Annotated in this window: 123 protein-coding genes, 5 pseudogenes and 1 other annotated feature (2 of these 129 running past the window's edge); of the genes and pseudogenes, 25 read left to right on the plus strand and 103 right to left on the minus strand. The window is 45.5% G+C overall.

The annotated features are described in order from the left end of the window. Positions 1-70: the end of a flavodoxin-dependent (E)-4-hydroxy-3-methylbut-2-enyl-diphosphate synthase gene (ispG, locus tag NQS30_RS05100; RefSeq protein ID WP_169510269.1), read on the plus strand. Its footprint begins 1,049 nt before the window's first position; 70 of the gene's 1,119 nt are visible here — the last part of the coding sequence; its start codon lies beyond the left edge, outside the window; it ends in the stop codon at positions 68-70. A gap of 33 nt (positions 71-103) precedes the next feature. On the opposite strand, the gene NQS30_RS05105 is transcribed toward ispG, so the two are convergent. After that, positions 104-481: a DUF308 domain-containing protein gene (locus NQS30_RS05105; RefSeq protein WP_087920773.1), complete on the minus strand. Its 378-nt coding sequence runs from the start codon at positions 479-481 to the stop codon at positions 104-106. Between the two features lie 133 nt (positions 482-614). On the opposite strand from NQS30_RS05105, the gene NQS30_RS05110 reads away from it, so the two are divergent. After that, complete coding sequence (locus NQS30_RS05110) at positions 615-1,196, plus strand: nucleotidase (RefSeq protein WP_007408297.1); 582 nt, start codon at positions 615-617, stop codon at positions 1,194-1,196. A 29-nt stretch (positions 1,197-1,225) separates the two neighbouring features. On the opposite strand, the gene zur is transcribed toward NQS30_RS05110, so the two are convergent. Both zur and NQS30_RS05120 read right to left on the minus strand, forming a co-directional pair. Beyond that, complete coding sequence (gene zur, locus NQS30_RS05115; protein ID WP_003153018.1) at positions 1,226-1,636, minus strand: zinc uptake transcriptional repressor Zur; 411 nt, start codon at positions 1,634-1,636, stop codon at positions 1,226-1,228. Between the two features lie 123 nt (positions 1,637-1,759). Continuing rightward, positions 1,760-2,641 carry a YitT family protein gene (locus NQS30_RS05120; RefSeq protein ID WP_007408296.1) on the minus strand — a complete coding sequence of 294 codons (882 nt, stop codon included), beginning with the start codon at positions 2,639-2,641 and terminating at the stop codon, positions 1,760-1,762. A 118-nt stretch (positions 2,642-2,759) separates the two neighbouring features. Here NQS30_RS05120 and NQS30_RS05125 point away from each other — a divergent pair, with 118 nt between their 5' ends. Then, positions 2,760-3,014 carry a DUF2624 domain-containing protein gene (locus NQS30_RS05125; protein WP_003153013.1) on the plus strand — a complete coding sequence of 85 codons (255 nt, stop codon included), beginning with the start codon at positions 2,760-2,762 and terminating at the stop codon, positions 3,012-3,014. A 32-nt stretch (positions 3,015-3,046) separates the two neighbouring features. Here the strand turns inward: NQS30_RS05125 and NQS30_RS05130 are convergent, their stop codons facing one another. Together NQS30_RS05130 and NQS30_RS05135 are read right to left on the minus strand one after the other, a co-directional pair. Next, positions 3,047-3,940 (minus strand): deoxyribonuclease IV, encoded by an 894-nt coding sequence (locus NQS30_RS05130; protein WP_012118004.1) that lies wholly within the window; start codon positions 3,938-3,940, stop codon positions 3,047-3,049. An 11-nt stretch (positions 3,941-3,951) separates the two neighbouring features. Then, the gene (locus NQS30_RS05135; RefSeq protein WP_015240227.1) at positions 3,952-5,268 is read right to left on the minus strand and encodes a DEAD/DEAH box helicase; all 1,317 of its coding nucleotides are present in this window, start codon (positions 5,266-5,268) and stop codon (positions 3,952-3,954) included. A gap of 165 nt (positions 5,269-5,433) precedes the next feature. Here NQS30_RS05135 and vrrA point away from each other — a divergent pair, with 165 nt between their 5' ends. Both vrrA and NQS30_RS05145 read left to right on the plus strand, forming a co-directional pair. Next, positions 5,434-6,129 (plus strand): VrrA/YqfQ family protein, encoded by a 696-nt coding sequence (gene vrrA, locus NQS30_RS05140; protein ID WP_012118006.1) that lies wholly within the window; start codon positions 5,434-5,436, stop codon positions 6,127-6,129. Between the two features lie 122 nt (positions 6,130-6,251). Then, the gene (locus NQS30_RS05145) at positions 6,252-7,196 is read left to right on the plus strand and encodes a 4-hydroxy-3-methylbut-2-enyl diphosphate reductase (RefSeq protein WP_012118007.1); all 945 of its coding nucleotides are present in this window, start codon (positions 6,252-6,254) and stop codon (positions 7,194-7,196) included. A gap of 20 nt (positions 7,197-7,216) precedes the next feature. Here NQS30_RS05145 and NQS30_RS05150 read toward each other — a convergent pair whose 3' ends face one another. The 25 genes and pseudogenes from NQS30_RS05150 to rpsU all read right to left on the minus strand — a co-directional run bounded on the left by NQS30_RS05150 (position 7,217) and on the right by rpsU (position 30,199). Further along, positions 7,217-8,338 carry a Nif3-like dinuclear metal center hexameric protein gene (locus NQS30_RS05150; protein WP_015240228.1) on the minus strand — a complete coding sequence of 374 codons (1,122 nt, stop codon included), beginning with the start codon at positions 8,336-8,338 and terminating at the stop codon, positions 7,217-7,219. Then, positions 8,331-9,035, minus strand: a complete 705-nt coding sequence (locus NQS30_RS05155) for a tRNA (adenine(22)-N(1))-methyltransferase (RefSeq protein ID WP_012118009.1) — start codon at positions 9,033-9,035, stop codon at positions 8,331-8,333. The genes NQS30_RS05150 and NQS30_RS05155 overlap by 8 nt, the downstream gene beginning before the upstream one ends. Before the next feature lie 125 nt (positions 9,036-9,160). Next, entirely contained in the window at positions 9,161-9,523 is a 363-nt protein-coding gene (cccA, locus tag NQS30_RS05160) for a cytochrome c550 (protein WP_003152999.1), read from the minus strand. A 349-nt stretch (positions 9,524-9,872) separates the two neighbouring features. Continuing rightward, positions 9,873-10,994 carry an RNA polymerase sigma factor RpoD gene (gene rpoD / locus NQS30_RS05165; RefSeq protein ID WP_003152998.1) on the minus strand — a complete coding sequence of 374 codons (1,122 nt, stop codon included), beginning with the start codon at positions 10,992-10,994 and terminating at the stop codon, positions 9,873-9,875. A 192-nt stretch (positions 10,995-11,186) separates the two neighbouring features. After that, positions 11,187-12,998 carry a DNA primase gene (gene dnaG / locus NQS30_RS05170; RefSeq protein WP_007408290.1) on the minus strand — a complete coding sequence of 604 codons (1,812 nt, stop codon included), beginning with the start codon at positions 12,996-12,998 and terminating at the stop codon, positions 11,187-11,189. A gap of 21 nt (positions 12,999-13,019) precedes the next feature. Beyond that, positions 13,020-13,526 carry a YaiI/YqxD family protein gene (locus tag NQS30_RS05175; protein ID WP_032870475.1) on the minus strand — a complete coding sequence of 169 codons (507 nt, stop codon included), beginning with the start codon at positions 13,524-13,526 and terminating at the stop codon, positions 13,020-13,022. Between the two features lie 255 nt (positions 13,527-13,781). Next, a complete protein-coding gene (locus tag NQS30_RS05180; protein ID WP_003152991.1) occupies positions 13,782-14,594 on the minus strand; it encodes a pyruvate, water dikinase regulatory protein in 813 nt (270 codons plus the stop codon). Positions 14,595-14,619: 25 nt separating this feature from the next. Then, complete coding sequence (gene ccpN / locus NQS30_RS05185; RefSeq protein WP_003152989.1) at positions 14,620-15,258, minus strand: transcriptional regulator CcpN; 639 nt, start codon at positions 15,256-15,258, stop codon at positions 14,620-14,622. 100 nt (positions 15,259-15,358) lie between these two features. Continuing rightward, positions 15,359-17,398 carry a glycine--tRNA ligase subunit beta gene (gene glyS, locus NQS30_RS05190; RefSeq protein WP_059368104.1) on the minus strand — a complete coding sequence of 680 codons (2,040 nt, stop codon included), beginning with the start codon at positions 17,396-17,398 and terminating at the stop codon, positions 15,359-15,361. Further along, positions 17,391-18,278, minus strand: a complete 888-nt coding sequence (gene glyQ / locus NQS30_RS05195; protein ID WP_003152984.1) for a glycine--tRNA ligase subunit alpha — start codon at positions 18,276-18,278, stop codon at positions 17,391-17,393. Before glyQ ends, glyS begins: the two co-directional genes overlap by 8 nt. A 301-nt stretch (positions 18,279-18,579) precedes the next feature. Continuing rightward, positions 18,580-19,347 carry a DNA repair protein RecO gene (gene recO / locus NQS30_RS05200; RefSeq protein ID WP_015240232.1) on the minus strand — a complete coding sequence of 256 codons (768 nt, stop codon included), beginning with the start codon at positions 19,345-19,347 and terminating at the stop codon, positions 18,580-18,582. A gap of 36 nt (positions 19,348-19,383) precedes the next feature. Next, positions 19,384-19,527, minus strand: coding sequence for a YqzL family protein (locus tag NQS30_RS05205; protein WP_007408286.1), 144 nt, complete (start codon positions 19,525-19,527; stop codon positions 19,384-19,386). Positions 19,528-19,681: 154 nt separating this feature from the next. After that, positions 19,682-20,587: a GTPase Era gene (gene era, locus NQS30_RS05210; RefSeq protein WP_007408285.1), complete on the minus strand. Its 906-nt coding sequence runs from the start codon at positions 20,585-20,587 to the stop codon at positions 19,682-19,684. Next, a complete protein-coding gene (locus tag NQS30_RS05215; RefSeq protein ID WP_003152976.1) occupies positions 20,568-20,978 on the minus strand; it encodes a cytidine deaminase in 411 nt (136 codons plus the stop codon). The genes era and NQS30_RS05215 overlap by 20 nt, the downstream gene beginning before the upstream one ends. A 123-nt stretch (positions 20,979-21,101) precedes the next feature. Further along, entirely contained in the window at positions 21,102-21,476 is a 375-nt protein-coding gene (locus tag NQS30_RS05220; RefSeq protein ID WP_015240233.1) for a diacylglycerol kinase family protein, read from the minus strand. Beyond that, positions 21,457-21,930, minus strand: a complete 474-nt coding sequence (gene ybeY / locus NQS30_RS05225; protein WP_012118016.1) for an rRNA maturation RNase YbeY — start codon at positions 21,928-21,930, stop codon at positions 21,457-21,459. Before ybeY ends, NQS30_RS05220 begins: the two co-directional genes overlap by 20 nt. Next, complete coding sequence (locus NQS30_RS05230) at positions 21,931-24,063, minus strand: HD family phosphohydrolase (RefSeq protein WP_007408284.1); 2,133 nt, start codon at positions 24,061-24,063, stop codon at positions 21,931-21,933. Between the two features lie 80 nt (positions 24,064-24,143). Next, a complete protein-coding gene (locus NQS30_RS05235; protein WP_007408283.1) occupies positions 24,144-25,103 on the minus strand; it encodes a PhoH family protein in 960 nt (319 codons plus the stop codon). Then, positions 25,067-26,291, minus strand: a pseudogene (gene yqfD, locus NQS30_RS05240) (sporulation protein YqfD). The gene NQS30_RS05235 and the pseudogene yqfD overlap by 37 nt, the downstream one beginning before the upstream one ends. A 17-nt stretch (positions 26,292-26,308) precedes the next feature. After that, positions 26,309-26,590 (minus strand): sporulation protein YqfC, encoded by a 282-nt coding sequence (gene yqfC / locus NQS30_RS05245; RefSeq protein ID WP_003152966.1) that lies wholly within the window; start codon positions 26,588-26,590, stop codon positions 26,309-26,311. A gap of 56 nt (positions 26,591-26,646) precedes the next feature. Continuing rightward, complete coding sequence (locus tag NQS30_RS05250) at positions 26,647-27,081, minus strand: hypothetical protein (protein ID WP_007408281.1); 435 nt, start codon at positions 27,079-27,081, stop codon at positions 26,647-26,649. Positions 27,082-27,108: 27 nt separating this feature from the next. Then, complete coding sequence (gene floA / locus NQS30_RS05255; protein ID WP_007408280.1) at positions 27,109-28,101, minus strand: flotillin-like protein FloA; 993 nt, start codon at positions 28,099-28,101, stop codon at positions 27,109-27,111. A gap of 24 nt (positions 28,102-28,125) precedes the next feature. Continuing rightward, on the minus strand, positions 28,126-29,442 hold the full coding sequence (locus NQS30_RS05260; protein WP_069007152.1) for an NfeD family protein: 1,317 nt from the start codon (positions 29,440-29,442) through the stop codon (positions 28,126-28,128). Between the two features lie 122 nt (positions 29,443-29,564). Further along, positions 29,565-30,011 (minus strand): GatB/YqeY domain-containing protein, encoded by a 447-nt coding sequence (locus tag NQS30_RS05265; protein ID WP_007408278.1) that lies wholly within the window; start codon positions 30,009-30,011, stop codon positions 29,565-29,567. Between the two features lie 14 nt (positions 30,012-30,025). Then, positions 30,026-30,199, minus strand: a complete 174-nt coding sequence (gene rpsU / locus NQS30_RS05270; protein WP_003152957.1) for a 30S ribosomal protein S21 — start codon at positions 30,197-30,199, stop codon at positions 30,026-30,028. Positions 30,200-30,370: 171 nt separating this feature from the next. On the opposite strand from rpsU, the gene NQS30_RS05275 reads away from it, so the two are divergent. Next, positions 30,371-31,297, plus strand: coding sequence for a Na/Pi symporter (locus tag NQS30_RS05275; RefSeq protein ID WP_015240237.1), 927 nt, complete (start codon positions 30,371-30,373; stop codon positions 31,295-31,297). 37 nt (positions 31,298-31,334) lie between these two features. On the opposite strand, the gene mtaB is transcribed toward NQS30_RS05275, so the two are convergent. The 12 genes from mtaB to gpr all read right to left on the minus strand — a co-directional run bounded on the left by mtaB (position 31,335) and on the right by gpr (position 45,251). Continuing rightward, on the minus strand, positions 31,335-32,690 hold the full coding sequence (gene mtaB, locus NQS30_RS05280; protein WP_007408276.1) for a tRNA (N(6)-L-threonylcarbamoyladenosine(37)-C(2))-methylthiotransferase MtaB: 1,356 nt from the start codon (positions 32,688-32,690) through the stop codon (positions 31,335-31,337). Next, entirely contained in the window at positions 32,690-33,460 is a 771-nt protein-coding gene (locus NQS30_RS05285) for a 16S rRNA (uracil(1498)-N(3))-methyltransferase (protein WP_007408275.1), read from the minus strand. The genes mtaB and NQS30_RS05285 overlap by 1 nt, the downstream gene beginning before the upstream one ends. Before the next feature lie 22 nt (positions 33,461-33,482). Continuing rightward, positions 33,483-34,418 (minus strand): 50S ribosomal protein L11 methyltransferase, encoded by a 936-nt coding sequence (prmA, locus tag NQS30_RS05290; RefSeq protein ID WP_012118021.1) that lies wholly within the window; start codon positions 34,416-34,418, stop codon positions 33,483-33,485. A 23-nt stretch (positions 34,419-34,441) separates the two neighbouring features. Continuing rightward, entirely contained in the window at positions 34,442-35,569 is a 1,128-nt protein-coding gene (dnaJ, locus tag NQS30_RS05295; RefSeq protein ID WP_003152895.1) for a molecular chaperone DnaJ, read from the minus strand. A 185-nt stretch (positions 35,570-35,754) separates the two neighbouring features. After that, positions 35,755-37,593 (minus strand): molecular chaperone DnaK, encoded by a 1,839-nt coding sequence (gene dnaK / locus NQS30_RS05300; protein ID WP_007408273.1) that lies wholly within the window; start codon positions 37,591-37,593, stop codon positions 35,755-35,757. Positions 37,594-37,617: 24 nt separating this feature from the next. Beyond that, positions 37,618-38,193, minus strand: coding sequence for a nucleotide exchange factor GrpE (gene grpE, locus NQS30_RS05305; protein WP_003152892.1), 576 nt, complete (start codon positions 38,191-38,193; stop codon positions 37,618-37,620). Positions 38,194-38,252: 59 nt separating this feature from the next. After that, a complete protein-coding gene (hrcA, locus tag NQS30_RS05310; RefSeq protein ID WP_218791297.1) occupies positions 38,253-39,284 on the minus strand; it encodes a heat-inducible transcriptional repressor HrcA in 1,032 nt (343 codons plus the stop codon). Positions 39,285-39,364: 80 nt separating this feature from the next. Beyond that, complete coding sequence (hemW, locus tag NQS30_RS05315; protein WP_218791298.1) at positions 39,365-40,504, minus strand: radical SAM family heme chaperone HemW; 1,140 nt, start codon at positions 40,502-40,504, stop codon at positions 39,365-39,367. A gap of 59 nt (positions 40,505-40,563) precedes the next feature. Beyond that, entirely contained in the window at positions 40,564-42,399 is a 1,836-nt protein-coding gene (gene lepA, locus NQS30_RS05320; protein WP_007612672.1) for a translation elongation factor 4, read from the minus strand. Between the two features lie 132 nt (positions 42,400-42,531). Continuing rightward, positions 42,532-42,867, minus strand: a complete 336-nt coding sequence (locus tag NQS30_RS05325; RefSeq protein ID WP_015240242.1) for a YqxA family protein — start codon at positions 42,865-42,867, stop codon at positions 42,532-42,534. 16 nt (positions 42,868-42,883) lie between these two features. Next, positions 42,884-44,077, minus strand: coding sequence for a stage II sporulation protein P (gene spoIIP, locus NQS30_RS05330; RefSeq protein WP_007612673.1), 1,194 nt, complete (start codon positions 44,075-44,077; stop codon positions 42,884-42,886). A 67-nt stretch (positions 44,078-44,144) separates the two neighbouring features. Further along, positions 44,145-45,251, minus strand: coding sequence for a GPR endopeptidase (gpr, locus tag NQS30_RS05335; protein ID WP_007408268.1), 1,107 nt, complete (start codon positions 45,249-45,251; stop codon positions 44,145-44,147). A 202-nt stretch (positions 45,252-45,453) separates the two neighbouring features. Between gpr and rpsT the strand changes: the two genes are divergently transcribed. After that, entirely contained in the window at positions 45,454-45,720 is a 267-nt protein-coding gene (rpsT, locus tag NQS30_RS05340; RefSeq protein WP_003152876.1) for a 30S ribosomal protein S20, read from the plus strand. A gap of 16 nt (positions 45,721-45,736) precedes the next feature. Here the strand turns inward: rpsT and holA are convergent. After that, positions 45,737-46,778, minus strand: a pseudogene (holA, locus tag NQS30_RS05345) (DNA polymerase III subunit delta). Between the two features lie 39 nt (positions 46,779-46,817). Then, a pseudogene (locus tag NQS30_RS05350) lies at positions 46,818-46,969 on the minus strand (hypothetical protein). Positions 46,970-47,009: 40 nt separating this feature from the next. On the opposite strand from NQS30_RS05350, the gene NQS30_RS05355 reads away from it, so the two are divergent. Then, positions 47,010-47,144: a YqzM family protein gene (locus NQS30_RS05355; RefSeq protein WP_003152870.1), complete on the plus strand. Its 135-nt coding sequence runs from the start codon at positions 47,010-47,012 to the stop codon at positions 47,142-47,144. A gap of 18 nt (positions 47,145-47,162) precedes the next feature. On the opposite strand, the gene NQS30_RS05360 is transcribed toward NQS30_RS05355, so the two are convergent. The 3 genes from NQS30_RS05360 to NQS30_RS05370 all read right to left on the minus strand — a co-directional run bounded on the left by NQS30_RS05360 (position 47,163) and on the right by NQS30_RS05370 (position 50,765). Continuing rightward, the gene (locus tag NQS30_RS05360; RefSeq protein WP_015240244.1) at positions 47,163-49,514 is read right to left on the minus strand and encodes a DNA internalization-related competence protein ComEC/Rec2; all 2,352 of its coding nucleotides are present in this window, start codon (positions 49,512-49,514) and stop codon (positions 47,163-47,165) included. Beyond that, the gene (locus tag NQS30_RS05365) at positions 49,515-50,084 is read right to left on the minus strand and encodes a ComE operon protein 2 (RefSeq protein WP_003152868.1); all 570 of its coding nucleotides are present in this window, start codon (positions 50,082-50,084) and stop codon (positions 49,515-49,517) included. A gap of 66 nt (positions 50,085-50,150) precedes the next feature. Further along, on the minus strand, positions 50,151-50,765 hold the full coding sequence (locus NQS30_RS05370) for a helix-hairpin-helix domain-containing protein (protein WP_015240245.1): 615 nt from the start codon (positions 50,763-50,765) through the stop codon (positions 50,151-50,153). A 58-nt stretch (positions 50,766-50,823) separates the two neighbouring features. On the opposite strand from NQS30_RS05370, the gene comER reads away from it, so the two are divergent. Next, entirely contained in the window at positions 50,824-51,645 is an 822-nt protein-coding gene (gene comER, locus NQS30_RS05375) for a late competence protein ComER (protein WP_015240246.1), read from the plus strand. A gap of 68 nt (positions 51,646-51,713) precedes the next feature. Here comER and NQS30_RS05380 read toward each other — a convergent pair whose 3' ends face one another. From NQS30_RS05380 to NQS30_RS05415, 8 genes are read right to left on the minus strand one after another with little or no spacing between them, the layout of a single operon-like run. Beyond that, positions 51,714-52,451, minus strand: a complete 738-nt coding sequence (locus NQS30_RS05380) for a class I SAM-dependent DNA methyltransferase (protein WP_015240247.1) — start codon at positions 52,449-52,451, stop codon at positions 51,714-51,716. Then, on the minus strand, positions 52,448-52,804 hold the full coding sequence (rsfS, locus tag NQS30_RS05385; protein ID WP_007408260.1) for a ribosome silencing factor: 357 nt from the start codon (positions 52,802-52,804) through the stop codon (positions 52,448-52,450). Before rsfS ends, NQS30_RS05380 begins: the two co-directional genes overlap by 4 nt. A gap of 17 nt (positions 52,805-52,821) precedes the next feature. After that, the gene (gene yqeK / locus NQS30_RS05390; RefSeq protein WP_014418422.1) at positions 52,822-53,382 is read right to left on the minus strand and encodes a bis(5'-nucleosyl)-tetraphosphatase (symmetrical) YqeK; all 561 of its coding nucleotides are present in this window, start codon (positions 53,380-53,382) and stop codon (positions 52,822-52,824) included. Continuing rightward, positions 53,372-53,941, minus strand: coding sequence for a nicotinate-nucleotide adenylyltransferase (locus NQS30_RS05395; RefSeq protein WP_007408258.1), 570 nt, complete (start codon positions 53,939-53,941; stop codon positions 53,372-53,374). The genes yqeK and NQS30_RS05395 overlap by 11 nt, the downstream gene beginning before the upstream one ends. A gap of 10 nt (positions 53,942-53,951) precedes the next feature. Beyond that, positions 53,952-54,242, minus strand: coding sequence for a ribosome assembly RNA-binding protein YhbY (gene yhbY / locus NQS30_RS05400; protein WP_007408257.1), 291 nt, complete (start codon positions 54,240-54,242; stop codon positions 53,952-53,954). Then, positions 54,236-55,078 (minus strand): shikimate dehydrogenase, encoded by an 843-nt coding sequence (gene aroE, locus NQS30_RS05405; RefSeq protein WP_015240248.1) that lies wholly within the window; start codon positions 55,076-55,078, stop codon positions 54,236-54,238. The genes yhbY and aroE overlap by 7 nt, the downstream gene beginning before the upstream one ends. Before the next feature lie 19 nt (positions 55,079-55,097). Next, on the minus strand, positions 55,098-56,198 hold the full coding sequence (gene yqeH / locus NQS30_RS05410) for a ribosome biogenesis GTPase YqeH (RefSeq protein WP_015240249.1): 1,101 nt from the start codon (positions 56,196-56,198) through the stop codon (positions 55,098-55,100). Positions 56,199-56,200: 2 nt separating this feature from the next. Then, positions 56,201-56,719, minus strand: a complete 519-nt coding sequence (locus NQS30_RS05415) for a YqeG family HAD IIIA-type phosphatase (RefSeq protein ID WP_007408254.1) — start codon at positions 56,717-56,719, stop codon at positions 56,201-56,203. 357 nt (positions 56,720-57,076) lie between these two features. Between NQS30_RS05415 and sda the strand changes: the two genes are divergently transcribed. Then, on the plus strand, positions 57,077-57,217 hold the full coding sequence (gene sda, locus NQS30_RS05420; protein WP_003152850.1) for a sporulation histidine kinase inhibitor Sda: 141 nt from the start codon (positions 57,077-57,079) through the stop codon (positions 57,215-57,217). Between the two features lie 132 nt (positions 57,218-57,349). On the opposite strand, the gene NQS30_RS05425 is transcribed toward sda, so the two are convergent. The 3 genes from NQS30_RS05425 to NQS30_RS05435 all read right to left on the minus strand — a co-directional run bounded on the left by NQS30_RS05425 (position 57,350) and on the right by NQS30_RS05435 (position 59,094). Beyond that, positions 57,350-57,484: a hypothetical protein gene (locus NQS30_RS05425; RefSeq protein ID WP_003152848.1), complete on the minus strand. Its 135-nt coding sequence runs from the start codon at positions 57,482-57,484 to the stop codon at positions 57,350-57,352. Between the two features lie 74 nt (positions 57,485-57,558). After that, entirely contained in the window at positions 57,559-58,290 is a 732-nt protein-coding gene (locus NQS30_RS05430; RefSeq protein ID WP_007408253.1) for an SGNH/GDSL hydrolase family protein, read from the minus strand. Positions 58,291-58,359: 69 nt separating this feature from the next. Next, the gene (locus NQS30_RS05435) at positions 58,360-59,094 is read right to left on the minus strand and encodes a polysaccharide deacetylase family protein (protein WP_007408252.1); all 735 of its coding nucleotides are present in this window, start codon (positions 59,092-59,094) and stop codon (positions 58,360-58,362) included. Positions 59,095-59,329: 235 nt separating this feature from the next. On the opposite strand from NQS30_RS05435, the gene NQS30_RS05440 reads away from it, so the two are divergent. Next, positions 59,330-59,956 carry a TVP38/TMEM64 family protein gene (locus NQS30_RS05440; protein WP_012118035.1) on the plus strand — a complete coding sequence of 209 codons (627 nt, stop codon included), beginning with the start codon at positions 59,330-59,332 and terminating at the stop codon, positions 59,954-59,956. 93 nt (positions 59,957-60,049) lie between these two features. On the opposite strand, the gene NQS30_RS05445 is transcribed toward NQS30_RS05440, so the two are convergent. Together NQS30_RS05445 and NQS30_RS05450 are read right to left on the minus strand one after the other, a co-directional pair. Next, positions 60,050-60,415, minus strand: coding sequence for a GNAT family N-acetyltransferase (locus tag NQS30_RS05445; protein ID WP_232603433.1), 366 nt, complete (start codon positions 60,413-60,415; stop codon positions 60,050-60,052). Then, entirely contained in the window at positions 60,381-61,637 is a 1,257-nt protein-coding gene (locus tag NQS30_RS05450; RefSeq protein ID WP_167340758.1) for an MFS transporter, read from the minus strand. Before NQS30_RS05450 ends, NQS30_RS05445 begins: the two co-directional genes overlap by 35 nt. 456 nt (positions 61,638-62,093) lie before the next feature. On the opposite strand from NQS30_RS05450, the gene sigK reads away from it, so the two are divergent. The 4 genes from sigK to NQS30_RS05470 all read left to right on the plus strand — a co-directional run bounded on the left by sigK (position 62,094) and on the right by NQS30_RS05470 (position 66,183). Continuing rightward, on the plus strand, positions 62,094-62,819 hold the full coding sequence (gene sigK / locus NQS30_RS05455; protein WP_020956104.1) for an RNA polymerase sporulation sigma factor SigK: 726 nt from the start codon (positions 62,094-62,096) through the stop codon (positions 62,817-62,819). A 474-nt stretch (positions 62,820-63,293) separates the two neighbouring features. Continuing rightward, positions 63,294-64,136, plus strand: coding sequence for a sialate O-acetylesterase (locus NQS30_RS05460; RefSeq protein ID WP_069007156.1), 843 nt, complete (start codon positions 63,294-63,296; stop codon positions 64,134-64,136). Beyond that, entirely contained in the window at positions 64,133-64,660 is a 528-nt protein-coding gene (locus NQS30_RS05465; RefSeq protein ID WP_043021651.1) for a PadR family transcriptional regulator, read from the plus strand. The genes NQS30_RS05460 and NQS30_RS05465 overlap by 4 nt, the downstream gene beginning before the upstream one ends. A 650-nt stretch (positions 64,661-65,310) precedes the next feature. Then, positions 65,311-66,183: an AraC family transcriptional regulator gene (locus NQS30_RS05470; protein ID WP_015240256.1), complete on the plus strand. Its 873-nt coding sequence runs from the start codon at positions 65,311-65,313 to the stop codon at positions 66,181-66,183. 211 nt (positions 66,184-66,394) lie between these two features. Here NQS30_RS05470 and NQS30_RS05475 read toward each other — a convergent pair. Further along, positions 66,395-67,014: pseudogene (locus NQS30_RS05475) on the minus strand (isocitrate/isopropylmalate family dehydrogenase); the annotation flags it as partial. Positions 67,015-67,101: 87 nt separating this feature from the next. Between NQS30_RS05475 and NQS30_RS05480 the strand changes: the two are divergent. Then, the gene (locus NQS30_RS05480; RefSeq protein WP_041482021.1) at positions 67,102-67,281 is read left to right on the plus strand and encodes a hypothetical protein; all 180 of its coding nucleotides are present in this window, start codon (positions 67,102-67,104) and stop codon (positions 67,279-67,281) included. Position 67,282: 1 nt separating this feature from the next. Here NQS30_RS05480 and NQS30_RS05485 read toward each other — a convergent pair whose 3' ends face one another. From NQS30_RS05485 to NQS30_RS05520, 8 genes and pseudogenes are all read right to left on the minus strand, one after another. Beyond that, positions 67,283-67,816 carry an ATP-binding protein gene (locus tag NQS30_RS05485; protein ID WP_015240259.1) on the minus strand — a complete coding sequence of 178 codons (534 nt, stop codon included), beginning with the start codon at positions 67,814-67,816 and terminating at the stop codon, positions 67,283-67,285. Positions 67,817-67,980: 164 nt separating this feature from the next. After that, positions 67,981-68,199 (minus strand): hypothetical protein, encoded by a 219-nt coding sequence (locus NQS30_RS05490; RefSeq protein ID WP_015240260.1) that lies wholly within the window; start codon positions 68,197-68,199, stop codon positions 67,981-67,983. 99 nt (positions 68,200-68,298) lie between these two features. Then, positions 68,299-68,938: pseudogene (locus NQS30_RS05495) on the minus strand (MFS transporter); the annotation flags it as partial. A 126-nt stretch (positions 68,939-69,064) separates the two neighbouring features. Beyond that, the gene (satA, locus tag NQS30_RS05500) at positions 69,065-69,574 is read right to left on the minus strand and encodes a streptothricin N-acetyltransferase SatA (RefSeq protein ID WP_038456475.1); all 510 of its coding nucleotides are present in this window, start codon (positions 69,572-69,574) and stop codon (positions 69,065-69,067) included. Between the two features lie 157 nt (positions 69,575-69,731). Beyond that, entirely contained in the window at positions 69,732-70,232 is a 501-nt protein-coding gene (locus tag NQS30_RS05505; RefSeq protein ID WP_218791300.1) for a DinB family protein, read from the minus strand. A 217-nt stretch (positions 70,233-70,449) separates the two neighbouring features. Beyond that, entirely contained in the window at positions 70,450-70,803 is a 354-nt protein-coding gene (locus NQS30_RS05510; RefSeq protein ID WP_306430570.1) for a DUF2651 family protein, read from the minus strand. Positions 70,804-70,955: 152 nt separating this feature from the next. Beyond that, the gene (locus NQS30_RS05515; protein ID WP_218791301.1) at positions 70,956-71,759 is read right to left on the minus strand and encodes an HAD-IIB family hydrolase; all 804 of its coding nucleotides are present in this window, start codon (positions 71,757-71,759) and stop codon (positions 70,956-70,958) included. A 32-nt stretch (positions 71,760-71,791) separates the two neighbouring features. Next, entirely contained in the window at positions 71,792-72,604 is an 813-nt protein-coding gene (locus NQS30_RS05520) for a Cof-type HAD-IIB family hydrolase (RefSeq protein WP_100001556.1), read from the minus strand. A gap of 236 nt (positions 72,605-72,840) precedes the next feature. Here NQS30_RS05520 and NQS30_RS05525 point away from each other — a divergent pair, with 236 nt between their 5' ends. After that, positions 72,841-73,566, plus strand: a complete 726-nt coding sequence (locus NQS30_RS05525; RefSeq protein WP_025285032.1) for a MurR/RpiR family transcriptional regulator — start codon at positions 72,841-72,843, stop codon at positions 73,564-73,566. 84 nt (positions 73,567-73,650) lie between these two features. Here NQS30_RS05525 and manA read toward each other — a convergent pair whose 3' ends face one another. The 6 genes from manA to NQS30_RS05555 form a co-directional block, all read right to left on the minus strand. After that, positions 73,651-74,598, minus strand: a complete 948-nt coding sequence (manA, locus tag NQS30_RS05530) for a mannose-6-phosphate isomerase, class I (protein ID WP_015240265.1) — start codon at positions 74,596-74,598, stop codon at positions 73,651-73,653. A 14-nt stretch (positions 74,599-74,612) separates the two neighbouring features. Further along, complete coding sequence (locus NQS30_RS05535; protein WP_218791302.1) at positions 74,613-76,571, minus strand: fructose-specific PTS transporter subunit EIIC; 1,959 nt, start codon at positions 76,569-76,571, stop codon at positions 74,613-74,615. 152 nt (positions 76,572-76,723) lie between these two features. Then, the gene (gene manR / locus NQS30_RS05540) at positions 76,724-78,676 is read right to left on the minus strand and encodes a mannose transport/utilization transcriptional regulator ManR (RefSeq protein ID WP_167340765.1); all 1,953 of its coding nucleotides are present in this window, start codon (positions 78,674-78,676) and stop codon (positions 76,724-76,726) included. A 229-nt stretch (positions 78,677-78,905) separates the two neighbouring features. Then, positions 78,906-79,823, minus strand: coding sequence for an MBL fold metallo-hydrolase (locus tag NQS30_RS05545; RefSeq protein WP_163113671.1), 918 nt, complete (start codon positions 79,821-79,823; stop codon positions 78,906-78,908). A gap of 44 nt (positions 79,824-79,867) precedes the next feature. Next, on the minus strand, positions 79,868-80,350 hold the full coding sequence (gene ybaK / locus NQS30_RS05550; protein ID WP_012118054.1) for a Cys-tRNA(Pro) deacylase: 483 nt from the start codon (positions 80,348-80,350) through the stop codon (positions 79,868-79,870). Between the two features lie 67 nt (positions 80,351-80,417). Then, on the minus strand, positions 80,418-81,302 hold the full coding sequence (locus NQS30_RS05555) for a LysR family transcriptional regulator (protein ID WP_015240269.1): 885 nt from the start codon (positions 81,300-81,302) through the stop codon (positions 80,418-80,420). Between the two features lie 124 nt (positions 81,303-81,426). Here NQS30_RS05555 and NQS30_RS05560 point away from each other — a divergent pair, with 124 nt between their 5' ends. Further along, positions 81,427-82,635 (plus strand): MFS transporter, encoded by a 1,209-nt coding sequence (locus tag NQS30_RS05560; RefSeq protein WP_072589398.1) that lies wholly within the window; start codon positions 81,427-81,429, stop codon positions 82,633-82,635. A 149-nt stretch (positions 82,636-82,784) separates the two neighbouring features. Here NQS30_RS05560 and NQS30_RS05565 read toward each other — a convergent pair whose 3' ends face one another. From NQS30_RS05565 to NQS30_RS05595, 7 genes are all read right to left on the minus strand, one after another. After that, complete coding sequence (locus NQS30_RS05565; RefSeq protein WP_218791303.1) at positions 82,785-85,946, minus strand: bifunctional cytochrome P450/NADPH--P450 reductase; 3,162 nt, start codon at positions 85,944-85,946, stop codon at positions 82,785-82,787. A 27-nt stretch (positions 85,947-85,973) separates the two neighbouring features. Next, positions 85,974-86,540: a TetR/AcrR family transcriptional regulator gene (locus tag NQS30_RS05570; protein ID WP_014418456.1), complete on the minus strand. Its 567-nt coding sequence runs from the start codon at positions 86,538-86,540 to the stop codon at positions 85,974-85,976. Positions 86,541-86,749: 209 nt separating this feature from the next. Next, the gene (locus NQS30_RS05575) at positions 86,750-87,289 is read right to left on the minus strand and encodes a class I SAM-dependent methyltransferase (protein ID WP_007408228.1); all 540 of its coding nucleotides are present in this window, start codon (positions 87,287-87,289) and stop codon (positions 86,750-86,752) included. A 172-nt stretch (positions 87,290-87,461) separates the two neighbouring features. Further along, positions 87,462-87,617 (minus strand): hypothetical protein, encoded by a 156-nt coding sequence (locus NQS30_RS05580; protein WP_021494367.1) that lies wholly within the window; start codon positions 87,615-87,617, stop codon positions 87,462-87,464. Positions 87,618-87,789: 172 nt separating this feature from the next. Then, on the minus strand, positions 87,790-87,930 hold the full coding sequence (locus NQS30_RS05585; RefSeq protein ID WP_003152787.1) for a YrzI family small protein: 141 nt from the start codon (positions 87,928-87,930) through the stop codon (positions 87,790-87,792). A 389-nt stretch (positions 87,931-88,319) separates the two neighbouring features. After that, complete coding sequence (locus tag NQS30_RS05590) at positions 88,320-89,120, minus strand: formate/nitrite transporter family protein (protein WP_007408225.1); 801 nt, start codon at positions 89,118-89,120, stop codon at positions 88,320-88,322. A gap of 266 nt (positions 89,121-89,386) precedes the next feature. Continuing rightward, positions 89,387-89,755: a Na-translocating system protein MpsC family protein gene (locus NQS30_RS05595; RefSeq protein WP_007408224.1), complete on the minus strand. Its 369-nt coding sequence runs from the start codon at positions 89,753-89,755 to the stop codon at positions 89,387-89,389. 306 nt (positions 89,756-90,061) lie between these two features. On the opposite strand from NQS30_RS05595, the gene fdhF reads away from it, so the two are divergent. Then, positions 90,062-93,004, plus strand: a complete 2,943-nt coding sequence (gene fdhF, locus NQS30_RS05600) for a formate dehydrogenase subunit alpha (RefSeq protein WP_123912814.1) — start codon at positions 90,062-90,064, stop codon at positions 93,002-93,004. A gap of 17 nt (positions 93,005-93,021) precedes the next feature. Beyond that, positions 93,022-93,513: a helical membrane plugin domain-containing protein gene (locus NQS30_RS05605; protein ID WP_003152780.1), complete on the plus strand. Its 492-nt coding sequence runs from the start codon at positions 93,022-93,024 to the stop codon at positions 93,511-93,513. Positions 93,514-93,551: 38 nt separating this feature from the next. Here the strand turns inward: NQS30_RS05605 and NQS30_RS05610 are convergent, their stop codons facing one another. From NQS30_RS05610 to NQS30_RS05630, 5 genes are all read right to left on the minus strand, one after another. Next, on the minus strand, positions 93,552-93,782 hold the full coding sequence (locus tag NQS30_RS05610) for a YrhC family protein (protein WP_015240275.1): 231 nt from the start codon (positions 93,780-93,782) through the stop codon (positions 93,552-93,554). An 83-nt stretch (positions 93,783-93,865) separates the two neighbouring features. Continuing rightward, positions 93,866-95,008 carry a bifunctional cystathionine gamma-lyase/homocysteine desulfhydrase gene (locus NQS30_RS05615; RefSeq protein ID WP_012118062.1) on the minus strand — a complete coding sequence of 381 codons (1,143 nt, stop codon included), beginning with the start codon at positions 95,006-95,008 and terminating at the stop codon, positions 93,866-93,868. A gap of 1 nt (position 95,009) precedes the next feature. Beyond that, complete coding sequence (locus NQS30_RS05620; protein WP_032866645.1) at positions 95,010-95,933, minus strand: O-acetylserine dependent cystathionine beta-synthase; 924 nt, start codon at positions 95,931-95,933, stop codon at positions 95,010-95,012. 47 nt (positions 95,934-95,980) lie between these two features. Beyond that, complete coding sequence (mtnN, locus tag NQS30_RS05625) at positions 95,981-96,676, minus strand: 5'-methylthioadenosine/S-adenosylhomocysteine nucleosidase (protein ID WP_003152774.1); 696 nt, start codon at positions 96,674-96,676, stop codon at positions 95,981-95,983. A 20-nt stretch (positions 96,677-96,696) separates the two neighbouring features. Further along, complete coding sequence (locus NQS30_RS05630; RefSeq protein ID WP_012118064.1) at positions 96,697-97,338, minus strand: class I SAM-dependent methyltransferase; 642 nt, start codon at positions 97,336-97,338, stop codon at positions 96,697-96,699. Positions 97,339-97,521: 183 nt separating this feature from the next. On the opposite strand from NQS30_RS05630, the gene NQS30_RS05635 reads away from it, so the two are divergent. Next, positions 97,522-97,725 carry a YrzA family protein gene (locus NQS30_RS05635; protein ID WP_003152771.1) on the plus strand — a complete coding sequence of 68 codons (204 nt, stop codon included), beginning with the start codon at positions 97,522-97,524 and terminating at the stop codon, positions 97,723-97,725. Positions 97,726-97,764: 39 nt separating this feature from the next. Here the strand turns inward: NQS30_RS05635 and NQS30_RS05640 are convergent, their stop codons facing one another. From NQS30_RS05640 to NQS30_RS05700, 13 genes are all read right to left on the minus strand, one after another. Then, positions 97,765-98,481, minus strand: coding sequence for a YrrS family protein (locus tag NQS30_RS05640; protein ID WP_003152769.1), 717 nt, complete (start codon positions 98,479-98,481; stop codon positions 97,765-97,767). A gap of 63 nt (positions 98,482-98,544) precedes the next feature. Next, positions 98,545-100,299: a peptidoglycan D,D-transpeptidase FtsI family protein gene (locus NQS30_RS05645; RefSeq protein ID WP_015240280.1), complete on the minus strand. Its 1,755-nt coding sequence runs from the start codon at positions 100,297-100,299 to the stop codon at positions 98,545-98,547. A gap of 53 nt (positions 100,300-100,352) precedes the next feature. Then, positions 100,353-100,826 (minus strand): transcription elongation factor GreA, encoded by a 474-nt coding sequence (gene greA, locus NQS30_RS05650; RefSeq protein WP_003152766.1) that lies wholly within the window; start codon positions 100,824-100,826, stop codon positions 100,353-100,355. 253 nt (positions 100,827-101,079) lie between these two features. After that, positions 101,080-101,715 (minus strand): uridine kinase, encoded by a 636-nt coding sequence (gene udk / locus NQS30_RS05655; protein WP_003152763.1) that lies wholly within the window; start codon positions 101,713-101,715, stop codon positions 101,080-101,082. Positions 101,716-101,721: 6 nt separating this feature from the next. Continuing rightward, positions 101,722-102,990, minus strand: a complete 1,269-nt coding sequence (locus tag NQS30_RS05660) for a peptidase U32 family protein (RefSeq protein ID WP_003152759.1) — start codon at positions 102,988-102,990, stop codon at positions 101,722-101,724. 17 nt (positions 102,991-103,007) lie between these two features. Further along, positions 103,008-103,937, minus strand: coding sequence for a peptidase U32 family protein (locus NQS30_RS05665; protein ID WP_007408214.1), 930 nt, complete (start codon positions 103,935-103,937; stop codon positions 103,008-103,010). Between the two features lie 6 nt (positions 103,938-103,943). After that, positions 103,944-104,597, minus strand: a complete 654-nt coding sequence (locus tag NQS30_RS05670) for an O-methyltransferase (RefSeq protein WP_007612793.1) — start codon at positions 104,595-104,597, stop codon at positions 103,944-103,946. 151 nt (positions 104,598-104,748) lie between these two features. Then, a complete protein-coding gene (mltG, locus tag NQS30_RS05675) occupies positions 104,749-105,840 on the minus strand; it encodes an endolytic transglycosylase MltG (protein ID WP_012118069.1) in 1,092 nt (363 codons plus the stop codon). Between the two features lie 110 nt (positions 105,841-105,950). After that, complete coding sequence (locus NQS30_RS05680; protein ID WP_003152751.1) at positions 105,951-106,232, minus strand: DUF1292 domain-containing protein; 282 nt, start codon at positions 106,230-106,232, stop codon at positions 105,951-105,953. A 12-nt stretch (positions 106,233-106,244) separates the two neighbouring features. Further along, positions 106,245-106,661 (minus strand): Holliday junction resolvase RuvX, encoded by a 417-nt coding sequence (gene ruvX / locus NQS30_RS05685; RefSeq protein ID WP_043021672.1) that lies wholly within the window; start codon positions 106,659-106,661, stop codon positions 106,245-106,247. Between the two features lie 8 nt (positions 106,662-106,669). Next, positions 106,670-106,936 (minus strand): IreB family regulatory phosphoprotein, encoded by a 267-nt coding sequence (locus tag NQS30_RS05690; protein ID WP_012118070.1) that lies wholly within the window; start codon positions 106,934-106,936, stop codon positions 106,670-106,672. 84 nt (positions 106,937-107,020) lie between these two features. Beyond that, the gene (alaS, locus tag NQS30_RS05695; RefSeq protein ID WP_167340799.1) at positions 107,021-109,657 is read right to left on the minus strand and encodes an alanine--tRNA ligase; all 2,637 of its coding nucleotides are present in this window, start codon (positions 109,655-109,657) and stop codon (positions 107,021-107,023) included. A gap of 80 nt (positions 109,658-109,737) precedes the next feature. Beyond that, positions 109,738-109,945, minus strand: a binding site (T-box leader). 43 nt (positions 109,946-109,988) lie between these two features. After that, positions 109,989-111,050: an AI-2E family transporter gene (locus NQS30_RS05700; RefSeq protein ID WP_007408210.1), complete on the minus strand. Its 1,062-nt coding sequence runs from the start codon at positions 111,048-111,050 to the stop codon at positions 109,989-109,991. Between the two features lie 219 nt (positions 111,051-111,269). Here NQS30_RS05700 and NQS30_RS05705 point away from each other — a divergent pair, with 219 nt between their 5' ends. The 4 genes from NQS30_RS05705 to NQS30_RS05720 are packed head-to-tail and all read left to right on the plus strand — an operon-like array spanning position 111,270 to position 114,228. Next, positions 111,270-111,998: an amino acid ABC transporter ATP-binding protein gene (locus NQS30_RS05705; RefSeq protein WP_007408209.1), complete on the plus strand. Its 729-nt coding sequence runs from the start codon at positions 111,270-111,272 to the stop codon at positions 111,996-111,998. Between the two features lie 20 nt (positions 111,999-112,018). Further along, on the plus strand, positions 112,019-112,846 hold the full coding sequence (locus NQS30_RS05710; RefSeq protein WP_007408208.1) for a transporter substrate-binding domain-containing protein: 828 nt from the start codon (positions 112,019-112,021) through the stop codon (positions 112,844-112,846). Positions 112,847-112,902: 56 nt separating this feature from the next. Next, positions 112,903-113,553, plus strand: coding sequence for an amino acid ABC transporter permease (locus NQS30_RS05715; RefSeq protein WP_032866635.1), 651 nt, complete (start codon positions 112,903-112,905; stop codon positions 113,551-113,553). Positions 113,554-113,571: 18 nt separating this feature from the next. Further along, positions 113,572-114,228 (plus strand): amino acid ABC transporter permease, encoded by a 657-nt coding sequence (locus NQS30_RS05720; RefSeq protein WP_069006948.1) that lies wholly within the window; start codon positions 113,572-113,574, stop codon positions 114,226-114,228. Positions 114,229-114,263: 35 nt separating this feature from the next. Here NQS30_RS05720 and NQS30_RS05725 read toward each other — a convergent pair whose 3' ends face one another. The 3 genes in view from NQS30_RS05725 to NQS30_RS05735 are tightly spaced (at most 21 nt apart) and all read right to left on the minus strand, a layout consistent with a single transcriptional unit that may run on beyond the window. Then, positions 114,264-114,395: a YrzQ family protein gene (locus tag NQS30_RS05725; protein WP_003152741.1), complete on the minus strand. Its 132-nt coding sequence runs from the start codon at positions 114,393-114,395 to the stop codon at positions 114,264-114,266. A gap of 21 nt (positions 114,396-114,416) precedes the next feature. Then, positions 114,417-114,608: a hypothetical protein gene (locus tag NQS30_RS05730; RefSeq protein ID WP_003152738.1), complete on the minus strand. Its 192-nt coding sequence runs from the start codon at positions 114,606-114,608 to the stop codon at positions 114,417-114,419. 12 nt (positions 114,609-114,620) lie between these two features. Beyond that, a protein-coding gene (locus tag NQS30_RS05735; RefSeq protein WP_007408205.1) for a PRC-barrel domain-containing protein crosses the window boundary here: on the minus strand, positions 114,621-114,845 show its 3' portion. It continues 234 nt past the right edge of the window; the window shows 225 of its 459 coding nt (coding positions 235-459); its start codon lies beyond the right edge, outside the window; the stop codon is at positions 114,621-114,623.

Genomic DNA, 114,845 nt, shown 5'->3' on the forward strand with positions numbered 1-114,845 from the left:
GGCAGAAGAACACTACGCAAAGCTTGAAGCGGAAAAAGCAAAAGCAGAACAAGAAACACAAAAAGCTTGACGGATATTCCGCCAAGCTTTTTTTTGCGTTGTGTTAAAAAAACGGTGTAATGAAGATGCCGAGGACAAGGGAAACAATACCGATTCCCATCGCCCATCCGCCTAAAGCGCCTGCTCCTCTTCTTCTGGCGATATAGCCGACGATAATGCCGCATGCCCCTAATAAAACAGGGAGCACAAACAGGGAAATGATAGAAATAGCCAATGCTGCATACCCTATCCCCCGGCCTTCACTTACTCCGTCCCGATTATCATCACGGTCTGCTGCCCGGTCAGAAGCACGATATGGCTCTGAGATTTCGGCCGCTGTTTCTTCTGAATAAACATCACGCGTGATATCGGTTCCTTCCGATCCATGATCCACGTAGTAGTCGTTGCCTTTTCGATTTTCGTAATCGTATGCCACCTTCAATTCCCCCTTTTTCTTTTATGAAAGGAGCTTTTTTAGTTTCCGCGTTTTTTACGGATTCATGTTTGCTAAACTTTTCTGGTATTGTTAATTGTTTATGTTACACTTGAAGGGATGAATTTATAGGAGTGTGGACATGTTACGGTTAGGTATAGATATTGACGGCACAGTTACGGCACAGGATACATTTGTCCCTTATTTAAACCGCTCATTTCATCTTTCCATTACCTTGGATGATATGACTGATTATGATCTGACGAAGCTTTTGAACATTACAGACGAGGAATTTTGGGAATGGATGAACGTTCATGAAGCAGCCATATATAAAGAAGCGAAGCTCGCGGAATTTGCCAAGCAGGCACTGGACGGACTGAAAGAAGAGCACCGTCTGATCTACATTACGGCAAGACGCGGCCACTTAGAAGATGTTACGCTGGACTGGTTTGCAAACCGGGACATTCATTACGATCACATTGAGCTTGTCGGAGGCCATCATAAAGTGGAAGCCGTCAAAAAACACGGCATTGATTTATTTTTCGAAGATCACCACGGCAATGCGACAATGATCGCAAAAGAAGCAGGCATTCCGGTTATCCTTTTTAACTCCCCATATAATCAGCTCCCCATCGATTCCAATATTATCAGGGTGCAGAATTGGCTTGAAGCCGTCGCCTGGATTAATAAAAACAAACATAGCTTTCAGCATGTCAAAAGCTGAAAAAACCTCCTGTATAAGCAGGAGGTTTTTTATCGGCACGCCGGACAGGTGCCGTAAATTTCAAACTTATGGCCGCTGATTTCATACCCTTCCAAATCATCGTGCAGCTTATCCATCGGACAGGACTCAATTTCCTTCGTTTTCCCGCAGGTTAAACAGATAAAATGGTGATGATGATGGGTATAAGAGCATGTAAAACGGAACAGTTTTTCTCCGGAAAGCTCCGTCGTTTCCAAAATGCCGAGTTCTTCATATAACGAAAGATTTCTGTATATGGTATCAAAGCTCAGACCCGGATAGTCGTCATTTAATGCGGCAAGCACGTTTTTGGCGGTCAGATATTTATCAGAATCAGCAAAAAGCTGCAGCATGTCTTCTCGCTTACTCGTATATTTATACCCTTTTTCTTTCAGCAGGTTCAACGCTTCTTGTACGTTCATGAGGACCTCCCCTTTACAACACGGTATCGCTCCAAAAAGAAAATGGCAGCTGTCTGAACAGCAGGCCATTTTCTTATGATGTATCAAATTATACCTATAAAATGATGAAAAGTAAATGAAAGCCTAGTGAATCGCGGTTTTGAACTTACCGCCCCTCGTTTCATGGGTATTCATGATCGTAATAAAGGCGTTTTTATCAATTTCAAACACAATGGATTTCAATTTAGTCACTTCAAGCCTTGTCACGACCGCGTAAATGACTTCTTTGGTTTCATCCGTATATCCGCCTTTTCCCTGAAGCTTGGTGGTTCCCCGTCCAAGCCGGTGCAATATTGCATCTGAGATCTCAGCATATTGCTCTGCAACAATAATGACCGCTTTTGTTTCATCAAGCCCCTGGATGACGGCGTCAATCGTTTTCATGGCAATATAATAAGTCATGAAAGAATACATTGCCTGCTCCGGACCGAACACAAAACCGGCCCAAATGAAAATAAACACATTGATGAGCATAACGAATTCCCCGACTGAAAAGGGCAGCTTTTTCGTGAGAAGGATACCGAGGATTTCAGTACCGTCCATCGAGCCTCCGTTTCGGATGACAAGGCCTACCCCGAAACCGAGCAAAAGCCCCCCGAATACCGTCGCCAAAATAGGCTGGGTCGTAATGGCCTCCACATGGTGCAATGAGGATTCAATCAGCGCTAAACCGACGATTCCGATAACAGTAGAGATGAGAAATGTTTTTCCGATATATTTATATCCGAAAATCATAAATGGAATGTTGAGTAACACAACGAATAAGGCAAAATTGAGGAGGGGATTGGACATAAAGAGGTGGTCTAAAATTAATGAAACACCGATAATGCCTCCGTCGATAAAATTATTAGGGACCAGAAACAATTCAATACTTACGGCGGCTGAACCCGCCCCGATCAGAATCATAATGACCCTGAAGATAAAGTGTAAAAATGATTCTCTTTTATGCTGTTTATTTGGGGTCATAAAATCTCCTTTCCTATAATAACTATTTTAAACAGTAAGCAACTTTATTTTACCATTAAAAGCTGTAACATTTTAATGATCTGCTCAATACATTATGTCTAAAGAGGTGAAAGTATCGATGATTTTAATACAAAGAATTATTTTGCAGCGGCTCAATCAAGTCACTGCGGACGATCTGCTGAAATATTCCAAGCAATACGGGATCAGCATTACAAGAAGTCAAGCGGCTGAGGTAGCGGCTCTGATGCACGGAAAAAACATCAATATTTTTGATGAACAGGAGCGGCTGCGCCTGCTGAAAAAAGTGGAAACGATAACCTCAAAAGAAACGGCGCGGAAAGTTGACGAACTTTTCAATCAATTCTCAGGGTAAGAAAGGAGGGACACCCGCCCCTCCTTTCTTTCTTATTGAGCTGATATTTTTTCAAGAAGCTCCTTATCAAACTGTTTTTCTTTCAGCATTTCGATTTCAAAACGGTACGGCGGCTTCTTATTTTTCTTGTCTTCGCCTACATACGGTGTTTCGAGGATTTTCGGAATATCGGCAAGCTGCTCGTGATGAACGATGTACTGCAGAGCGTCAAAACCGATCTCTCCGAACCCGATATTTTCATGGCGGTCTTTCCGGGCGCCTTTAATATTTTTACTGTCGTTAACATGAAGGACTTTTATCCGATCGATGCCGACGATTTTATCAAACTCGTTAAGAACACCGTCAAAATCATTAGCGACATCATACCCGGCGTCATGGGTGTGGCAAGTGTCAAAGCAGACGGATAGATGTTCATTATGCGTGACTCCCGCAATGATCTCGGCCAGCTCTTCAAAGCTTCTCCCGCATTCTGATCCTTTGCCCGCCATTGTCTCCAGCGCAATCTGCACGTTTTGCCCGGGAACAATCACTTCGTTTAAACCTTCAATGATTTTTTTGATGCCTGTCTCAGCCCCGGCTCCGACATGCGCCCCTGGATGAAGCACGATCTGTCTCGCGCCGATCGCTGCCGTTCTTTCAATTTCAGAACGCAGAAAATCAACGCCCAGCTCAAATGTTGCCGGATTTGTCGTATTTCCAATGTTAATGATGTACGGCGCATGCACGACAATCTCATCGATGCCGTTTTCCTTCATATGGGCGCGGCCCGCTTCAATATTCAAGTCCTCAATTTTTTTGCGGCGCGTGTTTTGGGGAGCGCCCGTATAGATCATAAATGTATTCGCCCCGTACGAAACAGCTTCCTTGCTTGCGGCAAGGAGCATATGTTTTCCGCTCATTGAGACGTGTGAACCTATTTTCAGCAACCCGATTCCCCCTACTTTCCTCTGTTAGATTGGTTTCTTCTCTGCTTCTTTTTAATTTTTTCCATTTCGTAGCTCATTTTCTTTTTATAGCCCGGCTTTACTTTTTTCGGCTTTTTTACGAGGCGTTTCGCAATTTGGTCAGCCTCATTTGCCGTCTTTTTGCGATTTTTACGGCGGTGGCGGTCATCGCCTTTCTTCCATTCCCCGTTTACAAGCTCCGCATAGTCAAACACAATGCCCATCTTTTCAAGCCTTGCGAGCGCATCTTCGTCAGAAAGCTCATAAATGGTCAGTGCTTGGCCTGATGAACCGGCGCGTGCAGTTCTTCCGACACGGTGAACATAAAAATCCAAATCGTCCGGAAGCTCGTAGTTGATGACGTGGCTTACGCCTTTAATGTCAATTCCTCTAGCCGCAAGGTCTGTCGCAATGACATAAGTGAACTCCAGATCATTAATCTGCTTCATTACCTTCTTACGCTCACGCGGCGTTAATCCCCCGTGCAGAAGACCGACCCTCATTCCTTTTTCAGTCAGGTATTTCGCAATATGGTCAGCCGTGTTTTTCGTATTTGCAAACACAATGCCCAGATAAGGATTCAGATGAGACATCATATCAAAAAGCAGTTTGTCTTTATCACGCTGTTTAGAAGGAACCAAAACATGTTCAATCTTTTCGGCTGTGATTCTTTTCGGCTCAACATGCGCGTACTTCGGATTTTCCATATACTTTTTCAAAAACGGCTTCAGCTTTTCCGGAATCGTAGCTGAGAACACAAGCATCTGCAGTTCTTCCGGCATACGCGATCCGATGTAATCAACGTCTTCTAAAAAGCCCATGTCAAGCATCAGATCAGCTTCGTCAATGACGAGAGACTGCGCTTTATAGACGTTCAATGCCTGCGCCTTAATCAGATCCGCGATCCGGCCCGGCGTTCCGACGACGAGATGAGGCTGTGTTTTCAGCTTATCAATTGATTTTTGCTTGTCCGTCCCGCCGATGAAGCATTTTGTCCGGATCGGCTCATCTTCCGCACCCTGTGTGATTTTGAGCGCTTCCTGATGAATCTGATTGGCAAGCTCTCTCGTCGGCGCCGTGATAACAGCCTGTACCGTATCAGAACCCGGATCAATCCGATTCAAAATTGGCAATAAATAGGCGTGGGTTTTCCCCGTCCCCGTCTGGGACTGCCCGATCACGCTTTCGTTTTTCAGTACGGCAGGTATCAGACGCTTTTGAATATCTGTCGGTTCATAAAAACCAAGGCGGTGAACTGCATCTATAATAAACGGTTTTAAGTTGTATCCATCAAATTTAGTTTCTTTCATTTTTCCCAGCTCCTTAAAGCGGCACATTCTGTGTCCATCATCACATTATAACCGATTTTACTTAAAAACACCATGTCTTGGGGGAATCCTGTTTTCGAGACAGAAAAGCAAATGCCCCCTCCGATGCATATTGTAATAGCAGAGAGACAGAAAGGAGGTACAAGTATGTTTCCACAGCAGCCGATGAGAAATATGGCGCAGCAGGGCCGGCCGTTTATGAATCCGCGTATGATGATGGGAGGAAGACCGTCATTGCCGGGACGGCAGCTAATGCAGCAGGGACGGCAGCTTTTCCCTCAGCAGCAGATTGCCGGAGCGGGCCTGAGAAACGCAGGCACGGGCGGCGGAGGGGGCTTAAAAGGTATGCTTTCCCGTTTTTTACCCGGTTCAGGAGGAGGAAGCGCTGCCGCGTCGGCACCGGCGGCGGCCAGCGGAGGAGCAGGTGCAGGACTGCAGGGAATACAGAACCTGGCAAGTCCGGCATCCCTGTCGAGCATGCTCGGCAACGTTCAGAAGGTGCTCGGCGTGGCGCAGCAGGTTACGCCGATGATCCAGCAGTACGGTCCTTTAGTACGGAGTCTGCCCGCCATGATGAAGCTTTACAGCCAATTAAGCAGCAGTGATGACGAGAATGAATCTGACGAGACGAAAGAAACAGACGAACAGGACAAAAAGGATGAAGCTGAAAAAACAGATGAAACAGAAGATGAAAACAAATCAGACGCCTCATCCAAAACATCAAAGAAGACGTCTGAAAAAGCATCCGCTTCAAAAGAAAAAGACGCCGCACAGGCAGACTCAGCGGAACAGCCGCGTCCAAAAAGAACATCGGGCAGATCAAAGCCGAAATTATATATTTAACATTCTTTGATATCTCACGAAAGATTAGCTATAATGAGATCAGAAGAATGCAAGATTTGAGCCGTTTAACTACGGCTTTTTATATTGCCTCTACACTCACTTTTGATAGGAGGACATCTACATTGGACGTTATCAAAATATCGCCGCGCGGCTACTGTTACGGCGTTGTTGATGCCATGGTCATAGCCAAAAACGCGTCACTCGATAAAACACTGCCAAGACCTATATATATACTGGGAATGATTGTTCATAATAAGCATGTCACAGATGCGTTTGAGGAAGACGGCATTTACACGCTTGACGGCACAAACCGTCTGGAGATTTTAAAGCAGGTGGAAAAAGGAACCGTTATTTTCACGGCTCACGGGGTATCTCCGGAAGTAAGAAAAGCCGCTGAGGAAAAAGGGCTTGTTACGATTGACGCCACATGCCCGGACGTCACGAAAACACATGACTTAATCCGAAAAGTAAAAGCTGAAGGTTATCACGTCATATACATCGGTAAAAAAGGCCACCCCGAGCCTGAAGGAGCCGTCGGCGTCGCTCCTGAAATCGTTCATCTCGTTGAAACAGAGGAAGACGTGAGAAATCTCGATATTCAGGCTGAGAAATTAATCGTTACAAACCAAACGACAATGTCCCAGTGGGACGTCCACGATATTATGGAATCAGTCAAAGAAAAGTACCCGTACGTGGAATACCATCAGGAAATCTGCCTGGCCACACAGGTTCGTCAAGAAGCTGTATCAGAGCAGGCAAAAAAAGCGGACTTAACCATTGTTGTCGGTGATCCGAAAAGCAATAACTCCAACAGACTGGCACAAGTGTCAGAAGAAATCGCCGGAACAAAAGCCTACCGAATCGGAGACATCAGTGAACTGAAGCTCGAATGGCTGAAAGACGTCAATACCGTCGCCGTTACCGCAGGCGCATCAACACCGACACCGATTACAAAGGAAGTCATCCGCTTTTTAGAGCAGTTTGACCACAACGATGAATCGACATGGCAGCTTGAACACAGTGTGCCGCTAAAAAAAATCCTTCCGAAAGTAAAAATAAAAAACTGAGGCCTGGGGCCTCAGTTTTTTTATAAGAAAGTAAATGGGTTTGTATCTGTTTCGGAAGCGAAAATGCGCACGTCATAGTTTTTCTCTCCGGCCATTGCCGTAAGCTTCTCAGCCGTGCCTTTTCTCATGATCTTTTCAGCATAATGCCCCGGGTCCACGACGTTTAATCCCATCATCATCGCATCATGCGCTACATGGAAATAAAGATCGCCCGTCACGTAAACATCTGCACCTTTCCGCTTTGCCTGATAAATATATTTATTTCCGTCACCGCCAAGAACCGCGACTTTTTTCACCTTGCTGTTTCGCTCTCCGACCATCCGGACTCCGTTAACGTCAAACTTTTCTTTCACAAACAGCGCAAACTCTTCAAGCGTCATGTCTTGCTGAAGTTTTCCGATGCGGCCGAGCCCTTTTTCAAGCGGAGACTGCTCCACCGGATAAATATCATATGCCACCTCTTCATACGGATGGCTTTTTTTCAGCGCTTTTACGACGGTTTTCTCCATACTTGCCGGAAAAACGGTCTCAAGTCTCACTTCATGGACGAGTTCCAGCTCTCCCGTCTGTCCGATAAACGGTTCTGCCCCGTCCAGCGGCTTAAAGCTGCCGATTCCCTCAGAGGAGAACGCGCAATGGCTGTAATTGCCGATATGTCCCGCTCCGGCGTTGCCAAGTGCAGTTCTTACAGCTTCTTCATAGTCTTTCGGAACATATACGGCGAGCTTTTTCAGCGGATCCGAATATGTCGGGACGAGCACTTCTGTGTCTGTCAGGCCGAGAGCTTCGGCAAGCAGATCATTCACACCGCCGTCCGCTACATCAAGATTCGTATGAGCCGCATATACGGCAATATCATGCTTTATACATTTCTCAATCAGTCTTCCGCCAGGCTGATCAGTGGTGATCTGTTTAAGCGGCCGAAAAATCGGCGGATGGTGGGCGATAATTAAGTCAACTTTTTTCTCAATGGCTTCATCTACCGTTTGTTCCAGAACATCCAGTGTCACCATGACATTTTTCACCGGCTTATTCAATGTACCGATCTGCAGGCCGATTTTATCTCCTTCCACCGCAAAAGCCTTCGGTGAAAATTGTTCAAACAGCTGGATGATTTCCTGTCCGTTCACATGTTTAGGCATGTCCGATTACCTCCTTCAGCAGAGAAATCCGCTCTTTCAATTCAGCTAATTTTTCATGATTTTCATGCTTTGCGCTGCGGCTGATCTGTTCATAAATTTGTTCAGTATGCTTAAGTTCCTGGCTCCATTTCCGAAGAAACACTTCATTCCTCTCTTTTAATAAAAACGGACCCGCAAGCATTCCGGCAGCCATCGGCACGTCCCGATACGGCGCATCACGGTCGCCAGTTTCCGCAACGAGGATTTCATAACACTTTCCGTCTTCTTCGAGAATCACTTCATCAATCAGTTCATAGCCTTCCTGATACAGCCACTCTCTTATATGAACGGCATGAATATTCGGCTGCAGAATCAGCCGTTCACGCCCCGTCAATTTCGTTTTTCCGGACTCCAAAATATGAGCGATCAGCGCTCCGCCCATGCCAGCGATTGTAATGGCGCCGGCTTCTCCTTTTTCAAGGACGCTCAGCCCGTCACCTTTCCTTACGGAGATAAGAGTGCTTAAGTCCAGTTTTTCCACCTGCTGTTTGGCGGATAGAAACGGTCCGTCTGTAATTTCACCGGCGATTGCCCGGCTTGCCAAATGATTCAAAACGGCATAGCAAGGAAGATACGCGTGGTCCGACCCGATATCAGCAACCAGGGCACCCGGAGGGATATATTCCGCCACAGACTGCAATCTTTTAGATAACTTCATTTCATTCACAATATCACAACTTTTCTCAGGTTCTTTTTCCTTTACTATCATATAAAAAAACCGCCCGGAATCCAAGCGGCGGATAGAGTTTTTCATATGTCTTTTATATAGGGACCGGTAAAGCTTTATTTAATGTCAGAAACCCATTTTGCCATGTCATCCAGCTTTTCGGCCGGCACAAGGCCCGCGGGCATCCCGTTGCCGCCTTTTTCAATTTTTGTTTTAATCTCAGCGACATCTTTTCTTTTGCCGACGCCTTTTAAGTTCGGCCCTGACACACCTTCATAGTTTTCCCCGTGACAGGTGATGCAGTTCGCTTTATAAATCTCTTCAGGTGAAGCGTTTGCAGTTTCCTTCTCGGCATTTTTGCTTTCACCGCCGCTTGCGATCTGATGCGCATCTCCATTGCCTTTTACAGCTAAAAAGAAAGTCAGCCCTATTCCCAGCACTGCAATGAGCAAAAAAGGAATCAGCGGATTCCACTTCATATCTCCATCCCCCTTTTTCATTCTCCCCCTATGTAAACACTTCTAATTCTAACTTATTTTTACAAAAAGTAAATGGTCTTACTCAGCAATTTCATTGATTTCACAATTTATACAAAAAGCAAAAATAACTGTTTTGTTTATCACAAAATTATCTTTATTCTATTGTATAATGAATTGTATACGCTTACAATAAAGAATATAAATAAACTTATCTCATTTTCCCCCTTTCAGACATGCCGCATTTTTTCCAAACTCATTTGCAAAACATATGCTTATCCAGTAAAATAAAGGTATATTATCCATATATCTTATACATAAAAAAGAACGGATCAAAAAGACCCGTTCCATTCTATTCGAGAAAATCCTTCAGACGTTTGCTTCTGCTCGGATGTCTCAATTTGCGAAGCGCTTTTGCTTCAATTTGGCGAATACGCTCTCTCGTTACTCCAAACACTTTGCCTACTTCTTCCAAAGTTCTTGTGCGTCCGTCATCCAGACCGAAACGGAGACGCAGCACGTTTTCTTCACGATCTGTCAACGTATCCAGCACATCTTCCAGCTGTTCTTTTAAAAGCTCATATGCCGCATGATCCGACGGAGAAGTCGCTTCCTGGTCTTCGATGAAGTCACCGAGATGTGAGTCGTCTTCTTCACCGATCGGCGTTTCTAAAGAAACAGGCTCTTGAGCGATTTTTAATATTTCACGGACTTTTTCAGGCGTAAGATCCATGTCTTCAGCAATTTCTTCCGGTGTCGGCTCTCTGCCAAGATCCTGAAGAAGCTGACGCTGCACACGGATTAATTTGTTGATGGTTTCCACCATGTGAACCGGGATACGGATTGTTCTCGCCTGGTCAGCGATGGCGCGTGTAATCGCCTGTCTGATCCACCAAGTCGCATACGTACTGAATTTATATCCTTTACGGTAGTCAAACTTCTCGACGGCTTTCATGAGACCCATGTTTCCTTCTTGGATCAAGTCTAAGAAAAGCATGCCGCGGCCGACATACCGTTTAGCAATGCTGACAACTAAACGAAGGTTTGCTTCAGCCAGTCTGCGTTTAGATTCCTCGTCACCCTCTTCAATTTTTTGAGCGTAGGTGATTTCTTCTTTAGCAGAAAGAAGATTTACCCGTCCGATTTCCTTAAGGTACATGCGGACTGGATCATTGATCTTTACGCCAGGCGGTACGCTGAGGTCATTAAGGTCAAATTCTTCTTCGGCTTTGGCAAGCTGTTGAATATTAGGATCTTCCGTTTCTTCATTTTCACTAATTAATTCAACACCTTGTTCTCCTAAAAATTCATAATACTCATCCATTTGGTCTGATTCAATTTCAAAGCTGGACATGCGTTCAGCAATTTCTTCATATGTTAAAACGCCACGTTTTTTTCCAGTTTCAGTAAGCTGCTCTTTTACCTGGTCTAATGTAAGTTCTGTTTCTGTTTCGTGGGTTTGTTTATCAGCCATTATGGATCCCTCCTTCCAAAGCTTGCAACGAATTCTAAAAGCGGTATGTTTCTTATCCGACCCGGAAGCCTTCTCTCTTTTTCAGCATGCAGGGCTGCGGATAATAAATGACAATTCATGATGAGGTTAAGCGATCTATTTGCTCCTCCGCAAGGAATCATTGCCAATCAGAACGCAAGCCTCTTTTTGGTGTTACTTTAATGATCGGTTCAATGCAACAATTTCTTGAGCCAGAGACGCAGCTTTCACGAAGTCTTTCTGCCTCTCCGCATCCGCTCTTTCTGCTTCTTTTTCCTTTATCATTGACCATTTTCGGTGATCCAACACTTTTTTTACGTAATCGGATAACTCGGCCTCTGAGAGCTCCTCGTTTACTTGGAGCATCCCTATATCTGAAAGCAGCTGGCTGATTTCCTCATCCTGCATTCTCGCCATAAGATGCTGCGGCGTCATGTCAGCGCCCTCTTCATAAACAGCGTACAGGTATGCTGCCAGCGCACGATGTCCGTCAATGTTAAATTCAAAGCCGACACGCTCAATCACTTTCTTTATGACGTTTCGGTCTCTCAGCATATGAGCGAGCAGAAGTCTTTCCGCGTTCTCATAGGCGGGACGGAGACGGCGCCGTTTCGCTTTTGTCGTCACCCGGGCCCGTCTTGTCTGCGGTTCGGCGTTTTTGTCGCCGGGGGCGTTTTGTCTGGCGTAGATGGAAAGCTGTTCAGTCAAAGATTCTACCGAAAGAGAAAATTCTGAGGCGAGCTGCTTCACATACATTTCCTGCTCAAGCGACCCGGAAAGAGCGCTGATTTCTTTCAGCACTTCTTTCATGTAAGCGAGCCGGTCTCCTTCGTCAGATAAGTTTTTCCCTTTGCGGAAATACTGCATTTTAAAAGCCATGACCGTAACGCTTGCATCAATGATATCGGTCCGGAATTTTTCTCCGCCCCGGGTTCTGATATAATCATCAGGATCAAGCCCGTCAGGCAGCATGCTTACTCTTACCTTACAATCGGCTTTCTGGAGCAGGCCGGCCGCTTTCAGCGTAGCTTCGTACCCGGCTTTATCCGAATCGTAGCAGAGAATGACCTCCTGAACATTTCTCCTGAGGATTTTCACATGTTCTTCGGTGAGCGACGTCCCCATTGTGGCGATACTTTCTTTTACGCCTGAGCTGACGGCGGATATGACGTCAGCGAAGCCTTCAAACAGAACGGCTCTCTCCTCTTTCCTGATCGGCAGGCGCGCCTTATGAAAGTTATACAGCAGCTTAGATTTATGAAACAGCGGCGTTTCCGGGCTGTTCATATATTTCGGCTGCTGGCTTCCGAGCGCCCTTCCTGAAAAAGCCGCCACGGCTCCGTGGTGATCATGAATGGGAAACATAATTCTGTTTCTGAAACGGTCAAAATACCCGCTGCCGTCTTCCCTTCTGATCAGCAGACCCGCTTTTTCCATCAGTTCTTCCTCAAAACCGCGCTTTTTCAAGAATTTCGTCATGAAATCCCAGGAATCCAGCGCGTAGCCGATTTCAAACTCATCTATGAGCTCTTTCGTAAAACCCCTTGATAAAAGGTAATCTAACGCTTCCTGGCCTTCCTTTGTATTTATTAGCAAATGATGGTAAAATTTCTTCAGAAGCTCGTGGGCTTCCGCCATCTTCTGCTCTCCGGAAGATTCCGGCCTGGATGCAGAGTGAATCGTTATATCATCAGGGAAATCAATCTGATATTTATCCGCAAGGTGAGAAACAGCTTCCGTAAATGAATAACCTTCCATCTGCCGTAAGAAAGAGAAAACGTTCCCGCCCGCACCGCATCCGAAGCAATGAAAGATCTGCTTATCGCTGGAGACGGAAAACGAGGGCGTGTTTTCCCCGTGAAACGGACAGAGCCCAAAGTAGTTGCGGCCTTGCTTTTTCAATTGGACATAATCACCTATGACTTCAACAATGTCTGCTGACTGCTGCACCTGATTAACTACTTCATCTGGTATGCGGTTTCCCATCTTATAACACTCCGTCGTACATTATTCGATGTTTTGATTTGAAATCCCTTCATCATTCGACAGGATTTTTTTAAGCAGGGTAACAAATCGATTCCGATCTTCTTTATTTAATTTTTTAGGTCCTTTGGAATGAATGCCGATTCTTCTCATTTTGCCTGACATATGACGGCTCATCAGAGCGAAGTCAATCGTGTCTTCAGTATAAGAACGGCCCCTTTCCGATAAGACGGCAATATTTCTGTTCAGCAAAAGAGAGGCTAAACCGATATCCTGCGTGACTACGACGTCTCCCGATCTCACATGGTTTGCGATATATAAGTCTGCCGCTTCTTTATGAGGATCAACGTATACCCAGTTCTCGTCTTTGCTTCTGGAAAGCTGGTAGTGTTCAAATGATGCGACGAAAATAACCCGAACGCTGACTTGCGATGCAATGAGCATTATTTCCTCTTTTACGGGGCATGCGTCTGCATCGACAAAAATCGTCTTTTCTTTTTCATTTAGAAGACTAATTCTCCATCCCTCCATCAATCTCCTGCATAAAAACAAGCGAAATCGCATATGCTCCATGACTGCGGATCTATTTTGAGCTTTGTCGAAAAATTTCCGGGAGTTATTCTTGACATCTTACCCATAATAGTTTATTCGTATCACACGAAGCTTAAACCTAAAAATAAACATTTTATCACAATTTTTTATTATAATACAAACTTCGCGAAGATGCCATCCTTTTTGTTTATTCCCTATTTGCATACCCAAAAACCCAGGATAAAGCGTCCTGAGTTATCGGCCCTTTGTTTTGAGGTGATGAATGATGTTCGCTGTTTCCTCGACCGCTTTATTCGAAACGTCAACGACTTGGCAGCCGATCCGGTCCACGATTTTCTCAAAATACTCCAGCTCTTCTTTAATTCTGTTGATATTGGCGTAAATGGCTTTGTCATTTAAGCCGAGAGATTTTAACCGTTCTTTTCGTATATGGTTCAGTTTATCAGGGCTGATTTTTAAGCCGATGCATTTTTTCGGATCAACGCTGAACAGTTCTTCCGGCGGATCGACCTCAGGAACGATCGGCACATTGGCCACTTTCAGACGCTTATGGGCAAGATATTGTGATAATGGGGTTTTAGACGTTCTGGATACTCCGAGCAGGATGATATCGGCTTTTAAAATGCCTCTTGGATCTCTGCCATCGTCATATTTGACGGCAAACTCGATCGCCTCGACCTTTTTGAAATAATCTTCATCAAGCTGGCGGACGCGGCCCGGTTCATATTTGGCGGTCAGACCGTAAGCCGATTCCATTTTATCGATGAGCGGACCGATAATATCGTAATACAGCACATTCGCTTTTTCCGCTTGTTCAACCAGGTATTTGCGCATTTCAGGAACAACGAGTGTAAAACAAATAATGCCGCCGTCCGCTTTGGCGAGAGACACGACTTCATTAATGGTGCCGATATCTTCCACATAAGGTATTCTTCTGATATGCGTATCATCGGCTGAGCCGTTAAACTGGCTGAGCGAGGCTTTTACAACGAGTTCGGCGGTTTCTCCGACTGAGTCTGATACTACATAAATGATGCGATTGTCCATGTTATCCCCCCGTTAGTTTTCAAGCTTATATGATTTCATTTTCTGATAAACTGACAAGTATCTTAGTCATATTCGTTTTGGTAAACCGGCCGATGACCTCAAAGCCTTTATCCGTATCTTTAATAACGGGCAGGGCATCGATCTGTTTTTCAATTAAATACTTGGCGATGTCCATCACATAATCGTCACGCCGGCAGACGGCGATATTCGGCATTCTTGTCATGATAATATGAACCGGTATTGAGGCAAGTTCCTGCTGGCCGATGCTCGCCCGCAGCAAATCTTTGCGTGACAGCACACCGACTAAGACAGCATCACGATCTACGACAAATAACGTGCCGACATCTTCTAAAAACATGGTGCAGATGGCATCGTATACCGAGACATTCTCATTGATGACAACAGGGATCGATTGAAAATCTTTCACTTGCAGCTTTTTCAGTTTATCCGCAAGCAGCTGATTTCCCGTTTTCCCCGTATAAAAATAACCGACCCGCGGACGGGCCTCTAAGAAGCCTGACATGGTGAGTATGGCCAAGTCCGGCCGCAGCGTGGCCCTCGTTAAATTGAGCTGTTCTGCGATATGCTCTCCGGTAATCGGGCCGTTTTCCTTTACAATCTGTAAAATTTGTTCTTGCCGTTTATTTAATTCGATCGTACTCACCACCTTTATGGAAGGGTTTCTTTATCTATGTTTTCATTCTGTGATGTTTATGTAAAAGGGGAAAAGACGATTGCCGATCACACAGCAACCGTCTTTTTCTTTATTTTACAATAAGATGATTCATATTAGCAAAAGACTTGATCACATCTGCAAGAGCGGTCATTTGCGCTAAACGGTTGGTTTTTAATGCTTCATCGTCCGCATTTACCATCGTGTGATTAAAGTAGTCTTCTATCGGCTCCTTTAATCCGCTGAGCACGGCAAGCGCCTGTTCATAGTTTTTGGAGGCAAAGCTTTCCGCGACACTGTCTTTTGTTTTTTGATAAGCGTCAAACAGCTTTTTCTCCTGTTCATTTTCAAACAGATCCGGATTGATATCGCGGCTCTCGCCTTTTTTGCTGATGGAGATGACCCGGCCGAGTGATTCAGCCGTTTCTTTAAAGCCGGGTGTGCCGAGGTGCTTCTCAAGCACTCTTGCTTTATGAACGGCTGCATACGGCTCAAGCTCTGTGCTGTCCAGAACGGCTTCGATAACGTCATGACGGATGTCTTCAGCGTTTAAGACGTATTTCAGACGCTGTGTAAAGAAATCGAGGAGCTCATTTTCTTTTTCCGTTTCTGTCAATGACAGCAGCTCTTTAAAAGAAATGCCCCAGTTGCGGTCGATCAGAATGGAAACGATGCCGCTTGCCTGACGGCGCAATCCGTACGGGTCCTGAGAACCTGTCGGAATCACGTCAATGCTGAAGAAGGAAGCAATCGTGTCCAGTTTATCAGCTAACGCCACAACCGCGCCGGTAAAGGTTGAAGGCACTTCTCCCCCGGCCGCTCTCGGCATATAGTGCTCATTGACAGCGGCAGCGACGGCTTCATCTTCACCGAGCATGCGCGCATATTTTTCTCCCATCACGCCTTGAAGCTCAGGGAACTCATAGATCATATGTGTAACCAGGTCAAATTTAGAAATCTCTGCGGCGCGCTTCACAAGGTTTTGCGTCTGTTCATCCGCTTTCAGGCGGACGGCAAGTTTGCCCGCAATGGCGGCCACTCTCCTTACTTTATCTCCAAGGGAGCCGAGCTCTTCATGGAAAACGATATTTTCCAGTTTCTTCACGTTTTCATCAATGTTCAGCTTTTGGTCTTCTTTGTAGAAGAACGCAGCATCTGAAAGCCTTGCTCTCAGCACTTTCTCGTTTCCGCGGGCAACATTTTCAATTGCATGGCTGTTCCCGTTTCTTACCGTAATAAAATGAGGCAGCAGATTCCCGTTTTCATCTTTTACCGGGAAGTAGCGCTGATGCTCTTTCATTGTTGTTACAAGCACTTCTTCAGGGATAGAAAGAAACTCGGATTCAAAAGATCCGTAAAGCGCCGTCGGGTATTCCACCAGATGGTTGACTTCGTTCAGCAGGTCCTCATCGATCGGAATGTTCCATTTCTTCTCGGCTGCAAGCGCGTCCAGCTGGCTTTGGATCATTTGTTTGCGTTCTTTCGGGTCAGCAATGACGCTTTGTTCTTTCAGCAGCTTTTCGTATGATGACGGTGCATCAACAGATACTTCTTGGCCGAGAAAGCGGTGTCCCTGTGTGTTCCGGCCCGTCTCGACATTTGTGATTTTAAACGGAATGACGTCTTTTCCAAAGAGAGCGATAATCCATTTGATCGGACGGATATAGCGCAGATCCTGCGTGCCCCAGCGCATGTTTTTCGGGAAATGCATTCCGGCAATCAAATTTTCCAGCTGCGGTAAAAGTGTCTTCGTCTCTTGTCCCGCCTGGAATTTTTGAACGAAGACATATTCCGTGCCGTTTACATCTTTTATATACAGGTCATCCACTCCGGCGCCTTGGCCTTTTGAAAATCCGATAGCGGCTTTTGTCCAGTTTCCGTCAGCATCCAGAGCGATTTTTTTCGCAGGGCCTTTTGCTTCTTCCTGAATATCAGCCTGTTTTTCTGCTACGTCTTTTATATATACTGCCAGACGTCTCGGCGTATTAAAAAGTTTCACTTCGCCATGGGCGATATTTTTTTCAGCCAGCCAGCCGGTCAGCTTTTCACCGAGCTGCACCATGCTGTCATGTAAAAACCGCGCCGGCATTTCCTCGAGTCCGATCTCTAAAAGCAAGTCTTGTTTACTCATGGGAAGAGCCCTCCTCTTTAAGCATTGGGAACCCTAATTTTTCCCGTTCTTCATAATACGTTTTTGCCACTTTTCTCGCTAAGTTGCGGACACGGCCGATATAACCCGTCCGCTCCGTCACCGAGATCGCGCCTTTTGCATCGAGCAGATTAAATGTGTGAGAGCATTTCAGCACATAATCATAGGCCGGATGCACGAGCCCGTTATCCATTTGTCTGATCGCTTCTTTTTCATAGGTGCTGAACAAATGGAAAAGCATATCCACGTCAGATGTTTCAAAAGTATAAACGGAATGCTCATATTCAGCCATCATAAATAAATCTTTCACAGTAAATCCTGACGTCCATTCAAGATCAAAGACGTTTTCTTTATCCTGAATATATGACGCGAGACGTTCAATACCATATGTGATCTCAACGGATACCGGTTTACATTCAATTCCGCCCACCTGCTGGAAGTATGTAAACTGAGTAATTTCCATCCCGTCAAGCCATACTTCCCAGCCGAGACCTGCACAGCCTAAAGACGGGTTTTCCCAGTTGTCTTCTACGAAACGGATATCATGTTCAAGCGGGTCAATGCCGAGCGCACGCAATGAATCAAGGTAAAGCTCTTGAATGTTATCAGGCGACGGCTTGATAATGACTTGGAATTGATGATGCTGATAGAGCCTGTTCGGGTTTTCACCGTACCGTCCGTCCGCAGGCCGTCTGGACGGCTCAACGTAAGCCACTCTCCACGGTTCCGGCCCGATGCTTCGTAAAAATGTATACGGGCTCATTGTGCCTGCGCCTTTCTCCACATCATACGACTGCATGAGCACACAGCCTTCATTCGACCAGTGCTTCTGCAAGGTTAAAATCATATCTTGAATGTTCATTTCAAGCACCTCCACTTTCTCCATTCTTTTACAAGTGCGGCGGCAACCAAAAAACTCCCGTCTCTATGCTTGCCGGCCGCAAACATAGGGACGAGAGTTCTCCCGCGGTTCCACCCTAGTTGCTGAGGATGTGAATCACTCAGCCTCTTTTTAAAGGGTTGCTCGAGAATGCCTTTCGTTGCGCGCTCATCCTTAGCTTACACTGCCCTAAGGTCGCTTGTATGAGTTGGACGCAAGTACTTCTTTCTGTCACTGCAACATATTTTATAATAAATGATCATATAAAAAGATGGGCAGAATGTCAACTTTTGTTTTCATCCAAAAGGTTCTTCATGCTTTCCATCTGATCTAAAAACCGTTTTGACTTTAAATAAAGTCCTGAATATTCCTCGTAATACAGATCAATGACCCGTTTAATTTCGTTTTTGGTTTCCTGTTTTAACGAGACGCTGCCGAGCCTTCCGATATCAAAGTAATAAAAAAGCCTTAGCAGCCTTGCCGTTTGCGGCGACATCGGAACTCTGTACGGATCCTTTTCAAAGCAGCGGTGGCAGATAAACCCGTTATCTCTTATCGAAAAATGAAACGTCCCTTCCCCGCTTTTGCAGTGGACACAATGATTCAGCTCCGGATACAGCCCCATGACGCCGAGCATTTTCATCTGCACGATGAAGGTGATCACGTCCGGGTCAGTCCCGTCATTCAGCCTCTTAAAGGATTCGAGAATCAATTCGAATAAATAGGGGTTCGGTTTCTTCTCTTCCGTTCCTTTGTCAGTGAGTTCAGCGATAAAAGCGGCATACGCCGTCAAAAATAAATCTTCTCTGATCGTTCTCATGCTGAGAATCATTTCACCCTGCTGGAGCGTGCCGAGTCCGGATGTTCTTTGCATTAAAAATGACCCGTACAAAAACGGCTGGCTGACTGCTGACAGCCGGCTGGCTGACTTCCTGGCGCCCCTTGCCATGACGCCGATTTTGCCGTGTTCCCTCGTCAGCAATGTCACGATTTTATTCGTCTCCCCGTAGTCATTCGTACGGAGCACGATTCCTTCACTTTTAGTCAGCATTTCCGCACCTTCCAACAACGGGAGGGGCCAAGAGGTTTACAAAATTGGAAAATCAATTCGGGCTAGCTCATCTTCCGGTTCTTCGGGTCTTTCCAGGTTCTCTTTTTCCAGTTCTTTAAAAAGAAGGTACGTATCAACACTTCCTGTTTGAGAAAATACGTTCCAGGTAAAATTCAACACAAAAAACCCACCTTTCATCATTAAACTAGCTTGCTATCCAAATTCTTACCCTTATCTTGACCTGATGTCCTCCTTTTCATGTTAAACAAATTTTGCTAACGAATCCCTGCTTCTGTGAGGTAATCTCACACCTCAGGCATGCGCCTTAGATGAATTAATATTCATCCTCTTTGAAGCCGAAATCACGCAGCTGAGACATTTTATTCCGCCAGTCCTTCTGCACCTTCACCCATAATTCCAGGTAAACGCGTGAGCCCAAAAGAGCTTCAATATCAGCCCGCGCTCTTTTGCCGACTTCTTTCAGAAGCGCTCCTTTTTTGCCGATGACGATGCCTTTTTGAGAATCCCGCTCGACCACAATGGTGGCGGCGACATGGACGGAGCCGTTTTCCTGCCCTTTAATGGACTCGATGGCGACAGCGATGCTGTGCGGCACTTCTTCCCTTGTCAGATGGAGCACCTTTTCCCTGATCAGTTCAGAAATAATGAACCGCTCGGGATGGTCAGTCACCTGATCGCTCGGATAGAACTGAGGCCCTTCCGGTAAATACGCTTCAATCTGCGCGAGAAGGGTTTCGACGTTGTTCCCTTCCAAAGCTGAGATCGGCACGATTTCCTTAAACGGATAGCGCGTACGATACTCATCAATTAAAAGAAGCAGCTGGTCAGGGTGGATCTTATCAATTTTGTTAACGATCAGAAAGACCGGTGTAGACGTCTGTCCGAGCTTTTCAATGATAAACTCGTCGCCTTTTCCGTACCCTTCTTCGGCGTTAATCATAAATAACACCAAGTCAACTTCTTTCAGCGTATTCTGCGCCACTTTCATCATAAAGTCGCCAAGCTTGTGCTTTGGTTTGTGAATGCCCGGTGTATCAATAAAAATGGTCTGCGACGTGCCGGTTGTCAGCACCCCTTGGACTTTATTTCTTGTCGTCTGGGGTTTGTCGCTCATGATGGCGATCTTTTGACCGATGACCCTGTTTAAAAAGGTAGACTTTCCTACATTCGGCCTTCCGATGATAGATACAAATCCTGATTTAAAGCTTTCGTTCGTCATGTAAATCCTCCGATGAAAATGCGCCCGGTAATAATTCTTCCGCAGTCATTTCTTTTATTTGTCCTTGTAAGTTGGTCAGAATAACAAGCATATCCTTTGAGCACAGCTCGGAAATTACTTGTCTGCAGGCTCCGCACGGCGAAACCGGTCCCGGAGTATCCGCAGCCACGGCGAGCATCGCAAATTCCGTATCCCCCTCGGAAACAGCTTTGAATATCGCCGTGCGTTCAGCACAGTTGCACATGCTGTATGCCGCATTTTCGATGTTGCAGCCTCTGTACACTTTTCCGTCTTTGGTAAGAAGAGCGGCTCCCACTCTGAAATTTGAATACGGCACATACGCTGTGTCCCGCGCTTTTAATGCTTCTGCAATCAATTCTTGTCTGTTCATGTGTACTTAATTCCTCTCTTACCTTTATCCTGTATGATACCGCTGTCACTTTTATTTTACATAATTATGATTGGTTTTTCACGCCCATTTTTGGCAATGTAAAATAATTGTAAGAATCTTCTGCTAACATATCTTCGGCAAGAAGATGAGTAAACCAATGATACACGATATCACGGCAAAGACGCAAACGGCTCCGGCGGCCGCGTCCTTTGCCGCTTTTGCGAGCGGGTGATACTGATCGGTAACTAAATCCACAACATGCTCTATCGCGGTATTTAACAGCTCCAAAGCAAGCATTCCTCCGATCAGCATCAAAACAACGGCCCATTCGGCTGTGCTCAGCCCGGTGAGAAAACCGCAAACGATAACGGCGCAGGCCGCGGTAATATGAAATTGAAAATTCCGCTCTGACCGCGCCGTTTTCCAGATTCCCCTCCATGCATGGACAAAGCTCTTCAGGAACCTGCTCCACTCGTTTTTATGATCTCGTGAGTCCATACTCATCCAGCAAATCCTTTTGCTTTGAAAACATTTCTTCCTCTTCTTCTTTTGTCATGTGATCATAGCCAAGCAAATGCAAAAAGCCGTGCACGGCCAGAAAACCGAGCTCTCTCATAAACGAATGGCCGTACTCTTCCGCCTGCTCTTTCGTTCTGTCTGCGCTGATGATAATATCTCCTAAAACAGGCGGCATGTCGGCGCCTACGATTTCAACCTCGTCTTCGCCTTCTTCTTCAAGCGCAAACGAAATGACGTCAGTCGGAGTGTCTTTTCCCCGGTAGTCTCTGTTGATTTCTCTGATTTCCTCATTTGTCACAATCGTGACCGATACTTCAGCCTGGTCCTGAACGCCTTCTTTTTCCGCCGCGAATTGGAGCAGCTTCTCCACTTCTTGGAGCGCATCAGCTGAGACGCTGTTCGTTTCATCAACAATATCTATGAGTAAACTCATTTATTTCACCTTCTTCGTAGCCTCCGGATATTCAATCCGGGAGTGGAAAATTCCTTTTAAAGTCGCACATAGTGTTTTTGCGATCGTATCCAGTTCTCGGAACGTGAGATCACATTCTGAGAATTGTCCGTCCTGAAGCTTATCGGATATAATTCCCCGCACCAGTTTTTCGATCCGCTCGGGATTGGGATTATGCATGGAACGGACGGCGGCTTCAACGCTGTCGGCCACTGAGATAATAGCCGCTTCTTTCGATTGCGGCTTCGGCCCCGGGTAGCGGAACTCCTTCTCTGTAATCTGGTCGCCCTTTTCTTTCGCTTTATAATAAAAGAATTTTAAAAGGGACGTTCCGTGATGCTGCTCCGCGATATCCACAAGCTCTTTCGGAAACTTATAGCTTCTGAGCATATTCGCACCGTCTGTCGTATGTGCGATAATGATATTTTTACTGAGCTGAGGGGACAGCTTGTCATGCGGATTATCCATATTCATCTGATTTTCAATAAAATATTGCGGACGTTTCGTTTTGCCGAGATCGTGATAATACGCTCCGACCCGTGCTAAAAGACCGTTTGCCCCTACAGCTTCACAAGCCGCTTCCGATAGATTTGCCACCATGACGCTGTGATGATATGTACCGGGTGTTTCCGTTAAAATCTTTCGAAGCAGGGGATGATTCGGATTAGACAGTTCAATCAGCCTCATTGTTGAAAGAATGCCGAATCCCGTCTCAAAAAACGGCATCAGACCGATAATCAAAACGGATGAAGCAAGGCCCGAGACGACCCCCATCAGCATAAGCGTTCCGATTTCAACCGGTGACAGCGCCGTATTTTGTATTAATAAAAGCGACAGCACGATAATCATATTAATAAATGAGACGAACAGTCCCGTCTGCAATATTTTTGACCTCGCATTATGTTTTCCCAAAAACAGAATGCCTGAAATGCTGCTGATTAAATAGTAAATGCCGATGACGTAATTAAATGTTCCCGTCACACCCTGATTAAACATCATACTGCCGCAGATCGCCAGAATGATGCTTCCTAAAATGGCGAGCCTTTCATTGAGCAGCAGCCTGATTAAAATCGCACCGGCGGCGATCGGCACAAGATAGCCGATATTGGTGTATTCAATCTTCTGAAAGAGACTGACGACTTCCATAATGACGAGAATAAGCGTTGTAATGATAGAAAACAGCAAAAGAGATTTATTTTTCAGCTTAAGCTCCTGCTGCTGTTTCTCAAAATAGTAGACAAGCGTGGCAATAAACAGGCCGATCATCAGAAGGAGACCGCTGATCGGTTTTAACAGGTTGGAATTATTCAAAAGACCCGTCAGTTCAAGCTTCCTGTATACTTCCCGGTCAATCAGATCATTCTCTTCCACGAGAACCTGTCCCTGTTTGATCTGTACCGGCTGGACGCTGTCTGACGCTTCCTGGCGTTTTTCATCGGTCGCTTTCGGATCAAAAACGTAATTCGGGATGACCGCGTATTTTCCGATTTCAGTCGCAGCCGCTAAATATTTTGACGGCACAGAAGCACTTTTCAGCTCTTTTGCGACCTTATCCTTCGCTTCAGCAAGCTTTTCAGAAGGAATTTCACTGCTCATCACCGTATTCACCGCGGTAATGACGGAATCCCTCACAAATGAGAAATCTTCATTGTTTGCATGGAGAAGCGATTTAATGGCATCTTCCGAGACGGATTCATTGACATCCTGTGTCAGCTTGTTTTTCACCGATTTTACCAGTGATTTTTCCGAAGGTGACTTTTTGTCTTTTTCCGCATCTTTTTTCACTTCGCCGATGCTGTCAAAAATGGAAGTGATCAGGTCAAGCCGATTGTCGGTATAGCCTTTTTTCAGAGTGTATTGATCTTCCACCGCATCTTCGGCCGCCTGTTTTTTCGATTCCGTCGCCTGCTGATCTTCCACTGTGGCGGGCGCGTAAATCGTTTTATCACTGACTGCAAACAAATCCAAATTAAGTGATTCAGGTTTTACATGAATAAAGAGCAAACCAAACATGATCGCTGAAAGCAGCAGGTACAGCAGCACATGGGCTGAGCGGGCATGTCTGAAACTGCGGAACCGTTCCCGGGCGCTTTTGCCCTTTCCCTTCTTTTTCAAAACAAGAACCTCCTCCCTGAAACATCAGGAACACATCATATAAAAATGACCCGATAACGGGAGATCGGGTCATTTTTGCATTACTTTTGCTTATCATAAGCTTCAATAATTTTTGCAACAAGCGGATGCCTGACCACATCTGTCTGGTCAAGTTCAATCACGGAGATGCCGTTTACGTCCTTCAGCATGTCCTTCGCTACTGCAAGTCCCGATGTGACGCCTTTCGGCAGGTCAATTTGGCTTACGTCGCCCGTAATGATCATTTTAGAGCCAAAACCCAATCTCGTCAAAAACATTTTCATTTGAGCGGGAGTGGTATTCTGGGCTTCATCAAGAATCACATACGCGTCGTCAAGCGTCCGCCCTCTCATATAGGCAAGCGGGGCGATTTCGATAACCCCTCTTTCCATAAGACGCTCCGTATGGTCGCTTCCGAGCACATCATGGAGCGCATCATACAGCGGGCGCAGATAAGGATCTACTTTTTCCTTTAAATCTCCGGGCAGAAAACCGAGGCTCTCGCCGGCTTCCACAGCGGGTCTTGTTAAAATAATTTTTTTAATGTGGCCGTTTTTTAAAGCGTGCACCGCTTTTACGACCGCCAAATAAGTTTTGCCGGTTCCCGCCGGCCCGATGCCGAACACCATGTCGTTTTTCTTCATCGCCGCCACATATTCTCTTTGGCCGATGGTTTTGACACGGATCGGTTTGCCTTTTGCCGTTTTCGTTATTTCCTCTTCATACATGCTTTCAAAATAGTCCAGTTCATCTTTTTTTGCCATTTTCACGGCATACAGCACATCACGTTCCGAAATCTCGATCCCCTTGCGAATTAAAGTAAGGAGCGAGCCCAATAATCTGTCAGCGATCTCAAATGTTTCATCATTCCCGGAAACGTAAATGGTTTCACCGCGTGTGATGAGGCTAATGCCCAGATCCTTCTCCATTAAATGTAAAAAGGCATCTTGGCTGCCGAACAAAGAAAGTGCTTCGTCCGGGCTTTTCAGTTTGTGATTAATCGCAAGTAAATGTTCTGCCATTCTTTAGTCTCCCTGAACAATAGGTGTGGTTTGAACGATATCTTCTATAACTTGGTAGAGAATAATCAACTTTACTTTACCATTCTCAACGGATTGGTGCAAAACTTTTTCACTTTCCACCTCTCCGCTGCCGTTTAATCGCTTTTCTACATCTTGTCTTCCCATTTTGATACCGGCCTGAACCGCTTCGCCTTTCGTATAAGTCCGCACGGATGTTTCACTTTCTCTTGTCTGTTCTGAAACGTAAGAAACCGGAAGCTTCATCCCCAGAAATTGAAACGGATGCTTTTCTTCCTCTGTTTTCGGATGTTTCAGCGGCTTCTCATTAAATTCAAAGCCCCAAAAAGGCACGCCCCATGATCCGAAAGACAGCTTGTGCTTCGTCCTTACTTTACCCGTATATAGCGTAAATGATGTTTCAAGAGGCACGGTTACTTCTGACTTGTACCATGTTTCTCCGTAAATTTCCGCTTTTGAGGCGACTTTCCGGTCTTCATTTCCGATCAGTCCTGAGACGAGGAGCTGTCCTTTGTCAACATGATCGTTCACAAAAGCCATCGGCTGCCCCTTTTGCACGAACATCCTTTTGATGACCGCCTTCTTTTTGGCAACGATATGGCGGGGGCTTACGTACTTTTCTTTTGTCGGTTCGTTTTTTTCGACCACTTTCATATGAAGGGCTGTCCCGTTCAATTCCACACCGACCCACGTAATATTATCGATGCCGTTTGTTAATGATTTTTGAATTTTCTCCGGCGTCATCATTAAAAATTGCAAACGGCCTTTTTTCACACCGATTTCTTCAAGGTGCTTTACCATCTGATGCTCGGTTTCGGGCTTGGCCCCTTTAATATCAATTTCCCAAATCATGTTGGACAAAAGAAACAATATAACAAAAAATATCACAAATCCCGCAGTGAAGCCCAGATTTAATTTTGATTTGAGAAGCAGAAAGGGAAGACCCTTTCTTTTTGTAAAGCTTGCTTTGCATTCATGTTTTCTGATGACTCTTCTGAAAGCATGTACATCTTGAAGCTGAATCATCAGCAGAACACAGTCTTGCTTTTTTTTCACCGCAAAGATGGCGATTCCGTTTCTCGTACATTCATTCAGCAGCCGTTCAATCCCTTTTCCTTTGACTTCCATTTGGACTTTACCCGAAAAAAATGACAGCCATTTGTTTTTCACATTATTTCCCCCCGGCTTTATGAATCGACATATCGTACGTGATCTATCGTGCCTTCCAAAAGGATTTCCTCAGGAAGGATTGCCTTAATGACCAAGTTTTTTCCTGATATGATACACTGCCCCTGCTTGAGCATCAGCCTGACTTCTTCTTCACTGAACAGCAGGAGGCCTCTGTGATTCTCTATGTAGATATGAAGTCTGCCGACCATCGTAATACGAGGCAGATCCATCATAACGTCCGGGGGAATTTCCAATGCTCTTGTCAGCCATGCCTTTACACGATTCTTTCTTTGCCCCATAAAAAAAGAACCCCCTTTCATCTCATATGTATGATTTGAAAAGGGGTTCTAACACTTTATTTTTTACCGATGTTCCGCATGGTCCGGTGCGGTTTTTTTGCACGGGGCGGACCCAAAACCTCACTGAATATAATGCCTTGGACCGCAGTTTCTTTATTTATTTTGAGGGCTGATTTCTTCAGAGACGCGTTTCGTGCGCGTGCGGATGTCAGCTTATGTTCGAGCCCGTTAAACATCTGCTCCGTCTCCGCTAGGCGCTTTTCAGCTTCCCTTCTTTTTTGCTCAAAAGGGTTCTCTTCTGAAACGGCAGGCAATTCTTCCGCTTCCGGCTTATGCTCTTTCTGCGGCTGTTTTTGATCCTGCTTTTTTGCCTGATTTCCGGGACGTGTACCCGGCGGACGTTTTTCATCTTTGTTTTTCTTGCCGAATATTGCCGATATAATGCCGATGACAGCGGCAATGACGAGCGGATTTGTCAGAATCTCGTGCATATAGCGGCTCCCTCCTTAATAGAGAGGTTATTGTTGGTCTTCATCTTGCTGGTCATTCGTCAGCTTGCCGATAGAATCCCTCATGTCCGTATCCGCGTCGATATTTTTTATGTTCATATAGTCCATGACGCCGATGTTTCCTTCACGCAACGCTTCTGCCATCGCAAGCGGCACTTCGGCTTCTGCTTCCACGACTTTTGCACGCATTTCTTCTACGCGAGCGCGCATTTCCTGCTCTTGGGCGACCGCCATGGCGCGGCGCTCTTCGGCTTTGGCCTGCGCAATGTTTTTGTCTGCTTCTGCCTGATCCGTCTGAAGAATCGCTCCGATGTTTTTGCCGATATCAACGTCGGCGATGTCAATCGAAAGAATTTCAAATGCGGTGCCTGAATCCAGCCCTTTGCCAAGTACGGTCTGCGAAATCATATCAGGGTTTTCAAGCACTTTTTTATGATTGTGAGAAGAACCGATTGTCGAGACAATCCCTTCTCCGACACGGGCGACAACCGTCTCTTCTCCCGCTCCTCCGACAAGGCGCTCAATATTGGCTCTTACCGTGATTCTGGCTTTTGCTTTTACTTCAATTCCGTCCATGGCGACACCCGCGATAAACGGTGTTTCAATGACCTTCGGATTAACGCTCATCTGTACGGCTTCCAATACGTCACGCCCGGCCAGGTCAATGGCTGCGCAGCGTTCAAATGACAGCTCAATATTGGCGCGCTGTGCCGCAATCAGGGCATTGACCACCCTGTCGACATTACCTCCGGCCAGATAATGGCTTTCGAGCTGATTTGTTGTTGCGGACAGGCCGGCTTTGTGCGCTTTAATTAACGGATTGACAACGCGGCTTGGTATGACGCGCCGCAGCCTCATCCCGACCAAAGTGAAAATGCTGATTCTGACTCCTGCTGCAAGCGCCGAAATCCATAGCATCACCGGTACAAAGGTGAAGAATATGGCTAACACAATAATGGCAGCAGCAACTAATGCTAAAATCGCCAAACTTGACAGTTCCATCTAATTCCTCCTCAAGGTTATCATCTATATTTCTCTCACGACAATGCGTGAGCCTTCCGCTTTCACTACTTTCACCTGTCTGTCTTTCTCAGTGAATGATCCTTCCGAGACGACATCCAGACGTTCACCATCAATAATGACGGTGCCTGACGGTCTGAGGGCTGTAGCGGTAACGCCGACTTTTCCCAACAGCTCCGTCCGGTTCTGATTTGAAACATAACCGCTCTCCGTGCTTGTTGAATCAGTTAATATTAATTTTTTAAAGAATTTCATTCGTTTCCCCAACACCCTTGTTAATATGATAAAGGCTGTAATAGACACAGCAATGGCGATCAAGAGAGAAACCGCCATTACGGTAAAGCTGCCCGCAGCGAGAAAGAGGCTCGCGATGACGCCTGCAATACCGATAAGACCGATTATGCCTCCGGGCAGAAATATCTCTAAAAGGATAAAAACCAAGCCCGCGCAAAATAAGAATACGCTGTCATAGCCGGCGAATCCGGCAGCGATATGCCCGGTGAAAAACAGCAGCATGGCCGTCAGTCCGACGGCACCCGGTATCCCGAGGCCCGGCGAGAACAATTCAATGGTCAAACCAAGCAAAGCAAGCGTTAATAAGACGGGGACAACAAACGGATTTGTCAGCCATCTGCCCAGTTTGCCGACGAAACCTTCTTTTGCATGGTGAACATCCGCTTTGTCAAAACCGAGCTTTGTATATAAAGCATCAAGGTCTGAAACCGTGCCCTCCGAATATCCGACTTCCTTGGCTTTTTCAGCTGTCAGTGTCAGCAGTTTTCCCTTTGGGGCGCCCGCTTCCTTTGCATTAATGGCGGGATCTGCCATGGCCAGGGCGTATTTCGGATTTCGGTTGTTTTTAACCGCTGCGTCCTCCATTTCTGCATGCCACAGTGATTGGGCCTTTTTGTCCGCCGCGTTTCCTTTTCCGTCGATGATGGCTGCGGCACCCATTTTTCCGCCCGGCGCCATATAGATTTCATCTGCCTGAAGCGCTATATACGCTCCGGCAGAAAGCGCCCGTTTATTAACGTAAGCGGTAACAGGCACATCCGCGCGGCCGATGATATCCGCAATATCCAAGGCTGATTGAACGGCGCCTCCCGGTGTATTGATGTCAAGAATAATGTGTGACGCGCCGGACTCCTTCGCTTCTTTGAAAGAACGCGATAAAAACGAGGCGAGCCCCTGTTCGACATTTTTCTCAACCGGGATGACATAAACCGATGGGTGATCAGCTTTCGCGTTCAATTGAACCCCTAATAAAGATAATACAAATAAGCCCAATAGAGCAACAGCAATTCCGTTTTTTTTTCGGAACAAGGCAAATATACCCTCCTTCCCGTTTCGTTCTTCTTTATATACGTAACAAATGTACTTTAGTTTCATTTTTTTATGTATAAAAAAAGACATCTCTCAAGGAAAGATGTCTTTTTTCTTGTCAATTAAGATAATTGACTGCTGACAAGTCTGTTAATTACGCTGCCGTCAGCTTTACCTTTTACTTTAGGCATAATAGCACTCATCACTTTGCCCATGTCCGCTTTGGAGCTCGCACCGACTTCAGCGATGGTTTCATTTACGATTGTCTGCAGCTCTTCTTCAGAAAGCTGCTTCGGTAAATAAACTTCTAAAATGTCCAGCTCTTTTTGAACTTTATCTACTAAATCTAAACGATTAGCGTTTGAAAATTCATGGAGGGAGTCTTTACGTTGCTTAAGTTCACGAGATAGGACAGTAAGTTCCTCATCCTCGGTCAAACTGTCTTTCTTAAGCTTAATTGCTTCGTTTTGAAGTGAAGCTTTCACCATTCGAACGACAGTCAGTTTGTCTTTCTCACGGCTTTTCATATACAGCTTCATATCTTGGTTAAGTCGCTCAAGAAGACTCATAAATCCACCCTCTTTTAGAATTTGCGTTTTCTAGCAGCTTCTGACTTTTTCTTGCGCTTTACGCTAGGTTTTTCATAAAATTCGCGCTTTCTTGCTTCTTGCAAAGTACCTGTCTTTGATACACTGCGTTTGAAGCGACGAAGAGCATCTTCAAGCGATTCGTTTTTTCTAACGACCGTTTTTGACATTCTCTTTCCCTCCCTCCGAATACACCAATCGACTACCTTTAAAAAGATACATATATAAACATGTACTTTGACATTATAATATAAGCCATCAGTCAGGTCAACTAAGCGAGCTCACTTTTCCGTCATGAATAAGGCTGCTTGTCTATATAATGATGGAAAGGGGTGTTTCATTTGATGATACTGATTCTCTTTACCGCACTTATCCTGATTTTTTTACTCGGAATGAGCCTGCTCAGGCAGGGGCTGATCGCATTAACGTATTCAAAAATTGAGAAGAGCCTGCTCTTATTTACCGACCACCCTTTGAAAGCTTTTCTCATAAGCATCGTATTCACTGGTTTTCTTCAGAGCAGCTCAGCCTTCATGGTCATTGTCATCGGCTTTGTCAGCGCAGGCGCTTTATCTTTTAAACGGACCATTCCGATGATTCTCGGCACGAATGTCGGCTCCACGTTTACGACGGAGTTTTTAGCCATAAAGATGGATGTGCTCATTTGGGTGCTTTTTATCGGAGGCCTTGTGTTTATCCTCCTCCGTAAATATCCGTTCAGGCAGATCGGCATAAGCTTCCTCGGTCTCGGCATCATCTTTTTTTGCATCACATGCTTCAGCCGGCTCGCCGTTCCGCTGACAGAAATGAAGGCGGGGGCGGAGGTTTTGCGACATGTGAATGATTCGAGCTGGTCCGCTCTTTTTATCGGCATGATACTGACGGCAATCATTCATTCAAGCTCCGTCTGCATCGGCATTTTGATGAGTTTTATGAACGAAGGGGTGATCGGCATTGAACAAGCGGTCAGCGTCGTTCTGGGATCTAATATCGGGACATGCGTCACGGCCGTCATGGCTGCTGTTTCAGGCGGTTATGCCGCCAGACAGACCGCCGGTGCTCACGTTGTGTTTAATATTCTCGGCGTGCTGCTCGTATTTCCCTTCCTGTCCGCATCAGCAGGTTTTACGGAGCGCCTGTCTGATGATCCCGCGCAGATGATTGCGCATTTCAGCCTGTTATTTAACGTAGTCACCGCCTTATTGTTTCTGCCGTTCACACATTTGTTTTACCGGCTGATTGACAGGCTGATTCCTCCGAAACCGTAAAAAAACCGATGCGGGAAGGCACCGGTTTTTTTATCTGTTATGAAGACATGCGCATGTTCCGGGTCATTTCATCCTCAACGACGCGGACGAATTGCCCTTCATTATACGGATAGCCCGCTTTTTGAATTTTGACTTTGACAAGTTTGCCGATTACATCCTCCGTGCCTTTGAAGACGACTTTCATGTAATTGTCCGTATAGCCGACGAACATGCCCTCCTCATCAGACTCTTTAAACGCCTCTTCCGGAATGATTTCCAGAACCTCTCCTTCATAATCGGAGGCGTATTCTTTGGCAAGCTGGTCAGACAGCGCGATCAGCTTATGCACCCGTTCGTTTTTCACGTTCTCGTCAACCTGGTCTTCCATTCTGGCCGCAGGTGTTCCGGTGCGTTTGCTGTAAGGGAATACGTGAAGCTCTGAAAACTTATGTTCTTTAATGAACCGGTATGTTTCCATAAATTCTTCTTCCGTTTCTCCCGGGAAACCGACGATGACATCAGATGTGACGGCAAGACCCGGCAGCGCTTCTTTCAGCTTATTTAAACGGTCCGCGAAAAATTCCATTGTATATTTGCGTCTCATCCGTTTCAGAACGGTGTTTGATCCTGACTGAATCGGGATATGAAGGTGACGGACGATTTTATCAGACGCATCCAGCACTTCAATCACTTCATCAGTGATTTGGCTTGCTTCAATAGATGAAATTCTGATCCGCTTCAGTCCTTCTACACGCGTATCCAGCTCGCGGAGAAGCTTGGCGAAATTATAATCTTTCATATCTTCGCCGTAGCCGCCCGTATGAATCCCCGTCAGGACGATTTCTTTATAGCCGGCATCCACCAGCTGCTGCGCCTGTTTAATGACTTCTTCAGGATCGCGGGAACGAAGCAGGCCGCGCGCCCAAGGGATAATGCAGAACGTACAGAAGTTGTTGCAGCCCTCTTGGATTTTTAACGACGCTCTTGTGCGGTCAGTAAAAGCGGGAACATCCAGCTCTTCAAACACGCGTGCTTTCATAATATTGCCGACGCCGTTGATCGGCTGACGCTCTTCCCTGTACTGCTCAATGTAACCGAGCATTTTTTCACGATCCTGCGTGCCGACGACGATGTCAACACCCGGGATGGCCATAATTTCCGCCGGAGAGGTTTGCGCATAGCACCCTGTTACGCAGATGACGCCGTCAGGATTTTGGCGGATCGCCCGTCTGATGACTTGACGGCTTTTTTTATCTCCCGTGTTTGTTACCGTACATGTATTAATGACATATACATCTGCTGTCTGTTCGAATTCTTTTCGTTCATAACCCGCATCTTTAAACAGCTGCCAGATTGCTTCTGTTTCATAATGGTTGACCTTGCAGCCAAGGGTATGAAAAGCAACAGTTGCCACTACTGATCACCTCTTAATAACTCTGTATGATAGGAAACTGCGCTTAACGCGTAAAGAGGCGCAGTTTCAGTCCGTAAAATTCTCGGTCCGAGGCCGCATAAGACGGCGCCTTTTTCTGAAAGCTGATGAACTTCAGACTCAGTCAGACCGCCTTCAGGGCCGAATACGATTAAAAGAGACGAACCTTGCGGAAGGCTTTTGAGCTCCGCAGCGAAAGCGCCCGTTTCTCCCTGCTTTGATGACTCCTCGTATGCAACGACACATTTATCGACATTCTCCGCCATTTCAAGCAGCTGCCGGAACGTATGAACGGTTTTCACTTCGGGAATTTCATTGCGGTACGATTGCTCCGCCGCTTCCTTCGCGATTTTCGCCCATCTCTCCCGCTTTTTCTTTGCCTTTTTGTCGTCTAGCTTAACGACGGATCTGGCGCCCTGAAAAGGGATGAACATACTTGCCCCCAGCTCGGTCCCTTTTTGGATAATCCATTCAAGCTTATCGCCTTTCGGGAGGCCGCTGGCGATCCTGATCTTCAAAGGCAGTTCACGGTTTTCACCCGTCCATTCAGCAATGCTGCATGATATATGATCTTTAGAAACCTCTTTAAGCAGGCATAACGCTTCATGGCCGTCTTTCGAACAGCAGATAATCCGGTCTCCCGCACTCATTCTCATGACGTTCGCTATATGGTGGACGTCTTCCCCCGTGATTTGAAAATCAGGAGTTTCGTCCATCTCCTGCTTCGTGAGCTCGATAAAATATCGTTGCATACGCTGTGACACCTACTAACTGTTATTTTTTCGCGATGATGCTGACCCAATCTTCCATAGACAGAATTTCTATGATGGTAAAGCCGGCTTTTTCCAACGCTTCTTTTACTTCCTGTTTTTTCTGGCCGATAATGCCTGAAGTAATAAAATGGCCTCCGTCTTTGAGCAGATCGTACGCCTGTGATGTAAAGCGGAGAATCACTTCCGCCAAAATATTTGCGACAATGACATCATGTTCGCCCGTGATGCCGTCTAACAAATTGTTCTGCTTCACTTCAGCCGTATCACTCACTTTGTTCAATTTTACATTCAGACGCGCGCTTTCAACAGCGACCGGATCAAGGTCATACGCATGAACCGATTCGGCCTCAAGCATGGCGGCCGCGATGCTTAAAATTCCTGAACCGGTGCCGACATCAATGACACGGTCGCCTTTTTGAACGATACGCTCAAGCGCCTGAATGCACAGAACGGTTGTCGGATGCGTTCCCGTACCGAATGCCATACCCGGATCCATTTCGATAATCAGTTCATCTGTATGAACAGGTGTGTACGTTTCCCAAGTGGGAACGATCGTGAACTTTTCAGAAATTTTCACAGGATGATAATACTTTTTCCAAGCTGTCGCCCATTCTTCTTCATTAACTTCAGAAATGGTGATTGTGTTTCTGCCCAAATCAATGTCGTACAAAAGCAGATTATTAATCGTCTCTTTAATGCCGTCCACCGTTTCGCCGAGGAAACTGTTGATCGGCAGATACGCTTTGACAATGACACCCTCATCGGGGTAATCATTGGGGTCGAGCTGGTAGATTTCCCCGTAAACATTCTCACGCTCTTTCATTAAATCAAGCGGATCTTCGATGACAACCCCGCTCGCACCAGCTTCATGCAAAATATTTGAGATGGGTTCGACCGCTTCATGTGTTGTGTGAATGCTGATTTCGGACCATTTCAAAACTACCAACTCCTATCCAATCATTACTCGCCTTTAAATGCGCGTTTTACTTTGTCAAAGAAACTCATTTCTTGTTCATCCGGCAGGTTTCCGCTGACTTCAGCGAACTCGCGGATGATGTCTTTTTGTTTGTCTGTCAGATTCGTCGGTGTGACGACGCGGACGACAATGTGCTGGTCGCCTTGTCCGTAGCCCCGGACGTTCTGAACGCCTTTGCCTCTTAATCTGAATTTCGTGCCTGTTTGTGTGCCGGCAGGTATTTTCAATTTCACTTTTCCGTGAAGCGTCGGCACTTCCACTTCGTCTCCGAGTGCCGCTTGGGCAAACGTTAACGGCATTTCGCAATAAATATCGTCTCCGTCGCGCTCAAAGAACTCGTGGGCGCGCACATGGAATACGACAAACAGATCTCCCGCCGGCCCTCCGTTTACGCCCGGTTCACCTTGGCCCGGAACGCGCAGCTGCTGTCCGTCATCCACACCGGCAGGAATCGTGACATTGATTTTTTTCCGTTTTTTCACTTTGCCCGTGCCGCCGCAGTCAGAACACTTGTTTTTGATGATTTTTCCTGTTCCTTCACAGTGGTGGCAGACTCTTCGGTTAACCACTTTGCCAAACGGCGTGTTCTGTTCGACGTTCAGCTGGCCAGAACCTCCGCAGTGCGAGCACGTATCCGGCTTTGTTCCCGGCTTCGCGCCAGACCCTTTACATGTTTCGCAATTCTCTTCGCGCGGAATTTCAATGATCGTTTCTTTCCCGAAAGCCGCGTCTTCAAATGACAGGGTCATTGTATACTGCAGATCCGCGCCTTGCCGCGGCGCATTCGGGTCACGGCGTCTCGTGCCGCCTCCGAAGATGCTTGAGAAGATGTCATCGAAACCGAAGCCGCCGAAGTCTCCGCCGCCTCCGAAACCGCCGCCGAATCCCTGGTTAGGGTCTGTATGGCCGAATTGGTCATATTGAGCGCGTTTTTGGTCGTCTGAGAGCGCTTCGTACGCTTCTTTTACCTCTTTGAATTTTTCATCTGCTCCGGATTCTTTATTGATATCAGGATGATATTTTTTTGAAAGCTTCCGATAGGCTTTTTTGATTTCATCCTTTGAAGCGCTCTTACTTACCCCAAGCACTTCATAGTAATCACGCTTACTCATCTCGCTTCACTCTCCCGAATTTCTCACATAAATTAGATTGTATCATTTTGAATTATGTTTTTTCAATTCCTTTTATCCCGGGCAAGAAAAAAAGTCAAAGCCAAGAGATGCCTGACTTTGACTTTCTGTCTGTTGAATCAGAATATGCTGTGTGTTCTTCCGCCTATAGCCATGCGGGACAGAACTTATTTTTTCGTTTCGTCGTCTTTTACTTCTTCGTATTCCGCATCGACAACGTTGTCATCCGCTTTTTTGCCTTCAGCGTTTGCTCCGCCTTCAGCCTGCTGCGCTTTCGCCGCTTCTTCGTAAAGCTTCATAGAAAGCTCTTGAACGATTGTTTGAAGCTCATCTTTTTTCGCTTTGATGTCTTCAATTTCGTTTTTCTCGATAGCGGCTTTCAGCGCGTCTTTCGCGTCGTTTGCTTTTTTCACTTGCTCTTCGTCCACTTTGCCTTCCAGATCTTTTAATGTTTTTTCCGTTTGGAACACAAGCTGGTCAGCTTCGTTGCGGACTTCGATTTCTTCTTTTCTCTTCGCATCAGCGTCAGCGTTTTCTTCCGCTTCTTTTACCATGCGTTCGATCTCATCATCAGAAAGACCTGAAGAAGATTTGATAGTAATGTTTTGTTCTTTTCCTGTGCCTAAGTCTTTCGCTCTTACGTTTACGATACCGTTTTTGTCAATATCGAAAGAAACTTCGATTTGCGGTACGCCGCGCGGTGCAGGCGGGATATCAGTAAGCTGGAAGCGGCCGAGCGTTTTGTTGTCGGCAGACATCGGGCGCTCACCTTGAAGCACGTGAATGTCAACAGCCGTTTGGTTGTCAGCTGCAGTTGAGAATACTTGAGACTTGCTCGTCGGAATTGTCGTGTTGCGATCGATCAGTTTCGTGAACACGCCGCCCATTGTTTCAATACCGAGAGAAAGCGGTGTAACGTCAAGAAGAACAACGTCTTTTACGTCTCCCGTGATGACGCCGCCTTGAATCGCTGCACCCAGCGCTACAACTTCATCAGGGTTTACGCCTTTATGCGCTTCTTTACCCGTTTCTTTTTTGATTGCTTCCTGTACGGCTGGAATACGTGTTGATCCGCCGACAAGGATAACTTTGTCGATTTCGCTCGCAGAAAGATCCGCATCTTGAAGAGCCTGACGGACAGGAGCCATTGTGCGCTCAACAAGGTGAGCGGAAAGCTCTTCGAATTTAGCGCGGGTCAGTGTCAGCTCAAGGTGAAGAGGACCTGCTTCTCCCGCTGTGATAAATGGTAAAGAAATTTGTGTGGATGAAACGCCGGAAAGATCTTTTTTCGCTTTCTCAGCCGCATCTTTCAAACGCTGAAGCGCCATTTTGTCTTTTGAAAGATCAATGCCGTTTTCTTTTTTGAATTCTGCTACGAGATGATCGATGATGACTTGGTCAAAGTCGTCTCCGCCAAGACGGTTGTCACCGGCAGTTGAACGGACTTCAAACACGCCGTCGCCAAGTTCAAGAACAGATACGTCAAACGTACCGCCGCCAAGGTCGTAAACAAGAATCGTTTGGTCTTCGTCCGTTTTATCAAGTCCGTATGCAAGCGCTGCTGCAGTCGGCTCGTTGATAATACGCTCTACTTCAAGACCGGCGATTTTACCGGCATCTTTTGTCGCTTGGCGCTCTGCATCGTTGAAGTATGCAGGAACCGTGATAACGGCTTTTGAAACTGTTTCGCCGAGGTAGCTTTCAGCATATGCTTTCAGATGCTGAAGGATAATAGCTGACACCTCTTGAGGCGTGTAGTCTTTTCCTTCGATTTCCACTTTATAGTCAGTACCCATATGGCGTTTGACAGACATGATTGTGTTAGGGTTTGTGATGGATTGGCGTTTTGCCACTTCCCCTACTTGGCGCTCGCCGTTTTTAAATGCAACGACTGACGGAGTCGTACGGTTTCCTTCAGCGTTGGCGATAACTGTAGGCTCTCCGCCTTCAAGCACTGCCACACATGAGTTTGTCGTACCCAAGTCAATTCCGATTACTTTACTCACTTTGAATTACCTCCTGCTATGTAGTTATTGATTCACTTTTACCATTGAAGGACGGATGACGCGATCCTTCAGTTTGTAGCCTTTTTGCAGTTCTTCGATAACAATATTGCTGCCGAAGTTTTCATCTTCCACCTGCATGACAGCTTGGTGAAGGTTCGGATCAAATTCCTGACCGACAGCTTCGATGGCTTCAACGCCTTCTTTTTCAAGTGCGTCCATCAGCTGGCGGCGGACCATTTCCATACCTTGCAGCAAGCTTTTTGTCTGCTCGCTTTCAGCTTCTACCTGTAACGCCCGTTCAAAGTTGTCGAGAGCCGGAAGGATTTCCGTTACGACGTTTTGAGAACGGTATTTCTGAGCAGCTTCCATCTCAAGGCGGCTGCGTCGTTTATAGTTTTCAAAGTCTGCTTGAACACGCAAAAGCTTGTTTTCTTTTTCATCAAGCAAACCCTGCAATTCATCAATTTGGTGCTGAAGGGCTTCTTCCTGACCTGCCGTTTCTTCATGCTGCTCTTGTGAAGCGGCTTGTTCTGCCTGTTCTGTCACTTCTTCTTGTTCTGCTGCTTCAACCTGTTCTGCGGTTTGTTTTTCTTCTGACATTGTGTTCACCTCCCTCAAATGCTGTAAAAAGATGACTGAAAATGATTGCCAAAATTCCCTTATTCATCATACAAACTTGTGAATGCTTTTGACAAGTCCGAAGTCACGTGCTGCAGCAGGCTGACGACTCTTGAATAATTCATGCGCGTCGGCCCGATAATGGCGATTGATCCGATCTGTTTCGTATCAACTGTATAGGTGGCCGTGATTAAACTGCAGTTTTCCATTTCTTCGTAGTCATTTTCTTTCCCGATTTTGATTGAAATCCCGGCTTTTGATGACTGAAACAGCTTCAGAACATCCTGCTCTTTTTCAATTAAAGATAAGAGCGAGCGGACCCTTTCAATATCATGGAACTCCGGCTGATTCAGCATGTTGATCTTTCCGCCGAAAAACAATTTCTCAACGTGGGCCGCCGGATGGAATGTGGAGCGGAGCGATTCAAGTATGCTGTCATAGTTGGCGATATGCTGCCTTAAATATGTGACAACCTCTTTGAAAATGCGCTCATTCAGTTCGTCCATCGGCACGCCCGCCAATCGATCGTTTAGTATATTGACCAGTTTTTCAATATCGGCCAAATCCACTTTAGCCGGGAAATTGATGGTGCGGTTTTCGACATGCCCCGTGTTCGTGACGAGGATGGCGACCGCCTTATCCGGCTGGATCGGTACGATTTGAATCTGTTTAAGATAGTTCTCGCACAGCGTCGGCCCGAGGACAATCGATGTGTAGTTTGTCAGGTCGGACAGGATTTGCGCTGATTTTTGGACTGTTTTTTCCAGCTCGAAGATTTTTTCTTTAAATATCGAGTGAATTAAATCCAGATCGGTTTTTGTCAGCTTGACGGGTGACAGCAAATGATCGACATAATACCTGTACCCTTTTTCCGACGGAATCCGTCCTGAGGATGAATGGGTTTTTTCAATAAAGCCCAATTCCTCCAAGTCAGCCATCTCGTTTCTGATCGTTGCAGAGCTGAATGTAATCTCGTCTTTTTTTGAAAGAGTTCTTGATCCTACAGGCTGCGCTGATTGTATAAAATCATTAATAATCACTTGCAGGATCAACAGCTGACGATTTGTTAACATCATCATCACCCCTGTTAGCACTCAAGGTCAGCGAGTGCTAATTCTATATCAAAAGTAACAAACCAAAAGAAAAATGTCAATTATAACTCACCCAAAAAAGCGCCAAAAACCTCATTTCCTAATAATTTGCCCTCATGCGTTAATGCAACCGATTCTTCCGTGTCACAGATCAGGCCTTTTTCGGTTAAATCTTTGAGAACATCGGGAAACAGTTCGTCGACCGATCGTCCGAATTTATCGAGAAAAGCTTGCTTTTGTACGCCGGACATTTTTCTGAGACCGAGGAACATTTCTTCTTCAATCTGCTCCTCACGTGTCACCTCGTGCGTGTCACGGTAAGGCAGCCCCTTTTCTTCGATGAGCTGCATGTAATGTTTCACAGGCCCGGCGTTGACGGTGCGCGTGCCGCTGATATATCCGTGAGCGCCTGCGCCAAAACCGAAATACTCTTCATTGCTCCAATACGTCAGATTATGCTGCGACTCGTATCCGGGCTTTGCAAAGTTACTGATCTCGTATTGACGGATGCCCGCTTCACTCATCTGCCTCATGACTGTTTCATACATCTCGGCCTCATGTTCTTGCGCGGGGAGATGCAGGCGGCCTTTTTGCATTAAATTATAAAACACCGTTTTCGGCTCTACGATCAGCGAGTAAACGGAATAGTGCTCCGCATCAAGAGACAAAGCCGTTTTGACGGAATTGTCAAGATCGGCCAGCGTCTGACCCGGCAGGCCGAACATTAAATCGAGACTGATGTTGTCGAAGCCGAGAGCCCTCGCACGTTCAAAGGAAGTGAATACGTCCTTTTGTTTATGCACTCTTCCGATTTTTTGTAAAAGCTCATCTTCAAAGGTTTGAACACCGAAGCTCAGCCGGTTGACACCGGCATTTTTCAGGATTTTTAATTTTTCCGGAGACAAATCATCCGGATTCGCTTCCGCGGCAAATTCTATGAGTCCGTCAGAAGGCTTCAGCACGCGGTGAATGGAATCCATCAATTTTTCCAGCTGGACGGGTGAGAGCGATGTCGGCGTGCCTCCCCCGATAAAAATCGTGCGGAGATCAGGGCGTCCCGTCCGTTCTATTGTATTTATCATTTCCTTTTCGAGTGAGTTTAAGTACTCATCGACAGGCTGGCTCTGAATAAAATATTTATTGAAATCGCAATAGTGGCAGATATGCTCACAAAACGGAATATGAATATAAGCTGATTTCATTTTGAAACACCTTCTTCTTTACAGAAAGAAGCCGCAGCGCGGGACTGCGGCGGCTTCCGTTATTTTTTCGGGCTGTCATCCATTTTAAGAACGGCCATAAACGCTTCCTGCGGCACTTCTACTGAGCCGACCTGCTTCATCCGGCGTTTTCCTTCTTTTTGTTTTTCAAGAAGCTTCCGTTTCCGCGAGATGTCTCCTCCGTAACATTTTGCAAGGACGTTTTTCCGCATGGCCTTAATGGTTGAGCGGGCCACGATTTTCTGTCCGATCGCCGCTTGAATCGGTACTTCAAAGTGCTGGCGCGGAATAAGCTCTTTCAGTTTTTCCACAATTACTTTTCCGCGTTCGTACGCGTAATCGCGATGCACGATAAATGAAAGGGCGTCGATTTTTTCTCCGTTCAGCATAATGTCCATCTTGACAAGTTTAGACGGTTTGTAGCCGATCAGTTCGTAATCGAAAGAGGCGTACCCTTTCGTGCTGGATTTCAGCTGATCAAAAAATTCATATACGATTTCCGCAAGAGGCATCTCATATACAATGCTGACCCGGTTGGCGTCTAAGTACTGCATATCGATAAAGTTGCCCCGTTTCCCCTGACAAAGCTCCATAACCGCTCCGACGTAATCGTTCGGAACCATCATCGTCGCTTTGACATAAGGTTCTTCCACCCGCTCTATTTTTTGCGGGTCAGGCATGTTTGACGGGTTGTCGACAACAACCTTTTCGCCGTCTGTCATATACACATCATAGATAACACTCGGTGCCGTTGTGATCAGGTCGATTTTAAACTCACGCTCAATCCGCTCCTGAATGATTTCCATGTGAAGCATTCCTAAAAAACCGCAGCGGAAGCCGAAGCCGAGGGCTTGTGACGTCTCCGCCTCGTATTGAAGAGATGAATCGTTCAATTCAAGTTTTTCCAGAGCCTCGCGCAAATCATTATATTTGGCTGTGTCAATCGGATAAAGTCCGCAGTATACCATCGGATTGAGTTTGCGGTAGCCCGGAAGCGCTTCTGCCGCAGGCTTAACCGCGCTCGTGATCGTATCACCGACACGGGTGTCGCCGACGTTTTTGATTGCGGCTGTCAAATAGCCTACGTCACCGACTGTCAATTCGTCAGCCGGCTGCGCTTTCGGCGTGAAGACGCCGACTTCGATGACTTCAAACTCTTTTCCGGTTGCCATCATTTTAATTTTCTGGCCCGGTTTGACTGTTCCTTCTACGACTCTGATATACGCGACGACTCCGCGGTACGCGTCATAAAGCGAGTCAAAGATGAGCGCTTTCAGCGGAGCTTCCGGATCTCCCGCGGGAGCCGGCACTTTTTCTACGATCTGTTCTAAAATGTCTTCGATGCCGATGCCCGCTTTCGCTGAAGCGAGGACGGCGTCTGAAGCGTCAAGGCCGATAACGTCCTCAACCTCTTGACGCACACGTTCTGGCTCTGCGCTCGGGAGATCGATTTTATTAATGACAGGAAGAATCTCAAGATCATTATCAAGCGCCAGATAGACGTTCGCCAATGTCTGCGCTTCTATTCCCTGAGCCGCATCAACAACGAGAATCGCGCCTTCACAGGCAGCCAGGCTTCGCGAAACTTCATATGTAAAGTCGACGTGTCCGGGCGTGTCGATGAGATGGAATATATATTCTTCTCCGTCTTTAGCTTTGTATTTCAGCTGAACGGAATTTAATTTGATGGTAATTCCCCGTTCGCGTTCAAGGTCCATTGAATCAAGCAATTGTTCTTTCATTTCCCGCTGGGTGATCGCCGATGTTTTTTCTAAAATCCGATCCGCCAAGGTCGATTTGCCGTGGTCTATGTGGGCGATGATGGAGAAATTCCGGATTCTTGACTGCCTCTCTAAACGCTTTTCTTTATCTGTCACAATCTATCACTCCTACTATTAAACGCAAAATACACTAGCTTAGATTATATCAATAGGATTGTAAACATTCAATTAAAACAAGAAAGAGAAAAGCTTCCTTTAAGGAATCATCCGCTTTTCTCTTCATCAATGCTAACGGTTCAGTTTCGAAACCCACTCATACATCGCTTGCGCCGAGTCCGTCACGGTATTTGAAAGGGTTTCTCCGGCTTTTGAAAACAGGTTGAAGGTTTCCGCCTGTTCCAGCTGTTTTTGTTTTTCTTCCAGATCTTTCGCCGTAACGGTTTGCCCCAAAATGGAAGCTTCTTTTTCCTGTCCTTCTCCGCCGAGCGTGAATGCTCCTTTTAAGGAGGGATCTTTGTATCCTTTCATATCAAGCATTCCGCTGTTTGCCTGCTGCATGCCGAACAAAACGCCGAAAAACATGACAATGGCGATCAGCAGGCATTTGCCGGTAAAACGGATCATTCGAATCACCTGATTTCTATTGTTTTTTCTTCTCTCCTGATTGCGAGCTGACCTTTTCTGCATCCCAGTACAGTTCGCTGAACACATCGGCCACGGCATCTGATGCGCGCCTCAGTTCTTCAAGATTGTTATCCACGCCCCCGAATTCCAGCAGAAGCGACCGGTCGTTTAAATCTTGGTTGTATACTCCATTATCTCCCGGAGAGCCTTTTGATAAAACACCGACGCTTAAGCCGGGGTATTTTTTCTCCATGAGCTTATGAAGTTCACTTGCGAGTTTATAGTTTTCTTCAAAATTAGCGCTTTTTTTGCCGACGACGATGGCGACTCTGGCATAGCTTTTTCCTTTGATGTCGGCTGTCGTATTTTTCTTGCGGCGGGAATCCCGGTGAATGTCTATGGTATATTGCAGGTTTTTATTTTTGGCGAGCGCGCTTTTTACGACCGGCCTTGATTCGTCGTAGCTTCGCGCATAATTTAAGCCGTCTTTGTTCAGGCGGGCCTGAATGTCGGTTTTATCTACGGTCGCTCCTACACCTTGCGCTTCAAGCGCTTTTCCGAACATATCTCCGACAAGCGTGACATTGGCCTTCGAATGGCGGGCGTTATCCGGATTTGTTTCCCCCTTTAACAGAGGAAGATAGGATTCGGTATTATGAGTGTGGTAAATAAAAACGACTTTTTTGCTGCCTGTTGAATGTTTCGGCGGCGCCGTTTCTTCTTTTTTCGTTTTGTTTTCGATTTCTGCCAGGTTCACTTCTTTTTCTTTTTCCATCACCTTTGACGGCGGCGGAGATTCAGCCGGCATATTCGTATAATCCGTCCCCTGCCCCGCCAGAAGGATCTCCGTATCGTATTGGGCAAATCCCGGCAGCTCACGTCCCAAGAAACTCCGCGGGTCTTCCATATTAATGCTTGTCGCCAGTTTTAAGGAAAGCCGGGACAGCTGAAAAGAGTCTTTTTCAGGAAGCTCTGAGGCGAAATAATGATTTTCCATGCCGAGGAGGTGTGCAAACGCGTCACCCGGAAGTTCTCCGGCAATTCCGTGAAGAGAATCCGAAGAAAGCCTCAGTTCAGGGCGAAGCGATGTGAGCACACCCGATAATACGAAAATAACGATAAGGCTTGTCATAAACAAAAACATGCCCTTGAGCGCATTTCCACCGTTTACTGCAACGACAATTTGACGGTTTCTGCGTTTTTTTCTCATGATTTGAATCCCTCCAGCGCTTGTCTAGTAATTACTCTATGAACAAGCTAGAGGAGGTAGAACCATTTTAATGATTATAAGAACCTTTGTTATCTTGTGACACTTTTTCATGAAGGGCGGTGTTTAACCCGTTTGCAAGCACGTTCGCCATATCATCAATAAAGGTGTCAATCTCCTTCGGCGTGACCATCAGATTATGGCCGAGCGGAGAAAGCACTTCGTGAATCAGCTGGCGTTTTTCGTTTTCGTCCAGCGTGCCGACAATACCGAGAAAGGATTGGCGTTCTTTTTCTCCGGGAAGGTCTTCGTCTGTCAGCACCTTCTTTTTGCCGAAGTTCATTCCGGCGGGCACCAGAGATCTTGACGGGCTGTCATCTTTCATCTCTCTTCCGAAATGTTTTAATATATAATCCACCGTATCGCTTGCGATCGTAACCGCATCAACGACAGTCGGTACCCCGATTGCGATGACGGGAATGCCGAGCGTTTCCTTGCTTAATTCTTTTCTCTTATTGCCGACGCCTGATCCCGGGTGAATGCCCGTATCAGAAAATTGGATGGTCGTGTTCACCCTTTCAACGGCTCTGGCCGCAAGAGCGTCTACCGCGATCACAAAATCCGGCTTTGATTCTTTGATCACACCTTGAATAATATCGCTCGTTTCAATTCCCGTTAATCCCATCACACCGGGAGCAAGCGCGCTGACCGGCCTGTACCCTTCCTGCACGTTTTCCGGCTGAAGCCTGAACAGATGCCTTGTCACAAGAAGGTTTTCGGTCACGAGAGGGCCGAGCGCATCCGGCGTCACATTCCAGTTGCCCAGACCGACGATCAAACAGCTTGCATCCTTTGGAATCTTTAATGCCGACAGATAGGCGGAAAATTCCTCGGCAAACACTTCCGTTACTTTTTCCTGCATGTCAGAGTCGTGTTCCCGAACCCCTTGAGCCTCGATCGTGACATAGCGTCCCTGCTTTTTCCCCGATAGCTCGGCGCCTTCTTTGGTAATATCGACGGTTCTGACTTTAATGCCGCCCTTGTCGCGTTCTTTTTCAATAAACCCGTTTATTTCTTTTTTCTGACCGGCTTGTCCGTCTTTTACCGCCTGTTTCGTTTCTACCGCTAAATCCGTCCGTATCAGAAATTGATTGACATCCAGTTCGTTGTTTTTCACAGGGAAGACCTCCTTCAATCATCGTGGTACATAGTGTGGCCATTTACAAAACGAATCATGCGAATTTACCCATCAACGAAAAATACTTTACATTTATATTGCAATCTAAAGTTCTGTTTGATAGAATACAATTTGTTCTATTGTGAAGAAGATTTAACCTTAAGACACTGTGCTACAGGTTGTATCTTAGGAGGTGAAACACATGCCAAACATTAAATCAGCGATTAAACGTACAAAAACAAACAACGAACGCCGCGCTCATAACGCGACAATCAAATCTGCTATGCGTACTGCAATCAAACAAGTTGAAGCTTCTGTTGCTAACAACGAAGCGGATAAAGCGAAAACTGCTCTTTCTGAAGCAGCGAAACGCATTGATAAAGCAGTGAAAACAGGTCTTGTACACAAAAATGCCGCAGCTCGATACAAATCTAGACTTGCGAAACAAGTGAACGGACTTTCTGCATAATACAAAAACGATCCCTTTAACGGGGATCGTTTTTTTCATTCAGTCCGGAGAAGCTCAAGGAGAAAGAGTTCCAGCAAGAGCTGCTTGTCCTTTTTCCCCGTTTTCATTTCATAATCCATCACTGCGAGTCTTTCTATAATACGCCGCAGCTCTTCTTCAGAAAAAAGCCTCGCCTGATCCATCGCCAGCTTTACCCGGAAGGGGTGCACCTTTAAGTTGGAAGCGATTTGCTTTTGGCCGTATCCTTGTCCCGCAAAATACTTCGTCTGCATAATCAGACGGAATTGGTTGGCGATCAGCGCCATAATTTTGATCGGTTCTTCGTTTTGTTTTAAAAGATCATAAAATATTTGAAGACTTTCCGTCCGTTTTCGGTTCACGATTTTGTTGATCAGCTCAAAAATATTCTGCTCCAAACTTCTTGCGACGAGCTCACGGACATCTTCAAGTGTGATCTCATGTCTGTCACCGGTGTAGGCGGAGAGTTTTTGTATTTCCTGATATATGGAAGACAGATGGCCGTTTGCAAGCAGAACCAAATGCTCGGCAGCTTCTGTATCGATCATTTTATTTTCGGATTTCGCCAGATTAATCGTAAAATCCGTCGTCTCCTTTGCATTCAGCTCCTTAGCTTCAATCATAAGGGCTTTTTGCTTCAGCGCTTTCGTCAGCTTTTTCCGTTCGTCCAGTTTCTCATACGGAGCCACAATCACAAAGACCGTATAAGGCGCAGGCTCCTTCAGATAAGTCTCCAGAGCGGCTGTATTATGCTCTATTTTTTCTTTCTTTTTTTCCCCTGTTAAAAAAGACGGATTTTTTAAGATGACCAGCCGCTTCTCTCCCATAAACGGAAACGTTTCCGCATCGGTTACGGCCTGGTCAAGCGGATCTTCTTCAAGATCAAAAACAGACAGGTTAAAATCCTTTGTCTCCTCATCAACGACAGCTTGTCTGATCCGGCTGACAGTCTCTTGGAGCAGATACGTTTCTTTTCCGTATAAGCAATAAACGGAGCGGACATCCCCTTTTTTCAGGGCTTTCCAAACATCAAATACCATGATCGTATGACTTCCTCTCTTTCTTGATCCCCTTCTATCCTAAATTGAGTTTGGCAAATAGTAAAGAGGAAGCTTTAAGGACAGCTTCCTCATTTATAATAAACGCCTGATTCACAAGCTCCCGGGTCTGCTTGTAAAAAGGCGATAATCACAAGAACAGAAAACGTTACCATCACTTCTAGATTTTTCAAAACAATTCCAGTATACTTAGGGAAGTCAGGAGGGATGAAATTGAATGATTTTGAAAAAAACGTTCAAAGCAAACGAAATGATGCTGTTGACTCAGCTGTCGGTTTTGTCGTGTCCTTCGGATTTTTCGCCTTTTTGTTCGTGATGGCAACAGCCATCCATCTTATCGGCTCTTAGCCGCATTCCGGGCTGCTGTCAATCGGCAGTCTTTTTTACTTCTTGCGCCCTGGTTTCTTCTATATCATATGGAGGGAAGACGGAAAACGTTCCGGCGCCTTTTTTAAATCTGTATTGAATCGTTCCGCTGATATCGGTGCGAAGCACATTTACAGAGTACGCCTTCAAACGATCCAGCACTTCTTCATGCGGATGATGGTATCGATTCTCTTTTCCTGCTGAAATCAGCGCTGCTTCCGGCTGAAGCTGCTTCAAAAAGGCTTCACTCGTTGAGCTTTTGCTGCCGTGATGACCCGCCTTCAATATATCAGCCTTCAGATTCGGATACGTTTTCAGCACTTCTGTTTCGCCGTCCGATTCTAAATCTCCCGTCAAAAGCCAGCTCACTCCGCCAAAAACCGTCCAAAGCACCAGTGACGAATCATTTTTACTCCTTCCGTCAGACGACTCCGGAGACAGCACCTGAAACTGAAGATCCCCGGCTGTAATGGTGTCGCCCCGCTTTGCTTCGGCAACGGGAATGTTGTTTTCTTTCGCCATATTTAATATGTTCTGATCTTTCGGTTCTTTTACGAATCCTACGGGGACAATTAACCGTTTGACTCTATGATTTTTGATTAACACTCCGGCTTCCCCGATGTGATCTTGATCCGCATGGGTTAAAATCAGTGCATCCAGCTTTTTCACCCCTTTTCCGTTTAAAAATGGAATCAAAACCTTCTCGCCGATAGAATACGGGTGGCGTTTTTCTTTCCATGATTCTCCGGGATAAGCAATCACTCCCCCTGTATCAACCATTACGGTCCCTTTGCGGTGCGGCGCGCTTATAAACAGTGAGTCTCCCTGCCCGATATCAAGCATATCCGCTTCTCCCCATGGACTGAAATACGGACGGCATATTAAATAAGCCAAAACCGCGCAGAAAAAAAGAGCCGATTTCCTGAGTTTTAAAAAACCTCCCTTTTCCAAAGCCGCAAAAAGCGTAAAAACGGAAACCGCAAGCAGCAGAAGGGAAAGAAAGTCAGGCTTTGACACAATCATAGTAAATAAATCAACGGATGCCGCATATGTAATGAAATCATGCACAGGCTTCATCACAAGGTCAAACATACCAAACAAACATTCTCCCATCTGCCTTGAGAGTAAAAGAAGAAGGAAACCGATGACAGAAACCGGAATGACAAATAACGTATAAAAAGGCACCATCACCATATTCATCGGAAAACTGACAAGTGAAATCTGCTGAAAATGATAGAGAAGAAACGGAAGTGAGCTGAGCTCTGCAATCAATGAAGCCATCGCAAGCCCGGCAAGTCTGCTTTCCCCTGCTTTCTTTAAAATGGAGGATGACAGAATTAAAGAGGCGCTTACCGCAAAGGAAAGCTGGAAGCCCGCCTGCCAAAGGAAGTAAGGATTAAACAGCAGGAGCAGCAGATAAGACAGGGACAATGCAACAGAGGAATGAATGCCGCGTTTAACAAGAGTTCCGGCGATATAAAATCCCAGCATGAGGGATGCGCGCAATACGGATGGGGCGGCACCGCTCAGCAGTGTATACACCGGCAAAAACAGCAGCAGCAAAATTCCTGCTTTTTCTCTTGCCAGCCCGATTCTGATCAGAGCATAAAATAATCCCGCCGTAATAAGACCGACATGCATTCCGGAAATCGCCATTAAATGAACGACTCCCAAATTTTGATATGCACTCAGTATATCGTCCTCTATAGAAAATCTTTCACCTAAGGTCAGCGCTTCAACAATTCCGGCGGAAGATTCAGGCACGTGATTCCGAATGATCGAAATCAAATTTTTTCTGATGTTCAGCAGTTTAAACAGCGGCTGTTTGGATTTTTCACACTGCTGAATGGAAGTCACGGAAAATAACCAGTGAATCTGCTGAGAGTGAAGATATTCCTTATAATCAAAACCTCCGGGAACCGTCGCATGTGCAGGCTGTTCCAGAGAGCCTGTAAACGTGCAGCGCATCCCCGGTTCAAGCTGTTCAATGAGTCTCTTTTCCTCAAGAGACCGGATTTTGTACGAAGCCGCCCATTTTTCCTTGTCATGTGTACGGATAACGGCTGACATTTTCGCTCCGTCAACCTTCGGAATATTAGTGATGACGGCCTGTTCAGTATAACTGCCGGCCTGATACCGCGTTACATTCGCAGCGTCACAAACCGTATAAAGAAAGAAATAAAGACAAAAAGAAACGAGGCAGACGATAACCGGAGCATGCTGCTTTGTTTTTACAATAATAAAGAGAAGATACAGAAGAAAAAGGAGCATAACCCAGAAGACATGAGCGGCGGCAATTCCCGCAGTTGCAGAAACCGCCGCCAGAGGCAGAAGAAGGTATTTATATTTCATTTATACGTAACTGGTAAACAGCTCATTGGCCTGTTCATGAATTTTTTTCAGTTCATCTGCCTTAACCCCCGCATCAGATAATTGCTGAATCAGACCTGCTACAAAAGACAATTTTTCGCGGTTTTTCAGATCGATGATCATTTCATCAAGTTCGACCTGCTCCACCTTGACTCCGGCTTGGCTGAACAGCTCTTTTGCATAAGGCTGTGTTTTGTAATCTTCGGCATAATAAACCGTTTTGATGCCTGCCTGGATAATTGATTTGCAGCATTGAATACAAGGATAATGCGTCACATAAATTTCGGCGCCCTCCGTCGGAACACCGAACTTAGAACATTGCAGAATCGCATTCATCTCTGCATGTATGGTCCGCTGGCAATGATTATCTATTAAAAGGCATCCTTCATCAGCGCAATGGACGCCGCCGGCGATTGAGCCGTTGTATCCGCCGGCAATCATCCGCTTGTCTCTGACTACGGTTGCCCCGACTGACAGTCTCGGGCATGTGCTTCTCAGCGCCAGCAAATGGCTTTGCGCCATAAAATATTGATTCCATGAGATTCGTTCCACAAGTGTTCCCTCCAAAAAGTCTTGTTGCTTTTCTAAGTTTACATAGATTTAAGCAAAACCGTCAATTCACTTTACCGTAATGGAAGTTTTTATCCGCTCAAATGACTTCTCTCCAAAGCCTGATACATTCATCAAATCTTCAGCAGTCTGAAACCGTCCGTTTTCTTCTCGGTAGGCGATAATCGCTTCCGCTTTTTTCTGCCCCACCCCGGAAATTGCCTGAAGTTCGTCCAGAGATGCCGTATTGATATTGACAGCTGCATTCTCCTTTTCACCCGCCGCTGTTTTCGGGCGATTCTCCTCTTCGCCTTCACTCGGAATATAAACAATCGTGCCGTCCTGCAGCTGCTCTGCTAAATTAACATTCAATTCATCCGCCTTTTTCTTCAGGCCGCCGGCTTTTTCAATGGCTTGCGTCACTCTGTCTCCCGCTTTCATTTCATACACGCCGGGATTCCGGACCGCACCTTTCACATCAATCATAATCTTATCGTCTGCTGTGTCTTTTTTGTCCGCGACGGATGCTGAGGCTGTTTGGCCGAGCACAGACTGCTGTTTGACCGGCTCTTCCTTTTCAGAACGAAACAGCCAAATACAGATAAAAACCGCCCCTGCCGCAAGACAAGCGCCCAGAATTTTCAGGTTCCGCCGCAGCCGCTCCGTCATCATCGCTTTCGTCATATTGCATTGCCTCCCCGCATAAGGTTTAGAGGATTAAGGGAAAAAGGAGGGGAATTCATTGAAAATAGGCTTTATCGGCACCGGAAACATGGGAACGATCCTGATTGAATCGTTTATCGAATCAAACGCTGCCGATCCCTCACATATCACCATCACAAACAGAACAATCGAAAAAGCATTAAAACTAAAAGAACGTTTCAGCGGCATCCATGTCACCGAGGATCAGGAAAAGCTCGTACAGGATAATGAAATAATATTCATTTGTGTAAAACCGCTGGATATATATCCTTTGCTGAAGAAACTCACACCGCATTTACGGAAAGATCACATTTTAATCTCCATTACCAGTCCCGTTCAGACGGATCAGATTGAACATACGGTTCCGTGTCAGACGGCCCGCGTCATTCCGAGCATTACGAACCGCGCCTTGGCCGGCGTCTCGCTTGTTACGTTCGGCAAAAGCTGCAGCGAGGCTGCAAAAGCGGATATTCAAACGCTGTTCACTCATATTTCAAAACCTGTAGAAATCAGCAGCGGCATTACAAGAGCGGCGTCAGACATTGTCAGCTGCGGACCCGCTTTTATGAGTTATCTCGTTCAGCGCTTTATTGACGCGGCAGTGGAAGAAACGGACATCACCAAAGAAGAAGCCGTGATAATGTCGACGGAAATGCTTGTCGGTCTCGGAAAGCTTCTGGAAACAGGGCATTACACGCTTCCCGCCTTGCAGGAAAAAGTATGCGTAAAAGGCGGCGTCACCGGGGAAGGACTGAAGGCTCTCGAAAGCGGTGTTCAGGATATGTTCAACCGTGTCTTTCAGCGTACACATGACAAATACGATGAAGATATATCGTTAGTGAAGAAGCAATTTCACGTGTAACTGAGTATGCCATAAAGTGCTTTATCGCGCCAATCGCAAAAAATGCATTTTAAAAACCATCGTTCCGTTTAAACGATGGTTTTTGGTTTGCCTGCCGTAAAGAAAAGACGTTCAGACTCTGTTGAAGGAGGCCGGTCTGTAAAATCAGCCGTCACCTTCTTCAGTTCAAATCCGGTCTCTGCAAGCATTTGTTCATATTCTTCAATGTAAAATGTTTTTTGCTCATGCGTCTCGTCATAACGGTCATAAGATTGTCCGTTCCATACGAAAAAGGACATATCATGGATGACAGAAAGCTCTTCATCGCCGGCAAAGCTTTGCCAGATATAGCTGATCTGCTCATCCTGATCCGCATGGGTGCTGTCCGGAAAAAGCTCCGTCATTTTAAATGGGGAATGGACGTCAAACAGAAGCAGGCCGCCCTCCTTCAAAACTTGAAAAACACTTTTAAAGGTGCTTAAGACATCACTTTTCGTTTTTAAGTAATTTAGGGAATCACAGCAGATGACAACGGCATCAAACTGTTCTTCAAAACCGGAAAGCTCTCTCATATCCTGCTGGAGAAAAAGAATCGGCTTTCCCGTTTTTTTCTGCTGGGCACAGCTCAGCATATCTTCACTCAAATCAATCCCCGTGACTTCGCAGCCTTTTTCAGCAAGCCTGATGGATATTTCTCCGGTTCCGCAGGCAAGATCAAGCACCCTTCCCTTTTCCGGAAGAGACGCTTCGATCCAGCCCGCCCATTCATCATACGGCGCATGTGACATTAACTCGTCATATACGCCGGCGAAGCCTTGGTAAATCATGAGTTCAAGCCGAGTTCAAGCTCTGCGAGCGGCGCGTCGCCCCATAGCTTTTCAAGATTGTAGTAGCTTCTTTCATCTTTATGGAAAACGTGGACAATGACGTCGCCGAGATCAACTAAAATCCAGCGGGCCTCATCAAACCCTTCCATCTTTTTGACATCAATGCCGTTTTCTTCTGCCTGATCTTTAATTTCACGCGCAATTGCCTGAACCTGCTTATCAGAATTCCCGTGGCAGATTAAAAAGTAATCCGCTATAAGTGAGATTCCTTCCATGTCCAGCGCTAAAATATCTTCTGCACGTTTATCGTCGCATGCTTTTGCCGCGATTTTTAATACGGAAGCTTGATTCATTCTTTAAATTCCTCCTGTCAATTTTGAGACACCAGCCAATTATAGGTTGCAAACGTCTCCGGAAAGACCGGCTGGTTTTTTTTCATCAGAAATATCATTGTATTTTTCATTGCTTGTATGAGCGCTTCGTTCAGATCTGTTTCCGCCAGACGGCGCACCTCTTCCACTCCGGGGAAATGGCGTCCGGGTTCAATGTAATCCGCAACGTAAATGACTTTGTCTAAAAGGGTCATTCCGGGACGCCCTGACGTGTGATAGCGGATTGCATCCAAGATCTCAGGATCAGTGATCCCCGCTTCTTTCTCAGCCAAATACGCTCCCACAGGGGCATGCCACAGCTCGGCATTGTAATCCAAGAGCTCAGCCGGCATTTTTTCCCGCACGATGATCTGCTTCATTTCTTCTTTCGGCCGGAATTTCGCATAATCATGAAAAATAGCCGCCATTTCCGCTTTTTTCGGGTCTGCTCCGAACCGGCCTGCGAGAATAACCGCCGTATCTGTCACGCCGATTGTGTGGATGTAGCGATGCTCGGTCAGCTGCTCTTTGACGCAGGCAAGTGCTTCCTCACGATTCATATAAATCATTCTCCTCTATATACTGCCTCACTTTATCCGGCATTAAGTATTGCGTCGGCTTTTTTGCTTTGAGACGTTCTCTCAGCATCGTTGACGAAACGTCAAATTCCGGAACGTCGGCAAAAAGCAGCGGGTACGGGGTCTCAATATGATACCCCGGGCGCCGCACTCCGATAAATTGAATGAGCGTGAGCAGTTCGTCCAGTTTGTACCATTTCGGCAGATATTCAATCATATCCGCCCCGATAATAAAGAAAAGCTTGTCGTTCGGGTGCCGCTCCTTCAGTAAACGGACGGTATCATAGGTATAAGAAGGGCCTTTCCGGTCCATTTCCGCAAGCTCAAGCTTAAAGCCGGAATTAGAGCTGATGGCAAGCTTCAGCATCTCCACCCGGTGCCGGCTGTCTGTAAAGTCTTCATTCTGCTTATGCGGAGGGATTTTATTGGGCATAAACCAAATCTCATCGAGCTCCGCCTGATGAAGGACTTCATTAGCCATCAGAAGATGTCCGTTGTGCGGAGGGTCAAATGTGCCCCCGAATATTCCGATTTTCTTCATGTCAACCACCTTACGGAAGCTCGATTTGTTTATTTTCCTTTGATTCCTTATACAGTACGATCGTATTTCCGATCGTCTGCACCAATTGTGAGCGGGTGCCTTTCACAAGGGCTTCTGCGACATCATTTTTATCGTCTTCGCAGTTTTGAAGCACGCTGACTTTAATCAGCTCTCTTGCTTCTAAAGCCTCGGCAATCTGTTTCACCATGTTTTCGTTGACTCCGCCTTTTCCCACTTGAAAAATAGGCGTTAAATGATGCGCTTTTGAACGCAAAAACCGTTTTTGTTTTCCTGTTAACATTGTGTTCCTCCTAGTTTTCCTTCAACAATCGCTCTCATTAAGCCGCTGTCAGGCTCTTGTTCCGTCCACAGCTTGAAAGACAGTGCGGCCTGTTCCACAAACATGCCGACACCGTCAATGGTTGTTAAACCTCTTTTTTCAGCTTCTTTTAAGAACGCCGTTTGAATCGGGTTGTATACGATATCACAAACGATGGCGCCCGTTTTGGCCCGTTCCAATGAGAGCGGCACGGCATCCGTTTTCGGATACATGCCGACAGATGTTGTATGAATAATGACGTCATATTGTTCAAGCTGATTTTCAGCTTCTTTTAAAGTAAGGGCGCGTTTCTGCTGAAAAGAGGGAGCAGCCGCAATCAGGCTTTCCGCTTTTTCCGGCGTGCGGTTGCAAACGTCAAATTGTTTCGGCTCTCCGCGGACGATCGTCGTAAAAATCGCTCTTGCCGCTCCTCCCGCCCCAATCATGAGGATAGAGAGCTCTGATATCGGTTTGTCCAATACTTTGACTAAGGATTTATAAAACCCATCTCCGTCAGTATTATACCCGATGAGCCTGTCTCCCTCTCGTTTGACGGTATTTACGGCCCCGAGTACTTTCGCGCTTTCATGTATTTCGTCCAGATGCTCCATGATCGCGACTTTATGCGGGACTGTGACGTTCACTCCGCAGATGCCAAGCGCCTTGATTCCGTTAACGGCGTCCTTGAGATGATGAGGTTCCACCTGAAACGCAAAATACTGCCCGTTGATGTTCTTATCTTGCAAAGCCGCGTTATGAATATCGGGTGACATTGAATGCCCGATCGGATTTCCGATTACTCCGTACAATTGTTTCATGCTCCCTCTCCCCTTCTCTCTATATTAATGAACGGCGGACAAATACGTGTACGCCTTTCGGAGCGTATGCCGTTATTTTTTTATCTTCTTGCTGCACCGTGACCCAGCCGAGACCGGAAAAAACGATATCCGTCTTTCCTTCTTTAATCGTAAACGTGTGGGCCGTAAGCTCCGGAAATTCATCCAAATGATCTTTTCCGGGCGGGGTAAGCAGTTCTCCCGCATGCTTTTCGTATAAGGCATCAGCATTTTCAAGCTTTGTTCTGTGAATCATCAATTCATTCGGCATATAGCAGACAAACGCCGTTTTATCGCCTGATACATAGTCAAACCGGGCAAGCCCGCCGAAATAAAGCGTTTGTTTTTCATTCAGCTGAAAAGTGCGCGGCTTCAGTTCTTTTTTCGGTGTCAGCACCTTTAAGTCACGCTTGTCCACGTAATGCGCCATCTGGTGATGGTTAATGATTCCCGGCGTATCATAAAGCGCAGATCCGTCATCGAGCGGGATTTCAATCGCGTCAAGCGTCGTGCCCGGAAATTGAGAGGTGGTAATAATATTCTCTTCCCCTGAGACCTCTTTAATAATCCGGTTGATAAATGTGGATTTGCCGACATTGGTACAGCCCACCACATACACATCGCGCCCTTCGCGGTAATGTTCAATGGCGTCAATGACTTCCTTCATCCCTTGTCCGCGGGAAGCGCTGATTAAAAAGACATCAAGGGGTTTTAAGCCGTATTCTTTCGCTTCGCGTTTCATCCATTGAACGAGCCGTTCCCGTTTTACGGATTTCGGCAGGATATCGGCCTTATTACCGACAAGAATGATCGGATTACCGCCGACAAAGCGGTTCAGCCCGTTTATCCAGCTTCCGTTAAAATCAAAAATATCAACGACTTTGACAATAAGAGAGTCAGTATCGCCGATTGTGTGCAAGATATTTAAAAAGTCATCATCCGTTAATGAAACATCTTGAATTTCATTGTAATTTTTCAGTCTGAAGCAGCGCTGGCAGATGACATTCTCTTTCGTGAGCGATGCCTTTGGCGCGTATCCGAGACCTTGTTTATCCTCGGTCTGGATCGTTACTCCGCAGCCGATGCAAACAACCTTTTCCATTTCTAATCCTCCCACTGAATATGGCCTTTACGTTTCAAAGAACTCAATATTCTCCGTTCAATCCGGCGGTTAAAGCGCGTCATGACTCCGTCAGAGGAAGCGACAGGCACGACGAGGATCGTATGATACCCGTTTCTGTTTCCGCCGAGAACATCAGTAAGCAGCTGATCGCCGATGACCACACAGTCTTCTTTTTTCAGATCCATGCTGCTGACGGCTCTTTTAAAGGCGCGTCCCATCGGTTTTCTTGCCTTATAAATAAACGGTATGCCAAGCGGCTCCGAGAATAATTTCACTCTTCGTTCATTATTATTGGAGACGATCGTGACTTTAATGCCGTGCTCCTTCATTTCTTCAAACCACTCGATTAATCGAGGTGTCGCACTCGGTCTGTCCCACTCCACAAGCGTGTTGTCAAGGTCTGTAATAATCCCTTTCACATTGCGTTCTTTGAGCTTTTCCGGTGTGATATGAAATATATTTTTCACAAATTCGTCAGGTAAAAAAAACTTTTTTAACAAAACCCGCACCCTTCCTTTTCTTTCTATCATCTATATGTCGAAACCTGTCAGATTTAAAAACAAAGTCGGACTCAGTAAAAAAATTTCGACAAAAATTGGGTTTCTTCACCAGTTGTGGATAAAATTACACACATTATCCACTCTTATTACATCCGGATTTATCCAAATTATAAACAAGATACTAACAAGTTATCCACTTACGAGTGTGGATAACAGAACGATTGTTCTTATTTGTATTTCATGGTAGATTAAAGATAACCTCACCATGATTGAAACGCAACCTTCCATCATATGCTTGCGTCTGATGATTGATTACAATTATAAGGAGGTGCCACTCCCATTAATTGGGTCCCCGGCATGAGAAAGCTTTCTGATGAATTACTAATAGAATCTTATTTCAAAGCCAATGAAATGAATTTGAGCCGTGAATTTATCGAGTTAATTGAAAACGAAATCAAAAGAAGATCGCTCGGACACATTATTTCCGTTTCTTCTTAAACAGAAAAAAGTTCCCGGGCGAATTTCCTTTTTTTACTCAGATGACTGATATTATATCACTTCGGTTATGCGCATTACTACCACTTTCAACAAAAAACACCCCTAAAATAGAGGTGTTTAAGAGGACAGCTGCTATATATTGAACCAATACAGACCGCCCAGGACGAGAATGACGACGAGCAGCACAACAAAAAATGCGTACCAGTACCCCGCATTCACCCGAGGAGGCGGGCATACAGGATATTGCGGAGGGAAACCGCGGTTCATAGCAATCGCCTCCAAAAAGATGTTTTTCTACAGCCTATGAAGCAGAAGCAAAACGGTTTAGGCAGCTGACGGCGTCAGCGTTCCAAAACCCGCCCATTTTTTATGCCTTCAATTAAGATTCTGGCGCCTTTTGGCGTCATATGATTTCCGGAGGGATCTATCAGTCCGGATTGGATCAGCGCCCGGTCTGTATCTTTGCCGCCGTCCGCGCGTATAAAGTGTTTCCAGTTATCCACCAGCGGCACTTTCAACTCAGCTGCAACCTGCCTCGTAACGCCGTTATAGGAATTATGCCATTTTCTCGCGCCGCCTTTTTCTTTAAAGGCTGAGGCTTTATATCTCGAATAGTAATAGAGATGATGCGTTCCGTTTCCTTCTATAACCGGGATGCACGTCATTAAAATCGGCTTTATGCCGTGATTTCTGCTTTCGTTTATGAAATAAGTCAGGTTTTCTTTAAACCGTTTCTTTGATACCCGCGGCTGATCGCCCGTCAAAATGCCCGCATCATTTGTTCCGAACATGATAAATAAATATTGGGGCTTACGGTCCAGCACGTCGCTTTGAAAACGCAGGCGCGCATCCTCAGTCGTCTGGCCGCCTATTCCCGCATTTATAACCGTAAGACGGCCGCGTTCCGCTGTTTTTAAAATGTTTACCCACTGCTGCGCCTTCGGATAATCACGATAATCCCAGTTGGAACCGCGCGTATTGCTGTCGCCGAACGCGACAACACTTTTTTCTTTGCCCGCGGCGCATCCTGATAACAGACAGATTATCGTAATAAAAAGAACAGCAAACTTCATTTTCTCTCCCCCCAAACCTTACCTCCTATGGTACACATCTCTTTGGCGGCTTTCAACGCGGCGCTCTCTTTACTGGATATGAAAAGGACCGGAATCCTGTCCGATCAAATCCGAAACCTTAACAAACGTGTAGCCCTGCTTTTTCAGCTTTGGAATGATTTCTTTCAAAGCCTCAACCGTCTGGCGCCGGTTTCCTCCGCCGTCATGCAGAAGAACGATATCTCCATCTCTGGCATGTGAAACAACGTGCCTGACGATTTTTCCTTTCCCGGGCCTTTTCCAGTCCCTCGGATCTTGATTCCATGACCACATGATGATATGATAACCCTCTTTTAAGATGCTTTTGAAAGCCGTATGATTCAGCGACCCTCCCGGCGGGCGGAATAACTTGTCCCCTTCCGGCTGCAGCGATGTGATATGATGCGCTGAGCTGTGAAGCTCTTGTAAAATGTCTTTGCGTTTCAGACGGTGAAAATAAACATGGTTCATCGTATGGTTGCCGATTTCATGCCCTTCTTCAACGATGCGTTTTGCCGTTATGGGGTATTTGTCTATACGGCTCCCGACACAAAAAAAGGTTGCTTTAACATTGTGCTGTTTCAGCACGTCTAACACAGCCTCCGTATAGACAGGATGGGGGCCGTCATCGAAGGTTAAAGATAGTTTCTTTTTTTCAGACCTTTTATCCCAGTACACGTTTCCCGTTTTCTCCATGTCACTTCTTTTTAAAGATTTCGCATCGGCGGACACGGCAGTGAGACTCGTGAGGACGCATATCATGATGATCAGATGAAAGCATCTCAACGTTTACACCTCCAGTAAACACTACTGTTAACGTGTCCCCTTTTATAAAAAATCATTCTCTGCATCAAATGATGCACATCACCCGCTTCCCGCTTGTTTTTGTCCAAATCCGGGTGCCAGCCGTTTCTCATCAAACGGCAAATGCTGATAAACAAGTACGCTTATCGGACAGCTTATTTTAATAGAAGGAGATAGATTTGTGCTGTATACTAATTGAAAAGAGGTGAACGTGCAGATGATAAAAAAGGGATTCAGTCTTGCCGTCATCATTGCTGTCGTGATGATCGGCTTTATGCAAAAAGACGTCTGGCTCAGCATGATTCGCGCGGGCGGCATGTACGCCGTGCTTATGAGTATCCTTCTGGTCGCAGCTGACGTATTTTTTCCGATTGTTCCATTCGCCATTATCGCGGCCTTAAACGGAGCGGTTTTCGGGATTGTAAACGGGGTGTGGATTACATTGTCAGGAGCGATGCTCGGAACAATGGCGTTGTTTTTTCTCGTTCGGTACGGATTCAGAGACTGGGCCAGAAAAAAGCTGCTGGCTTACCCGGCAGCGGCCCAATATGAAGATTCATTTCATCAGCACGCGTTTACGGCGGTGCTTTTCGGGCGGCTGATTCCGATTATACCGTCGCTTGCCATGAATACCGTCTGCGGGCTGAGTAATATCCGATGGCCGATCTTTTTTTCTGCGTCGGTGCTCGGCAAAATTCCGAACATTGTGATCGTGACCGTCGCAGGCGCTTCATTTACAAGCAACAAACTGCTGTCTTTCGGGATTTACGGAATGTATATGCTCGTCTTAATGGCGGTCATTTATAAGAAGTTTCCCGGCCTTTTAAAAACAACGAAAAAATGAAGCGCGTACCGCCCCCTATTCCGGCGGTACGGCTCCTCTCATTCTGAACCGACCACTACCATATTTTTCTTTCTGTAAAATGACAGAGCCGCTTCATTGCCAGGCGAAACTCTCAGGTGATATTCCGAAACACCGTTCGCTCTGAAAAACTGATCCGCGTATCAGTTTCGTTCCGCACCCCCTTCCCCTCTGCTTCTCAGTCATATAGTAAAGGTGCACATAACCGATTTTTTGGCTGCGGTAAAATTTGATGGAAGCTTCTAGCTGTCCGATCGGCTGTCCGTTATGAAAAAGCAGCATAAAACCGTCGGGAAAGCATTTGATTTGGGATGACAGCCACCTGAGATATTCATCCCTATTAAAATGATCCGCCGTGCCAAAGCTGACGAAAAACGAATCCTCACCAAACGAAACGGCCGTCTCTTTATGTTTGTTTAAATTGATCCGCTTGAAATACACCAGGAGTCCTCCTTCTTGCGGCCGCAAATAAGAACGAGCATAAAACGGCTGCCAACGCCAGCATAACAGCAGCGCCTGCGATGACGATGCCGCGGACGGAAGAACTGACAGAAGCCGCTCCGAAAACCGCCGTTACCACTATAATGAAGATAGCTTCGACTAATGAATAAAAGCTCCCCACTCTCCCCATGATGTCCACCGGAACATTCTTTTGATAAAACGTCAGAAAGCCTGTATTGGCAAACGCCAGAAAAAAAGCGAGAAGGAAAAATCCGAAAGCAGCCGTCCAAAAAACGTCAGAAAACGCATAAATCATATATCCGGCCGCTGTGAATAAAGAGCCCATTCCCATCAATAAAGAAGCCGGCATTTTTTTATTAAAGAACACATTGACAAGCGCCCCCGCAATAATGCCTGCCCCTGAGACACTGACGAGAAAACCGTAATCGGCATCAGTCAGCTGAAGAACCTCTTTTGCAAAAGCGGCTTCAAGCGAATCAAGCGCGGATAGCATAACGTTCATGACCAGACTGAATAAAAAATAAATGATCATGACGTTTCGCGCCGTTCGGCTGAAGCGATAGACGAGCTTCCAATCTTGTTTGTACACTGCCAAAGAAAGCTTCCGTGCGGGAGAATGTACGTGAGGCCCATTTTCAAGGTTCGGCAGCATCATCGTGATGAAACCGGACAGCACTAAAGCCGCCGCATTCACCCAAATCGCAAAAATCGGCGTGCCGGCGATAAAAAGCAGTCCGGCCGCAGCCGGCCCGAGGAGAAAAGCCCCTGATTCCGACAAAGCCCTTAGTGAATTGAATCGTTTTCTCCTTTCAGCCGGAATAAGCATCGTCACATACGCCATGGAACACGGACGAAACATCGCATTGGCCATTTGAATCAAAAACACGATACAATAAATGGAAAACAAAGACCGTACAGTAAACATCAGCGGCAGAACGGCAATGAATGCAGCCCGGATGAAATCAAGCGACATCATCATATTCCGTTTGTTACACCGGTCGATGATGCTGCCCGCCCACCCATTTGTCATCAAAACAGCCGCAGGCCTGATTAAATAAAGGATGGAAACCGCAAAAGCAGACCCCGTTTCTTTTAAAACAATAAGATTAAGAGACAAAAAATAAATCCATTCACCAATATTTGCTATCCCGATTCCGGTTAACAGAAGCATCGGGTACCGCCAAGACTTCAGGTTTTTCATCTTATCCCTCCCTTAAAAATAAAAAACGCCCTCAAGACAATAAAGTCTTGAGGACGGGAAACAGCCCGCTATGCCACCTCAATTCGGTTTGGTGCCGGCCTAAGCCGGGTACAAAGCTTACTCGGTAACAGGAGTATCCGCCGCATCATCGTCGTGTTGCATGATTCCGATGCGAAGCTAAGAGGTTTGTTTCAACACATCCATTCATACTCCTTCACAGCTCCCGGAGCTCTCTGTCATGAATGATATCTGTCTACTCGTCTCTTCAGCGCTTTTCGGTTATATTGTTTTCACCCTTACTTTTTTTAACAATATACAGGCTCAATCAGCAAAAATCAAGAGGCTGTAAGAAATAAAACCCGATTTTGATTAATTTCCCTGTACAGACACAAACAGCCTGACTGCCACATACAGTTACATATAGGCTTTTGCCTACATAACTTTGTGGAGGTGAGGATGGTGACAGGTGTTTTTGCAGCGCTCGGGTTTATTGTGAAAGAACTCGTGTTTTTAGTATCATACGTGAAAAATAATGCCTTTCCACAACCGCTCTCAAATAGTGAGGAGAAAAAATACTTAGACCTTATGGCTGAAGGCGATGAACACGCCCGCAATATGCTGATTGAACATAATCTCCGTTTGGTCGCCCATATTGTAAAAAAATTCGAAAACACGGGAGAAGACGCAGAAGATCTGATCTCCATAGGTACAATCGGGCTGATTAAAGGAATTGAAAGCTACTCAGCCGGAAAAGGCACGAAGCTTGCCACATATGCCGCACGATGTATTGAAAATGAGATTTTAATGCATCTGCGCGCATTGAAAAAAACGAAAAAAGACGTCTCCCTTCATGATCCGATCGGCCAGGATAAAGAAGGGAATGAAATAAGCCTGATCGATGTCCTCAAGTCGGAAAGCGAAGATGTGATCGACACCATTCAGCTCAACATGGAACTTGAAAAGGTCAAAAAATATATCGACATTTTAGACGACCGCGAAAAAGAAGTCATCGTCGGCCGCTTCGGGCTTGATTTAAAAAAAGAAAAAACGCAGCGCGAGATCGCAAAGGAGCTCGGCATTTCAAGGAGTTATGTGTCGCGGATTGAAAAACGCGCATTGATGAAGATGTTTCATGAGTTTTATCGGGCGGAGAAGGAGAAGCGGAAGAAGAAGGGAAAGTGAGCGAAAAGCCGGATCTGACATCCCGGCTTTTTCTGCATTTTAGGACATTGCTCTTCAAGTATAACTTCAGGATTTAAAGATAAAACATAACAAATGAATAGAATTGGTACAATCGTTAACCTTTTTAATAATTTTTCATTGATATTTAACCCCTTCAACATAGCCCTCCCTTTTTAACAATCCATTTCATTTGGGCTACACCCCCATCATTGAATGTATTTCCTATGAAAAATGATTTTGAACCTCATAGGAACCCTTACATCACAGGGTTTTTGTTGTTTTTTCATTGTTTATCAAGACCTAAAGCAAAAGAACTTGCTAATTCTCAAATACATCCACCAAATTTTCAATGTTAGTTTGTTTTTCATACATACTAATAATAAAAATAAAACCTAGTTGAAACTTTACAAGACAAGCTGAATTGACTATAGTCTAATTAGACTAAAATATTGATGTAAAGAAGTGAAAAATTAGATGATAAAGTCTTTTTTAATGTTGGGGCAGTCGAATATGGCGGGCCGTGGATTTTTGAATGAAGTAGACCCTATCTATAATGAAAAAATAAAAATGCTGCGCAATGGACAGTGGCAGATGATGACAGAGCCGATTAATTATGATCGTCCGGTTTCCGGCGTTGGCCTGGCGGCATCTTTTGCAGATGCATGGTCGAAAGCTCATCCCGATGAAGAAATTGGCTTGGTCCCTTGTGCGGAAGGCGGCAGTTCATTGAATGACTGGCATCCGGAAGGCATCCTTTTTCAGCATGCTTTGTCCGAAGCCCGCTTCGCCCTCCAGTCCAGTCAAATTTGCGGAATTCTTTGGCATCAAGGTGAGAGTGACAGTTATCGTTCGCTGCATGAAACTTATTACGAGAAATTAACTCTTATCATCGGGACGCTAAGAAACGAGTTGGAATTAGATGAGGTACCGTTGATTATTGGAGGGCTTGGTGACTTTCTTGGGAAGACTGGTTTTGGACAGCACGCGACTGAATTTCGACAGGTTAATGAACAATTGCTGCGTTTTGCTGATGAACAAGAGAATTGTTATTTTGTTACTGCAGCAGGTTTGACTGCGAATCCTGATGGCATTCATTTAGACGCAGCTTCACAACGCAAATTCGGTTACCGCTATTTCGAGGCTTTTTCGAAAAAGCACCATATCCTGAAACCCATTTCGGGAGAGGAGCAATCACTGAAAGTGAATGGTGACTATTCTAAAACAGAACAGATTTACCTTCATAGTATGGATTTGGCTTCGGGTAAAATCACGTACGCGGAATTTGAGGCGCGGATGGCGAAGGTGATGAAACCATGATTCCCTTACTTATCCTTGGCTTGCTCATCCAAAACCCCGGAGCTCACGGCTATGAACTTCTGGCCTTAATGGAAAAACGTCATTACAAGTACATCGTTAACTTCACGAAAGGTTCATTTTATTACAATCTGCAGCAACTTGAAGAAAAGTGTTTGATTGAACAGATTCAGCAGAAACCCTCAACCGGCGGGCGTGAAATCCGTAACTTTAAAGTCACAGAATCGGGAAGGGCAGAATTCGAAAAATTAATGATCAAATACGGCACCAAATCGGAATATGTGAACCTGCAATTTTATGGAGCGTTACTCTTTGCCGATGAATTCGACAAAAATAAATTACTGGATCTGATCCAATCACAAATCGATCAGACTAAAACTCGAATCGAGCTCCTTGACGAATACCTGTCCATCACTCAAGAAATTCCCGGCACAATCAATTACTTTCGCCGTATGAATGAAAATTCCCGTTCACATCACTTGGTTAATTTAGAGTGGTTCGAAAAATTGAAAGCAGAAATAGAGTGAACTATTGCATAATAAAAAATGCAATGTTACATATATCAGAATATTAGTTACCTACATATAAAACCTGTGTCGCAGATATCTAGTAACACCATTGATACAGGTTTTATACTCCTTTTTAATTAAACCAGTATAGGGTTGTCAACACTTGCCCCAAACAAGAGCAAGTGAATCTGCTGCGTGTTCTTCTTTTTCAATCCGTATGAATAACCACTTTACACCTATTCAGTATTCAAGTAAGTCAACTGATATTTCTCCATCTTCCGCTGAACTGCTGCTTTCGTCGAATAAGAAAAAGTGATCTCCCTTAAGGAAGAATCACTTCCTCTAATTGAACAAGCAGTGAAGGTGAACACCGTTCTCGACATAACTAAAATTTTTTATCTACCTCTGCGTAAGCAACTTTCAATTGATTGATAGTAAACCCCTCCAACAAGAAAACTCGGCTTTTTCTATTTTTTTCAATATAAAACAATGATAACTTTCTTTCATCTTATGCAACCCCAAGCAGTTATGAGGTGTTTTCTTTATCTGTACAAATACAGGTGAATTACTTAATTTATTACATATAAGTTATCCTGCAAAACTGTGCACGAAATGTCGGGCAGATACATTTCGCTCCTGTTATTCTTTTGTTAAAGGAGGTCAAATAAATGGATTCGCTTAAAAGGATGAATAGCGCATTAACGTATATTGAAGAAAACCTCACGAACGATATTGATTTTAAAGAAGCAGCAAGGCTTGCTTTCTGCTCTGAATATCATTTTAAAAGGATGTTTTCCTTCCTTACAGGTATTTCATTATCGGAATATATTCGTCGCAGACGTCTTACTCTTGCAGCTTTTGAACTTAAAGACAGCAGCGTAAAGGTGATTGATATGGCCATAAAATACGGTTATCACTCACCAGATTCTTTCGCACGAGCATTTCAAAATCTGCATGGCATAAGCCCATCAGAAGCTAAACATAATGGCCATTCACTTAAAGCTTATCCGCGAATGACCTTCCAGTTATCAATCAAAGGAGGAAATGAAATGAACTATCGCATTGAAGAAAAAGAGGCATTTCGCATCGTCGGCATTAAAAAAAGAGTCCCTATTTTGTTCAAAGGAGTGAATCCTGACATTGCATCGATGTGGGAAAGTTTAGATGAAGCAGCAATCAAACAACTAAAAGAGCTTTCTAATGTAGCGCCTGTAGGACTCATTAGTGCATCCACGAACTTTTCTGAAGGCCGGACAGAGGAAAACGGAGAGCTTGATCACTATATTGGCGCAGCCACAACGAAACATTGCCCAAATCACCTATCACAGCTTGAAGTCCCTGCCTCAACGTGGGCTGTATTCGAAGCAGCCGGATCATTTCCGGATGCACTGCAGGAAGTATGGGGGCGGATTTATTCCGAATGGTTTCCATCGTCACATTATGAACAAATTGAAGGCCCAGAAATCCTGTGGAATGAGCATAAAGATGTAACATCGCCATCTTTTAAAAGTGAAATTTGGATACCCATCTCAAAAAAGTAATATACCTTACAATGAAATTAGAGGAATTAAAGGTTTTAAGGAAGGGTTCTCATCCCTTCCTCTTTAAGTTACTAACCCGATCTGCAGCATTATTGATGCCACTAATCTACGAATTGAGTTTTTTAATGAGCAGAGCTGTTCTTACTGAAAATCTAAATTGAGGTGTCCTATTGCGTTTTGATGATCTGCTTCTCACCTCTTATTTTCCGCCTTAACGTCCGATCCTTTCTGCAATTGCTTCTGCAAAGTCGGACGTTGATGATTGACCGCTAAGATCCCCCATTTTGATTCCTGCCTTCACGGTTTCCCGAAGTGAGTTTTCTATTAATTCCGCTGCTTCTTTCAGCTTTTTATCACGATACTGTGTACTGAGCCATTCAAACAACATAGCAGTTGAAAGTATAATACCGATAGGATTCGCAATATTTTCCCTGCAATGTCAGGTGCCGAACCTTGAGCAGCCTGGGCCATTGCCTGCTTTCCCATTTGTATTAATTGACAGTGCAAGCCCCAAGCTGCCGACGAACTAAATGTACCGTCATTGCATCGATATGATAATCATCCACTTCAGTGTTCCGCCACTTCTCGGCACGTATTCAAAAAGAGTCCCGAGCCATGTAACCTTCTTACGGCGTTCCATCGCACTTTGAAAGGCTGCATGCGCAATACGTGTAATCGCCTTTTTAGTGAAAACTCCAGTCAATACAGCCACTTTCGGGGTTACCTGCCATACATATTTCGGCCAGCGTAAAAGCCTTCCGTATTTTCACGGTAAATGACCAAATTAGCTTTCCCTGCAATACTTTTCATTCCAGGTATTGTCTTTGCCGGCGGCAATGGCTTTTCACTCAATCGTAACCAGCTTAAACGCTGGCTGGACAGGTTTCAGGGTGTATCTATTCATTGGAGTTCCGTCTCTTGCAACTTAACCAAAAACTTCCTCACGAAGAACAAATCACTTTTCTATTGTGGGATACTGCCGAAAATAAATCACTTCACAACAGAGAAACTGAAAGCGGTATAAAAAACAGCTCCGTTATAATGCCATTACCGGAACTGTCTTTGAATTTTGGTTTTTCAGTTATCTCCATCCGTTAGTTTAATTAGAATTCAGATAATCCAAGACACGATCAACTCTTTCATTTACTGAGTAATCTCCTTCAATTTTTAGCAATGGACAAGATAAATCCGCCATCCAATGTTCGTGTAAAGCTTTGCTTCTAACTTCCATTCCAGCATTATCATATAAAGAAGCCCACTCTAAAAATGTTTTTGATTGTTCATATTTACTGCCGCCGGCTAACACTTCGTTTCCATAACGCTGAAATTCCCTATGCCTTAATCTCTCAAGCCGTATATCTTGCGGAATCCATAAGAAGATGACAAGGTCAAAGTAACTTTTTAGATCATCGCCCCAGCCGCACACTGCGCCAGAAAGAATCCATTTCTCATTTATTGTCAAGTCTTTTTCAAGCAACTTTCTTCTTTCAGGAATTTCTCTTTTCTTAGTGAATTTATCTGTCCAATAGTAATCATCAGTATCAAGATGCGTATGAGGCAAATGCTTTGATAATGCAACACCCAATGTTGAAGTTCCGACTCCGGAGGCTCCCAGTATGTGAATATTATTCATAGTTCCCTCTCCTTATAAAGCAACGAAACTCCCTGTCCGCTGCCCAAGGTTCTTACTATTATTTTAACATAAATCCCCAAAAACCTTTACTTTTCCAGGGAAATCCAAATGCGTGTTAAAACCATACTGCTTACGAACATCATGGTCATTTTTAAACAGAATGATTAACTTTCTCTCCGGCCTATTTTAATATCCTCATACACTTTCTCAAAAGTCTCGATTGGCAGTGAAAACTTGGTTGTTTTCTCGTTACGATAATTGATCACGATCTCAATTTGATTATTTTTTTGTTCAAACTCAATAAGTGCATTCTCCCATTTATCTCTGATTGAAATGATACAATTTCCATTTTTCTTTTCCTTTTTCTTATAAATGTAATTCACTTTAACTCCCCTTTCATTGATCGACAAAAGGTTTCGGGAATAAGGAAGCTCCTCAAAAAAAGGATCAAAACTTTTATCAAGTTTGATCCTTTTCCCTTTTTAGTCATTTCTTCGCGAACGTTTATAGATATTCATGGTTACCAGCCAGCTCATAACGATGATTCCTGCAAAAAGAATGAGCATATTACTGTACAAATAAGCGGAATGATCAGCGTTAACAGGCAGCAAGCCTTTGATCCAGCAAGCGGGTCGATAATAAACCGCCTGCAATCGAAATACCCGTTCCCTCTGATAAAAAGCTCGTAAAATTAAGCAGACTCATTCCGGCGCCGGCTTCCTTTTGTTTCAAACTGCCAGATACCATTGTAGATATAACCGTTTTTGTGAAGGAGAGCCCCCCAAAAATAAAAACGATGATAACGGTCATGAGCCAAGGTGTCGCATCTATGAAAAAGGCAGCGATTAAAAAACTGGAAGACATCAATGCAATCCCAATGGTCAGCACATATAAAGAACCTTTCCGATCAACAAGCCATCCTCCAATGTAACCGAAGATGATGACGCTCATTGTCCCGGGGAACATAATCCCGCTTCCAATTGCCGCAGTACTTAAATGGTAAACATCTTTCATCATATAAGGAACCATAGACACAAATCCTGCAGCAGTGCCGAATATCAGGCCTCCGCAAAGGACGCCCATCATAAACAAGACATTTTTCCCCAGTGCAGGGTCAACAAAGGATTTTGCACTTCATCCATAACTCCCCCTGCATTGATTGATATACCTTATTATAAATCCTCAAGCCGATGTTTTGAATACTTCGCGACACACACCCGCTAAATGACGAAACATCTAAAATTTACATTACCAAAAAACCGCAATTTCATTTGCTGTTGAAAAATTGGAATAAAGCATTGTATCGACCGCTCCTATGACAAAGTTATTTTTGGCATAAAAATGACAAGCTGAAACATTAATATCTTGTGTTTCAAGCATAAGACCGCATAAATGATTCTCCTTTGCCCACTCAATCGCTTTATGTAATAAAGCCGTCCCGACACCATTTTTTCTATAATCTTCTGCAACGGCAATGTCTTCAATCAGTGCGTATCCATTCCAATTAGAACGAAGCTTGCTCCGGCCGACACAGTCGTTCTCTGCGTAATAAAAAAAGACAACTTTATCCTCTTCTTCAATATAACTGACATCAATGTCTTCATCGTCATATTTTTTGACATAAGGCTCAGCAAATTTCTCCTCTGTATATGTCCAAACATTGCCCTCAAATGAAGGGATGATTCTCCCTGAAACAACGAAAGGTTCGTTTGGTTTATTGAAGTCTTTCATATTGAATCGCGTCATTTTAGTTATCACCATAATCACCTTTCTGTATTTATTGACCTTAATTTACATCTTTTGAACTGTTGATTCGTCTGCATGTCATGGATACCGGTTTAATAACTCTAAAAAACAAAAAAGATACCAACATCGATTGGTATCATCTATTCATTCGAGCCCTTACAACAATATCCTATTTCGGAGCTTCCAAACCGAATTTAATCCATTCCTCTTTTGCCGGACCGTAAATACCCGGAACAGGTAAACCTGCTTGTCTCATAAGGACAGTCATTTGTCCTCGATGATGGTTTTGATGTTGAATTAAAAACATCAAAAGTGAACCATTTGGCAATTGCTGACCAATAAAGTTGACACATTCTTGAAGTGTATCGTCAGTCCATTGCGTTTTTAACGCCTGTACAAATGCTTTACTGGCTTGATGATAACTCTCAGCAATAAACCGCGCCGATGCAGGAACAGGATAATCTTCAGCCGGAGCGTGAAACGTTAAATCTGTGTTTGAGGTAATGATGTGAATGGCAGCGACAGTATGCCATGCAATACGGCCTAAAGTCCAATGTTGTGAAGTGATTTCTTGTTTAAGTGATTCATCAGTCAGATGATTCAGCAGTTTTTGTGTCGCATCGGCTTCGAATTCCCAAGATTTCAAAAAATGGTCTAAGGTTTGAAACATAAAAATCCTCCTTATCCTTTTTTGTTTTTCTATGTATCTACAGTTCAATTATAGTGCTCCGTTTAGTTAAAAAAGAACAAAACGATAGACAGACATTTTTAACAGAAAGCCCGATCTGACAACAACAGACAAAATATAAGAACATAACGGATAACTCTATACTTCTTTTTCTTCAATCGACAAAAAAAGGATAGCTGTTCAAACAGGATTCTTCTGTCTAATATTTTCTCTTTGCGAAAGTCCATATCGTCTTAGTGATTGAACCGGAGACAAAACAGCTCCCCGTCATCATAGCCACCCAAATGAAAAATGTCGGTTCGGCACCTATTACAATAAACATGAATATCAAGGACAAAATGAAGACAATAACAACCATCATCCATACTTTTTTAAAGATGAAATACCCTAATATCCCTAACAGAAAAGAAGCTGTCGGAAGAAAAATAAGAATGATATACGCGGGGCTCAACAGCGGGCTAATACAAACACCTCCCAATTTCAAAACGAGGCAGTTCCTGCTTTTTGTCTGATATGAAGTGATTTTTTTCATCTTGATATTACACCGCTTCATTCATTTTATACATATTATACCAATACAATCGAGTCAAATATAGATATTTATTCATTTTTAACGTATTTTAGAAAAATCAGGAGTGAATTAAAGTCTGAGGATAGCCCGCTTTTTCTATCCCTAGTAAGTCATGCCGCATTGATTTTAGCCCATCATTGTTTTTGCAGCGCTAATATTCTCATAATCGTGTGCATGACGCTGCTTTCCTCATTTGATTTGATGACAAAGTGCGCCGCATCTTTTATTTCGTCAATGGCATTCTTAACCGCAAAGCTGTAGGATGCCGCTTCCATCAATTCTTTGTCATTGCGGCCGTTTCCGAACGCCATTGTTTCATCAGCCGAAACCCCTAATAATCGCTGCAGTTCTTGTACTGTTGTTCCTTTATGTATTCCGATATTTGATATGTCCATCCAGGTATCCTCTGATGCTACGATATATAATTGGTGAAAAAATTCATGCAGCTTTTCTCTCGTTTCCGGACAGTTGGCGTCGGGATCATGAACCGTAATCTTGATAAAATCGTCTTTTATCTCAGTAAAATCAGTTATTTTCGTTACATGTGCATAAGAGGCATTTACATATTTCATTTCACTTTCAGACAGATTTTCTTTTACGATCGCGCCATTTTTTGTGCACGCGATAATGCTATGCCCGCAGCTGATTTTTTCTAAAGCGCCTATAATTGACAGTCCCGCTACATTGCTGATCAAAGATTCATATACGAATTTGCCGTTCTTTTTTATACGTGTGGCACTGTCTCCTAAAATCCAAAAATCGTTCGCGTCTTCTCCGAATAAGGCTTCCACCCTTTCACACTGCTTCCCGGTGCAGAGGGCGAAAGCGACATGCTGTTCCTCCATTACTCGTTTTGTCTTTTCAAATAACGTTCTGTCAAAATCGCCTTGATTATTTAAAAATGTACCGTCTAAATCCGTAATCACTAATTTAATCATCGTTCAGCACCTCCGCAGTTAAAACGTCTTTTTCAGACAAAGGGTTTTTCACATTTGAGGATGGAATCAATCGCATTTAAGACCCCTTCTTCATTGTTTGATTGCGTGATATGCGCGGCAGCCTGTTTAATGCTTTCCTGCGCATTATCCATGGCGACCCCGTATTTCACGGCGGACACCATCTCCAGATCATTGCCGCTGTCTCCGAAGGCCGCACACTCTTCATCACCCATCCCCCATTGTTTCTGGAGAAGCTTAATCCCGCTCGCTTTATGAAGCCCCGGTATGATCAGATCTATGTCACCGTGCCCGCTTGATACAGGCGTAACGAAAGACCCGATTGCGTTTTTTAAATAGCTCAGAAGTGCGGAACAATGTTCGGCGGGAAAGCTGATGGAAAATTTCAAAATGTCATCATCGATGTTTTCAAAATGCGGCACCCTTTTTAACACATAATAATACTTACTGGCATGCAGATATTCATCTTCACCGGCATTTTCATGAATATACGCGCTTTTTTTTCCGCAGACAATGACGTTTTTCACCTCATACTGCTCTAAAGCAAGGATCACTGCTTTTATAGTGTCTTCAGACATGTTACCCGCGAATAATTCTTCTCCGGCATTCACGACGAAAGCGCCATTCTCAGCAACGAAAGCGATTTCACTTTTGATTTCCGGAAAGAAGGATGTAAGCTGCGCATATTGGTTTCCGCTTGCTACGGCAAATTTAATCCCCCGCGATTTTAATTCACGATACTGATTCATAAAACGCTCTTTGTTATATGCCATTTCATCATTCAAAAACGTTCCGTCCATATCAACTGCTATCAGTTTGATACTCATATTGTCCTCCTTTTTTCGGCCGCTTTTGTCAGAGACCCTTGAAGAGATCATGCATAAAGCGTATGAACGAATTATATCCGCAGTTGTTTTGCGCCGTAAATCATTGGCTGACGTCTTGTTTTGAATGACACAAAAAGTGATTTGTCACATAAATATAACACTATGTTTCTTTTAAAAATGATATGTTACGATTAGATGTACATTCACCATTCTCATAAAAAGGAGAATCCCCCTGCATGTTCACACACGAAATGATTGCTTCATTTAACGAGCTTGAAACTTCTTTATACAACTACATCTCCCAAAACAGCGAGAAAGTCGTCTATATGCGAATCCGTGAATTGGCAAATGAAACCCATGTATCTACGGCTTCTATTTTACGTTTCTGCAAAAAAATAAACTGTGAAGGGTTTTCGGAGTTTAAGGTGAAGCTGAAAATGTATACGGAGGCAAATAAAAAAACGATTTTAAAGAGTCCCCATCATTCCGTTGCCGAATTTTTTGAAAGAACAGTAAGCGGAGGGATGGAAGAAAAGCTGAAGGAAGCAGCAGCCCTTGCGGCGGATGCAGAAAGCGTTATTTTTATCGGAGTGGGAAGTTCAGGAATTCTCGCCGAATACGGAGCCAGATATTTTTCGTGCTTAGGGAAACTTTCAATGTATATTAAAGATCCTTACTTTCCGGCCCATTCCCATTTCCGCCATAACAGCATCACAATCGCATTATCGGTTTCAGGTGAAGGAGATTCTACGGTGACTCATCTGAATCAGCTGAAACAAGAAGGCAGCCGGGTCATCAGTATTACAAATCATAAACATTCAACCATTGCCAAAATGTCCGATGTGAATATTTCATATTACGTGACGGAAGAATGGGTTGAAAATGCGAATATCACCACCCAAATCCCCGCTATGTACATACTTGAATCAATGGCTCGGGAGATATACAAATTGAGAGAATAAATTCAGGAACGAAAACACTGATACACTGGAGATTTCGCCCTTTTTGTAAAACCCTTCTCTGATGCCAGAGAAGGGTTTTGAGGATCACAGATGAGACACAATACAATTTGCATGGCCTGCCAGTTTATATTCTCCCAAACCGGAAGGCAGGAGAATATGATCTCCTTTTCTAAAGGGATATTCATGCCCGCCTGCAATCATTATTCCGTCTCCTTCGATCACGCTGACAAGAAGGAAGGGATGATGCTGGAATAGATTTGCTTCACCTTTTACAACCCACTTTTCGACTGAAAAATAAGGACATTCTATTAAAACAGCTGCCAGCAAATCATCTGTTTGTTTATATTGAACGGTCGGCCGTTCACGGACAGATGGAACGTCTATCACTTCTATACTTTTTTTCAAATGGAGCTCGCGCATCCTGCCGTCCGCATCTTTTCTTCCGTAGTCATACAATCTGTAAGTCGTATCTGAATTTTGCTGCGTCTCTAAAATAAGTGTGCCCTTTCCAATCGCGTGTACGGTGCCGCTTGGGACAAAGAAGAAATCTCCCGGCATTACCTTAACTCTGTTCAGGAGCCCGTCCCATTCTCCCCGCTCAATCATGGACATCAGTTCTTCTTTTGTTGTTGCGTTGTGGCCGAAAATGATCTCCGCATCTTTTTCACAATCAATGATATACCAGCATTCGGTTTTTCCAAGTTCCCCGTTTTCATGCATTTTGGCAAAGTCATCATTCGGATGCACCTGAACGGACAGGTCTTGGTCCGCGTCCAAAATTTTTGTAAGAAGAGGAAAACGGTCTCCTTCAAGGTTTCCGAATAAATCTCTGTGATGCTCCCACAATTCACCGAGCGTACATCCTTTATACATGCCGTTTCGAACTGTGCTCTGTCCATTTTGATGAGCGGCGAAGGCCCAGCACTCCCCTGTCCGCTCGGACGGAATATTATAGTGAAAATCACGCAGGGCAGCGCCTCCCCAAATTCTTTCTTTGAAAACCGGATTGAAAAATATTGGTTCAGTAGACATGATCATCCCCCGCTTTATTCGATTTCTTCCAGAAGCTCATACGCCTCTTCTTTTGTCTGAACGGAGAGCAGCCTTTCCCGATAGCTGTCATCCATCAGTTTTCGGGATAACATCTGCAATATTTTCAGATGCTGATTTCCGCCGCTTTCCTTCGGTACGGCAATCATAAAAATCAGTTTTGCATCAGAACCATCAAGGCTGTTCCAGTCAACACCCGAACGTCTTATTCCGAATGCGACACCCGGCGTTTTGACGGCTTCAGACTTTCCGTGCGGAATGGCGATATTCATACCTATCGCCGTGGTTCCCTGCTGTTCCCGGCTCAAAATGGCCTGCTTAAATCCGCTGTCAGACAGCAGCATACCTTTACGGGACATTTTCGCGATCATTTCATCGATAATGTCATCCCTCGTTTCGCCGGATAAATGCGGTTCAATCAAGTCCGTACTGATAATGTCAGTCAGTTTTTTGATTTCGGTCATCCCGGCTTTTCGGCTGTCAGCCTGAGATGGTTCCTTTGTTTCTTTTGCCGCTGCAGCTTCATTTGGTGCGTCAGACGGCAGCACCTCGCCGGGCGCGGGGGATTTCGCCATATCTTTCTTCAGTACATTAACCAACAGAGCGGTGACAAGAGAGCCTGCTGTTACAGCGATAAAAAACATCAGTACATGATCTACTGCTCCAAGTACAGCAACGATGGGGCCGCCGTGTGCCACTCTGTCCCCCACATGGCCGATCATCGCTATCACCGATCCGGTCATAGAACCCGCCATAATACTCGGGATCACACGAAGGGGGTCTTGGGCCGCAAATGGAATGGCTCCTTCCGTGATACCGAAAAGGCCCATCGTAAATGATGCTTTTCCCATTTCTTTTTCTGCGGCGGCGAATTTTCTTTTTCCTAAAAACGTTGCAATCCCAAGCCCTATCGGCGGTATACAAATGGAAACGGCAATCGGGCCCATGATTTCATAATTTCCTTCTCCGATCATTGCCGATCCGAAAAGAAAGGCCACCTTGTTTACGGGTCCTCCCATATCAAAGGAGATCATCGCTCCTAAAATCAATGCCAGAAGAATTGAACTCGAACCTTTCATTCCCGCAAGCCAAACCGTTAATGATGCGAAAATATGAGCGACGGGGGCGCCGATCAGAAATACAAACGCCAAACCGACGATCAGTGAGGCAAACACCGGAATAATAATGATCGGCATAATCGGCTGTATTGCTTTAGGAACTTTACATTTTTTGATTCCAAGCGCCGCATATCCCGCCAAAAATCCCGCAATGATTCCTCCAAGAAATCCTGCGCCGCTTGCACTGTCGTAAAAGCTGCCGGATGCCGCAATATATCCGCCGATCATTCCGGGGACAAGACCCGGCTTATCAGCGATGCTGAACGCGATGTACCCGGCTAAAATCGGGATCATGAATGAAAAAGAAGCACTGCCGATCTGTTCAATCGTTTTCCAAAAAGACTCGTCCGGAATGACTAACCCCTTTGGTGTTTTTTCTCCTCCAAGCGTCAATGCAACCGCTATCAATAATCCGCCGACGACAATGAAAGGAACCATAAAAGAAACGCCGTTCATTAAATGACGGTAAATCGGGTTTTGTTTTTTGCCCTGCTGACTTGCGGATTCAGCTTTTGAAGCAGATTGATAGACCGGCACTTCACCGCTAAGCGCTTTTTGAATTAATTCTTCCGGTTTGCGGATGCCTTCCTGAACCCCGACGGCCAGCAGCTTTTTTCCCGCGAATCGGTCTTTGTTCACCGAGCGGTCCGCCGCGATAATGATTGCGTCTGCTTCCCGGATTTCCTCTTCGGTCAGCCTATTTTCCACCCCGATTCCGCCCTGGGTTTCCACTTTGATCTCAACGCCTAATCTGCCGGCTGCTTTTTGTAAATTTTCAGCAGCCATATACGTATGGGCAATGCCGTTCGGGCATGATGTAATCGCTAACAGTTTCATATAAATCCTCCTTTGCAGTCTGAATTTCAAGATCTTGTCTCAACTTTATACTGAAATCAGCCTGTGATAAGCGCGTTTTTTTACCATAAGTTCCGGAAATAACGGCATTTTTCCCTATAAACAGAAAAAAAGCAGGGAGCCATTCCCTGCTTTTAATAGTTTAAATACGATAAAAACGTCATCACATTTTTTTCTTCCGTCAGTTTTTGAATAAATGCCGGCTGCTCGCTAAGATAGGAAAGCTCACTGAATAATTGCTTTACCTTGTTTTGATCTTCGTGTTTGACTGCAAGCATAAAAACGAGCGACACCTTTTCTGTCCCCCATTCAATCGGCTCTTTTAAGGTGGCGATTGCAATGGCTGATTGTTTGATATATTTAGAGTTCGCGTGAGGGATGGCAATACCCGCCCCGATATTTGTCGCCGACATTTTTTCTCTCATTACTGCATGAATGCCATACTCTTTTTCTACATAGCCTTTTTCATACAAAGCCTGCGCCAGCTTTTCAATGACCTGATAACGGTGCTCTGTCTCTTGCTGTAAAAAAACGAGAAACGGAGTCGTGTCGTTCAGCATTTTAAACGTTTTTTGCTCCCGGCGATGTGATATATCAAGCTGTTGCAGAAATGCGCTGAGCTTCTTTTCATCAGCAGACTCCAAAAGCGGTGATACGACAATATGAGGGATCGTTACATTTCCAAGCCCTATCGTAGAAATGACGAAATCTATATCTTTATGCTTTTTGATATACTCTGTCAGCTCCGCTTTTGCGATACAGTCTTTTACCGTAATGTGATGAAATTTGCGTTCAATTTTAGTCCGCAGCAATTGTGACATGCCAATGCCCATATGGCAGACGATGATCGTCCTTTTAGGGTTATGACTGCTTCGGCGCAGCCGTTCGATCGCTGCCTGAAAATGCAGCGTCAAATAGGCCGCCTCTTCTTCAGGAATACAGAGATCAAATGTTTGATTGATGTCTTCTAAAACGTCAATGATAAGATGAAACAAATAAGGGTACATTTTTTTGATGTCGTGAAGCATGGGGTTTGAAACAGAGAGATCATAGCTCAGCCGCTTCAACACCGGATCGAGATGAATGTTCAATCCGTTGATCAGTTCCTGGTCTTTATGAAAATCCAGCATTTGCAGTTCTGAAACACGATTGATCAAATGCCTGACGACTTTGGAAAGCTCAGAATCTTCAAGATCAAGCTTCTTTTCTTGCTGCGATGGATAGCGGACTTTCCCGCCTATTATATGTAAAGTTAAATAGACGGCTTCTTCCTCAGGAAACCGGATGGCAAATACCGGCTCAAGCCGTTTTAAACAAGCCAGTGTCCATTCATATTCTTTCTTCTTTTTTACCGCGTCCAGCTGTCTTGCAGAAATGGTGACCGGCTGTTTCATTTTGATACGGCGGATAGTCAGCAATGTATGCAGCAGCAAACTTTCGAATGTTTCATCCGTAAAATAGATAGAATGGTTTTTTTGTAATAACTTGATTTCTTTTCTCACAAAGTCCGCTTCATAACTTAAAAACTTACTTTTTATAAATTGGCTTGTAAATTCCGCATTATCAATCAAATCTGAAATTTGCGCCAATGCTTTTCTTTTGTTTTTTTCGTCCCCTTCAATCTTTAAGCCAAGCCGCTGTTTAGAAACCAGTATGAGATCAAATCGCTTCAGCCACTCCTCAACCGCACTTACATCCTTTTTAATGGAAGCTCTGTTTACAAAATGCTGTGCGGCAATTTCTTTTGCGGAAACGGGCTTTGAATTCATTAATAAATCATAAGCGATGTGAAGTATTCTTTCTTCATCGGTCTTGTGCCCGCACGTAAAGTGCTCATTATAAATTTGCCGGCTTAACCGTGACCTTTCCTGTTCAGATATATGTAAATAGACGCCTAATCCCGGTTTGCGGATCAGCTGAGCTTGAGCATGTTCATTCAGGAAATCTTCAATCGTTTTCAAATCATTCCTGATCGTTTTTTCAGAACAGCGGACCCTGTCTGCGAAATCTTGCACAACTAAGTAGTCATCAGGTTCAGATAACAACAGATACAAAATCTTTTTCTGCCTTGAATTCATGTATTTCATCTGTTTTTCTATCCTTCCTGTCCGTTTCTGCTGGAGCAATTGTGATAGGTTAAATATACTGCGCATACGAAACCGTTTTCATTTTATAGTGAAACAAAAGAGTAAAAAGTTTTGTTTTTTACCGCAGGTTCCGGAAAAATCATGTTATATACAGAGACAATTCACCTTTGATTGACGTCAAAACACCAACCGTTTTTAAACGATTGGTGTCGGCAGCGAAAACCTGCTGTTACAGCCAAAATGTTTCGCCAAGCGCTAATGCTTTCAGGTTTTCAGGAGGTAATGCAAGCCGATCCCACTCGCCGTGCAGTCTGCTTAATGCTTCCGGGCCTGTATCATCAGCAAGCCGGAATGCCCCGTAATGCATGGGAATGAAGCTGTCAGCCTTCAGCTCCAAAAACGCTTTTACGGCGTCTTCCGGATTGATATGTGACACTTGCATAAACCATTCCGGTTCGTATGCTCCGATCGGCATCAGCGCCGCATTAATACGAAACCTCTCTCCGATTTCTTTAAAGCCTTCAAAATAGCCTGTATCTCCTGCAAAATAGATGGACTCGCCGTTTTTGCTTTCTATGACCCAGCCTCCCCAATGAGAGGTATCGGTATCCCAAAGCGTTCTCCGTGTCCAGTGCTGGGCCGGAACAAATGATATGTTCACCCCCCGCATCTCAAAACGATCCCACCAATTCATTTCATGAACGTTTTTGCGGCCTTTTTTGTTGAACAGCTTTTTCAATCCCGCAGGCACGTAAAAATCCGGGTTTCCTCTCAGTTTTTTTATACTCGGAAAATCAAGATGATCATAATGCCCGTGTGAAATGAGCACGGCATCAATGTCAGGCAGTTCGCTCAATTCATATCCCGGCTCTGTCAGCCGTTTTTGAAAACCCATCCGCCGCGCCCATACAGGGTCGGTCATTATGTTAAGCCCCTGTATTTGGATCAGAAATGAAGAATGGCCGATCCAAGTTATGGCGGTTTCCGTCCGATTGACGGCAACATCACGGACATCCCTTGTGACCGCTTTCGGAATGTTCTCGCTTAAGTCTTTACTTTTTTCTCTTCGTTCTTTCATCCATTTCCACATGTCCCTGAATCCATGTTCATTCTTCACGCCATTCAAGTTTTCATATCTTTTTTTCATTATCATTCTCCCTTGACACGTGTTCTATTAGATTCATCGGACATTTATACAATGTCTGTAAATACCGCCCCGCTTGCTTCGGCTAAATCTTGAGGCGCTGCTTTCAGCTGCATTCCGATTTTCCCCGCACTGACAATCATAAACTCCAGTGTTTCAGCGGATCTATCAATAAAAGTCGGAAACCTTTTTTTCATGCCGATCGGAGAGCAGCCGCCGCGCATATAGCCGGTTACTCCCAAAAGGTCCTTCATGGCAATCATTTCTATTTTCTTCTCACCTGCCGCCTTCGCAGCTTTTTTCAGATTCAGTTCTTTTGCAACGGGAACGACAAAGACGTAATAACGATCAGTACCTGCAGATGCCACTAAGGTTTTATAAACATATTCGGCAGCGTATCCGATTTTTTGTGAAACGGAAAGACCGTCTGCGGGCTGTCCCCCTTCTGTTTTGTAACCTAATAGCTCATAGGGAATGTTTTGCTGCTCAATGATACGGACAGCATTTGTTTTCACTGTTTTTTTCGCCATGGTTTTCCTCCGTTTTCTGTATTTCTTTCTGCTTTATTTTCAACTTCGATTTTAATAAAATGACCGCTCAGTTGCGTGCTTTGTAATACTCAAGTGCAAACTGTTTAAAACGCTCAGCAGCGGGAGAAAGAGCATGGTTTTTCAGCTGGGCTAGCGCTATGGTGCGTTCGCATTGGTAATCTGCAACCGGTAGAAAAACGACCGGAAAGTATGAATGCTCCGCGGTTTTCGGCAGCACTGCAGCCCCCAGACCCGCGGCGGTCAGCCCTAATATGGTTGACACTTCCTCTCCTTCAAATGCGAGATGCGGGTGTATATTCAAATCCCGGCACATCAGATCAAACATATACCTCAGCCCGTATCCCGGTTTAAAACCCACAAAATCCTCGTCCTGCATCTCTTTCATTTGAATGCTTTTATTTCCTGCAAGCGGGTGGTTCTCAGGTAGCACCGCATAAAGAGGCTCTTTCTCCAGCACTGTCCATTGTAAAAGCTCGCTGGGAAGCGGCGGGGAGCTGAGACAGATATCCGCATCTCCCGTTTCCACCATTTTGCGAAGCGTTTCATTTGCGCCTTGATAAAGCCGGAAGGTCACGTTTGGGTATAGCTTTTTAAATTCGGCAATCAGCTGAGGCATTAAGCGCAGCCCGAGCGTATGAAGAAAAGATACAGATATTTCGCCGTGCTCCAGGCTCATATTCTTTTTCACTTGTTCAACGCCTTCATTTAAAGCTCGTCTCGCTTGTTTTGCTTTTATTAAGAACTGCTCTCCGTGCCTTGTCAGCCGGACGGCTTTTGTCTCTCTGTAAAATAACGGCGCGCCTAATTCTTCTTCGAGCCTGATAATCGATCGGCTTAATGCCGGCTGAGAAATCATTCTTTCTTTTGCCGCATTTGTGAAATGCTGATGAGCTGCCGCCGCAATGAAGTTGTCAATTTGATGAAGCTCCATTTTCTCCTTCTCCCCTTTCTTCATAACCTACACGCATTAATTCTATAGTTATTATAAATTAGACACATTGAAATGAAAAGCGTACGATACATATATAACCAACAGTGAGAAAAGAGGGACATTCATGACGTTTATTCAGCCTCATACAAAGGCTTACAGAAAGGCCAGCTTGGCTCTGTTTATCAGCGGCTTTGTGACCTTTGCCACGCTTTACACGACACAGCCGCTTCTGCCTTTGTTTTCGGAAGAGTTTCATATTTCCGCTGCGGCTGCCAGCTTAACTTTATCCATCTCAACAGCCGTTTTGGCATTTTCATTATTGGCCGCCGCTTCGTTGTCTGACGGATTCGGCAGAAAAAAATTAATGGTGCTGTCGTTAACAGCTACTTCTGTTTTAGGTCTATTAACAGCGTTCAGTCCGGCTTTTCCCGCGCTTTTGGCGATGAGGGCGCTGCTCGGTATTTTCCTGGCAGGCGTTCCGGCTGTCGCTATGACATATGTAGGCGAGGAGTTTGATCCGAAGGGCCTCGGGAAAATGATGGGCTTGTATATCAGCGGCACAAGCATCGGGGGAATGAGCGGCAGGCTGTTAACGGGGCTTCTGACCGATGTATTCGGCTGGCGGCCGGCGCTTGCCATCATCGGCATTCTTTCTATTGTATTAAGCTATTTGTTTTGGCGTTTTCTTCCGGCTCCGCGCCATTCATCTGAGCGGCATGCGGGCGTAAAAGCGGCATGTAAGGAATACGGAGCGGTCCTGCACCGCAAACGGCTGCTTTTGTTAATATCTCTGGGATTTATATTAATGGGGAGTTTTGTGACATTATATAATTATATCGGCTTTCATTTAATGGCGGCTCCTTATCATTTGTCGCAGACTGTGATCGGTTTTATTTTTATTGTCTATCTCGCGGGAACGTTCAGCTCGGTCTATATGGGGAAAAAAGCAGATCTTTTCGGAAGCGCGAAAATGATTAAGATTGCGATTTTTGTTATGCTTGCCGGCGCAGCGGTGACACTTTTGCCCCAGCTTGCGCTTAAAATCGCGGGGATTGCCGTCTTTACCTTCGGCTTTTTCGGTGCGCATTCGATCGCAAGCGCCTGGGTCGGCCGCGCAGCCGGTGATCATCGTGCGCAAGCCTCTTCATTATATCTGCTTGCATACTATATCGGTTCAAGCGTGGCAGGGTCTTGCGGCGGTTTCTTTTGGACGCATTTTCATTGGATCGGTATCATTTCATTTATTTCGGTTTTGCTATTGCTGTCTTATCCGGTTTTATTTCTGGCGGAATTCAGAAAAAAGGGACATAGCCGCCTGCATGTAAATCAATAAAAACATTAAAGATTTGTGTCTTTTGGCCGATACTAAAGATAAGGCCGGCACGATACTCCCTATAACTATTCCTTTTGATTCAGTAGATTTCAAATATCGTGCCGGCTTTCTTCAATTAAAAAACATTCTTCAGTTGTCTCACTCTTCTGTTACATACCTGCCCAAACATCTTTCGCATATCTTCCTTCCGCCTGCAGCTGTTCAAGCCACTCCAAGGAAACTTTTGAATCGGTGTTATGCCCCTTTTCATACGCCTGAAGCAGTACATTTTCGACAGCCGGAGCCATTTTGCTTCCGTCACCGCATATATAGAGATGGCCGCCTTGGTCAAGAAGGGCAATAATTTGTGCAGCCTCGCGAAGCAGGACATCCTGTACGTAAACTTTACAGTCCTGATCTAATCTGGAATACGCCCGATGCACGGTGACAAGGCCGTTTTTCTCCGCATGGTCGAATTCATCTTTGTACAGATCGTCTTCTTCAGGATGCCGGCAGCCGAAGTATAAATGAGCTTCACCCAGGCTGTTACCGGACATTTTTTCGGCAGCCCGCGCCTGGATAAATCCCCTGAACGGCGCAATTCCTGTGCCTGCTCCGACCATAATGAGAGGCGCTTTCGGATTTTCAGGCAATGCGAAACCCGACTGCGGCGAGCGGATGAAACAGACGGCGGAATCGCCTTTTTGTAATCCGGCTAAATAGTTCGAAGCCACGCCCCGGTATTCCCCACGGCCGCTCCATGCCGGAGCCGTCACAACGCCGACCGTGATACTGAGCTCCCCGCTGGTTGCCTTCGGTGAGCTTGAGATTGAATAATAGCGCGCCTTTAAGGACGGCAGAAGTTCTAAAAAGCGCTCAAACGGCAGTTCACATGCAGGATAATCTTCCAGCAGGTCCAGCATAGTCATTCGTTTTTTCAGCACGTTTTCTTTATATGCCGCATCATCAGAATAAAGATGCTCCAATTCTTTTTGGTGCGGCGGGCACACGGTATGTGCGGCAAGTTCGCGAAGCTGGGCTCTCGTTGCCGGCTCCTGCAGCTCTACATAGGACGCCAAAAGCTCCGGCGCATTAACCGGCCGGTCCATCGGCAGATGAGGCAGCTGCCGGCCCTTGATCTTAAAGTGCTGGTTCGGATCAAGACCGAATCGGCGAATGACACGGCTGATCAGTTCCCCGCTGTTTTGCGGAAGCACCCCGAGATGATCTCCTTCCTGATACGTTTCTGTTTCGGGGAGACGCAGCTCAATATGCCGGACTGAGCGCTTGCTGCTTTCGGTATGAAGCTCTTTGTTCGTGATGACCTCCGCCTCAAATGCTTTGTACGTTTTGGCAATCGGCGTCTCGGCTGCTTCACTTACGTATTCGATTGATAACTGTGATTTGTTTGTCTGTTTTGGAGCGGCCTCTATATGAAAAGCCTTCATGATGTCCTTCCAGAATGAGTCTTCCCAGGCTTCCTGACTGTACTCAAAATCATCGGCATTGTCGCCCTCCCCGATAGAGGTCAGCCGTTTTGCCCCTTTTTCTTCAAGCACTTTGTCTATCAGGCGGGGGATCCTTTGGTAAGTGGCGGCCCAGTTGCGGTCTCCGCAGCCGAAGACGGCGTAAGAAACACCCTTTAATTCCTGATCTTCAAGGGTTTCCATCCATTTCACAAAACCCGCCGCATTATCAGGCGGCGCCCCGTTATAAGAAGCCGTAACAATAACGACCGCGCCTTTTACTGGCAGTTTCCCGGCATAATCATCGAGCGGGCCGGTTTCAGTTGAAAATCCTTTGCTCCTTCCGATATCAGCCAGCTCTTCCGCGATTCCTTCCGCAGTTCCTAAATTTGATCCGTAAAGAATGAGAAGCGGCGTTCCGTGGGACGGGATTTCTTTCGTTTCTTCTTTGTGACCGCTTCCTTCAGCTTTATGGTTTTGTACGGGCTGATGATTGGACACGTCCTTGTTTTTCACACGGATTTTAAAATCACCGGGCTTAATGGTTAGAGCTTCTTTAATCGTAAGCTCATAATCAGTATGATCAATCAGTTCAAAATGTTTCAGGACAAGGCCGAGCACCATTGTCGCTTCCTGCAGGGCAAACTGCATCCCGATGCATGCGCGCTGTCCGTTTCCGAACGGCTTATACGCATCAGCCGGAATTGCCGCGGGATCACTGAACCTTTCCGGACGGAATAACTCGGCATCTTCTCCCCACGCGCTTTTATCCCGGTGCAGCTGAGGAGTCAGAATCGTCACCGGCTGTCCCTTCGCAATCGGATATTTCCCGCCGAGAACCGTATCTTCCTTCGCGTACAGAGAAAATGCCGGGGCAGTCGGATACAGCCGCAAAGTCTCATTTAACACCATGCGGATATATGTCAGCTGCTGAATCTGCTTATATTCAAGGGTCTCTCCCGTCAGCACCCGCTCGGCTTCCTGAACGGCTTTTTTCAATTTATCTTTATTTTTCAGCAGGCAGTATATCGCAAAAGAAAGCAGCCCGCTAGTGGTTTCATGCCCAGCGATCAAAAAGGTAATGATTTGATAACGGATATTTTCATCATCCAGCCTTTCCCCTGTTACAGGGTCTTTCGCTTCAAGCATCAATGCTAAAAGGTCAGACAGATTCTCATCCGGATTTTCCCTCCGCTCAGCGATGATCCGGTCTACAAGCGAATTCATCTCTTCAATATCCTGCTGGAACTGATGTCTCGTTTTGATCATCAGCTTGTCCTGCAGGCTGTGTCTTTGTGATTGGCGCATTGCCTCCTGCAGCGCACGAAGCATACTTGTGATAAAAGGATGCTGTGTGTCGCGGTAAAAGCTGTTAAAGCGGTAATGAAATCCGCACAGGCCGATTGTATCCAGCGTCAGGCGCGTCATATCTTCGGCAACGTCAATTTCTTCATTCGGATTTAATCTGCTCCACTTCTGCACGAGCTGCATGGCAATATCCAGCATCATTGAATGATAGCCTTTCATCGCCTTCTGGCTGAAGCTCGGCAATAAAATCCGATGCGCTTTCTGCCAATTCTTTTCGTGAGTCCAGCTCGTAAATAGTCCGTCACCGCCAAACTCACGGACCTTCAGCAAAGCTTTGCTGAGATTTTTGTCAAATCGCTTTTCATCACAGACTTCTGCCGCGAGCTCGCGGCCTGAGACGAAGACCCCGACAGAGCTCGGAAATTCAAAACGAAAGATCGGGCCGTATTCTTCTGCAATTTTCCAAAGCGATTGTGACAGTTTTTCTTTTTCCAAGTGAGGGAGATTTTTCAGAGGCCCGTATGTTTTCGGCTGCGGTATAGCGCTTAGCTGTTTCATATCGATCTTCCTTCCTTCGGCGAATAATTAATGAGTTCTGATGGCATCCCAAGAACATTGCTCCAATTCTTTCAGAAACGGTTTTGTTATTTCGACGCTTCCCGTCCGGACAAGCTGATAGAGTTTGAGATATGCCCCGAGCAGCAGCGCCATCAGCACATTGGACGGCAGATTGCGGAGCACGCCTTCAGACTTGCCGCGCTGAAAAAAGACGTCAAGCATCTGTGTTATTTCATCAAGAAGCTTACGGCTCGTTTCATTCAGAAAGTAGGCGTCCTTATTCGTTTCAAGAAAAAACAATGCATACTCACTTTCCTTCGTAAAATCAATCAGACAATAAAACAGGTGATGAAACCCTTCTCTTACAGATATCCCCTGAAAGTCCGTTTTGACTTTTTTCATAAAACGCTGCGCACTTTCCTGATACAGTACGTTCACAAGTGTCTCTTTACTGTCAAAGTAACGGTAAATTGTGCCGGTTCCGACATCGGCCTGAGCGGCAATCATCGGAATCGTCGTGGCGTCAAATCCTCTATCTGTAAACAAAGTAAGCGACGCTTTCATAATGAGTTCAACCTTATTTGAAGCTGTCATTTCATCCCCCTTTCTAAATACGGAATGAATATTCATTCCGTTTGTTCAAAATATTTAAAATGTACGGTCATCTGATTACCATTGTATAAGAAAAAAACTTTTTTTAATATAAAATATATGTGAAATAACCAAAAATAAGGAAATATGCCCAATTCCACAAAAAGAGCTGCAGTGACTTAAGCAGCTCTTTTTATTTCCCAAGAAATATTCTATTTAATGGCAGTAATAAAATGGAATGAATCTCTGCTGACAACTGAAATGTCTCTGAAATGCTGATCATAGAGCACCTCAATCACATCCTTTTCACTCATCCGCGAAGGTTTCAAAACCATATAGAAACACCCGTCAATTTGAAGAACGCGGTACACTTCTTTACATGCCGTCCGGTAATCGCTGACTGTTTCAGCAGTATGTAACGAGAAGACTTTATGAAAACTGCGGTCGCGGAACGGTATGCTTTCCGGTCTCCCCTGCTGAATGTTTCCGAGCCCGGCTTTTATAACCGAACGGTTTGCGCGCTGTGTTTTCCGTATTTTACGTTTCGATGTTTCTATGCTTTTAAGACTGCCCTTTTCAAGCTGTCCGATGATTTGTTTAAACATTGAGCCGTTTCCGGTCCCGATTTCCAAAATGCGGTCGTATTCCTGTATGTCCATCAAGATTTGCTGAATGACTGACTCTGCCGGTTCTGATGCAGCAAAGTATTTCGCGCGCATTCGTTTTAATGCTGAAGATGTGTGTTGCAACATTGTATAACACCCGCTTTTCCATTCCTGTGATTTATTATTCAGAAATAATATTACCTCGTATTAGTATGAGGTACTAACTAGACGCACTTCTCTTCATGAACGTTTCGATTTATTTGAAATTTATATTTGTTTTCATAAAAAAAAGACGGAAAACGTAGGTTTTCCGCCTGCTCTAGTACCAATAATACGGTGCTATATATCTTGTCTGCCGGGAAAGCACCGCCATTCTCTGCCGGCGATACGGGTTGCCGTAGCCGTGCTTAAATGAATGGGGCATTGACGCATACCCGTGCCCGATGGATGGAATTCTGTTCTGACCGCCTTGCATGCTATCACCCGCTTACCAGTTTTTCTTTCTTTACCATGGTATGCAGGCCGTCTGCGACGTGACAGCAACATCCTCGCTAAACCTGGTCCTTCTCCATTGTGTAATGATTCAGCAGTTCAATTCTGAACATGATAATCTCCTCCTTCTCCTCCGTTTTGGCCCTTCGTGTCCGTTAGTTCATATAAAAGTGTTTCAGCTGGCGTTCTTTCGCTTCATTATAAAACTCTTCGACCTGCTGTTCTCGTTCATACTCTTCCGCACTTTTAAAACGCTTTGAAATGGTCAGTGTTAAAAAGAAAAGATTAATGGTCATTATCGCTCACCCCCTTTCAATATCCGCACAAGCGAAAATAACCCGCAGCAAAGTTCATATGCGCTGCGGGCAGACTAAATCCGCAGACAAAAGAAGACGGTGCTTCTTTCCCTGCGGGGAGCTGCGAATGTCCTGATACTCCGAAATTAACGTGCTTGACGGGCAGAGGTTAAGGAAGGACACGAACTCTTCCACAGGCTGAATCGGTTCAATTGTAGATTTTGATTGCCGTTTAACGTCGTCATGTGATTCAACCTCCCTTTGCTTTTTTCTTACTTTGTAAGTATATCCATCGGCTTCCATTTTGTAAACATTTTTTTCAAGATTTGGACGGAAAATGTGCTGGCATTCCGCTTCAATTGTCCGTGTTTTCCGGCATCTTTCTTACCTCAGGAAACTCTTTTCATCCCTTGCTTTTTCTGATCTTTTTTTGAATATGCAATAAAATAAATAAGACCGACAAACACTGCCCCGCCGATGACATTCCCGATAAAGGCCGGAATGAGATTGCCAATCAGATCACCCCACGAAAAAGAGCCTGCAAATATCGCAGCCGGGATGATAAACATATTGGCTACAACGTGCTGAAAACCAATTGCGACAAACGCCATAATCGGAAACCATATACCCGCGATTTTTCCGGCTCCGTCTTCTGCACCGAAAGAAAGCCAGACGGCCAAACAGACAAGCCAGTTACAGCCGATCGCCGAAACAATGACTTTTCCAAACGGCATATCCAATTTGCCTTGTGCGACCGCAATCGTTTTTTCCAAGTAAGGTCCTGTTTCGGTTAATCCGACAACATGTCCGAAAAAGTAAGCGACAAACAGTGCGCCGACAAGATTCATCAACGTCACGATCACCCAATTTTTCACTAATGCACCGGCGGATATTCTTCTGGAAAACAGCGCCATGGATACCGACATCATATTTCCCGTAATCAGCTCCGCGCCGGCAAGAACGACGAGCACCAATCCGATGGGAAACACGGACGCCCCGATTAAACTCGACAGGCTTCCCCATTCTTTCGGAAGGTCGCCGATGACACGGATATCAAGCAAATAACCGAGTGCGATAAACGCTCCTCCCAAAAATCCTAATACAATCAGTGCTGAAAGCGGTGAATGCACCTTTTTTACCCCTGATTCGACCGCAAGCTCCGCTATTTCGTCCGGTTTACGAAAAGCCATAATAACCCCTCCATTTATCATTTCAGCCCGCAGTTTCCAAAGACGCCTAACAAAAAAGGCAGCATTCAATTAACCCGTCTGAAAAAACGGGGTTTGAATGCTGCCTAACTTGTATGCATACCCATACAACAATATCAAGCAGAATGAAAATATGCGGTATAGATTATGTACAGATCATGCACACATTCCATAAAAAATCGTCCTTAGGCCACTGCTGGCAGTTCATATCATATCAAATGTGACAATTTCGTGTCAATTGAATATTGTCAGCTTTTGATTTCTTCTTTATGCTCTTCAATTGAGCGGTCAAAGACAAACACCGATACAGCAATATTTTCCTCTATTTTAATATCTGAAAACAGATGCACAAGCTTTGCTCCGATGAGCTCTTCCATTCCGTCAGGCGTTTGTTTTGAATACAGCTCCTGAATTAAGCTGGTCCGCGCCGCATGAACCATTTCTCTTCCTTCAGGCGTGCGTGCGATAAACTGCTCACTTGCGCTTAGATTGCCGTAAAGCGTAGATACCGCCATGTTATCCACAAAAACGGTGTGAATTCGTTCAGGCCCCTTTCCAAATAATTCTTTGCGCAATTTCCGGATAATATCGTTAAATTCATGAATTTTTTTAGACATATTGTCCCCTCCGATTTTAGCCTATGAAAGACATTCCCGGTTCCCCTTTGTGACATTTCACCTGGTTAAAGTTTTCCTTTCGTATTGTATTATAATAAATATCACCTTATAATAAAAGCAGTGAAGATGGATTTGTAATAGGAAACGTGTTATGAGTCTATCGTTTTATACAAATAGGATTGGTCTGTTAGTAAGACTTGCTAGTGAACTATTCCGCCATGCGTATTTATACCGTTCTCCGTACAGGAGGCCGGTATCTATGTGCATGGCTTTTTTTCGAGTTTAAAAGATGGAGGGGAATTGGAAGTGACAGACGTTCAGTCTATCCGTGTCAAAATTGACGGCACGGAGTATGAAGCACCAGAGGGGTCTAAGATTTTAGATATTTTAAACCAAAACGGAATTGAGATTCCGCAAATATGCCATGTACCGGAAGTGGATCCGATTCAAACATGTGACACCTGTATTGTTGAAGTAAACGGGAAATTGCAGCGCTCTTGTTCCACGGCTGCAGAAAACGGGATGTCCATCTCGCTTACGTCGGGAAGGGTAAAAGAGGCTCAGACAGAGGCCATGGACCGCCTGCTCGAGAATCACCTGCTTTACTGTACGGTATGCGATAACAACAACGGCAATTGCACACTGCATAATACAGCGGAAATGATGGGAATTGAGCATCAGAAATATCCGTATACGCCGAAAGATGATTCAAAGTGCGCGGTTGATATGTCTCACCCGTTTTACCGCTATGATCCGAACCAATGCATCGCCTGCGGCCAATGTGTGGAAGTGTGTCAAAACCTTCAGGTGAATGAGACCCTTTCAATTGATTGGGAGCGCGACCGCCCGCGGGTCATTTGGGATGAAGGCGTCGCCATTAATGAATCTTCCTGCGTCAGCTGCGGCCAGTGTGTCACTGTCTGTCCTTGTAACGCACTGATGGAAAAATCAATGCTCGGCCAAGCCGGATTTATGACAGGAATAAAAGAAGATGTCATGGAACCGATGATTGATTTAGTGAAAAATGTTGAACCCGACTATACAAGCATCTTCGCCGTGTCTGAAGTGGAAGCGGCTATGCGCGATAAACGGACGAAAAAAACGAAAACAGTCTGCACGTTCTGCGGCGTCGGATGCTCTTTTGAAGTATGGACAAAAGGACGTGACATCCTTAAAATTCAGCCTGTTTCCGATGCTCCGGTTAACGCGATTTCCACTTGTGTGAAAGGGAAATTCGGCTGGGACTTCGTGAATTCGGAAGAACGGATTACAAAACCGCTTATCCGGAAAAACGGCGCATTTGTTGAATCGTCATGGGAAGAAGCTCTTGATCTTGTCGCTTCAAGACTCGGTTCGATCAAGGCCGAACACGGAAATGGTTCTGTCGGTTTTATTTCTTCTTCTAAAATTACGAATGAAGACAACTACGTCATTCAAAAATTGGCACGTCAAGTATTTGAAACCAACAACGTGGATAACTGCTCACGCTACTGCCAGTCACCGGCAACGGACGGCTTATTCCGCACCGTCGGTATGGGCGGAGACGCCGGCACAATTAAAGATATCGCAAAAGCGGGCCTCGTGCTCATCGTCGGCGCCAATCCGGCGGAAGGACATCCGGTTCTGGCCACACGCGTGAAACGCGCCCATAAACTGCACGGCCAAAAACTGATTGTTGCCGATCTGCGCAGAAATGAAATGGCTGAACGGTCCGACCTCTTTATCAGCCCAAAACAAGGGACTGACCAGGTCTGGCTCATGGCAGTAACGAAATATATGATTGACCAAGGCTGGCACGATCAAGCGTTTATTGATGAAAATGTCAACTACTTTGATGATTATAAAGAAACGCTGGAAAAATACACATTGGACTATGCGGAGCGCATCACCGGACTTTCTCAGGATACGATCATCCGCATTGCCGAAATGATTCGTGATGCAGACGGCACTTGTGTTCTTTGGGGCATGGGCGTTACTCAAAATACAGGCGGCTCTGATACATCAGCGGCGATTTCCAACCTGCTGCTTGCCACAGGAAACTACCGCCGTCCGGGCGCCGGAGCCTATCCGCTGCGGGGACATAACAACGTTCAAGGCGCTTGCGATATGGGAACTCTTCCAGGCTGGCTTCCGGGATATCAGCATATTACCGATGATGCGGCACGCGCTAAATTCGAAAAAGCTTACGGTGTTGAAATTGACGGCAAGCCGGGTCTTGATAATATCGAAATGCTCCATGCGATTGAAGAAGGAAACATGAAAGCCATGTATCTCGTCGGTGAAGATATGGCGCTCGTCGATTCAAACGCCAACCATGTTCATGACATTTTATCCAGCCTTGATTTCTTTGTTGTGCAGGATATTTTCCTTTCAAGAACGGCGCAATACGCGGATGTCATCCTGCCTGCGGTTCCATCTCTTGAAAAAGACGGAACATTTACAAACACAGAGCGGCGTGTGCAAAGGTTGTATCAGGCGCTTCCGACACTCGGCGATGCAAAACCCGACTGGTGGATTATTCAGGAAGTCGCCAATCGTTTAGGCGCTGATTGGAATTACACGCATCCTAGCGACATTTTCTCAGAAATGGCGAGCCTTTCTCCGCTGTTCGGAAAAGCAAGCTACGACGTTCTTAGCGGCTGGAACAGCTTCCTATGGGGAAGCTTTACGGGAGAAAGCACTCCGCTTCTTTATGAAGACGGCTTTAACTTCCCGGACAAAAAAGCCCGTTTTGCGCTGAGCGATTGGGTGGAGCCTGCTGTATTCCCTGAAGAATATGACCTGCATATTAACAACGGACGGATGCTTGAACATTTCCACGAAGGAAACATGACAAACAAGTCAAAAGGCATTCAGTCTAAAGTTCCGGATGTATTTGTTGAAGTATCGCCGGAGCTCGCGGCTGAACGCGGAATTTGCGACGGGACAATGATCCGGCTCGTCTCTCCTTTTGGGGCGGTTAAATTGAACGCGCTTGTGACAGACCGCGTCCGCGCGAATGAGCTTTATCTGCCGATGAACTCTACAGATAAAGATTCTGCGATTAATTTCCTGACCGGGCCTGCGTATGATTCACGGACACATACACCTGCCTATAAGCAGACAAAAGTCCGCATGGAAGTGCTCGGTTCCTGTGATACTCCGCCGCTTCCGAAAACGAATCCGCGGAACAAAAAACGTCATCCGCAAAACGGTGTGGAAGCTCAGCGAAAATGGAACCGTCCGGGCTATGTGCACTTAACTGATTAAGGAAAGGAGGAAACATTATGGCAAGCCCAATTACTGAAATTCAAAAAGAAACGAAAACAGAGGAACAGCTGAAAGCTGAAAAACTGGAAGAACTGAAGACGCTTCTCGCAGAAAATGAAGAAGCCGTCGCGAAAACGATGTCCATCATGGCAGAGCTGAATGGCTTGGGCATTTTTGATGCCGCCGGCTATATGCTCCAGGCAAAAGAGGAGATTGCCAAAATCGCACTCGGACAGATTTCCCGGGAACCTGTCACCAATCTCCTGAATACGATGATGGCCGCGGGAGGCGCGCTGTCAAAAGCTGATCCCGAATTTATGGGCAGACTTTTAGAAAGCGCCATGGCCGGGACGGATCAGGCGCAAAGATTTTTAAAAGAGGACAGGAAAGTCAGTATGTTTGAACTGATGAAAGCCGTCGGTGATCCTGATATTAACCGCGCGCTCGGCTTCGGGCTGCAGTTTTTAAAAGGAATGGGAAAAGAATTACGCGAAACCCCGTCTGAATAAGAAACGAAAAAGCCATTGTCAAAAGACAATGGCTTTTTTTATTCATCGGCCTCTTCCAGCCTCTTTTTATAAATAAGTGAACGGTCAACGCAGAAATAAGCGCCCGCTAAAAATACACAATCCGTTACAAACATCAGCATTTTCTGGCCCGCAGTCAGCCCTTGTCCGGGAAGAACCGCGCCGATATAAATGAAGGTGCTGACTGCAAGCAGAATAAATGCGTAATGCTTAAGATCTTCTATTAATGATTTCAGTCTTTTCTTCTCCATATAAGGTCACCTGCCAGTTTTATAGTCTACCAACATTATAATACAAGCTGACAGCCGACAGAGAATGTAAATCTATCCATTCTTTATAAAAGTGAATCAAGCGCCTGTTTCACATCCGCCGTTAAATCCTCAGTATCCTCAATACCGACTGAGATCCGCACGAGCCCGTCGGTAATGCCAAGCGCAAGCCGGCGGTCGCGCGGGATCGATGCGTGCGTCATTCTGGACGGCACGGAGATTAAGCTTTCAACCGCTCCTAAACTTTCCGCGATCGTAAACAGGTTCAATTTTTCTAAAAACGCGTCGACGCGTTCGCTGCTGCCGACATCAAAGGAAATCATTCCGCCGAAACCGGAGCTTTGCGCTTTTGTCAGCTCATGGCCCGGGTGTTTCGCTGATCCGGGATAGTAGAGCGTCTGAACGGCATCATGCGCTTCAAGCAGCCCGGCGATTTTTCCGGCGCTGTAATTGATGGCATCCATTCTGAGTCCCAGCGTTTTAATGCCTCTCATCAAAAGCCATGAATCCTGCGGTCCTAAAACGCCGCCCGTTGAGTTTTGCACATAATGAAGCTTTTCGCCCAGTTCTTTATCAGCCGTAACGACTAAGCCGCCGACGACATCACTGTGGCCGCCGAGATATTTTGTCGCGCTGTGGAGCACGATGTCCGCTCCGAAGCTGAGCGGCTGTTGGAAATACGGCGTGTAAAACGTATTATCGACGATAAGCAATACACCCGCTTCTTTTGCGATGTCAGACATCAGTTTGAGGTCAGTCACTTTCAATAGCGGGTTTGTCGGTGTTTCGATATAAATGGCTTTCGTATTCGGGCGAATGGCTTTTTGGACTTTTTCTTTGCTGCTCGTATCGACAAAGTCCGCTTCAATGCCGAAGCGGTTCAGCACGCCTGTCATCACCCGGTAAGTGCCGCCGTATACATCATCCGTCAAAATAACATGATCGCCGCTGTCAAACAGCATCATGACGGCAGTAATCGCAGCCATGCCTGAGCCGAACGCATATCCCGCCGCGCCGCCTTCAAGCTCCGCAATTAAGCTTTCAAGCGCCGTGCGCGTCGGATTGGCCGTTCTTGAATATTCATAACCCGTATGCTCGCCCGCTTTCGGCTGTTGGTACGTGCTTACTTGATAAATCGGTACGGAAACCGCTCCTGTTTTTTCATCTCCCGTAATTCCTCCGTGCACCATCAGCGTTTTTTTCTTCATCTTACTGACCTCCTTGAAAAATGTTTTTGCTTATATATCGATCGCTGCCGTCAGGGAAAATGGTGACGATATTTGATCCGGCGGGCGCTTTTTTCGCTTCTTCAAGCGCTGCATAAAGAGCCGCCCCTGAAGAGCTTCCGATTAAGAGGCCCTCTTTCTCGGCCGCTTCTCTGACTAGCGAAAACGCCGTATCGTCTTCCACCGTGTAAATGGCGTCAAAATGGTTCTCGTCCATATAATCCGGGATAAACTCCATGCCGATGCCTTCCGTTTTATGGGCATGCGGCTCTCCTCCATTCAGGATCGAGCCTTCCGGTTCAACGATCACCGTTTTGACGGCAGGATTTTTCTCCTTTAAATAGGCTGCCGTACCGGCAAAGGTGCCGCCGGAACCCGCTCCTGCGACAAAAGCGTGGATATCCCCGCCGAGCGCGTTCCATATTTCAGGTCCGATCGTTTTGTAGTAAGTCAATGGATTTACTCGGTTTTTAAATTGCAGAACGGCATAAGAATTATTAATCTCTCTCTCCAGTTCAAGCGCTTTTCGGATGGCTCCCTGCATGCCTTCTTCTCTCGGCGTATGCACGATGTCCGCTCCGAGAGCTTTCATAATTTGCTGCTTTTCTCTGCTGAAATGCTCCGGGACGCAAAAAATGGCACGAAGCTGATGCTTTCTGGCGCACAGAGCGAGTCCGATCCCGGTGTTTCCGGCAGTCGCCTCAATGATAACGCCGCCCGGTTTCACCTTTCCCGTGCGAAGCGCATCTTCAATGAGCATCCCGCCCAGCCTGTCTTTAATGCTTCCGCCCGGATTCATCATCTCAAGCTTAGCATAAACCGCTGTTCCCTCCGGTATATCAAAATGCTTGAGACGGAGCAGCGGTGTATTTCCGATCAGTTCTGTAATATCTGTTATCACGTTCAATATATGTCCTCCTCCTGGAAAAGCGGAGGAGAACGAGAATCCCCCGCTTAGTGAATTCGTTTGATGACATTCAGGACAAGCTCAGTTGAATGAACGGCAGCCTGTTCTAAAAATTTATCAAATGAAACGTCAGATTCTTTTCCGGCAATATCAGATAAAGCTCTGATGACAACAAAAGGCGTTTTGAACTGGTGGCACACCTGTGCGACAGCCGCAGCTTCCATTTCAACCGCGTACAAATCCGCAAATTTGGCGCGTACGTCTTCAACCCGCTTCGGATCATTCATAAAAGAATCTCCCGTTGCGATTGTGCCTTTGGCGACTTGAATGCCGTTCAGTTCAGAAACCGCTTCCTCAGTAATACTGATCAGCTTTTCATCAGCTTTGTATGCTGCCGGAAGACCCGGCACCTGTCCGTATTCATAGTCAAACGCCGTCACATCCACGTCATGATGGCGGACATCTGTTGAGATGACGACGTCGCCTACATTCAATGTATGATGAAAACCGCCCGCTGAGCCTGTGTTAATCACATAATCAGGTTTGAAACGGTCAAGCAGAAGCGTCGTGCTGATCGCCGCGTTGACTTTCCCGATACCTGATTTCAGCAAGATGACTTCGACGCCTTCATAGCTGCCAGTTGTAAACTCACAGTGAGCGATCATCTCTTGTTTTGCGTCTTTCAGTTTGCTTCTTAAAATCGTAACTTCCTCTTCCATTGCTCCGATGACTGCCAGTTTCATTTATACACAATCCCTTCGATTTACCGTTTAATCGCCTCCATTATCCAGACAAAGTCATTTTGCTGCGTAAACCGCGCGGCAAATCCCTCTTCTGAAAAGATGTTTTTCATTGTCCCGAGTGTCGGATAATGTTCCGTCTTTAAATCGTCCGCTAATTGATGATAGCCGTTTCGGATTGCTTTTTTAATGGCTTCATCATAAGCTTCATGATCTTTAAAGACTGTATCGGCAAACACTATTTTATCATGCTTCTGAAGGATTGCGCCATACTGCTTTACAGCCGTTCGCTTTTCTTCATCGGTTAAATGATGAAAGGCGTACGAGCTGACGATGGTATCTATTTGAAAAGGCGGAGCGGGAAACTCCAGAAAATCTCCGTCACTGAACACGGCTTTGTCAGAAAGCTTGTCAGCCGCCAGTTTTCTCATTGACGGAGACGGTTCTACACCAAACACCTTTTTGTTCGCAGCGGCTAATTTCGCCGTTAAATTCCCCGTTCCCGGTCCGAACTCTAAAACGTTTGAACCTGAAAGTGCGACAATGCTGTCAAGAATGTTGTCATATCCTTTAAAAACAGCGGCATATTGTTTGTCAGCCCCGTGCACTGTGGCATCATAAGTCGCTGCCCAATCTTCAAATAAAGGAATAAATTCACGGCCCATATTTTTCACTCTCCATATTTTATAATTCCTATGAGTATAGTATGGATTAATCGTGGAACAGTTCCTATCCTATCACAAAAAAGAATGGAAGGGTACTAAAATACTTTGGGATTATTGCGCAATTACGGCAGAAAGGCTTATACTTTCATTGACTCAGAAGAAAAATCAGGAGGATCTGTACTGATGAATTTTCAATTGGATTTAATCAAAGATAAAGTAGAATTTTTCGAAGCGGCATCTTTGCAGGAGCTTGAAAAGAAAATAAACGTTCAGATTGAAAACAACCAGGCGATTATGCTTCGCGTCCGTTCCGTATCCCATCAGGTGACAGCCGTTGACGGCAGAATCCTTTACAGCGCGTCGGTGCATTTTTCAGCTGACGTATGACAGAAAAAAGCAGCTGAATAATCAGCTGCTTTTTTGCGGTTATTTTAAGGTTTCTACTTTTGTCGGCTTCCAGCCTTTTTTGTCTTTCCAAGTGATGGTGACCTGATACTTTTTGCCGTTCGTTTTGTCTAAAACTTTACCCTTCGCATCTTGCGGGCTTCCATTGTTTCCGAGCCACAGCACTGTCATATGATCTTTTGACACGCCTGTTGCGTAAGAGATGGCGTCAAGCATTTCGGACCAGTCTTCAGAGCTTGAGTCATACGTCGCCGCATGTTCTCCCGTCTGCTTTGTGCCGACCGCTTTCCATTTTGGGTTAACAATTGTTTTCTCGACATCGCTTGATGAGCCGCCCTCTGTTATTTTTGCGCCTTTAAAAGGATCGCTTGAATCAGAGTCTTTTTTGCTGCTGTCATCACTTTTCGATGAATCATCGTCTTTTTTGCTGTCAGAATCTGAAGATGAATCAGATGTGTCCTTATCCTGTTTATCTTTTTTGTCATCGTCTGATGCCTTATCTTTTTTGCTGTCTTTTATGTCTTCATCCGATGTCTGCTTCGTCTTGCCTGATGCAGGTGTTTCCTGCTTCTGGCTCGTGTCCGCTTTTTCGCTCACGTCGCTCGACGGACTGTTGATGAAGAGGCTGACGGCAACGACGACAATAAGAATAGATACGATAGCAATTAAAATGTTAAGCACCATATTTGCTTTTCTGCGCTTATCACGGTTTTCAAAACGAGATTGTTTATTGCTCAATCATTCTGCACTCCTTTATCCCTCTTGCTCAGCATATATTTTAACATGGGCTGAGCGGTTGTTCTATGTCTGATTTATTTCATTTTCATGTACCTTTTTAACAATATCATAAAACACTGTATTTGTCAGAGCCTTATCCCCCGGCGTGTCCATGTGCAGCACCACGAGAGCGTATTTCGGCTTGTCCGCGGGAAAGTATCCCGCAAACCATTTGTGGTAAAGCGTCTGTTTTTCTTTTGTGAACATTCCCGTCTGGGCCGTTCCCGATTTGCCTGCTATCTCATACGGCAGGTCCTGAAACCTTCGGCCGGTTCCTTTCGGTGAGGTGACGACTTCTCTGAGAATTTTTTGAAGCTGCTGCGCCGTATATTTGTCGATGTTTTCCCCTTTTAACGGCTGATCTTTGAATGACGCCATCGTCGTTTTGTTTTTGTATTCAATTTTGTCCGCGATTTTGACTTGTTTTTTTTCACCGCCGCGCGCGATCGCCGCCATCATATTGGCGACTTCAAGAGGCGTGACTTTCACGTTTTTTTGCCCGATCGCCGTCTGTGCGACGGCTTTTTTTACGGTTTTGTCTTTGTCATCTCCCCAAATGACCCCGCTTTTTTCATTATACAGCTGCCTGAATCCGTCTTCCCGGTACAGCTTGCCTTCCCAGCCCGCCCGCTGTGTGAGACCGAGTTTTTCCGCCATGTTTTCAATAACGGAATCATCTTTTTTGATCAATTTTTCCGCAAGACTTGTAAACGTATAATTGCAGCTTTGAGCAAAGCTTTCTCCAAAACTGAGCGTGCCTTTGTCATCCCCCGGCTCTCCGTACAGGTTGAGATTGCAGTTAAAGGATGTGCCCGGCTTCACTTCGTTTTGTTCTATTGCGGCTGCGGCGATCACCGTTTTAAATACTGATCCCGGATAAATCGGCGTCAGCATGTAATTTTGCAGTGTCTGCTGCTTTGACATGTCGGCGTCAGGCTTTGATACCATTCCGAGCACACTGCTTTTTTCAATGTCTAAAAGGACGGCTCCCCCCTTTTTTAACCCGCGGTCTTTCAATACATCTTCCATTGCTTTTTGAATATTGCGGTCGATGGAGGTTTTGACTTGCAGCGGATAAAACGCGTTTGCTTCAGCCGTATATTTGACGTCCATTCCGAATAAAGGGTTTCCCCTTCCGTCGACATGATACAAAAGTTTTGTGTCCTGATCCGCCAGTAAAAACTCATCAAACGTCCGCTCCATCCCGCTTGTCCCGATCTTTGCCGTGATCGGCAGTTCCTTCCTGCCGGGGTATTTCTTTTTCAAAAGCTCAGGGTCCTGGTTTGTCGCGCCCAACAGATGAGCGGCTATGTTTGTTTCTTTGCTGTCTTTCATATATACGCCGTAAATGCCGGGATATTTCAAAGAATTGATATTTGACACGGATTGTTTCGTCAAATGTTTTATTTTTCTGCTGTTCAGGACCACCGGTTTTTTCGCTTCCGTGAGCAGCTGCCTGAGCTCCCCCTGTTTCATTCCGAGAATGTCTGATACCCGGTCAACCGGCCAATCCTGCGTCACGAGAAAGGGAAACAGTATGACGGCAGGCTGCTTTTTTCCGGTCAGTTCTTTGCCGTTCCGATCAAGAAAAGAGCCGCGTCCGTCTGAAATAAGGACTTCTTCCGTCCGCTGCTTGACGCTTTCCTGAATCAGATTAATATTGGATTTTGAAAAAGATTCTGTGAAAAACAGCTGAATTTCAGCCAGCCTCGCAAGCAGAAAGAAAAACACGAGCAGAAAACAAATCACGGCCGCTTTCAGCCTTTTTGATACGATCATAAAAAAACACCTCATCCACATTTTGGACGAGGTGTTTCATTGTTAAACGGATCTTATGAAATTTTCACAATTTTCACGAGCATTTCTCCGCCCGGCGTCTGAACTGTCACTTCTTCGTCCACTTTTCTGCCGAGCAGGCTTTTGGCGATTGGCGAGTCGTTTGAAATTTTCCCTTCAAACGGATCAGCTTCAGCGCTTCCGACAATCGTGTAAGATTCTTCTTCACCGTCCGGCAATTCGATGAATGATACGGTTTTTCCCAAACCGACTACATTTGAACCGCCGTCGTCCTCGATGATTTTCGCATTGCGGATCATGTTTTCAAGCGTCGTGATGCGCCCTTCCACAAATGCCTGTTCTTCTTTTGCAGAATCATACTCAGAGTTCTCTGACAGATCTCCGAAGCTTCTTGCGATTTTAATGCGTTCTACTACTTCTTTACGTTTAACCGTTTTCAATTGCTCTAATTCTTGTTCAAGTTTTTGTTTTCCTTCGTGAGTCATCGGAAAAACTTTTTCTTGTGCCATGTTCCTTCACTCCTTGGTGGTTGTCCCTCAACAATAACGTGTGATTATGTATGAGAGCATAAACGAAAAAATCAAGAATGAGAACACAGGGCAGTCCTCGTTCTTCTCTCCCATATAGGTACTGTTTATCTTAAACTGAATGTGTGTTTTCTGCAAATGTTTCGGTTTATAAACAGGGAAAGAAGGGAACTGTCTCATTCCCTTCCAGCCTATACATAATATGGTCTGAGTTATTTATGTCTATGCTATGGTATTACAAAATTGCATTTTGTTCAAGGATCGTTTGAATCTTCGTGACCATCAGATCAATCGCGACGTGGTTTTGTCCGCCTTCCGGAATAATGATGTCCGCGTAGCGTTTCGTCGGTTCAACAAACTGATTGTGCATCGGTCTGACGACGGACACATACTGCTCAATGACAGAATCGATTGAACGGCCTCTTTCGTTAATATCTCTCATAATCCGTCTGATGATACGGAGATCCGCGTCCGTGTCGACATAAAGTTTCATATCCATGAGGTCGCGAAGTCTTTTATCTTCGAGAACGAGAATGCCTTCCAGAATAATGACATCCTTCGGCTCAACCGGAATGGTTTCCTCAGAACGCGTATGCAGTTTATAATCATAAATCGGCTTTTCTATCGGCCGGTAATTCAAAAGCTCTTGAATATGCTCGATTAAATAGTCATTATCAAATGCGAGCGGGTGATCATAGTTTGTGTTCAGCCTTTCTTCAAACGGAAGATGGCTTTGGTCTTTATAATAAAGGTCTTGCTGGATCATTAAAATCGAGTGTCCTTTAAACTGTTCATAGATGGAACGGGTGACGCTTGTTTTTCCTGATCCGGAACCTCCTGCGATGCCTATAACTACAGGACTCTTACCCATTGGTGATTACTTCCCCTTTCTCATCATGTTGCTCGGATAAATCTTTTTGTCTACTTTAAATGTAACGATTTGCAGGGGATGGCGGGCAGCATCAAGCTCGTTTCCGTCTTCGTCCCAAATAGTGCCGATTGTGAATGTGAAATTGTCGATTTCAGGACCGAAAAATTCCACTTCGTCACCTTGTTTAAAGAAATTGCGCTGCTGGAGCGTCACCATTTGAGTTTCCTCGTTATACGCGAGCACGAGACCGGCAAAATCAAATGTTGTTTTCTTTCCGTGTTCACCGAACATCTGCTCTTCATACCCGGGCGTGCCTTCAAAGAAAGCAGGCGCGGTATCCCGGTTTGCACATTTGTCCAGCTCATCCAGCCATTCTTTTTGAATGACAAAGTTTTCAGGATCAGCGCAGTATGCGTCGATGACTTTGCGATACACGCTGACAACCGTCGCAACGTAATGAATTGATTTCATACGGCCTTCAATTTTCAGGCTGTCTATGCCCATCTCGATCATTTGCGGAATGGATTCAATCAATTTTAAATCTTTCGGGCTCATCGCAAACGGAGCGTCTTCTTCGTCATAGAGTGCGACCGCGTTTGCACCGTCTGTCTGATACAGGTCATAATCCCAGCGGCAGGACTGACAGCAGCCGCCGCGGTTAGAATCCCGGGCCGTCATGTGATTGCTCAGCACGCATCGGCCTGAATAAGCGATACACATGGCGCCGTGGATAAAGGTTTCAATTTCAATATCCACCTTTTCCTTCATTTCTTTAATTTCCAGTCCGCTCGTTTCACGGGCAAGCACCACGCGGTCAAGCCCTTCTTCTTTCCAGAACTGCACCGCTTTCCAGTTGGAAAGGGACTGCTGTGTGCTGAGGTGAATTTCTACGTCCGGGGCCACTCTCCGGCATGTTTCAATAATCAGCGGATCAGCGACGATAATTCCGGCAACTTTTGCGTCTCCCAACGCTTTTAAGTATTCTTCCAGACCGTCCATATTTTCATTATGGGCGAAAATGTTTGTTGTCACATATATTTTTGCCCCGTATTTTTTGGCAAATTCTACGCCCTCTGCAATTTCTTCTATTGAGAAGTTATCCGCATTTGAGCGGAGTCCGTATTCCTGTCCTCCGATAAAAACCGCGTCCGCTCCGTAATGAACGGCAATTTTTAATTTTTCAAGGTTTCCTGCCGGAGCAAGGAGTTCAGGTTTTTTCGTAATGACGCGTTTTCCGTTTACGACTTTGGAAATGGTTTGATTTACGGCTGTCATCCGTTGCACCCTCCTTTTTAATAGACCGTTTCTTTAAAGAAGAATCCTGTGTCGATGCTTCTGTTCACAGGCTGAATGCTTTCAATCCGCTCTATCCAGCTCTCTTTTTTCTCTTCGTATGTCTCTCGGCTTTCGAAGCACAAATCGATTGCTTCTCTGTACATGCGGGTCACTTCAGTTAAGTATTCAGGAGACTTCAAAACTCCGTCGATTTTGAAAGAATCGATGCCGGCGTCCATCAGGTCCTCTAGTTCATCAATCATGCACACATCGTTCGGGCTCATGATGTGCGTGCCGTTTTCATCTTCAAAAATCGGGTATTTATTGCCCCGTTCCTTGTCATGCAGAAACATCCCCGCTTCTTTTTTCTTCTGTTCGATGTCCATGACTTTACCTTGATATTCGAAGTAATGGCCCACTAAAGAACGCTTCGATTGGAACATGCACGTCATGCCGTGGATTTGAATTTCAATTTCCACTTCGGCGTTTTCTTTTATGTCAATGATGCTGTCCATATTTAATTCCTTAGCCAGCACTGCCCGCCGTGCGCCTTTGCGTCCCCAGTAATTGCAGGAATAGTAGTTGGTTCCCGTTGTTTCCGTGCTCCAGTGCAGTTTAAGCTCGGGAGCCGCTTCACGCGCCGCCATTAAAACGGCCGGATCACCGAAAACAGCCGCATCAACGCCGGCCTCCTGCAAAAAGGCAAGATAGCCGTTCAGCTCGTCCACTTTTTCGTTGTGAAAAATAGCATTGACGGCGGCGTACACTTTCGCGCCTTCCTGATGAGCTGTCTTTACGGCTTCTTTTATATCTTCTCTTGAAAATTCACCGGCCAGTCTCAGGCCGTATCTCTGTTCTCCGACCAACAGGGCCGTTGCGCCCGCTTGAATGAGCGGAAGAATATCCTGTACAGAAGTCGGAGTCACCAAAAGTTCAGGTTTTTTCATGATCCTTCACCTCTTCTTTTTACTGATGGCGATGCCGTCTCCGACCGGCAGTATGACCGTTTGATAGTCAGGCCGGTCCATCAGCCATTGGTTATATTGATCAATTTTTTCAACAAGCTTCCGTCTTCTTTTCGGCTCAATGTCCGAGTGATTTTGTGCCACCAGCCCTTTAAACAGAACATTGTCCGTAAAAATGACTCCATCCGGCGCAAGCATCGGTTCATAGAGCTCAAAAAAGTTCGTGTACTGGCCTTTGGCCGCGTCGATAAAAATGGCATCATAAGGAGCCGTGACACGGACAGACTCAGAAAGTTCCAGCGCATCCCCGTGCATTACGTGAATCCGGTTTTCCATTTCAAAGTCTTTTATATTGTTCACAGCTTCTTCATAGCGTTTGTCGTCCCGTTCAATCGTGTAAATATTCGCATCCGGAAGCTCAAGCGCCATCCGTATGGCGGAATATCCGATTGCCGCGCCGATTTCCAAAATGTTTTTCGCCTGTTGAATCGACAGCATTTGAAGCAGCACTTCAATGCCCGCTTCTTCCATAATCGGAACATGGTGCTCTTTTGCATAGGCTTCAAGCTTTTTCACTTTATCAGGCCGAGGCTTCAGCATCGCGTTTATATACTCGTTTATTTGTTCATACCGATCATTCACGGCAAACAGCCTCCGTTCTAAAAAGGAGTGCCCCTGACGAATCCGCGGGGACACTCTCTTAAGACACTTCTTTATCCATAAGTAAACAACCCGATATATTTTATCATAAAACCTTTCAGAATGGAATAAAAGGAGAGCTTTTGCCCTCCTTTTATTCGCTGTCTTTTTTGGAAATATACTTTTCCTTCGCTTTATTATGGTCTTTTAATGTTTTGGTGAAAACAACCTCGCCGTTTGATTTTGCAAGGAAATAGAGATAATCCGTTTTGTCAGGGCGGAGAGCCGCTTCCCATGATGAATCACCGGCATTTGCAATCGGTCCCGGCGGCAGCCCCTTATGTTTATACGTATTAAACGGAGAATCAATTTTCAGGTCTTTGTAGTAGACCCGGCTTTTATGCTTACCGGCCGCATATAATACCGTCGGGTCAGTCTGCAGCGGCATTTTTTCTTCGAGCCTGTTGTAAAAAACGCTGGCGATTTTGTGACGGTCGGCTTTGGCGGTGGCTTCTTCTTCAATAAGCGATGCCATCGTCAGCGCGTTATGGACGGAAAGTTTCTTTTTTTCCAATTCAGATTTATACGTTTCGATACGGGTGTTTGTTTCCTGAACCATTGCCGTCAAAATCGTGTCAAGCGATGCATCCGGATCATTAAACGGATATGTGGCCGGATACAGATAGCCTTCGAGCGGATGCTTGAGCTTCTTGTTTGAAAGTGCGTCCGTTATCGTATCAGGAAACTGTTTCTTCAGTTTGCCGATGAATGTTTTGTCATCCAGTTTCGCCATGATCTCTTCTTTTGAATATGAAGTTTCTTTTGCGATCGCCTCCGCAATCTGCGTAAGCTGTTTTCCTTCAGGAACGGATATCTGAAAGGCATATCCCGTTGATCCCGCGGTCAGTTTTTTGATAATCGCATCCGCATCCATTCCTTTATTCAGGTGGTAAAATCCCGCCTGAAACCCGGAAGCGCCTTTATACTTCACATACAGCTGAAATGCTTTTTTGCTTTTGATGACATGCTGATCCTCAAGAATTTCAGCGATTGCCGAAACGGAAGAACCGCTCGGAATATTAATATTGACTGCCGTTTTGCTGCCTTTGTCAACCGGAGACAGCAGAGATTTTCCATAGAAAAAAGCACCGCAAATGATGATAAGCAGAGCGATCACGGAGGACAGTATTATCGTCGTTTTTTTGTTTTTACGCGGAAATGAATGTTTAGTCTGATTGATATTCATACAAGTATTTTCCTCCCAACAGCTCTTATACTACATGATTCATGTGCATTCGGCAATTTATTACAAAAAAAAGCCGAAGCGCATATGCGCTCCGGCTTTTTCCGTTCATTTTATTCTTCGTCTTCTTCCGCTAAAAACGTGTTCAGCGTTTCTTCGATCATTTCCCACTCTTCATCAGTTTCAATCGGCATCAGTTCGCCGTCTTCACCGTTTTCGTTCGGTTCGAAGCTTGAAGCGTGAATTTCGATTTCATCATCGTCTTGAGCATCAATCGGATAATAAAGTACGTAAGATTTGTTGAATGTGTCGTTTTCAAATGTGAACAGCACTTCGCAAAGCTGTTCGTTGCCTTGATCATCGACAATTGTAATGTGTTTTTCGCCGTGTTCCATTTTTTTCACCTCTTAGTTTAAACTGTCCAGATATCCTTGAAGGATCATGACAGCCGCCATTTTATCAATGACTTTTTTTCGTTTTTGCCTGCTGACGTCAGCCGCGATCAGCATTTTTTCAGCCGCCATCGTCGTCAGACGCTCGTCCCACAGCACAACAGGGACATTGTACGCTGTTTCAAGCAGTTTCGCAAATGTTTGGCTGGCTTCGCCTCTCGGACCGATCGTCCCGTTCATGTTTTTCGGAAAACCGAGCACGATCTTCTCTACATTATAGTCTTTCATCAGCTTGGATAAACGGTCCAGACCGTAATCTCCTTCAGCCTCGTTTATTTTTATCGTCTCAATGCCTTGAGCGGTCCAGCCCATTTCATCGCTTAAAGCTACGCCGAGTGTTTTCGTTCCAAGATCAAGTCCCAATATTCTCATGAATGTATTTACGCCTCTTTATGCTGTTCTAGATAGGATTTTACCAATTCCTCAATTAATTCGTCACGTTCCAGTTTGCGAATTAAGTTCCGGGCGTCGCGATGCCTAGGAATGTATGCAGGATCTCCAGACAGCAAGTATCCGACAATCTGGTTGATAGGATTGTACCCCTTTTCCTGAAGCGCATCATATACCGTATTCAGCACTTCTTCGACGTTTGTTTCAGCAGAATCATCGGAGAAATTAAATTTCATCGTTTTATCAAACGAGCTCACCGTTTTGCACCTCTTTCCCAAATTCGCAGGCAAAGTTCAGCCTGAGGTCCTCATCTTATCATCATTCTACACTACTTGAAAGGATTATAAAACGGATTTTATCCAATCTTCCGCAGATGCGAGCGCCTCTTCCAATTTTTCAGGCTGCTTTCCGCCGGCCTGTGCCATGTCCGGACGGCCTCCGCCTCCGCCTCCGCAGACTTCAGCCGCTTGTTTGACCATTTTGCCGGCATGAAGGCCTTTTTCGATCAGGTCTTTCGTCACGCCTGCTGAAAGGTTGACTTTCTCATTTTGCACGGCGCCGAGAATGATGACCGCAGAACCGAGCTTCGCTTTCAGATCATCCACCATAGTGCGAAGGTGGTTCATGTCTTTCGCATTTACTTTTTCAGCCAGCACTTTTACGCCGCCGATGTCTTTTACTTTAGACAGAATGGCTCCGGCTTCCACATTGCCGAGTTTGCTGAGCAATGATTCATTTTCTCTTTGCGCTTCCTTCAGCTCCGCTTGAAGAGACTGAATTCGCTTCGGTACGTCTTTTACGTTTGATTTCAGCTCGTCCGCAGCATGCTGCAGAAGGCTGAGCTGGCTGTTCATTTCCTGATAAGCGCCTTTTCCTGTTACGGCTTCAATTCTTCGTGTCCCTGCGCCGATCCCTGATTCGGATACGATTTTAAACAGGCCGATTTCAGCCGTATTCGTGACATGGCAACCGCCGCAAAGCTCAAGGCTGTAATCTCCGACTTGTACGACGCGGACGATATCGCCGTATTTCTCGCCGAACAGGGCCATCGCGCCCATTTCTTTCGCTTCATTGATCGGTTTCAAATCAATCGCTACCGGAATGCTCTCCCAGATTTTTTCGTTGACGATTCCTTCAATGCGTTCAAGTTCTTCTTTCGTCACTTGACCGAAATGAGAGAAGTCAAAACGCAGACGGTTTTCGGTAACGAGTGAACCCGCTTGGTTGACATGTGTGCCGAGAACGTCTTTCAGCGCCTGGTGCAGAAGGTGGGTAGCCGTATGGTTTTTCACCACGCCGCTTCTCATTTGATCTTCAACTTCAGCCGTCACGCTTGCGCCTTTTTGAATCGTGCCGCTATCCACCGTGCCTTCGTGTACATGCTGACCGTTCGGAGCTTTTTTCACGTCTTTAATGGTTACGACAGCCTGCTCGCTTCTCAGCACTCCTCTGTCACCGATCTGTCCGCCGCTTTCAGCATAGAAAGGCGTTTTGTCAAGAAGGATTTGGACGGTATCCCCTTCATGAGCCTCACTGATTAATTGCCCGTCATGAAGAAGCTCGATCACCTTCGCTTCAGCTTTTACGGCACTGTAGCCGACAAATGTGCTTTCTGCGGTAATGTCGCGCAATGCGCCGCCCTGCACCTGCATGCTTCCTACATCTTGGCGCGCATTTCTCGCCCGTTCACGCTGTTTTTCCATTTCGGCTTCAAAGCCTTTATGGTCAACTTTCATTTGCTCATCTTCCGCGTATTCCTCCGTTAATTCAACCGGGAATCCGTACGTATCGTACAGTTTGAATACGTCTTTTCCGGAGATGATGCCGCTGCCTTTTTCCTTCTCTTTCTTTATCACGTCGGATAAAATGGCCAGACCTTCGTTTAATGTTTCGTGGAAGCGCTCTTCCTCCGTTTTGATGACTTTGGCGATAAACTCTTGCTTTTCTTTCACCTCCGGATAGAAAGCGTCCATAATTCCTGCAACAGTCGGTACTAGCTCGTACATAAACGGACGGCTGATACCGAGGGTTTTCGCGTATCGCACTGCCCGGCGCAAGAGGCGTCTCAGTACATACCCGCGCCCTTCGTTCGAAGGCAGCGCCCCGTCGCTTACCGCAAATGCGACCGTTCTGATATGATCGGCGATCACTTTAAAGGCCGTATCCTTCACTGCATCCTTTCCGTAAACATCTCCGGAAATGCGCTCTGTTGCTTCAATAATCGGCATAAACAAATCAGTGTCAAAGTTTGTCGGGACATCCTGAATCACGGAGACCATCCGTTCAAGCCCCATGCCCGTATCAATGTTTTTCTTCGGAAGCGGTGTGTACGTGCCGTCCGGGTTGTGATTGAACTCTGAGAATACCAGGTTCCATACTTCAAGATAACGATCATTTTCGCCGCCCGGATACAATTCAGAATCTGACGGGTCATTGCCGTATTTCTCGCCGCGGTCATAGAAAATTTCCGTATTCGGTCCGCTCGGGCCTTCGCCGATATCCCAGAAGTTCCCTTCCAGACGGATGATTCTTTCTTCCGGAACGCCGATTTTTTCCGCCCATAGCGTATAAGCTTCTTCATCCTCAGGGTGAACCGTTACAGACAGCAGCTCCGGATCAAAGCCGATCCACTTTTCGCTCGTTAAAAACTCCCATGCCCACGTGATCGCTTCTTCTTTAAAATAATCACCGATGGAAAAGTTTCCGAGCATCTCAAAGAACGTGTGGTGGCGCGCCGTTTTCCCCACATTTTCAATATCATTTGTTCGGATTGATTTTTGCGCGTTTACAATTCTCGGATTCTCCGGCACAACGCGGCCGTCAAAGTATTTTTTCAGCGTCGCAACGCCGCTGTTGATCCATAATAAAGACGGATCTTCATGCGGAACCAATGAGGCGCTCGGTTCAACGGCATGGCCTTTTTCTTTAAAGAAATCTAAAAACATTTGACGCACTTCAGCAGAAGTTAAGTGTTTCATCTATATTCCTCCTTATCACTACCCGAAATTCTCTTTTGCGACAGCAAAAAAGCTCTCTCCCTATGCAAACCATGCGTTCACACAGGGACGAGAGCTGTCTCGCGGTACCACCCTGATTACAGGCCGAAAAAGGCCTGTCACCTTTCATCCCGTAACGCAGGACTGCGGCAGCCTTTAACTGCACTCAGGATTAGCTTCGGCCGATCTTCTGCTGAAGCTCCTTTCAGCGTATCGGAGCTTCTCTCTTAAACAGGGCTTCGGCGTACTCATATCCGTCACTCGAGATTCGTATGTATTCTACTCGAAATTATAGACAAGCAGAACCCGAATGTCAATGTTCCGTCCTGATCCGCAAAAAGTGTATGGCCGTCACTTTTAAAACGGCTGCCGCCGGAACAGCGAGAATCATGCCGGGAATGCCCGCGAGCTCTCCGCCGGCAAGGAGCGCCAGCATGATCACGACGGGGTGCATTCTGAGACTGCGCCCGACAATAAGCGGGCTCAAAATGTTTCCTTCTATAAATTGCAGAATAAAAATCGTGACGATTACGATGATCACAGCTTTAGCAGAAATCGCCAGCGCAAGGAGCAGCGCCGGTACAGCGCCGATAAACGGACCGAAATACGGGATGACATTCGTAATCCCGATGGCAAGGCCCAAAATCAGCGGGTAAGGAAGCCCGAACAGCCAAAATGAAACGCCGGCTATTAGCCCGAGCAAAAAACAAACGAGAAGCTGACCGCGGATGTAATCACCGAGAGAGTCGTCTACATCCCGCAGAAATTCACTCCCCCTTTTTCTCCAGGACTTCGGCGTCAAATACCAGACTGTCTTTTTCATGACGTCTATATCCTTCACCATATAGAACACGAGAAAAGGAATCGTCGCCGCGATCAGGATATAATCAAGCACGAAACGGATGCTTCTGATCGTGCTTTCAATCGTGCCGGCAAGAAACGTTTCTGTCTGCTGAATCATTTTGTCCATTCGATGGTGCATGCCGTCAGGCCAATGATCCGTGTGATTATGCAGATGCTTCAGCATGCTGTTGTAGTTTTTGGCAAGACCGGGAATGCTCTCAGACAGATCCTGCAGCTGTTCAATTAAAACAGGAACCCCTTTATAAACCCCCCAGCCGATTCCGCCGAAAAACAGGCAATAAATCAGAAGCAGGCTTAAAGTTCTAGGCATCCCTTTTCTATGAAGCCATTCAGTAATCGGAAGTAAAAGATAAGCAATAAATACTGCGATGAATATAGGAATAAAGAGAGATTTTATAACAAGCCAAATGGGAGACCATAACATATCGAGCATGCAAAAGACATACACTGTTAACAAAACGAGCAGACATACAGCCGTCCACATTAAGAGCTGCAGCGGTTTTTGAAGCATGACGTTTCACCTCTTGCTTTATCTTTTGACAGAAAGCCGGAATTATTCCCGTTTCATAAACTCCGCCTTATGACGCAGACCTCTTGACGGAAATAATTATCAGAAATTACGAAATAATCTAAATAATATTCATAAAAATCTGTATAACCATCGTAATGTGTTAAAGGATTTCAAAAACTGTCCAGTCAATATGACTCATGTTTTTTAAGGAGGATGGCCATGATTTCATTTCAGGATGTAAATAAGCACTACGGACATTTCCACGTGCTGAAAAACATTAATCTGCACATTAAAAAAGGGGAAGTCGTCGTTATCATCGGACCTTCAGGATCGGGAAAAAGCACGCTTCTCCGCTGCATTAATCAGCTGGAAACAGTTGATGGAGGCGCCTTAACGGTAAACGGCGTCTCCATCCATGACAAGAAAACGGATATAAATAAGGTCCGCCGCAATATCGGCATGGTGTTCCAGCATTTTCATCTGTACCCGCACAAAACCGTTCTGCAAAACATCATGCTCGCACCGATCAAAGTGCTTAAGCAATCAAAAGAAGAAGCAAAAGAAACGGCCTTATACTATTTGAAAAAAGTCGGTATACCGGAAAAAGCGGACGCTTATCCTTCACAGCTTTCCGGCGGCCAGCAGCAGCGTGTCGCCATCGCCAGGGGGCTTGCGATGAAGCCCGAAATTATGCTGTTTGATGAACCCACATCCGCGCTTGATCCGGAAATGATCGGGGAAGTGCTGGATGTCATGAAAACACTCGCAAAGGAAGGCATGACCATGGCAGTCGTCACACATGAAATGGGATTCGCAAAAGAAGTGGCGGACCGCATCGTGTTTATCGACGGCGGAGCCATCTTAGAAGAAGCTGCACCGGCTGAATTTTACGAAAGCCCCCGTGAAGAGAGGGCGCGTTTATTCTTAAGCCGTATTTTAAATCACTGAAAAGAAACGGAGGAGCGCTTATGTCACGTGTAACAAAATGGTTGTCATTCGGATTGATATCACTGCTGGCCGTCTTTATGCTGGCCGCCTGCGGAGGGAAAGAAACGTCCGGAGATTCAAAAGGAACGGGAAAAGACACGTTAGCCTCTATTAAAGACAGAGACAAAATCATCTTCGGCGTCAAAACCGACACGAGGTTATTCGGGCTGAAAAACCCAAGCTCCGGTGATATTGAAGGCTTCGATATTGATATCTCAAAACAGCTCGCAAAAGATATTCTGGGGGATGAGAAGAAAGCGGAATTTAAAGAAGTGACATCAAAAACGAGAATTCCGATGCTGCAAAACGGCGATATCGATGCCATCACCGCCACGATGACGATAACGGATGAGCGGAAAAAAGAAGTTGATTTCTCAGATGTTTATTTTGAAGCCGGGCAATCCCTGCTCGTCAAAAAAGGAAGCAGCATCAAAAGCACCGAAGACCTGGGAAAAGGCTCAAAAGTATTGGCGGTAAAAGGCTCTACTTCCTCACAAAACATCAGAGAAAAAGCGCCTGACGCCTCAGTGCTGGAATTTGAAAATTACGCCGAAGCGTTCACTGCGCTTAAAGCGGGACAGGGAGATGCGCTCACAACCGATAATGCGATTTTATACGGCATGGCAGATGAAAATAAACAATATCAGCTGACAGGCGAAACCTTCACCGATGAACCTTACGGAATCGCCGTCAAAAAAGGCCAATCCGGACTCATCAAGGAAATCAACGCCTCTTTGAAAAAAATGAAAGCCGACGGCAGGTACGAAAAAATCTATAAAAAATGGATTAAAGAAGAACCGGCAAAATAGAAAGGACCGCGGGATGAGCAGGCATGCTCATCCCCGTTTTATAAGGAGTGACATAGATGAACTTTTCAATTTTAACGGAAAACTTCGATATGTATATGGACGGTTTCCTGCACACATTGCTTGCGAGCTTCATCGCGCTGGCAGGCAGCTTTGCGCTGGGCGTTCTGATCGCAGTCATGAGAATCATGGCTTTCAAACCCCTTCAATGGATCGGCACTGCGTATGTGGAATTTATCCGCAACATCCCGCTTCTCCTCATCACATTCGTTTTTTATTTCGGACTTCCGAACGCCGGGCTGAGATTAGACGGCTTTCAGGCGGGAACGATTGCGCTTACGATATACACGTCGGCCTTTATCGCAGAAGCCATCAGAGCCGGAATTCAGACTGTCTCCAAAGGGCAGATGGAAGCGGCCAGATCGTCAGGCTTCACCTACAGTCAGGCGATGAGATACGTCATTCTTCCTCAGGCCGTAAAAATCGTGATTCCCCCGCTCGGAAACCAATTTCTCAACCTTGTCAAAAACTCATCAATACTCGGAGTGGTGGCGGGACTCGATTTGATGTATCAGGCGGATCTCGTTTCCTCAAGCACTCTTGTCGTGTTTGATGTCTATATTTTCGTCGCGCTTTTTTATTTGATAGTAACGATCCCGCTCAGCATCGGGGTTCACTATTTGGAAAGACGTCTCGGAAAGAGTTATTAGAGAAGGAGAGTGAAAAACATGGATTTTAGCGGCGCCTATACACCTGACCATCTGCTGTTTTTATGGGACGGCTTTTTGGTCACACTTTATGTTGCGCTGATCTCCATTGTCCTGAGTTTTATTTTCGGGCTTGGCGCCGGCACTTTGCGCTATGCGAAAATTCCTATCGTCTCGGGCATTATAGCGGCCATTGTGGAAACCATCCGCAACCTGCCGCTGTTATTAATCATTTTCTTTACGTTTTTTGCCCTTCCGGAAATCGGGATCAAACTGGAAATTACCGCGGCCGCCATTACGGCGCTGACGATTTTTGAATCGGCCATGCTGTCAGAAATCATCAGAAGCGGTTTGCAATCCGTTGACAAAGGACAGATTGAAGCGGCGCGTTCTTCAGGACTGACGTACACGCAGACTCTTTTTCTCGTCGTCATGCCGCAGGCGCTCAGGCGTATGGTTCCTCCGATTGTGAGCCAGTTTATCTCCTTATTAAAGGATACGTCACTTGCGGTCGTCATCGCTCTGCCCGAACTGATTCATAACGCGCAGATTTTAAACGGACAAAGCGCTGACGGGGGATATTTTTTCCCGATCTTTCTGCTGGCGGCCCTGATGTATTTCGCGGTCAATTACTGCCTGTCTCTCGCAGCCAGACGGCTGGAAGCGAGACAAACGTAAAAAGGATACTTCCGGAGAAGTATCCTTTTTTCTGCTTAAAACATTTTCATGACTCGTCTTCTCATCCGTTTCATACCTTTTTTATTCAGCATATCGGACTGAGAAGCCATACGATACATAACGGCTCCAGCTCCTAAAGCCAACAGAGAGGTCATTGTTCTGCCCATCGCGCGTATCTCCTTTCAACTTTAAAAATTGATACTGCGTTCGTCTTCAGAAAACAAATCATCAAGACTGCTTAACGTGCCGTCTTCCTCTACTTGATGTGTCGCAATTTTGCCTTTGGCCACCGTCAGCTCAATGAAGCAGCCCCAGCAATAGTATTGGTTTACGCCGATTTTGCCGATATCTTTACTTTTGCAGTTCGGACATACAAGCACAGACTACACCTCTTATCCGTTCAGGACGATGCCTTCTTTCCCCGCTTCAATAAGCGTATCGGCGGCGCGGCGCACTTGGCGTCTGCCAGCCAGATCTGAAAAGAAGCCGTCCGAGAGTTCATATGCTACGATTATGCCCCTGTCCAAACAAAAGTATACATCTTCCAGCAAACCGAACATTTCACCATCAGGCGATTTCACCGGCTGCATCTTAATCTGTTCAAAGGTGAAACAGCT

Source organism: Bacillus sp. B1(2022), assembly GCF_040259625.1.
GTDB classification, from domain to species: domain Bacteria; phylum Bacillota; class Bacilli; order Bacillales; family Bacillaceae; genus Bacillus; species Bacillus velezensis.

Bases quoted from the DNA above. Each gene is read 5' to 3' on its own strand.
- NQS30_RS05110 (WP_007408297.1), top strand. From the start codon at position 615: ATGTTACGGTTAGGTATAGATATTGACGGCACAGTTACGGCACAGGAT.
- zur (WP_003153018.1), bottom strand. From the start codon at position 1,636: ATGAACGTACAAGAAGCGTTGAACCTGCTGAAAGAAAAAGGGTATAAA.
- NQS30_RS05120 (WP_007408296.1), bottom strand. From the start codon at position 2,641: ATGACCCCAAATAAACAGCATAAAAGAGAATCATTTTTACACTTTATC.
- NQS30_RS05125 (WP_003153013.1), top strand. From the start codon at position 2,760: ATGATTTTAATACAAAGAATTATTTTGCAGCGGCTCAATCAAGTCACT.
- NQS30_RS05135 (WP_015240227.1), bottom strand. From the start codon at position 5,268: ATGAAAGAAACTAAATTTGATGGATACAACTTAAAACCGTTTATTATA.
- vrrA (WP_012118006.1), top strand. From the start codon at position 5,434: ATGTTTCCACAGCAGCCGATGAGAAATATGGCGCAGCAGGGCCGGCCG.
- NQS30_RS05150 (WP_015240228.1), bottom strand. From the start codon at position 8,338: ATGCCTAAACATGTGAACGGACAGGAAATCATCCAGCTGTTTGAACAA.
- NQS30_RS05155 (WP_012118009.1), bottom strand. From the start codon at position 9,035: ATGAAGTTATCTAAAAGATTGCAGTCTGTGGCGGAATATATCCCTCCG.
- cccA (WP_003152999.1), bottom strand. From the start codon at position 9,523: ATGAAGTGGAATCCGCTGATTCCTTTTTTGCTCATTGCAGTGCTGGGA.
- rpoD (WP_003152998.1), bottom strand. From the start codon at position 10,994: ATGGCTGATAAACAAACCCACGAAACAGAAACAGAACTTACATTAGAC.
- dnaG (WP_007408290.1), bottom strand. From the start codon at position 12,998: ATGGGAAACCGCATACCAGATGAAGTAGTTAATCAGGTGCAGCAGTCA.
- NQS30_RS05175 (WP_032870475.1), bottom strand. From the start codon at position 13,526: ATGGAGGGATGGAGAATTAGTCTTCTAAATGAAAAAGAAAAGACGATT.
- NQS30_RS05180 (WP_003152991.1), bottom strand. From the start codon at position 14,594: ATGGACAATCGCATCATTTATGTAGTATCAGACTCAGTCGGAGAAACC.
- glyS (WP_059368104.1), bottom strand. From the start codon at position 17,398: ATGAGTAAACAAGACTTGCTTTTAGAGATCGGACTCGAGGAAATGCCG.
- glyQ (WP_003152984.1), bottom strand. From the start codon at position 18,278: ATGAACATTCAAGATATGATTTTAACCTTGCAGAAGCACTGGTCGAAT.
- recO (WP_015240232.1), bottom strand. From the start codon at position 19,347: ATGCTGACTAAAAGTGAAGGAATCGTGCTCCGTACGAATGACTACGGG.
- era (WP_007408285.1), bottom strand. From the start codon at position 20,587: ATGACGAACGAAAGCTTTAAATCAGGATTTGTATCTATCATCGGAAGG.
- NQS30_RS05215 (WP_003152976.1), bottom strand. From the start codon at position 20,978: ATGAACAGACAAGAATTGATTGCAGAAGCATTAAAAGCGCGGGACACA.
- NQS30_RS05220 (WP_015240233.1), bottom strand. From the start codon at position 21,476: ATGGACTCACGAGATCATAAAAACGAGTGGAGCAGGTTCCTGAAGAGC.
- ybeY (WP_012118016.1), bottom strand. From the start codon at position 21,930: ATGAGTTTACTCATAGATATTGTTGATGAAACGAACAGCGTCTCAGCT.
- NQS30_RS05235 (WP_007408283.1), bottom strand. From the start codon at position 25,103: ATGGCAGAACATTTACTTGCGATTAATCACAAACTGAAAAGCCCGGAC.
- yqfC (WP_003152966.1), bottom strand. From the start codon at position 26,590: ATGGGGCAAAGAAAGAATCGTGTAAAGGCATGGCTGACAAGAGCATTG.
- NQS30_RS05250 (WP_007408281.1), bottom strand. From the start codon at position 27,081: ATGCACGAGATTCTGACAAATCCGCTCGTCATTGCCGCTGTCATCGGC.
- floA (WP_007408280.1), bottom strand. From the start codon at position 28,101: ATGGAACTGTCAAGTTTGGCGATTTTAGCATTAGTTGCTGCTGCCATT.
- NQS30_RS05265 (WP_007408278.1), bottom strand. From the start codon at position 30,011: ATGAGTCTTCTTGAGCGACTTAACCAAGATATGAAGCTGTATATGAAA.
- rpsU (WP_003152957.1), bottom strand. From the start codon at position 30,199: ATGTCAAAAACGGTCGTTAGAAAAAACGAATCGCTTGAAGATGCTCTT.
- NQS30_RS05285 (WP_007408275.1), bottom strand. From the start codon at position 33,460: ATGCAACGATATTTTATCGAGCTCACGAAGCAGGAGATGGACGAAACT.
- dnaJ (WP_003152895.1), bottom strand. From the start codon at position 35,569: ATGAGTAAGCGTGATTACTATGAAGTGCTTGGGGTAAGTAAGAGCGCT.
- grpE (WP_003152892.1), bottom strand. From the start codon at position 38,193: ATGTCAGAAGAAAAACAAACCGCAGAACAGGTTGAAGCAGCAGAACAA.
- hrcA (WP_218791297.1), bottom strand. From the start codon at position 39,284: ATGTTAACAAATCGTCAGCTGTTGATCCTGCAAGTGATTATTAATGAT.
- hemW (WP_218791298.1), bottom strand. From the start codon at position 40,504: ATGAAATCAGCTTATATTCATATTCCGTTTTGTGAGCATATCTGCCAC.
- NQS30_RS05325 (WP_015240242.1), bottom strand. From the start codon at position 42,867: ATGATCCGTTTTACCGGCAAATGCCTGCTGATCGCCATTGTCATGTTT.
- spoIIP (WP_007612673.1), bottom strand. From the start codon at position 44,077: ATGAGAAAAAAACGCAGAAACCGTCAAATTGTCGTTGCAGTAAACGGT.
- rpsT (WP_003152876.1), top strand. From the start codon at position 45,454: ATGCCAAACATTAAATCAGCGATTAAACGTACAAAAACAAACAACGAA.
- NQS30_RS05360 (WP_015240244.1), bottom strand. From the start codon at position 49,514: ATGAAATATAAATACCTTCTTCTGCCTCTGGCGGCGGTTTCTGCAACT.
- NQS30_RS05370 (WP_015240245.1), bottom strand. From the start codon at position 50,765: ATGACGAAAGCGATGATGACGGAGCGGCTGCGGCGGAACCTGAAAATT.
- NQS30_RS05380 (WP_015240247.1), bottom strand. From the start codon at position 52,451: ATGATTTACCAAGGCTTCGCCGGCGTATATGACGAGTTAATGTCACAT.
- rsfS (WP_007408260.1), bottom strand. From the start codon at position 52,804: ATGAATCAAGCTTCCGTATTAAAAATCGCGGCAAAAGCATGCGACGAT.
- yqeK (WP_014418422.1), bottom strand. From the start codon at position 53,382: ATGAATCGTGAGGAAGCACTTGCCTGCGTCAAAGAGCAGCTGACCGAG.
- NQS30_RS05395 (WP_007408258.1), bottom strand. From the start codon at position 53,941: ATGAAGAAAATCGGAATATTCGGGGGCACATTTGACCCTCCGCACAAC.
- yhbY (WP_007408257.1), bottom strand. From the start codon at position 54,242: ATGTTAACAGGAAAACAAAAACGGTTTTTGCGTTCAAAAGCGCATCAT.
- aroE (WP_015240248.1), bottom strand. From the start codon at position 55,078: ATGAAACAATTGTACGGAGTAATCGGAAATCCGATCGGGCATTCAATG.
- yqeH (WP_015240249.1), bottom strand. From the start codon at position 56,198: ATGGAAAAGGTTGTTTGCATCGGCTGCGGAGTAACGATCCAGACCGAG.
- sda (WP_003152850.1), top strand. From the start codon at position 57,077: ATGAGAAAGCTTTCTGATGAATTACTAATAGAATCTTATTTCAAAGCC.
- NQS30_RS05425 (WP_003152848.1), bottom strand. From the start codon at position 57,484: ATGAACCGCGGTTTCCCTCCGCAATATCCTGTATGCCCGCCTCCTCGG.
- NQS30_RS05430 (WP_007408253.1), bottom strand. From the start codon at position 58,290: ATGAAGTTTGCTGTTCTTTTTATTACGATAATCTGTCTGTTATCAGGA.
- NQS30_RS05440 (WP_012118035.1), top strand. From the start codon at position 59,330: ATGATAAAAAAGGGATTCAGTCTTGCCGTCATCATTGCTGTCGTGATG.
- NQS30_RS05450 (WP_167340758.1), bottom strand. From the start codon at position 61,637: ATGAAAAACCTGAAGTCTTGGCGGTACCCGATGCTTCTGTTAACCGGA.
- sigK (WP_020956104.1), top strand. From the start codon at position 62,094: ATGGTGACAGGTGTTTTTGCAGCGCTCGGGTTTATTGTGAAAGAACTC.
- NQS30_RS05460 (WP_069007156.1), top strand. From the start codon at position 63,294: ATGATAAAGTCTTTTTTAATGTTGGGGCAGTCGAATATGGCGGGCCGT.
- NQS30_RS05465 (WP_043021651.1), top strand. From the start codon at position 64,133: ATGATTCCCTTACTTATCCTTGGCTTGCTCATCCAAAACCCCGGAGCT.
- NQS30_RS05470 (WP_015240256.1), top strand. From the start codon at position 65,311: ATGGATTCGCTTAAAAGGATGAATAGCGCATTAACGTATATTGAAGAA.
- NQS30_RS05485 (WP_015240259.1), bottom strand. From the start codon at position 67,816: ATGAATAATATTCACATACTGGGAGCCTCCGGAGTCGGAACTTCAACA.
- NQS30_RS05505 (WP_218791300.1), bottom strand. From the start codon at position 70,232: ATGTTTCAAACCTTAGACCATTTTTTGAAATCTTGGGAATTCGAAGCC.
- NQS30_RS05510 (WP_306430570.1), bottom strand. From the start codon at position 70,803: ATGAAGCGGTGTAATATCAAGATGAAAAAAATCACTTCATATCAGACA.
- NQS30_RS05515 (WP_218791301.1), bottom strand. From the start codon at position 71,759: ATGATTAAATTAGTGATTACGGATTTAGACGGTACATTTTTAAATAAT.
- NQS30_RS05520 (WP_100001556.1), bottom strand. From the start codon at position 72,604: ATGAGTATCAAACTGATAGCAGTTGATATGGACGGAACGTTTTTGAAT.
- NQS30_RS05525 (WP_025285032.1), top strand. From the start codon at position 72,841: ATGTTCACACACGAAATGATTGCTTCATTTAACGAGCTTGAAACTTCT.
- manA (WP_015240265.1), bottom strand. From the start codon at position 74,598: ATGTCTACTGAACCAATATTTTTCAATCCGGTTTTCAAAGAAAGAATT.
- NQS30_RS05535 (WP_218791302.1), bottom strand. From the start codon at position 76,571: ATGAAACTGTTAGCGATTACATCATGCCCGAACGGCATTGCCCATACG.
- manR (WP_167340765.1), bottom strand. From the start codon at position 78,676: ATGAAATACATGAATTCAAGGCAGAAAAAGATTTTGTATCTGTTGTTA.
- NQS30_RS05545 (WP_163113671.1), bottom strand. From the start codon at position 79,823: ATGAAAAAAAGATATGAAAACTTGAATGGCGTGAAGAATGAACATGGA.
- ybaK (WP_012118054.1), bottom strand. From the start codon at position 80,350: ATGGCGAAAAAAACAGTGAAAACAAATGCTGTCCGTATCATTGAGCAG.
- NQS30_RS05555 (WP_015240269.1), bottom strand. From the start codon at position 81,302: ATGGAGCTTCATCAAATTGACAACTTCATTGCGGCGGCAGCTCATCAG.
- NQS30_RS05560 (WP_072589398.1), top strand. From the start codon at position 81,427: ATGACGTTTATTCAGCCTCATACAAAGGCTTACAGAAAGGCCAGCTTG.
- NQS30_RS05565 (WP_218791303.1), bottom strand. From the start codon at position 85,946: ATGAAACAGCTAAGCGCTATACCGCAGCCGAAAACATACGGGCCTCTG.
- NQS30_RS05570 (WP_014418456.1), bottom strand. From the start codon at position 86,540: ATGACAGCTTCAAATAAGGTTGAACTCATTATGAAAGCGTCGCTTACT.
- NQS30_RS05575 (WP_007408228.1), bottom strand. From the start codon at position 87,289: ATGTTGCAACACACATCTTCAGCATTAAAACGAATGCGCGCGAAATAC.
- NQS30_RS05580 (WP_021494367.1), bottom strand. From the start codon at position 87,617: ATGCAAGGCGGTCAGAACAGAATTCCATCCATCGGGCACGGGTATGCG.
- NQS30_RS05585 (WP_003152787.1), bottom strand. From the start codon at position 87,930: ATGACCATTAATCTTTTCTTTTTAACACTGACCATTTCAAAGCGTTTT.
- NQS30_RS05590 (WP_007408225.1), bottom strand. From the start codon at position 89,120: ATGGCTTTTCGTAAACCGGACGAAATAGCGGAGCTTGCGGTCGAATCA.
- NQS30_RS05595 (WP_007408224.1), bottom strand. From the start codon at position 89,755: ATGTCTAAAAAAATTCATGAATTTAACGATATTATCCGGAAATTGCGC.
- NQS30_RS05605 (WP_003152780.1), top strand. From the start codon at position 93,022: ATGGCAAGCCCAATTACTGAAATTCAAAAAGAAACGAAAACAGAGGAA.
- NQS30_RS05610 (WP_015240275.1), bottom strand. From the start codon at position 93,782: ATGGAGAAGAAAAGACTGAAATCATTAATAGAAGATCTTAAGCATTAC.
- NQS30_RS05615 (WP_012118062.1), bottom strand. From the start codon at position 95,008: ATGAAGAAAAAAACGCTGATGGTGCACGGAGGAATTACGGGAGATGAA.
- mtnN (WP_003152774.1), bottom strand. From the start codon at position 96,676: ATGAAACTGGCAGTCATCGGAGCAATGGAAGAGGAAGTTACGATTTTA.
- NQS30_RS05630 (WP_012118064.1), bottom strand. From the start codon at position 97,338: ATGGGCCGTGAATTTATTCCTTTATTTGAAGATTGGGCAGCGACTTAT.
- NQS30_RS05635 (WP_003152771.1), top strand. From the start codon at position 97,522: ATGAATTTTCAATTGGATTTAATCAAAGATAAAGTAGAATTTTTCGAA.
- NQS30_RS05645 (WP_015240280.1), bottom strand. From the start codon at position 100,299: ATGATCGTATCAAAAAGGCTGAAAGCGGCCGTGATTTGTTTTCTGCTC.
- greA (WP_003152766.1), bottom strand. From the start codon at position 100,826: ATGGCACAAGAAAAAGTTTTTCCGATGACTCACGAAGGAAAACAAAAA.
- udk (WP_003152763.1), bottom strand. From the start codon at position 101,715: ATGGGTAAGAGTCCTGTAGTTATAGGCATCGCAGGAGGTTCCGGATCA.
- NQS30_RS05660 (WP_003152759.1), bottom strand. From the start codon at position 102,990: ATGACAGCCGTAAATCAAACCATTTCCAAAGTCGTAAACGGAAAACGC.
- NQS30_RS05665 (WP_007408214.1), bottom strand. From the start codon at position 103,937: ATGAAAAAACCTGAACTTTTGGTGACTCCGACTTCTGTACAGGATATT.
- mltG (WP_012118069.1), bottom strand. From the start codon at position 105,840: ATGAATATCAATCAGACTAAACATTCATTTCCGCGTAAAAACAAAAAA.
- NQS30_RS05680 (WP_003152751.1), bottom strand. From the start codon at position 106,232: ATGGAACACGGCGAAAAACACATTACAATTGTCGATGATCAAGGCAAC.
- ruvX (WP_043021672.1), bottom strand. From the start codon at position 106,661: ATGAGAATATTGGGACTTGATCTTGGAACGAAAACACTCGGCGTAGCT.
- alaS (WP_167340799.1), bottom strand. From the start codon at position 109,657: ATGAAACACTTAACTTCTGCTGAAGTGCGTCAAATGTTTTTAGATTTC.
- NQS30_RS05700 (WP_007408210.1), bottom strand. From the start codon at position 111,050: ATGCTTCAAAAACCGCTGCAGCTCTTAATGTGGACGGCTGTATGTCTG.
- NQS30_RS05705 (WP_007408209.1), top strand. From the start codon at position 111,270: ATGATTTCATTTCAGGATGTAAATAAGCACTACGGACATTTCCACGTG.
- NQS30_RS05710 (WP_007408208.1), top strand. From the start codon at position 112,019: ATGTCACGTGTAACAAAATGGTTGTCATTCGGATTGATATCACTGCTG.
- NQS30_RS05715 (WP_032866635.1), top strand. From the start codon at position 112,903: ATGAACTTTTCAATTTTAACGGAAAACTTCGATATGTATATGGACGGT.
- NQS30_RS05720 (WP_069006948.1), top strand. From the start codon at position 113,572: ATGGATTTTAGCGGCGCCTATACACCTGACCATCTGCTGTTTTTATGG.
- NQS30_RS05725 (WP_003152741.1), bottom strand. From the start codon at position 114,395: ATGGGCAGAACAATGACCTCTCTGTTGGCTTTAGGAGCTGGAGCCGTT.